Raw genomic sequence first — 82,406 nt, 5'->3', positions numbered from 1 at the left:
CCCCCCCCCCCCCCCCCCGCCGGCGGCCCGGCCCCCCCCCCCCCGCCGTGGGCCGCCACGCCCGGGCACGGCCGTCCACGGGCCGGGCGCGGCGGGTGCGTGGCGATTAGCGTCAGTGGGGTACGCGGCGTCGTGGCGCGCCGGATAGGGTCGTGGGTATGACCCACCAGGTGCACGCCTTCGAGCCGCCGGAGCGGTTCGTCGCCGGGACTGTCGGGCCGCCGGGGGAGCGCACGTTCTTCCTCCAGGCGCGCGGCGGTGGCCGGCTGGTCAGCGTCGCGCTGGAAAAGGTCCAGGTGTCGTTGCTCGCCGAGAAGCTGGAGGAGCTGCTCTCCGAGGCGCAGCGCCGGTTCGGTGTGGAGCTGCCCCAGACGCTGCCGGCCGTCGGTGACAACGACCCGCTGGACACGCCGGTCGACGAGGAGTTCCGGGTCGGCACGCTCGGGCTGGCGTTCGACGTCGACACCGCGACCGTGGTGATCGAGGCCATCGCCGCAGGTGAGGCCGAGGTCGAGGTCGACCTCGGCGAGCCCGACGACGAGGACGACGTCGACGTCGACGAGGAGCCCGACGACGACCTCGACCGGCTCCGGGTGCGGCTCACTCCGGAGGCCACCCGCCAGTTCATCGAGCGGGCCCGACGGGTGGTCAACGCCGGCCGGCCGCCCTGCCCGCTCTGCGGCCAGCCGTTGGATCCCGCGGGTCACCTCTGCCCACGCCACAACGGCTACCACCGGTGACGTCGTCCGAACTTCAGCCCCGACAGGACGGCGAGGCCGCGCTCCGGTTGCTCCGGGACGGTCAGCTCGACCTGGAGGGGCGGCTCGTCGACGCCTCCAACACCACCCTGCGCGGCATCCTGACCCTCGACGGGGCGACCGCCCGCTGTGTCTACAAGCCGGTGCGGGGCGAGCGTCCGCTGTGGGACTTCCCGGACGGCACGCTGGCCGGCCGGGAGGTCTCGGCGTACGTGGTCTCCCAGGCCACCGGATGGGACCTGGTGCCTCCGACGGTGCTGCGTGACGGCCCGCTCGGGCCGGGATCGTGTCAGCTCTGGATCGACGAACCGCAGGACGCGCAACCCCTGGTCGGGTTCGTGCCGGCCGACGAGCTGCCGCCCCGTTGGTTCCCGATCGCCGCGGCCCGCGACGACGACGGCAGGCCGTACGCGCTGGCCCACGCCGACGACCCGAGGCTGGCCCGGCTCGCGGTGCTCGACGCGGTCATCAACAACGCGGACCGCAAGGGCGGGCACGTGTTGGTCGGCCCGGACGACCGGATCTACGGGGTCGACCACGGGGTGAGCTTCCACGTCGAGGAGAAGCTGCGCACGGTCCTCTGGGGCTGGGCCGGCCGGCAGTTGCCGGCGGACGCCGTGGAGATGCTCGACGCGCTCGCCGGGCAGCTCGCCGGGGCGCTCGGGGCGGAACTTTCCGACCACCTGACTTCCCGCGAGGTCGACGGACTGGCCGGCCGGGTCGACCGGCTGCGGCACAGCGGCCTCTTCCCGCAGCCGTCGCAGGACTGGCCGGCGGTGCCCTGGCCCCCCATGTGACGGCCTCCCGTCCGACCGCCCGCCAGGGTGCCGGTCCGGTCCCGGTGCCCGCTCGCGGCGCTGTCGCGATGATCACTGTGGGCCGGTCCTGCCGTGCCGCGTCGGCTGGTTAGGCTGACGGACATGGACTCTTGGGCGGGACACGAGGTGCCGCGGTTGCCGGGCAGGGGCGGGCCGCTGGTGTTGTTCGACTCGGCGCGACAGGGTGTCCACCCTAGCGATCCGGCCGGCACCGCCACCATGTACGTCTGCGGGATCACCCCGTACGACGCCACCCACCTGGGCCACGCCGCCACCATGATCACATTTGACCTGGTGCAGCGGGTGTGGCGGGACGCCGGCCGGGACGTGCGCTACGTGCAGAACGTCACCGACATCGACGACCCGCTGCTGGAGCGGGCCGAGCGGGACGGTGAGGACTGGAAGGTCCTGGCGATGCGGGAGACCGCGCTGTTCCGGGAGGACATGGAGGCGCTGCGGATCATCCCGCCGGCGCACTACGTCGGTGCGGTCGAGTCCATCCCCGACATCGCCGACCGGGTCCTCGTGCTGCTCAAGGACGGGGCCGCGTACCGCCTGGCGGACGGCACCGGCGACGTCTACTTCGACATCGCCGCCGTGCCCGGGTTCGGCTACGAGTCCAACCTGACCCGTGAGCAGATGCTGGAGATCTTCCCCGAGCGCGGGGGCGACCCGGACCGCCCTGGCAAGCGTGATCCGCTCGACCCGCTGCTGTGGCGGGGTGCCCGCGAGGGCGAGCCGTCCTGGCCGGGCGGCGAACTGGGCACCGGCCGGCCCGGCTGGCACATCGAGTGCACGGTCATCGCGCTCAACCTGCTCGGTGACCGGATCGACGTGCAGGGCGGCGGCAACGACCTGATCTTCCCGCACCACGAGTGCTCCGCCGCGCACGCCGAACGGCTCACCGGCGCCGCGCCGTTCGCCGGCCACTACGTGCACGCCGGCATGATCGGCCTGGACGGCGAGAAGATGTCGAAGTCCCGGGGCAACCTGGTCTTCGTCTCCCGGCTGCGCGCCGACCGGGTCGATCCGATGGCGGTCCGGTTGGCGCTGCTGTCCGGGCACTACCGCACCGACCGCTCCTGGACCGACGAGCTGCTCGCGACCGCGCAGGAGCGGTTGGCCCGCTGGCGGCTGGCCGCCGCCGCGCCGGCCGGCCCGTCGGGCGAGGACTTCCTGGCCGGCGTACGCGCCCGTCTCGCCGACGACCTGGACTCTCCGGGTGCCCTCGCGCTGGCCGACGAGTGGGCCGAGGCGACCCTCGCCGGCACCGCCCCGGACCCGACCGCCCCCGCCCTCTTCGCCACCACCCTCGACGCCCTCCTGGGCCTCCGCCTCTAACCCCACCCTCCCCACCCCCACCCTCCCCACCCCCACCCCCACCCCCGCCCCACCCCACCAGCCCCGCGATCTTGCACTTTCGGCCCCTGAAGTGCGGCTTTTGTGCGCTTTGTGCGGGCGGAAAGTGCAAGATCGACGCAGCGGGGCCGGCCGCGTCGGGCGGGCGGTGGGGCGGGCGGGGAGGGGAGAGGGGAGGGGCAGGCGGGGGGAGGGTCAGGCCAGGGTCAGGCCTGGGTCTGGGTCCGGGTCCGGGGTGGGGGCGGGGATCTTGTACTCCTCGGTCAGTGTGGTGACCGGGCCGGGCCAGGTTGCCTGGGCGACCTCGATCGGCTTGCGGTGACCGTCGTAGGCGACGTGCAGCAGGTGCAGCACCGGGGTGTCAGGGCGGATCTGGAGGATCTCGGCCTCCTCCCGGCTGGGCTGGCGGGCGCTGATCGTGTCGGTGGCGGAGACGTACCGGCGGCCGGTGGCCTCCTCGGCCTCCTGGTAGAGCGGCCGGCCGAACGCCTCGGCGCGCTCCAGGGAGGTGCCGGCGGTGTCGGCGGGCAGGAACCACGAGGCGCCCACCTCGACCGGGGAGTCCTCGGTGCGGACGAGGTGGCGCCGACAGAGCAGTTCGGTGCCGTCGGTCACCCCGAACGCGTCCGCCACCTCGGGCGGGGCGGGGGCCCGGCCGACCGAGACGAGTTGCTGCCGGTACCGCGCGGCCAGGTCGGTGTGGTAGCCGCGGAAGCCGCCGTACCGGCCCCGGGAGAGCCGGTTGAGTCGCCGCCGGGTGCCGCGGACGTACGTCCCCGAGCCGGGCTTGGTGATCAGGATGCCCTCGACCCGCAGCTGGTCGACGGCGCGCTGCACGGTCTGCTTCGCCACGCCGAACAGCTCGGCGATGGCCGGGATGGACGGCAGCCGCTCGCCCGGCCCCCAGTCGCCGCGGCGGATCTGGGCCTTCAGTTGCGCGGCGATCTGCCGGTGCGGGAACTCGGCCGCCCCCGGATTGATCTGCATACCCGCCTCCTCGATCACAGCTAGGTTCCTAGGATGCCGTAGAGGGGGTGACGGCGCCACCCCGGACACGCCAATCGCCGGGCCCGGACGAGAGGACGTCCGGGCCCGGCGATGACGGGTCAGGCCGGCTACCAGGAGCCGGCGGTGGGGCCGGCGGAACCGCCCCGGCGGCGCAGGTACTTCTCGAACTCCTGGGCGATCTCGTCACCGGTCAGCGGGGTGATGCCCGCGTCGCCGACACGTTCCTCCAGCTCGCGTACGTACTCGCCGAGCTCGGCGTCCTGCTCGGCGGCGCTGCGTACCCGCTGCTCCCACTCGGCGGCCTCCTCGGCGAGGTCGGCCATCGGCACCGGCAGGTCGAGCACCTCCTCGACGCGGTGCAGCAGGGCGAGGGTGGCCTTCGGGCAGGGCGGGTTGTTGGCGTAGTGCGGCACGTGCACCCAGAACGAGACCGCGTCGACCTCGGCCTTGTTGCACGCGTCGTGCAGCACGCCGACGATCCCGGTCGGCCCGTCGTAGCGGGTGGGGGTGAGCTGGTAACGCTGGGCGGCCTCCGCGTCGGAGGCACTGCCGCTGATCGGCAACGGCCGGGTGTACGGCACGTCGGCCAGCAGCGCGCCGAGCACCACCACCCGCTCCACCTCCAGGCTGTGGCAGATCTCCAGTACCTGCTCGCAGAAGGTGCGCCAGCGCATGCTCGGCTCGATGCCCCGGATCAGCACGACGTCCCGCTCGGTGCCCTCGGGGCTGGCCACCATGAAGCGCGTCGTCGGCCACTCCACCCGGCGGGTCTCGCCCTCGGCCATGGTGATGGTGGGGCGGCTGACCTGGAAGTCGTAGAAGTCCTCCGGGTCCAGCTCGGCGACCTGCCGGGCCTGCCACACCTGCTCCAGGTGCTCGACAGCGGCGGTGGACGCGTCGGCGGCGTCGTTCCAGCCCTCGAACGCGGCGATCGCCACGGGGGACCGCAGCACCGGCAGTCCGTCGAACTCCGTCACGCCGTCACCTCACCCTGCTCGTCGGGGCGGCACCGGGGCCGGACCCGGTCGTCCGCCCGCCGGGCGTGGTGCTGTCGCTGTAGTCCTTCACGTCCGCCAGCCTACGTGTCGGGGCGGGATGCGGCCCGTCGGCCGCGCCGGTGGTGCCCGGCGACGGCCGGCCATACCACGATGAACCGGACAGCGTGATCCCGGCGACAGAATGTGGGAAGGCACGTGCGGTGGAATCGGTCGGGTCGCAACCGCACTAACCTGATCCTGTGCGCACCTCATTGCTCGACGTACTGGCAGACCGGATCCTCATCGCCGACGGCGCCATGGGCACGATGCTGCAGGCGGCCGACCTCACCCTGGACGACTTCGAGGGCTACGAGGGCTGCAACGAGGTCCTCAACGTCACCCGGCCGGACGTGGTGCGTGGGGTGCACGAGGCGTACCTGGCCGCCGGTGCGGACTGCGTCGAGACCAACACCTTCGGCGCCAACCTGGCCAACCTGGGTGAGTACGACATCCAGCACCGCATCCGCGAGCTCTCCGAGGCCGGGGCCCGCCTCGCCCGGGAGGCGGCCGACGCGTACGCCACCCCGGAGCGGCCCCGCTTCGTGCTGGGCTCGATCGGCCCGGGCACCAAGCTGCCCACCCTGGGGCACGCCGCCTACGCGACCCTGCGCGACGCCTACCAGGAGAACGCCGAAGGCCTGATCGAGGGCGGGTCGGACGCGCTGATCGTGGAGACCTGCCAGGACCTGCTCCAGGTCAAGGCGGCCGTGGTCGGCTCGAAGCGGGCCATGGCCCGGCTCGGCCGGACGGTGCCGATCATCTGTCACGTGGCGGTGGAGACCACCGGCACCATGCTGGTGGGCAGCGAGATCGGGGCGGCGCTGGCGGCCATCGAGCCGCTGGGGGTGGACCTGATCGGGCTGAACTGCTCGACGGGGCCGGCCGAGATGGGCGAGCACCTGCGCTACCTGTCCCAGCACTCCCGGATCCCGCTCTCGGTAATGCCGAACGCGGGCCTGCCGGTGCTGACCTCGGACGGGGCGTACTTCCCGCTGACGCCCGTGGAGTTGGCCGACGCGCTGCACCGGTTCGTCACCGAGTACGGTGTCTCGCTGGTCGGCGGCTGCTGCGGCACCACCCCGGAGCACATCCGGGTGCTGTCCGAGCGCCTGCACGGCACGAGCCCGGCACCCCGCGAGCCGCGGCACGAGGCCGGCGTCTCGTCGGTCTACCATCCGGTGCCGTTCGCCCAGGACGCCTCCGTGCTGATGGTGGGGGAGCGGACCAACGCCAACGGCTCCAAGGCGTTCCGCGAGGCCATGCTCGCCGGCGACTGGCGGGCCTGCGTGGAGATCGCCCGCAGCCAGGCCCGCGACGGCTCGCACCTGCTGGACCTCTGCGTCGACTACGTCGGGCGCGACGGCACGCAGGACATGCGGGAACTCGCCGGCCGGTTCGCCACCGCCTCCACCCTGCCGATCATGCTGGACTCGACCGAGCCGCCGGTGATCGAGGCGGGGCTGGAGATGCTCGGTGGCCGGTGCGTGGTCAACTCGGTCAACTTCGAGGACGGCGACGGGCCGGAGTCCCGGTACGCCCGGGTGATGCCCGTCGTCAAGGAGCACGGCGCTGCGGTCGTGGCGCTGCTCATCGACGAGGAGGGGCAGGCGCGGACGGCCGAGTGGAAGGTGCGGGTCGCGGCCCGGCTGGTCGACGACCTCACCGGCCGGTGGGGGATGGACCGCTCGGACATCCTGATCGACGCGCTGACCTTCCCGATCGCCACCGGACAGGAGGAGACCCGGCGCGACGGCATCGAGACGATCGAGGCGATCCGGGAGATCGCCGGCCGCTACCCGGGCGTCAACTTCACCCTCGGCATCTCGAACGTCTCCTTCGGGCTCAACCCGGCTGCCCGGCAGGTGCTCAACTCGGTCTTCCTGCACGAGTGTCAGCAGGCTGGCCTGACCAGCGCCATCGTGCACGCCAGCAAGATCCTGCCGTTCAACAAGATTCCCGACGAGCAGCGGGAGGTGGCGCTGGACCTCGTCTACGACCGACGTCGTGAGGGCTACGACCCGGTGCAGAAGTTCATCGAGATCTTCGAGGGCGTGGACGCCGCGTCGGCCCGGGCCGGGCGGGCGGAGGAGTTGGCCGCGCTGCCCCTGGAGGAACGGCTCAAGCGGCGGATCATCGACGGGGAGCGCAACGGCCTGGAGGCCGACCTGGACGAGGCGATGACGCGGGGGCGCAGCCCACTGTCGATCATCAACGACATCCTGCTCGACGGCATGAAGGTCGTCGGCGAGCTGTTCGGCTCGGGCCAGATGCAGTTGCCGTTCGTGCTCCAGTCCGCCGAGGTGATGAAGACCGCGGTGGCGTACCTGGAGCCGCACATGGAGACCGCCGAGGACGGCGGCAAGGGCCGTATCGTGCTGGCCACGGTGCGGGGCGACGTGCACGACATCGGCAAGAACCTGGTCGACATCATCCTGTCCAACAACGGCTACGAGGTCGTCAACATCGGCATCAAGCAGCCGATCAGCGCGATCCTGGAGGCCGCCGAGCAGCACCGCGCCGACGCGATCGGCATGTCGGGCCTGCTGGTCAAGAGCACCGTGATCATGAAGGAGAACCTCGCCGAGATGGCCGCGCGCGGGGTCGCGGAGCGCTGGCCGGTGCTGCTGGGCGGGGCGGCGCTGACCCGGGCGTACGTCGAGGACGACCTGCGGTCGATGTTCCCCGGCCAGGTGCACTACGCCCGCGACGCGTTCGAGGGACTGTCCCTGATGGACCGCGTGATGACCGCCAAGCGCGGCGGGGCGCCGGTCGTCGACGCGGAGCGGGAGGCGGCCCTGGCGGCCCGGCGGGCGCGCCGCGAGCGGCAGCGGGCGGTCGTCACCGAGTCGCTGCCGGAGCTGGACGACGCCTCGGTCCGTTCCGACGTGGCCACCGACGTCGAGGTGCCCACCCCGCCGTTCCTGGGCACCCGGGTGGTCAAGGGTGTGCCGCTGGCCGACTACGCGGCGCTGCTCGACGAGCGGGCCACCTTCCTCGGGCAGTGGGGCCTGCGGGGCGCCCGTGGCGGGCAGGGGCCGTCCTACGAGGAACTCGTGGAGACCGAGGGCCGGCCCCGGCTGCGCTACTGGCTGGACCGGCTGATCGCCGACCAGGTGCTGGAGGCGGCCGTGGTGTACGGCTACTTCCCCGCGTACGCCGAAGGCAACGACCTGGTGGTGCTGGACGAGAACGGGCACGCGGAGCGGGCCCGGTTCTCCTTCCCCCGGCAGCGGCAGGAGCGGCGGCTCTGCCTGGCCGACTTCTTCCGCCCGCGCGGCGACGAGCTGGACGTGGTGGCGTTGCAACTGGTCACCGTGGGGCAGCCGATCAGCGAGTACACCGCGAAGATGTTCGCCCGCAACGAGTACCGCGACTACCTGGAGGTGCACGGGCTGTCCGTGCAGCTCACCGAGGCCCTCGCGGAGTACTGGCACCGACGGATCCGGTCCGAGCTGACCCTCCCGGGCGGCCGTACGGTGGCCGACGCCGATCCGGCGGACCTGGCGGGTCTGCTGCGCACCGACTTCCGGGGCTGCCGGTACGCGTTCGGCTACCCGGCCTGCCCCGACCTGGAGGACCGGGCGAAGGTCGTGGAGCTGCTGGGTGCGGAGCGGATCGGCGTGCAGCTGTCGGAGGAGTTCCAGCTCATCCCGGAGCAGGCGACGGACGCGATCGTGGTGCACCACCCGGAGGCGAGCTACTTCAACGCCAAGTGACCGGCTCAAGTGCTCTGACCAGCATGTCCACCACCGGCGATGGTGGACGGGATGGCAGGCAGGATGCCAGGATGTCGCGGCCGGTGATCTTCGACCTCTTCCACACCCTGGTCCACGGTGCCGACGAGGAGCGTGATCGGGTGGTCGGCGAGATGGCGGTCATGGTCGGGGTGGCTCCGGCGGCGCTGGTCGCCGCGTACCACGCCACCTGGCGAGACCGGCTGGTCCGGTGGGATGTGGAGGAAACCGTCCGCAACCTCGCCGGGCGCCTCGGCGGCACACCTACCGACGATCAGGTGGAACGGGCCGGTGAACATCGGCGAGCCCTCGGGCGCCGGGTACTCGACAGTGTCTCGACCGCGACCCTGGACGTGCTCGACGCGCTACGCGACGACGGGCACCGTCTGGCCCTGATCAGCAACGCCACCTCGGACACTGCCGAGCTGGCCGACCCAACTCCTACTTCGACGTCTGGGTGAAGTCGTCCTTGGTCACGCGACCCGCTCTTGTGCCCTGAGCCGGGTCATCATCGCTCGATGGCTGAAGCTCTCGTCGAGATTCACGTTCCGCTCCTGGCGGCGGGCGGTCTCTCCGATGACGACTACCAGTTCCCCTGGATCGAGGACATCGAAGACTTCCTCGTTGACCTGGAGGAGCGCGGGGAGGTGGAGGTCTACGACGACGGGGAAGAGTGGGAGGGTGTCTACATCTTCTTCATCAGCGGTGCGGACGTGGCGGCCCTGTTGGCTGTCGCCTCCCGAGTCGGGAAGCTACAAAGGGTTCCACGCGGGGCCTTTGCCGTCGTCACGGATGTCGATGCGGACGGGTATGGCCAGGGGCGGCGGGTGGCCCTTGCGTCGTTCTGACGCCGGCTGCCTGCCTGGCTGGGGGACTAGCTGAGTGGCAACCGGGACCGACGGCGGCGGACAACCGTGTCACCCGATCGTCCGGCGCCCGCGACCGCGCCGCTCCGCTCACGGCGTCACTTTGAGTGACATCCTTCGCCCGTAACCCATCACCCTCTCCGGCACTTTGCTCTGCAGCCATGGACGCACCAGTTACGGTACGTGGCATCGTGGGTGACGAGCGCCGCCGGGCGGCCCGGATGATATGGCAGGTGAACCGCATGGTGCGTCCGTGGCTGCAGAGCAAAGGGCATGTTTGGACACCTTGCCGCTCGAAGCCGAGCGTCACAATCCGTCACGCGCGCAGTGGTAGCTCTCCGTGACTATCGCCGGGTGGTGCGGACCCACACCGTGACACCGCGTCCCGCTGACACGCGGATCTGACCGGTTGGCGCGTCGACGACCGGTCAGTGCCAGTTGTGGAAGCTGAGCGCCCGGCAGACCAGGACCGTTCTGCCGGTACGGGCGGACAACTCCTCGGCGTCACGCAGCGCGAAGCGTACGGGCCAGCGCGCGCCGAGCCTCAGATGGCGTCTCGTGCCTGTGGCCGGCAGGAGCAGTTAATAGGGCTGTAGCGGGCCCGGCGCGGCGGGCGTGGCAGGCCCATCCGGCCACAGCCGCAGTCGGCGCCCCCCATGGAACAGCGCGATCCGTTCCAGCATGCTCAGGGTGGTGTAGCCCATCGGTGATGGGGACGCTACCCGGGGCCGCCTGACTGTTCAGCGAGGTCGTGCGGTGCGACGCCGCGCAGCGGGGTGGTCGTGGCGACCGCAACGGCGACCGTCGCGAGCAGCGCCAGCGTCGCGATGCTGGGCAGCGCGGTGGTGGCCGGCGCGGCGAGCACCACCACCAGCAGGCCGAGCAGCCGGCGCCGGCAGAAGGCGCCTTCGGCGAGCCGCCAGATCAGCTGGTCGCCGACGAGGAACACGGACACCCCGCCGTAGAGGGCGGCGTGTCCCAGCGACTCCAACGGTGTGGCCGGCCGTTCCGCCACCTGCGCCAGCGTCGTGGTCAGGCCGAGGGCGACCAGGATCAGCCCGGCGACGATCAGCAGGTGCAGGTAGGTGTAGGCGTCCCGGCCCAGGGTCGCCCCGCGCGGGCTGGCCGACACCTGGGACATGCGCCGGTGGAGCACGCGGTCGGTGCCGACATAGGTCCACCACAGGGCGGCGAGCAGGGTGACGGTCAATGCGACGGCGAACAGGACGGCCAGTGAGATCGGGGTGTCGGCCAGCGCGACCCCGGTGGAGATGAACCCCTGGGCGAAGGCGACCAGGACGATGAGGTTGTACCGCTGCGTCCAGTGTTCGAGCGAGCGGATCCGCCAGTTGCCGGGACCGACCAGGTAGCCGCCCACCAGGTCCAGCACCAGCGCGGCCGTCCAGCACGCCGCGCTGAGCGGCGAGATGGCCTCCTCGCTCCGGGGGAAGGTCACTGTCGCGCCCACCAGCAGTGCCAGTGCCGCCGTGCCGGGAATGGCGGCCCGGGCCACGTGGGCCCGCAGCGCGGGGTCGGAGCCCGCGGTCCGCCAGAACGCCACCAGTTGCAGTACCCGGACCGCCACGTAGCAGCTCACGACGATCAGCGGGCCGGGGAGACCGCCGGGGACGCGGCTGAACGCCTGGGGGATGGCGAGGCCGATCACGACGGTCAGCGCGGCAGCCGCCAGCACCGTGATCCGCACCGGAGTGTTGCCGCGGGGCATCACGCCCTCCAGCCAGGCGTACAGGCACCAGGACCACCACAGCAGGACCAGGACGCCGAGCCCCTGGGCCAGCCCCGCCACGGACGGCTGGCGGGTGACCAGGACGGTGATCTGGAGGAACGCGTACACGAAGATCAGATCGAGGAAGAGCCCGTGCGGGCGGACCACCGTCACCCGCCGTACCGTCTCGGCGATCTGCTCGTGCAGCCGGCGGTGCCGGCGCCGGAAGACCGTACGGTCGGCCAGCACGACCGCGCCCATGACGGCGGCGAGGATCGCCAGGGACCCCACCGCGGGCGTCCGCAGCGCCACCGGTACGGCGGCGACGAGCAGCACGATGCCGAGGACCGCACTGCGCCCCACGAGGTCGAAGCCGCGCTTCTCGAACGCCACCAGGCCGAGCAGGTAGAGCAGCACCCCGCCGTAGAGGACGAGCACGCTGCCCGTGTTCCAGTGCGCCGCGGTGCTCACCTCCGTCGCGCTCAGGGCGAGTTTGAGGCCGAGCGCGAACAGGATGAGGCCGCCGATCATCGGCAGATGCGCCAGGGCGTAGGCGTCGCGGCTGACCAGCGACGGGAGGCCACCGAGGGGACGCCGTATCGCCCGTTCGGCGGCGAAGCGGGCGAGGTCGAAATAGGTCCACCACAACACGATCACGACGACGACGCCCAGGGCGGATCCGCCGATCACCGACCAGGTGATCGGCGGATCGCCGACCAGCCCTCGACTGGTGCCGAGTGAGATGATCGTCTCGCCGAGGGCGACGAGCACGATGAGGCTGTGCCGCTCCGCCCAGTGGCTCACCGAACTGAGCCGCCAGTCGCCGGGGCCGATCACCGCCAGACCGGTGTAGTCGACCCCGGTGGCCACGGCGAACAGCACCAGTTGCACGAGGCCCACCGGCGGCCAGGTCGGTAGCAGCGCGGGTAGGGCTGCGGCGGTCAGCAGCAGCGGCGCGCTGAAGAGCAGCGGCAGCCGTCCGCGGCGGGGGAAGACGGGCCGGGCGCCGGCGTTCATCCCGGCGAGGGTGGTGACCGTCAACGGCCCGAGGCGTACCAGGACGAACGCGACGGCGAAGATGAGCGGCCCCCACAGGCCACCCGGTCGGTCCGTGAACGCCGCCGGCAGGGCGACGGCGACCACGAAGATGCAGGCCGCCGCTGCGAACACGACCAGCGGCATGACCCCCCGGTCGAAGCGCACGTTGTTGCCGAGCCAGGCGTACGACGCCCAGCACCGCCACAGCAGCGCGACGACCAGGAACCCCTGGATCAGCCCGACGGCATCGAAGTTCGCCGACATCAGCTCGGTGACGTTGATGAACGCGTAGACGAAGACCAGATCGAGGAACAGCTCCAGGCGCGTCACCTCGCCGGGGCCGGGCTGGACCCGCCGGGACAGCACGGCACGGATCCGCCCGGTCCCCGACGCGCTCCCTGCCACCCGACCACTCTGTCAACCAGCGGGGAGGCGGTGCGGCGGATCGCGCAAGCCCGTACGGGTGGCGAAAGCTCGCGTGTCCCCGGCCCGTGCCGCCCGTGACGCGCCCGTACCGGTGACCGGCGGGTTGCCGGTGTCTGACATGCTCGGGCCGGTGACGACCGGCGACCCCACCAGCCCTCGCAGCCATCGCCGGGTGCGCAGCCGCCGCATCCGGGTCGTGATCGTTTCCGCCGCGGTCGCGGTGGTCCTCGGTGCCGTCGTCTTCGCCGCGGTGGTCGTCGTGCCGCTGGTGCGGCCGCCCGGCCCGCGCCCGCTCTTCCAGCTTCCCGTCGCGTGTGGCGAGACGTGGCAGCTGGGCACGTATCCCGGCCACGACGACTACGACGTCGACCTGTTCCCCACCAAGGGGGCGGCGTGGGGGCAGCCGGTGCTCGCGTCGTACGCCGGCGAGGTCACCGTGGCGGGGATCAACGGTTCTCTGGGCGGCCGGACCCCGGAGAACCCGGACGGGCCGCGCGGGCGCGGTGGCGGCTACTGGGTGAAGATCGACCACGGTGGCCGGTGGGAGACGCAGTACCTGCACCTGCTCGAACCGCCGCTGGTCCGGGTCGGTCAGCGGGTGGCCCAGGGCGAGCAGATCGGGCGGGTCGGCAGCACCGGCAACTCGGGCGCGCCTCACCTGCACTACGAGCAGCGCCGGGGCTGGGAGAAGGTCGAAGCCCACTTCGACGGCGTGCCGTCGGGCATCACCCACGACGACACCGAGTACACCGTCAGGCGTAAGAGCAACAACTGCGCACCCAGGTGACGGCCTTCCCCTGACGGGATCAGCGGCTGCCGGCCGCCTCCGCGCCGTCGGTGTCGTGGAGGGGAAACTCGTTGACGTAGCGTTGCCGGCCCAGCGGCGCGAGGTCCAGGTAGTTGTAGGTGTTCACCAGCAGGTCGAGGCCGCGGCCGTAGGCGGAGTAGGTGTGCAGGACGCGGTCGCCGTCGCGGACGAAGACGCTCACGCCGTGCCCCTCGCCCTTGATGAAGGCGGTGAGGCCCTCCGCCGCCAGGGTCGTGGCGTCCTTGAAGTTGTATTCGACGGGTGCGACGGCAGGGTCGTTGGTGACGCGGAAGTCGTAGTTGAAGTCGCTGCCGTGCGAGGAGTACCAGGGGATGTCCCAGCCCATCCGGGACCGGAATGGATCGGTGGTGGAAAACGGCGCGCGGGACACGACGGCGAGCGCTGTGTCGGCGGAGTGCAGGTGCGCGAGGTGGCCGACGTTGTCGACCACCAGGGAGCAACTCGGGCATCCCTCGGACCACTCCGGGTCGAACATGAAATGGTAGATGATCAGTTGCCGTCTGCCCTCGAACATGTCCGGCAACCGGACGGTGCCGGCCGGGCCCGTGAAGGTGTAGTCCTTCTCGACGGCGACTGCGGGAAGGTGGCGCCGCATGGCGTTGACCTTGTCCCGCAGGCGGGTGAGCTCCTTCTCGTGGTCGAGTAGTTCCTTGCGGGCGTCGAGCCACTTGTCCCGGGACACGACCGTCAGATCAATCATGTGCAAGCCTTTCCGCTGGAACGCCTGAAACATTCTTAGCGGCCGATACGCGATGACGCCACCCTCTCCCCGGTGTCGTGGGATTCCCATTTTCGGTATCCGTTTCGCCAATTCTGCCGGTAAGGAAGGGTCCCTTCCTTGCATCCGGGGGACGTGGACCGGGTCGCGGGCGGCCGGCTGGTTGCTGCGGCGCTATGGTGTGCCACGTGACCGGGTCGGACGTCGGGGAGTTGCGTCGCGTCAGCGTCGGCGGGGTGTCCCTGGCCTACCGCGTCGCGGGCGACCCGGCCGACCCGGCCATGGTGCTGCTGCACGGCCTCGGCAACGACGAACGCGACTGGCGCGGCGTGCTGCCCGCGCTGGCCGGCCGGCACCGGGTGTACGCGCTGGACCTGCGCGGCCACGGCCGCAGCGACCATCCGGGCCGCTACTCGTTCGAGCTGATGCGCGACGACGTCATCGGGTTCCTCGACGCGGTCGACGTCGAGCGGTGTGTGGTGGTGGGCCATTCCATGGGCGGGACGGTGGCGATCCTGCTCGCCGAGGCCGCCCCGCACCGGCTCACCCACCTGATTTTGGAGGACGTGATGGCGCCCCGGCCGGGCGATCTGGACCGGCCGCCCCTGGCGTGGCCGGACACGCCCACACCGTTCGACTTCGCCGCCGTCAACGCCATCCGGGCCCAGCTCGACGACCCCGACCCGGCCTGGTGGGAGCGCACCGAGGACGTCGACGTCCCGACCCTGGTGATCGGCGGCGGTCCGGACAGCCAGATTCCGCAGCACCTGCTCGCCGAGATGGTCGACCGGATGGCCGACGCCGCCCTCGTCACCATTCCGGCCGGCCACGACGTGCACGCCAACCGGCCGGGGGAGTTCCTCGCCGCCGTCGACGCCTTCCTCGCCGCCCGCGCCGTGCGCTGAGTTCCCGTCCGGGCGGGCGCGGCGGACCGGAGCCAGCCGTACCCCAGGACGGCCTGGTCCTTGCCGGAACCACCAGATCCGGGAAGTAGTGGCCTCGCGTTGTCTGGGAGGCCACTACTTCCCGGACCTAGTGCGATCTTGCGGGGCGCTCCTTCTGGGCGGGGTCTCTGACCCCCGTCCGAACGCTCCTGGCGGTCATCGGTGCGCGTCTATTGACAGGCGTCCGGGGCTGGGTCGACTCTGAGAGAGCGCTCTCTCCATCGTCCCGCCACCGCAGGAGGAGTCCCTGTGAAGCTCCGAAGAAGGCTGCTCGCCGCCCTGTCCGCACTGGTCGCCGCCGTCCCGGTGACCGTCGCCGCGTCCCCCGCCCAGGCCGTCGGCCCCGCGCTGCTGCCCGTGACGGTCAGCAACAGCACCGGCCGGGGCGAGGCCGTCCACCTGTACGTGATCGGCACACAGCTCTCCAGCGGCCGCCTCGGCTACGTCAACCAGGCCGGCACCTTCGTACCCTGGTCCGGCGGCCAGATCCCGCCGTCGCCGGCACCCGACGCGTCGATCCCCGGCCCCGGCAACGGCGGCAGCACGACAATCCGGTTCCCCCGCGGCTTCTCGGGCCGCGTCTACTTCTCGTTCGGCGCGAAGCTCAAGTTCTTCCTGACCCCGGACGGCCTGGTGCAGCCCGCGCCGTGGGCGGCCGGCGACGCCAACCGCGACATCCTGTTCGACTGGAGCGAGTTCACCTACAACGACGCCGGGCTGTGGCTGAACAGCTCGCAGGTCGACATGTTCGCGGTGCCGCACGCGGTCACCGTCACCGGCGCCACCGGTGTCACCAAGCGCACCGGTGACGTCGTCGCGGGCGGCCGCAACGCGATCATCGAGGGCATCCGGTCGCAGGCGGGCTGGGCCAACACCGTCCACACCCGCTCCGACGGAACCGTGCTGCGCGTGCTCGCGCCCGGCAAGGCGGCCGGTGCGGGCCTGTTCAGCGCCACCTACCTGGACTCCTACATCGCCTGGGCGTGGAACGCGTACGCGACCAGGACGCTGACCGTGGTGCCGTTCGCCAACCAGCCGAACACCCGCTACTTCGGCCGGACCTCGGGCAACGTGATGACCTTCACCAACAGTGCCGGCCAGGTGGTCGCCTCCTTCAACCGGCCCTCGTCGGCGAGCGTCTGGGGCTGCGACGGCGACCTGCCCGCCCCCAACGACCCGGTCGTCGGCCCGATCTCCCGGACGCTGTGCGCCGCGCTCAACCGGGGCACGCTCGGCACCATCGACACGCAGCCGAGCACCAACGCCGCCGAGTTCTACCGCAACAGCCCGACGAACCACTACGCCCGCGTGATCCACGCCAACATGGTCGACGGCAAGGCGTACGCCTTCGCCTTCGACGACGTCGGTGCCTTCGAGTCGCTGGTCCACGACGGCGACCCCCGCGCCGCGGGCCTGGTCCTGAGCCCCTTCGGGGCGGGCAGCGGCGGGCCGGGCAACCCCGGCGGCGCGGTGCCCGTGCTGAGCACCTGGAACAACAAGTGCATCGACGTGCCGAACTCCAACTTCGTCGACCGTGCCCCGTTGCAGATGTGGGGCTGCAACGGCACCGACGCGCAGAAGTGGACGTTCAGCGGCGAGACGCTGCGCAGCCAGAACAACAAGTGCATGGACGTGGCCGACGGCGCGACCGGCAACGGCGCGCTCGTCCAGCTCTACGCCTGCAACGGCACCGGCGCGCAGCGGTTCGTCCTGAACGCGGCCGGCGAGCTGGTGAACCTCCAGGCCGGCAGGTGCGTGGACATCCGCGACTGGAACAGCGCCGACGGCGCGAGACTCCAGCTCTGGGACTGCGCGGGCAGCGCCAACCAGAAGTGGCGCAAGGGCTGACCCGTCGTCGAGGCGGCCGGGGTGGGGCCCGTCGCACGGCGGGCCCCACCCCGAGGTCAGCACCGGGGCGAGCAATGCCCCTCACGTTCGCTGTGCCATCGTTGTCCTTCCAGCCGCGGCCACCGGGCGGGACGTCCCGGGAGGCCGTGCCACGGCGCGCGCCGCCGACGGGAAGGAAGTGGCGATGGCAGAGCAAGCGTCCGGGCCGCTCAGTGGCGTCGTGGTCGCGGACTTCTCGCGGATCCTCGCCGGGCCCTACGCGACCATGCTGCTCGCCGACCTCGGCGCCGAGGTGATCAAGGTGGAGGGCCCCGGTGGGGACGACACCCGGACCTGGCTGCCGCCGGTCCGGGAGGGAACCTCCACCTACTACCTCGGGGTGAACCGGAACAAGCGGTCCATCGCGCTCGACCTCACCGACCCCGACGACCTTGCCGTCGCCCGGCGACTCGCCCGCCGCGCCGACGTCATGATCCAGAACTTCCGGCCCGGTGGCCTGCGGCGCTTCGGGCTCGACTACGACAGCGTCGTCGCCGTCAACGAGCGGATCGTGTACGCGTCCATCAGCGGCTTCGGCGCCGGTGCCGGCGCGGACCTGCCCGGTTACGACCTCGTGGTGCAGGCCGCGTCCGGCCTGATGAGCCTCACCGGCGAGCCGGACGGCCCGCCGTACAAGGCCGGTGTCGCCGTGTTCGACGTGATCGCGGGCCTGCACGCGGCCGTCGGCGTCCTCGCCGCCCTGCGCCACCGGGAACGGACCGGCGTCGGCCAGCACGTCGAGGTGGACCTGCTCTCCTCCGCGCTGTCCGGCCTGGTCAACCAGACCAGCGGTCACGTGGCCGGCGGTGCGACGCCGTTCCGGATGGGCAACGGGCACCCGAGCCTGTTCCCGTACGAACCGTTTCCCACCGCCGACGGCGAACTCGTCGTCATCGCCGGCAACGACGGCCAGTTCCGGAAGCTGTGCCAGGTGCTCGACCTGCCCGACCTGCCCGACGACCCCCGGTTCCGGCGCAACCAGGAGCGCACGGTCAACCGGGAGGCGCTGCGGCCGATCCTGGTCGCGCGGCTGGTGCGGCGGACCCGGGACGAGTGGTTCCGGGACCTGGTCGCGGCGGGCGTGCCGTGCGCCCCGATCAACACCGTCGCCGGGGGCGTCGACCTGGCCCGGGAACTGGGTCTGGATCCGGTGGTCACCGTCGGGGGTGTGCCCGGCGTCCGGAACCCGATCGGTCTCACCGGCACCCCGCCGCGGTACGACCTGCCGCCGCCCCGGCTCGACGAGCACGGCGACGAGATCCGCGACTGGCTGACCTGCTGACCGGCGTCGCCCGGCCGGCGGACCTCAGGCGGGTGCGACCGGGAGCCGGGGACCGGCGGGTGCCGCCGTGGCGGCCAGGCTGAGCAGGGTGTGCCCGGTGGCGTCGTCGACCACGGCGACCCGTACGGCGTCGGGCTCCCGGTCGGACAGCGGCACGGCGAACACCGCCGTCATCGGTCGACCCTGGTAGCGCCCGGCGTGCCCGACGAAGCGCCAGTCGCCGTCGTCCCAGTGTTCCCGCACGTCCGAGCGGAGCAGCGGCGCCACCCGCCGGTATGCGTCGCTGAGCTGTAGCTGCTGCACGGTGGCCAGCAGCGGCACGCCGGCACTGCCACGCAGCGGGTGGGTCAGCCGGGCACGCAGCCGGCGCAGCGGCAGCAGCCACGCCCGGTCCAACTCGGGTGACAGCACCACCACCGCCGCCACCTCGGCGAGCAGCACGACGCCACCGGCAACCGGTCGGCCGGCGAGCGCGGCCGGCCAACCGTCGATGGCCGTCCAGGCCAGCCCGCCCGCGAGCAGCAGCAGCCCGGCCCGGGCCAGGCTGCGGCCGGTGACGGGGACCGGGGTGGCGCTCAGGCAGCCGCAGGACGACGTCGGGGCGGCTCGGCGGGCGTACCCGAGGTAGGCGAGGAACCCGGCCGCCAGCACGGTCGCGGCGACCGCCTCCAGGCGGAGCACGGGCGGCAGCAGGAGCAGCGTGCCGAGCGTCAACTCGACACCGCCGAGCAGCCGGTACGCGGGTAGCGCCCGGGACTGACCGAGCAGTGGAGCGAGCGCCGACCGGCCGGCCGCCGCGGCGGCATGCCGGCTGACGAGCTTCACCCGGGCGGACCAGATCAGCACCGCGCCGACGACCAGCGGTTGCAGCGCCGCGAGCATGTCGATCATGGATTCTCCATCGGATTGGTCCGGCGGCGGTCCCGGCGGTCGCGGCAGGGCGCCACCGGGACCTGCGCGCTATGCGGCGGCGTAGACGGTGGCGATGTCGATCTCGTTGGTGTCCGGGTGCCAGGCGCCGAGCACCTGTACGTGCCGGCCGACCCGCAGCAGCGACAGGTCGCTGACCGCGGGGGTGCCGTTGTAGACCGCGGCGGAGCGGTCCGGCACGACGTGCGCGACGATGCGGTGGCCCTTGTGGTCGAGGTGCAGCAGGTTGCGGCCGACCGCGGCGATGTGCGCGTGCAGGTTGACGATGTTGACCCAGACGGAGTCGGCGGCGAGGGTGCCGTCGGGCAGCCGGACGCCGCGGGCGTAGAGCCCGTCGCCGACGGCGATCCGGTCGAAGGTGGTCGGGTGCAGCTTCCAGATGCTCGTGCCGTCGGTGACCCGGATCGAGTGCAGCACGGTGTCCGAGCCGGTCACCAGCAGCATGCTGCCGGAGATCTTGCTGATCCGGCCCTCGGCGAAGTTCGGGTCGGGAGCGCCGGGCTCGATGGTGGCGGCCTCGGCGGCGAAGGCCGCCTCGGGGGCGAGCGAGCCGAGCCCGGTGGCGCCGACCACGCCGCCGAGCGCCGCGGTGGCGAGTAACCGGCGCCGTTGCAGGGTCTGGTGCATGGCGGTCCCCCTCGTTCAGACGCTGTCGACGGAGCAGGGCCGCAGCCCGGTGGTGAGACTGGCGATCGCGCTGTACGCGGCGGGTGTCAGGTCGATGATCCGGTTGCTGCCGCAGGCCGAGCCGCAGCAGGTGCGCTCGCCGCAGAACAGGTCGGTCTGCGGGCCGCAGTCGGCGATGGTGGTGCCGACCCGGGCGCCGTTGCAGAGGTTGGTGGTGTAGTGCCGGAAGCCGCAACCGCGGCGGCTCATGCCGGTGATCCCGCACGCGTGCGGTCGGGTGATGGCCAGGCAGGCGTCCGAGGTGTTCGGCCAGGCGTGCTGGTAGTTGCCGGATGAGCAGGTGCCGCAGGCGCCCCCACCGGCTGTGCCGCAGGGACCCCAGGCGCTGCCGCAGCAGAACCAGGACACCTCGCCGTTCAGTGCTGCCATGGGTGCCTCCTTCCAGTGCTCGATTGACACTTATCAATGCTGATGGGTGATTGTTGTGTCATTAATAATCGAAGTCAATGGATGCCTCAAGGCTTTCCGGCGCGACCGGAGGGACAGGTCGGGCCCCGGGTGTGCCGACGCCGCCAGCGGGTACGCCGTGGCGGTCCGACCGGGGGAGGCGTGGATGGCCAGCGAGGCGCCGGACTACTTTCAGCCCGAGGGCGGGCTCGTGCTCACGCACCTGCTGATCGTGCGGGACGTCGACCGGTCGCGGGAGTTCTACCGGAGCGTGCTGGGCGCGACCGTGGTGCGGGAGCGCCGGCCCGCGATCCTGCGGTTCCACAACAGCTACATCGTGATCAACGACGAGGGCGGCCCGACCGACGACAAGCCGACCGTGCAAGCGCAGGCCCCGCCGGATCCGGACGCGCTCAGCGGGGCGATGAACATCCGCGTCACCGACGTCCACGAGGTCTACGAGCGGTGGCGGTCACGGGGCGCCCGGTTCCTGACCGAGCCGAAGGACCATGGCGTCGAGATCCGCTGCTACCTCCGGGATCCGGACGGCTATCTGATCGAACTCGGTCAGGCCACCGGCATCCTCGCCGAGATGGGCCGCCCCCGTTGAGGGGCGCCGCCGGGCAGCGGATCGCCGGCCGCGCGGTCCACCCCGGGCGGGGAGTGGACCGCGCAGCCGGCACCGGTCGGTGCTTCGCGGCTCAGCGGCCCTGGAGGGCCTTGACGTTGTCGCCGAAGGTCCAGCCCTTCGACCCGTCCCAGTTCAGCGACCAGGTCATCAGCCCTTTCAGGCCGCCCTGGTAGGTGTTCCACGCCTGGGCCACCGTGGCGGGGGCCATGTGGCCGCCACCGGCACCGACCTGCGCCGGCAGCCCGGGGACCTGCTTGTCGTACGGGACGCGGATGGTGGTGCCCTGGATGACCAGCCCGGCGTTGAGGCAGTTCGTCTGGGCGGTGAAGCCCTGCACCGTGCCCGCCGGGTAGGAGTCGCCGGAGCAGCCGTACATGCTGCCGTTGTAGTACTGCATGTTCAGCCACCAGAGCCGGCCGTTGTCGACGTACCGTTTGATGATCGGCAGGTACGCGCCCCAGATGGACCCGTAGGTGACGCTGCCCCCGGTGACGTACGCGGTCTCGGGCGCCATGGTGAGGCCGAAGCCGGCGGGCATCTGGGCGAGCACCCCGTCGATGATGCGGATGAGGTTCGCCTGCGAGGCCGACAGCTGGGAGATGTTGCCGCTGCCGGTGAGCCCGGTCTCGATGTCGATGTCGATGCCGTCGAAGTTGTACCGCTTGAGGATCGGCACGATCGTCGCGACGAACCGGTCGGCGACGGCGGCCGAGCTGAGGTCGATCCCGGCGGTGGCGCCGCCGATGGACATCAGGATGGTCAGGCCGGCCGCCTTGGCGCGGCACATCTCGGCGGGGGTCGGAACCTTGACCGTGGCGTCCATGCCGTCCTCCCAGAGCACGGTGCCGTCGGCGCGGATCACCGGGAACGCCGCGTTGATCACGTTGTAGCCGTGGGCGGGGATCCGGGAGTCGGTGATCGGGATCCAGCCCAGCGGCGGGTGGACGCCGTTGGCGGCGCCGTCCCAGTTCTCCCAGTAGCCCTGGAGCACCTTGCCGGCCGGCTTCGGCCTGCCCGCGCAGGTGTCCGGGCCGGGCGGCGGGGTGGGTGTCACGGTGGGCGGCGGTGTCGCCGTCGGGGTGGGGGACGGTGTCGAGGTGCGGGTCGGGGTGGGGGTGGGCGACGGGCCGCCGTCACAGGCACCGAGGTCGGTCCAGAGCGACGGCGCCGCCGCGGGGTTCCAGCCGGCACCCGGTGGGGGTGTGTGGGTCACGAGCGCCTGGTAGGACCGCCCCGCGTAGGTGACCCGGCTGCCGGCGGGGTAGGTGGTGCCCTCGGCCCAGGCCGGCGCGGTGCAGGCCGCGAGGGCGGTGTCCGGTGCGCGGGTCGTCGCGGCGGCGAGGCCGTCCAGGGCGGGCGCCGCCGCCAGGGTGGCGGCCAGCGCCACGGTCGCCAGCAGCGCGGGCATCGTACGTCGAGATCTCATGAAATTCCTCCTCGTCGATGGACGGGAGGTTATCAGTTAACTTTGTTAAACGTAAATGGACGGCGGGACGCCCCGTAAAACTTTTCGCCTGCATTGAGGATTGTCGTGGAACTTACCTCCACGGCGGGCTACCCTCCGGTCACACCTACCGTCCACCGTGGAGGAGATCGAACATGCGCAAGCTGATGGCAGCGGTCGGGGCCGGGGCCATGCTGACCGTGGGGATGATCGCCGGTGCCGGCCCGGCGCAGGCGGCGAGCTGCACGCTGGTGCAGTCCGAGATCTACAACGGGGCCAACATCATCGCCTGGTCGCAGGGCCTCCAGGGCTGTGCCGGCGACGTCTACTGGGAGATCCAGTCGGGCGTCCCGGGCGACGACGGGAGCTGGCAGGTCGCGCAGAGCGGCACCACGCACTACGACAACCAGGTGCAGAGCTACTACGGCGACGTCGAGCTGCCGTGCTACCTGCGGGTCTACGCGCAGTTCGGCACCCAGGAGAAGCTGACCCGGCCCGTGCACAACAACAACTGCGCAGGCTGACACCCGGGCCGGGCGGGGCGGTGCGCCCCGCCCGGCCCGAGCGGGCCCGTCACGGAAGCGGGTACCGCGGGACGTAGACCGGCGCGCCGACCCGCGTCGTGTCGGCCGCCTCGCCCACGCCGTTGACCACGTGGTCGATCGTGCCGGCGCTGAGGTTCACGGTCATCACGTGGTGCAGCCTGACACCCGGGGTGACCGGGACCTCGAAGCCGTTCTCGGTGCGGATCGACGGGTTGTTCTGGTTGAAGACGTAGACGCCGCCGCCGTGCAGGGTGTGGTGCCGTACCCGGTCGCCGACCTTGTAGCCGGCCCAGCCCGGCATCTCGCCGTTCATCCAGTCGGCCTGCGTGGGCGGGTCGTACGGCAGCTCGTTCTGGTAGAGGATCGTCCTGCCGTGCTCGCCGTTCCAGACGGTGTTGTACCGCTGGAAGTGCTCCACGAACAGGCCGGTGGCGGTCACGTGGTCGCCGTTGACGACCACGCCGTAGCGGCCGGTGTTGGTGCGCCAGCGGTCGGTGTCGCCGTTGACGCCCTCGGTGAAGCCCTCGACGCCGTGGTCCCCGCGCCACACCCAGGTGTGGTCGACGAGCACGTGGTCGGCGTTGACCTCCAGCGCGGTGTCCGTCCTGCCGATGTGCGGCCCGCCGACGCGGAAGTACACGTCGGAGAGCGTGATCGGGTTGTGCGGGATGCTGGCGTTGCGGCCGTGCTCGCGTCCCACCCGCAACAGCACGGGCGACTCGGTCAGGCCGGCGTCGATGGTCACGCCGGCGACGACGACGCCGGGCACGCCGGCCACGTCCAGCGGTACGGCGCCGTTCACGGCGGTGAGCGTGGCGTGACCGATGCCGAGCACCACGGTGTCGGGCCGTCGGACCTCGATGCTGCGGGCCACGTCGTACATGCCGGGGGTGAGCAGCAGGTGCTTGCCGCGGGCGAGCTGGCTGTTGATGACGTGCACCGGGTCGGACGGCTTGGCGATGAAGAAGTCGCGGATTCCGATGGTCCGGCCCGGCGTCATGCCCGTACCCCAGGAGATGCCCCGGGTGTCGCGGCGCGCGGCGGGCACGCGCACCTGGTAGCGCCCCCGGTCGTCGACGAACAGGTACGGCTTCTCCCGGCTCAGCGGCGTGGTGTCCAGCGTGGTGTACGGCGGCTCGGGGAAGCCGGCGTCGTCGGGGGCGCCCACGGTGCCCGCGAAGACCTGGTTCCACACGGCGTTCGACCAGCTCGCGACCTCGCTGTTGCGGGTCAGCCACTGCTGCTGGGAGCCGTTGGTGGTGGCGGGCAGCCGTGAGTCGGCGATGAAGCCGCCGCTGGCGTACTGCGGGCCGGCGGTGCAGTAGTCCATCAGCGACAGCCCGCCGCCGCTGATGTCCAGGCGGCGCATCGACACCGCCTGGGAGACCGCCCAGAAGTTCGCCGTCGACCGGCAGCCGTCCTGGCCGGTGGCGTTGATGCGCAGCGACAGGTTGGACAGGGTGCGCCAGAAGTTGACCAGGGCGATGCAGTTGCCGGTCCCGCCGCCTTCAAGGCAGCGGTTGTAGGCCTCGATCTTGCCGTTGACGGTCACGTCCGTGGGGGAGGCCCCCAGGCCGGACACCTCGGTGTAGTAGCCGACCTTGGCGTGCAGCGGCTGCGCGGCGGTGCCGTAGCTGCCGGGCTTGAAGAGGTACGCGTGCCGCGCCGTACCCATCTCGGCGTCGACCTGCCGGGCGTGCGCCGCGTCGAGGGTGGCCTGGATCTCGCCGACGGGCGTGCCGGGGTCGAAGATCGTCACGTTCGGCCCGAAGTCCGGGACGCCGTGCCGCGCCGGCCCGGCGGAGGCGGCGGCGCCGGTCGTGCCGACGGCGGCCGTCAGCACGAGGCCGAGCCCGAGCGCCCGGCGCAGCCGCCGTCGCCCGGTGCGGGAGTGCATGCTCATGCGGTTCGTCCTCTCCGCCGGCCGGAAGGCGTTCCGGGCGCGGCGACGCGGTGGGAAGTCGGACCAGCCACCCTGCCTCGCGGGCGTCATCCGGCGAGAGAGCGCTCTCTCGCGCATCCGGACTTGTATCACGCCGTGAAGGAAGGGTTGGCATGTTTCTACCCGCAAAACGCCCCGGACGCGACCCTCTCCGCCGCACCGATCTTGCACTTTCCGCCCTAGCCCCGCCCTGCCCCGCGCCGATCTTGCACTCTCCGCCCCCGCAAAAGCGGCATTCCTCACATCTTGCGGGCGCAAACTGCAAGATCGGCGCGGGGGCGGGGCGGGGCGCGGGGCGCGGGGGCGGGGGCGGAGCGGTGCCGGAGGGGCCGTCAGTTCGGGCGGACCGCGACCACCGTGTACGGCGTGGTCGGGGTCGGCGGCGTGGTGAAGCGCGCGTTGGGCAGGTAGAGCCGACCGAGGGCCTTCGCGACCGTGGTGGGCACGTCGAAGTTCGGGTCGGTGACCGTCCCGGTGAGCGTGCCGGCGGTGCCGGCCCGGTTCAGCTCGACCACGGCGATCTGGTTGAGCCGGTTCTGCACCACGTACAGCGTGCGGCCGTCGAGCAGCAGCCCGTCGCCGTTGGTGAACGTGTGCCCGGGCACGTCGACGGCGGTGGTGACGCCGGTGGCCGGGTCGACACGGAAGAGCAGCCCGGTGTTGGACTGCACGACGATCAGCGCCCGCCGGTCGGGCGTACGCACGATGCCGTTGAGGTTGACGCCCGTGCCGGACTGCTGGAACGCGCCGGTCAGCGGAATCGTGGTGAAGCCCCCGGCCGGCGGCAGCGCCCCGTCGCGGCCGAGCGGCAGGCGGTACAGCGCCGGCCTGTTCGAGTCGGTGAAGTACGCCGCCCGCTCGGTGAGGACGACGTCGTTGACGAAGGTCGGCGCGCTGGCGAACTGGTAGCGGGCCAGGACCTCGCCCGTGCGCGTGTCGACGACCCGGGCGTCGCCGGCCGTGCCGCCGGAGACGAAGAGCCGGCCACGCCGGTCGACCTTGAGACCGAGCGACGGGGTGCCCGTGGCGGGGCTGAGTACCGCGCCCTCGCCGCCGATCAGGTCCGCGCGGTAGATGGCGCCGGTGGCGCGCGAGCCGAAGTAGGCGTACCGGCCGGCGGTGGCGATGCCCTCCGGCTGGAACCCGTCGGGCAGGGAGAACGTTGCGGGCGGCCGGTGCGCCTGGGCCGGCGCCGGGGCGGCCGTGGTCACGAGGGTGGCGCTCAGGGCGACGGTGAGGGCGGTCCGGAGTCGACGGTTCACTGTGCTCCTTCCGTGGCTGGCAGACCGGCTCGCCGGCGGAGTCGTCGGTGCCGCGGTCGCCCGCCGGAGGTCGGAACCTGCCAGGATCAGTGGTGCCGGAATCTGCCAATGTACGCACCGGCCCGGGCACCCGCTCGGCGCGCGTCAGGCGTCGACGACCAGCCGGACCGCCACGGTGTCGCCGACCGAGAGCCCTTCCGCCCTGCGTACGGCAGCCTTCACCGGCACGACGTACCGCCCGTCCCTGGGGAACAACGACGTGCTCCAGTCGGTCGCTCCGATCCGGGCCGTGACCGGGATCATGCCCCAGCCGTAGCTCACCGCAGCGGAGCGCGCGGCCAGTTCGTGGCAGCCCTCGTCGGGGACGGTGACGAAGTGCCAGGGGGCCGGGCCCCGCCAGAACCACAGCTCACCGCTGAACTCCAGGTGCATCGGCCCAGGATAGGAGCAGGGCCGGGCTCGCGTCGTACCGGCTGATGGGGCAACATCTGCCGGGTGCTGCTGATCGTTCCCGCGGACCCGCTGCGGCCGCGTCGCCCGGATGAGCACTTCGCGCCCGAGGCCCACGCGGCACGGGACGCCGGCGTCGAGGTCGCCGTCGTCGACCACGACGCGCTGGCCCGGGGCGACGACGTGGCGCGGGCGGTCTCGCGGGTGTCGGCCGAGGGCGTCGCGGTCTACCGCGGCTGGATGCTGCGCAGCGAGCGGTACGCCGCGTTCGCCGCCGCGCTGGCCCGCCGGGGCGTCGTCCTGCGGACGACAGGTGAGCAGTACCGGCGTGGCCACGAACTGCCCGGCTGGTATCCCGACCTGGCCGAGCTGACGCCGCGCTCGGCGTGGACGGTCGGGACGGGCCGTGGTGACTTCGACCGGGCGAGGGACGCGCTCGGTGGCGGGGCGGCGGTGCTGCGCGACTTCTCCAAGTCGATGAAGCACCACTGGCACGAGGCGGCGTACATCCCGGACCTCGACGACGGCGACGCCGCCTGGCGGGTGGCGAGTCGCTTCCTCGACCTGCGGGGGGACGACCTCGTCGGCGGCCTCGTCCTGCGTACCTTCGAGCGGTTCGCCACCGCCGAGGTCCGCACGTGGTGGGTCGACGGCGTCTGTGTGCTGAGCGGCGCCCACCCGGACAGCCCGCACGACACCCCGCCCGAGGCTTTCGACCCGCGTACGGTCGGCGCGTCGGTGGCGGCGCTGGGGCTGCCCTTCGTGACCGTGGACCTGGCGTTGCGCGCCGACGGTGTCTGGCGGATCGTCGAGCTCGGCGACGGGCAGGTCAGCGACCGGCCGTCCACCGTGGCACCCGCCGCGTTCGTCGGCGCCCTGTTCGGTCCGGCGACCTGACCGCCGTCAGGAAGGGCGCCTTCAGGCCGAAACTTTCGGTTCCGCTACTGCCTCGTCGGGGGCCTGCTGGCAGCCAGATGTCTCCTTGGCGAAGGGGTGGCATCGATTCGCAGTGCGATATCTGCCGGAAATCATCCGTTGAGCTTCCGGACATGTTCCGATACGGTCGCCATGGAAGTGCTTCGATCAACCCATGGTGCTGTGCCGACGAACGCGTGGTCTCCGGGCGACCACTGCGCCGGCCCGTGCCGTGGCGGGCGGTTGTCGAGGCGGCCTTCCTCATCCATTCGATTCATCGAAAGGCTCTGTCATGGACAACATGCTCGCCCGTGCCAGTGGGCGCCCGGTGCCCCGCAGGCGGTCGCGCGTCGCGCTGGCGTCCGGCATGGTCGGTCTCGCCGTCGCCGCCACGGTGGCGGTGGCGTCCGGCGCCAACGCCGGGACGACCCTCGCAACAGCCGCCGCCGAGAAGGGGCGGTACTTCGGCGCGGCGGTGGCGGCCCACAAGCTCTCCGACAGCACGTACGCCGGGATCCTGAACCGCGAGTTCAACTCGGTGACGCCCGAGAACGAGATGAAGATCGACGCCACTGAACCGCAGCAGGGGCAGTTCACCTTCGGCAACGCCGACCGGATCGTCGAGCACGCGCGCAGTCGGGGCATGAGCGTGCGGGGCCACACCCTGGCCTGGCACTCCCAGCAGCCCGGCTGGATGCAGAACATGAGCGGCAGCGCGCTGCGCCAGGCCATGCTCAACCACGTCACCCAGGTGGCCACCTACTACCGAGGCAAGATCCACTCCTGGGACGTGGTGAACGAGGCGTTCGCCGACGGCGGCACCGGCGCCCGGCGTGACTCCAACCTCCAACGCACCGGCAACGACTGGATCGAGGCAGCGTTCCGGGCCGCGCGGGCCGCCGACCCCACCGCGAAGCTCTGCTACAACGACTACAACACCGACGGGCAGAACGCCAAGAGCAACGCGGTGTACGCCATGGTCCAGGACTTCAAGGCCCGCGGCGTGCCGATCGACTGCGTCGGTTTCCAGTCGCACTTCAACAGCGCCTCACCGGTGCCGAGCGACTACCAGGCCAACCTGCAACGCTTCGCCAACCTCGGCGTGGACGTGCAGATCACCGAGCTGGACATCGAGGGCTCGGGGCAGACGCAGGCCGACAACTACGGCCGGGTGGTGCGCGCCTGCCTCGCCGTGTCCCGCTGCACCGGGATCACCGTGTGGGGCATCCGGGACACGGACTCCTGGCGGGCCAGCGGCACGCCGCTGCTCTTCGACGGCAGCGGCAACAAGAAGTCGGCGTACACCGCCACCCTCGACGCCCTGAACGGCGGCAGCACCCCGCCGCCCACCACGCCGCCGCCGACCACCCCGCCGCCCACGACCCCGCCGCCCACCACGCCGCCGCCGTCCGGCGGCTGCTCGGCGGCCGTGTCGCTGAACTCGTGGAACGGCGGCTTCGTCGCCACGGTTCGGGTGACCGCCGGGTCCGCGCCGATCGACGGTTGGGCGGTCGCCCTCACCCTGCCGGGCGGCGCGACGATCACCAACACGTGGAGCGCGCGCGCCACGGGCACCACCGGCGCGGTGACGTTCCGCAACGTCGACTACAACGGCCGGCTGGCCGCCGGCGTCACCACCGAGTTCGGCTTCCAGGGCACCGGAACCGGCCCGACCGGCACCCCCACCTGCACCGTGAGCTGATCCGCCCACGGCCCGGCGCGGGACACCACTCCCGCGCCGGGCCCGCGGCGTCGTGGGCCGTTCGGGTGCACGCCCAGGTGCCGGCCCGTACTGCGGCGACCGCACGGCAATACCGGTCGCGGGCCGCCGGTCCGACCGGCGATGATGCCGGTCGTGAGCAGTCGACTGCGGGCGCTGGCCCAGGACACGGTGGCCATCGCCGAGCGCGGCACCTACCGTACGGCTGACGGCGAGGTGGCCATCGGCGCGCAGGTCGCGCGGGCGGTGGCCGGAACCCGGCTGTACCTGCCCGAGGACGCCGTGCCGGTGCCCTCGCCGGTCGACGCCGCACCCGACATCGAGGTGACCAACGAGTCGACACTGGCGGCGACCCGCCGGCTCGGCGGTGACCTCGCCTGTCTGGTCTTCGCCTCGGCGCGCAATCCCGGCGGCGGCTTCCTCAACGGCGCCCAGGCCCAGGAGGAGAGCGTCGCCCGCAGCTCGGCGCTGTACCCCTGCCTGCGCGTCGCCAGCGACTTCTACGCCCACCACCGCAGCCAGCCCGAGCTGGTCTACAGCGACCGGGTGATCTACTCGCCGGCGGTGCCGGTGTTCCGCGACGACAAGGGGGTCCTGCTGCCGGCGGCGTACCCGGTGTCGTTCCTGACCGCCGCCGCGCCCAACCGTGCGGCGATCGCGCACAGCCAACCCCGGCACCTGCCCGACCTGCCGGCGGTGCTGGCCCGCCGGGCGGCGCGGGTCCTCCGGATCGCGGCCAGCCACGGCCACCGCCGGATGGTGCTCGGCGCCTGGGGCTGCGGGGTGTTCGGCAACGATCCCGCCGTCGTCGCCGCCGCGTTCGCCACCGCACTGCGCCAGAGCCCGTGGTTCGAGAGGGTGGTGTTCGCCGTTCTGGACCGCCAGCCCGCCGCGCCGACCCATGCCGCGTTCGCCGCCACCCTGGGCCCGACGCCGTGACGCGCGCACCGTTGCCCGCTTCGGTGGGCGGCCGCTGGACGGGCCTGCTCAGCCAGGTGAACGGGCCGAGGCGTCCCGGGCTGCGCGTGGAGGTGACGGGCGGGCGGCGACTCCTCCTGCGCCAGGCCGACCAGGTCGTGCTGTTCGGCGTGCAGCGACTCACGCACCGGGGAGTGCACTACGCCCGCACCGGGCGGTACCGCTCCCCGTTGCCGCCGGTCGGCGCCGGCCACGCCCGAAGGGTGCGGGAGACAAGCGTCGACGAGGATGCGTGGGCGGCACGCTGGACGCACCGGTTCGCCGACCTTCTGCATGCTGCCGACGACGGCCCGCTGCATGCCGGGCGCTGGACCCTGGCCTGGGGCATGCCCAGTTGGAGCGTCGCCGCGCACTGGCGGCGCCTCGGCACAGCCGATCGGGACCGGGGCCACATCACGTGGTTCGGCTACGGCGACCCGGACGAGGACCAGCGCGACATCCTGCCGCTGCGTCGGCTGTCACCGGACACCGCCGCGCGGGTGCGGTCCTACCGCCGTCAGGTCCGCGAAGGCATCATGCCGCCGGTGCTGCTGTGGTGGGTCAGCGGGCTGAACACGTTGCTCGTGCTCGACGGGCACGACAGGATCGCCGCGGCGTTGGCCGAGCGGACCCTCCCGCAGGTGGTTGTCCTCGCCCCCGCCGGGGATCCCACGTGGGCCGCGCAGGTCGACGGGCACCACGTCCGCGAGTACGAGGAGCGCCTGCGGCATCTGCGCATCGCCGCCGACCGCGGTGACGGGCTGGCACAGGCGCGCATCGCCAACGTCAACCGCCAGTTCGCCGGTCGGCTGGACGAGGTGGCGCGAAGTGAGGGGCGCACCCGTGCCTGGCCGCTACCCGGCGGAAGGTCGGCCTGGGAGCAGTTGGCAGCGCAACTGATGCCTGACTGGACCGTACGGCCGGCGTGATCCTCGCGCCCGGACTGGACCGCGAATCCCGGTACTCTGATTCGATGGTGGTCGCTTCGCCGCATGGTTCCCCCGGACCCTTCGCGGCGCTGGACTCGGTCGACTGGGCGAAGTTTCGACCGCGCAATCCCAAAGACGCCGAACGCGACGCGGGTGAGATCCCTACTCTGATCCGTGGCCTGGCCGCGGCGGAAGGCCAGGCGGCACGTGAGTGGGGCGAAAGGCTGAGGGGCACCCTGATCCACGGCCATTCCGGTCTGTACCTCCGCACCGCCGAACCGGCCGCCCCGTTCCTGATCGAGTTGTGCCGCTCTCGACGGCCAGAGGTGGCTGCCGAGGCGCTCAGCCTCCTGCTGAGCTGTGTCGGCGAGGACGGGCCGTTCCACCCCGAGCCCCTGCGCCCCGGGGACACGCGGGTGTCCGAGTTCGTCGGACGGACCCGAGCCGTCGTCCACAGCGGCCGGGCGGCCTACTACCCCTGGCTTGGCTCAGCACACTCCGGTGCCCGGGTCGGTGCGTTGGAACTCCTGGGCGTCATCGAGCCAACCGCGCCGGAGTTCCAGCGCGAGCTCGCGCGGCTGGAAGCATCCGACGAGAACCACCGGATTCAGCGAGCGATTCGGGAGATCCGACGCGACCTCTAGGAACGCTGCTGCGGAGTCTCGCGATCCAACGAGCGAGGTGGCCTTGCCGGCGGACTGCACCATGGGCGAGTGAAGCGACGCGAGCAGCTATACCGGAACACCGCCAAGGTGAGGCGCTACGGCCTCTACGGTGGATTGTTCGGAGTGCTCGGCTGGGGAGCTGCGCAGGCGGTGAAGGCCAATCCAGACCACCTCTATTACCACAAGGTGCTGCTCATTGAATGTTTCAGCGTACTTATGGTCCTCGTTTCTTCAATCGTGCTTGTCGACCTTGTCTGGCCCTTCCTCGTCGAGGTCGACGACGAGGGGTTGACTCTTCGCTTGCGTGGGTTCACGACACGCTTGCCCTGGGAATCGGTCGAGTTGCTGGCGGTGGTGAAGGTCGGGGATGCGTGGGACGCCCCGAACATCGACGTCCGCCTGGTTCCCGGCGTCAGACTCAGGGGACGGCTGGCCAGCAAGCGAGACGGGCGGCGTACGTACACCCTGATTTCTCTCGACAACCTCACGGCTCGTCCGGAAGAGGTCATCGCACTGCTGCGGCGGTACGGCAGGGGCCGGGTCGACGCTCAGGAGTACCTCGAGGCTCGGGCCGCCCGGCGGGCGGTCGGGCGATACCTGCGCGGCGAGGAAATCCAAGCCGACCCGTATCTGGCCGAGTATCTGGCCGAGCAACGGCGGATCGAGGCCGAGGCGGCAGCCGGCGCAGGCTGACTCCTTCCTGCGTCGGCCAGGGTGACCGCCAGCAGTGCGACAGACCTCGGCACGCTATCCGCGGTCAGCTTCGACGTACGACGCCAGGTTGGCCAGCGAGGAGGCGAGCCCGGCCTCGTGGTCCGCCTGGTCGATGCCCGGTGGCACGTCCGTGGCGGTGACGGTCACCTCGGTCCCCGCACCGGCGGCGGCGAGCTGCCAGGTCATCGTCATGGTGCCCACGTACGAAGGGTCGTCAGCCTCGAACACGGCCCGCTGCACCACGCGCTCCGGTGGCACCAGGGCGGCGAACTCCACGTCGACGACGTCCGTCGCGTCTGACGTCTTGCCGGGACTGTCGGTGGAGTCGAGGTAGGTGAGGACCATCCGGAACCCGCCGCCGGGCCGAGGGTCCCACCGCTCGACCCGCCCGCGCATGCCGTCCGGCGGCAGCCACGCCTCAAGCGACTCCCGGTCCAGCAGGGCGCCGTAGACGGTCGCCGGTGGTGCCGCGATCACCTGGCTGGCGCGGTCTGTCCTTCCCATGGCCCGATTCTAGGGCCGTGCCCATTCCCGTCCACCGACCCGCCGAAGGTTGCGGGCCACCCGGCGATCCTCCGCACGGCCGCACTCCGCAGGAGTATCAGATCAGGACGTCGCCTGCCTGACGATCTCTGACGGCGCGAGGGTCGCGTCGACGGACACCAGCTTGCCCAGCGAGCGGTAGTGGTGGAGGACGGGTGCTACGGCAGGCCGGTAGGACTCCAGCCCCGCGGTCACGCGTTCGGGGCTGTCGTCGTAGCGCTGGAACAAGTCGCCTCCGCAGCGGTCGCAGGTACCAGGGCGGGCCGGCGCCGCGAACTCGACGTGCCAGATCCGACCGCAGACGCGGCACGTGCGGCGACCGGTCAGCCGGCGCAGGACCTCGGCGTCGGGCAGGACGAGTTCGATCACGCGATCGACAGGTGTGCCGAGGTCGGACAGCGTGGCATCGAGTGCCTCCGCGGTGAGGACCTGGTTGGGAGTGTTCCCCAGGACGAAGCCGGTGGCGGTGTCGGGCTGCCCGAGGCGGTTGCGGATCATCGACAGGATCACCTGCACCGGCACGAGGTCACCCGAGTTCATGTAGTGCTGAGCCTGAACCGCAGCCGGTGTAACGGCCCGAACCTCCGACTGGAAGACGTCGGACATGCTGATGCGGGGAACGTCGAGTCGCAGGGCGATGGCGTCGGCGATGGCCTCCCGGTCCGAGCCGGGCGGCCCGACAACAAGCAGGCGCATCGGTGCAGGTTACCGACGTACTGACGAAGGTGACGACGGCAGTGCCTGGCAGCCACCGTCCATACGGGACCCTCTCGGGACGGGTTCGAGCCGATCCATGTGACACTCTGTGTGTGACGTACCCTCCGCCGCCGAACATGCCCGGCCAGCCGGGTCCGATCCCACCGGATCCCGACATGACGCCCTCGTCATCACCGCCGATGATGCCGCCGCCACCGCCGGCACCGCCGAAGCGCAACACGCCTCTCATCATCGGTGTGGTCGCCGGGGTGCTGGCGCTGTGTCTGCTGGGAGTCTGCGGAGCCGTGGTCGGCGGCGTGGCCTTCTTCAACAGGGGCGGCTCGCCGGAGCGCCCCGTGGGCTTCCCCTCGCCCCGGCCCGTGGAGACGGACGACCCCTCTCCAAGCGTGGAGCCGACGTACACGTTCCCCACGGCCGCCCCCACGACCGAGGCGCCGCCGCCCCCGCCGCCGGCGAAGATCGGCCAGTGCATCGCCGTGAGCACGACGGGCCAGTTCCAGGGCATCGGCAACTGCAACGGCACCCGTGGCACCTACCGGGTGGTCTCGATCGACCGTTCCCAGGGCGACTGCGCCGACCCTGACTCCGCGTACATCACCGAAGACGGCTACCGGATGTGCCTGGAGCGCCACCTGGTCCGTTTCCGCTGCTACAAGTTCCCGACGGGCCGTGGCTGGATCGTCGGCGCGCCGAAGTGCAAGGCGAAGGGCACCGTCCACATCATCGACATCGTCCCCGGCGCCTCCAACGGGAACCGTTGCACGCGGGACTACAAGTGGAACCGCTGGTACCGGTTCACGGATCCGACGGTCGTCTACTGCGTCATGAAGTACTAGGCGTCCGGGCCTGAGCGTCGTCGACGGCGTGGCGGTTCGGGGGCGAGGCTCCCGTCCGTCACGCCGTCAGTCGCTTCTCGAACCAGTGGTGCGCGTAGGGCTCGGCGTTGTACGCCTCGATCTGCCGGTAGCCCGCCGAGTGGTACATCGCGATCGCCTCGGTGAGGTTGCGGTTGGTGTCCAGCCGGACGGCGGTCCAGCCCCGTTCGGCGGCGTACCGTTCCAACTCGTTCAGCATCCGCCGCCCGATCCCGAGGCCGCGTACGGTGTCCGACACCCAGACCCGCTTGATCTCGGCGGGTGCGTCGCGGTGGAGCTTGACCGCGCCGCAGCCGACCGGTTCGGCGTTGAGGGTCGCGAGCAGGAACACTCCGGCAGGGGGAACGAGTTCGTCGTCGTGCACCGGGTTGCTCCGGGCGGGGTCGAACCCCTCGTCGAACCGTCGCGCGACCTCGCGGGCGTAGGCGCGCACGCAGGCGCGGGCCCGTGGATCGCCCGGCGGGCACGGCCCGATGACCACCATCGACGCGACGAGGAGCCGTTCGACCTCGGCCATCGCCGTGACGAGCCGCTCGCGGTGCGGCCCGGTCAGGGGCGCGAGGATCGACCGGGCGAGCCCGTCGGAGCGCTCGTCGAGTTCGGCCCACTCCGCGCGGCCGGCGTCGGTGAGCGTCGCGACCCGCACCCGCCCGTCGCCGGCGACCTGATCGGACGGGCCGACGGTGACGAGTCCGTCGCCCTCCAGGGCGCGCAGGAGCCGGCTGAGGTGCCCCGAGTCCAGCCCGAGGCGGGCCCGCAGCGCCGCGACCTCGGCGCCGCCGGGGCCGATCTCCCAGAGCAGGCGGGCCTGCGCGAGCGGGCGGGCGCGGGCCATGTACTCGTCGTCGAGCGCCCCCACCCGTTGGGTGACCGTCCGGCTGAAGCGTCGTACGGCGGCGATTAGTTCTGTCTCCACGATGCCTGACTTTAGTCAGGTATCTAGCGCCTGCGCCAGCGCTGCCGGGCGGGGCTCCGCCCGGACGGGCGGTCCGCCGGTGACCCCGGGGCGGCGGCAGTCGCCGCCCCGGGGTCGCGCGGGTGGCCGTCGTCAGGACGCGGTGCAGGAGCGCACCTGCGGTCGGGTCCAGTTGCCGTTGGCCATCGTGGTGAACCCGAAGACGTTGCCGCTGCCGTTCGACCTCATGGTCATGACGTTGCCGCTACTGTCCCAGCTCGGGGTGCCGTTCCAGGTGGCGGAGACCTTCTGCGGGGGAGTCACCGCGACGACCACCGTCCAGTTGCTGGCGCCGCTGACCGTCACCTCGCTGTTGAACCGGTCGCCCCACCGCGTGCCGTCGTGCAGGGTGGCGGTGCAGCCGCCGCCCGGCGGTGGCGTCGTCGGACCGGTCGTCGGCGAGCCGGTGGTCGGCGGGGGCGTCGCGCCGCCGTTGAGGGCGGCGAGGACCGCGTCGTACGCGGGCTTCTTGTTACCGCCGTTGTCGAACAGCAGCGGGGTGTCCGAGGCCCGCCACGAGTCGCTGTCCCGGATGCCCCAGACGGTGATCCCGGTGCACCGGGCGACGGCGAGGCAGTCGTTGACCACGTTGCGGTACGTGGTGGCCGAGGCTCCGGCGATGTCCAGCTCGGTGATCTGGACGTCGACGCCGAGGGCCGCGAAGCTCGACAGCGTCGTGCGGTAGTTGCCCGGGTAGGGCGAGCCGCTGTTGAAGTGCGACTGCAGGCCCACGCAGTCGATCGGCACGCCCCGCTGCTTGAAGTCGCGGACCATGGCGTACACGGCCTGGGTCTTGGCGTGGCTCCAGTCGTCGGTGTTGTAGTCGTTGTAGCAGAGCTTGGCGCCGGGGTCGGCGGCCCGGGCGGCCCGGAACGCTGCCTCGATCCAGTCGTTGCCGGTGCGCTGGAGGTTGGAGTCGCGCCGGGCCCCGCTGCCGCCGTCGGCGAACGCCTCGTTCACCACGTCCCACGCCACGACCTGGCCCCGGAAGTGGGTGGCCACCTGGGTGACGTGGTTGAGCATGGCCTGGCGCAGCGCGCTGCCGCTCATGTTCTGCATCCAGCCGGGCTGCTGGGAGTGCCAGGCCAGGGTGTGTCCCCGCACGCTCATGCCCCGACTGCGCGCGTGGCTGACGATCCGGTCGGCGTTGCCGAAGGTGAACTGCCCCTGCTGCGGTTCGGTGGCGTCGATCTTCATCTCGTTCTCGGGTGTCACGGAGTTGAACTCGCGGTTCAGGATCGTGACGTAGGCGCTGTCGCTGAGCTTGTTGGCGGCCACGGCGGTGCCGAAGTAGCGTCCCTTCTCGGCGGCGGACGCGCCCAGCGTGGTCCCGGCGCTCGCCGCGCCGGGCAGGACCGTGGCGCCGGTGGCGGCGAGCAGTCCCGCGGCCGCGACGGCGAGAACGGCGCGGGTGCGGGTGTGTGATCTCGGCCGGGCGGCCGGGTGACACCTCTCGATCATCCTTGCTCCTTCCGGGGGCCGGTCCGCGCCCTCGGGGCGCGGACCGGTGGGTGGTGGGGTGTGCCGGATCGGGGCCGCTCGGCTGGCTGCGCCGGAGGGAGCTTGCGCCTCACGACCATCGAGCCTGGTGGATGGAGAGTATGGCAGCGGCCATCGTAGGCGAGCAACAATTTCCGGAAAACTAACGAGAGTCATCGAACGCTCTTGGAGGCCTGTGGTTGGTATACAGGCAGGTCCAGGTGATCGCCAAAGGATGTGCATTCCGCCGATGTGGAGATCGGCGTCGGGGAATGGCCGATTCCCGGTCGGATTTTCCGGGATGGTTCCGTAACATCGTCGTGCGTCGTCCGGTTGTCACCATGACAAAGACCGGCCCGGCCGTGGGCGGCCGGGCCGGGTTCCGTGGCGACGACGACCGGGGGGCGGCCGTTGTCCGGGAGTCAGGTGTCGCGCCGGGCCAGGCCGCCCATCTTCACCGCCGTGAACACCGCCGCGGCGAGCGCGACGTCCGAGAGCAGCATGAGGCCGATGGCGTACGAACCCTGCGCGCCGTACACCCAGCCCATCACCAGCGGCGGGACGAACCCGCCGAGCCCGCCGGCGGCACCGACCAGCCCGGTGACCGCGCCCACCTGGTCGGCGGGGGCGACCCTGCCGACCAGGGCGAACACGGCGCCGCTGGACGCGCCGAGCAGCACCGCCATGCCGAGCAGCGCGACGGTTGCCACGGGCATCAGGGCGGGCTCGAAGGCCTGCACCACCGCGAAGGCGGCCACCCCGCCGAAGCACCACACCAGCACCGGCACCGGGTGCAGCCGGTCGGACAGCCAGCCGCCCACCGGGCGGGCGAGGACGGCGAGGACCACGAACCCTGCGGTACGCAACGCGCCGTCCGCGGCGTCCAGGCCGTAGGCGGTGCCCAGGTAGGCGGGCAGGTACACGCTGAAGGCCACGAACCCGCCGAAGCCGACCGCGTACAGGAAACACAGCTGCCAGGTCACGGTCAGCCGGCCGACCGTCGCGAGGCGCCGCCAGGCCGACCCGGTTGGCCGGGCGCGGTCCGGCGCGTCGCGCAGCAGCAGGAACGACAGCACCGCGTAACCGGCGAGGATCGCGGCCACCAGCAGGAACGGCGCCCGGTCGCCGTAGGCGTCGGCGAGCCGGACGGTGGTGAAGTTCGCGATCGCGGTGCCGCCCATGCCGACGCCGAACACGCCGATCGCGAAGCCGCGCCGCGCGGCCGGGTACCAGCCGGAGACCAGCGGCACGCCGACGGCGAAGGCGGTGCCGCCGATGCCGAGGAAGAAGCCCGTCACGATCAGGGCCGGGTAGGAGGAGACCACGCTCAGGGTCAGCACCGGCACGATCGTGGCGAGCGTGACCAGCGGGAAGACCACCCGGGCGCCGTACCGGTCGGTGAGGGCGCCGACCGGGATGCGGCCCAGCGACCCGACCACCACCGGTACGGCCACCAGCAGCGACTGCGCGGCGAAGCTGAGGTCGAGGCGTTCCTTGATGCCCGGGCCGAGCGGGCCCAGCAGCGCCCAGCCCCAGAAGTTGACCAGGAACCCGAGGGTGGCCAGGACGAGTTGCGTCGTGGCGCCGGACCTGCCCGGCGTCGGCGCCCCCGGCGCGGCCGTGCCCGGGGCCGGGGCGGTGTCGGTCGGCTGTCCGTCACGGGCGGTGCTCATCGCTGCCCTCCGTCGAATCGTCCTGCTGGGTCGGAGCGTTCATCGGCCCGAGCGGCCGCGGCGCCCGCCCGGGGTGGGCAGCGTCGGCGGGCCCTCCCAGCCGGGGCGCCCCGGCCGCAGCCCGGGCCGGTCGTCCCGGCTCCGGTACCCCACGTACGGGCGGGTGGCGTAGCCCACCGGCGCGCTGAACGCGTGCACGAGCCGGGTGAACGGCCAGAACGCGAAGAGGGCGAACGCCGCCAGGATGTGGATCTGGAAGGCCACCGGCACGCCGGCCATGATCTCCGGATCCGGGCTGAGGTAGAACAGCGACCGGAACCACGGGGAGATCGTCTCGCGGTAGTTGTAGCCGGGCCCCGACACGTTCGCCCGCAGGGTGGACCACAGGCCGAGCACGATCACACCGGCGAGCACCACGTACATCGCCTTGTCGTTGCGGGTGGTGGCGGCGAAGACCGGGCCGGTGAGCCGCCGCCGGGCGATCAGGATGCCCAGCCCGATCAGGGTGCAGAAGCCGGCCACCGTGCCGATGAACACGGCCATCAGGTGGTACCCGTGCTCGGTGATGCCGACCGCCTCGGTCCACGACTCGGGGATCAGCAGGCCGCCGACGTGTCCGATCAGGACCATCAGCACCCCGAAGTGGAACAGCGGGCTGCCCCACCGCAGGATGGCGCTCTCGTAGAGCTGGGACGAGCGGGTGGTCCAGCCGAACTTGTCGTAGCGGTGGCGCCAGATCAGCCCACCGACCAGGATCACCAGGGACAGGTACGGGTACACGACCCACAGCAGCGTGTTCATCGGTACGTTCCTCCGACGGTGGTGTCGACGACTCCGAACGGCTCCAGGCCGACCTGCTCCACCGGGGGGCCGGTGCGGGCCAGCCGGGCGACCGCGGCCAGGTCCGCCGGCGCGGCGGGCGGCAGCATCTCCCGGACGGCGGCCACCGCCTGCCGGTAGACCGACCCGTCCCGGGCCAGCGCCTCCACCAGCAGGTCGAGGCCGATCCGGTTGTCCCGCAGCAGCCGCCACCCGCCGTCGTGCGCGGCGGCCAGGTCGAGCACTGCGGGCAGGAAGTCGGGCAGCTCGCCGTCGACCACCTCCAGGCCGGCGCCCTTGTACGCGGCGGTGAAGCCGACGAGCGCCTCGCCCCGCTTCCGGGTGTCCCCGCACGTGTAGTACGTCAGGTGCAGGCAGCAGCGGCGGCGGAAGTCGAACAGCTCCACGTACGCCGACCGGAGCCGGCCGGGCTCGGTGCCCTCGCGGTATGCGACCACCTCGCCCAGCGGCCCGGCGACCGCCGCCGGCAACCCGTCGAGGGCGGCGCGCAGCACGGGCAGCGCCGCCATGACCTCCCCGTCGGGGTAGCGCAGCAGCAGCGAGGCGGCCCGGGCCGCCACCGCCCGCCAGGTGGGCTCGTTCATCGTCCTTCCCCGTCCTGTCCAACGTCGTCGCGGCGGGGCGGGAAGAGCCCTCTCGGGGTGCCCTTGCCGTCCCAGTTGAGCAGGTTCACCCGGCGCGGCTCGTCGCCGGGATCGGTGAAGCCGTCGGCGGTCTGCCGGTCGCGCAGCATGTGGAACGTCTCCACCTGCACCGGCACCGGCGTGCCGGACGACTCCCCGAACGGCCCCTGGCCGTACGGGCCGCCGCCGCCCATGCCCGGGCCGCCCTCGTAGTCGAGGCTGCACTCGGTGGCGATCTTCTCCAGCCGGTGCGCGTCCTCGGCGTGCGCCGCCGGGATGACGTAACGCTGCTCGTACTTGGCGATGGCCAGCAGCCGGTACATCTCGTCCATCTGGTCGCCGGTCATGCCGACCGCGGCGGCGATCGACTCGTCGGGGGCCTGGCCGAGGTTGATCCGGCGCTGGTACGACCGCATCGCCGCGAGCCGGTTGAGCACGCCGCGCACCGGGGCGGGGTCGCCGGCGCTGAAGAGTTCGGCGAGGTATTCGACGGGAATGCGCAAGGCGTCGATCGCGCCGAAGAGGTTGCCGGCCTCCTCGCCGTCGTGGCCGGTGTCGCGCAGCACGTCCACCACCGGCGACAGCGGCGGGATGTACCAGACCATCGGCATGGTCCGGTACTCCGGGTGCAGCGGCAGCGCCACCTCGTACTTCATGATCAGGTCCCAGATCGGGGACCGCTGGGCGGCCTCGATCCAGTCGTCGGGGATGCCCGCCGCCCGGGCGGCCTCGACCACGGCCGGGTCGTGCGGGTCGAGGAAGACCGAGCGCTGGGCGGCGTACAGGTCGTCCTCGTCCCTGACGGCCGCGGCCTCGGCGACCCGGTCGACGTCGTAGAGCATCAGCCCCAGGTAACGCAGCCGGCCGACGCAGGTCTCGGAGCAGATGGTCGGCTGGCCGATCTCGATGCGCGGGAAGCAGAACGTGCACTTCTCGGCCTTGCCGGTGCGGTGGTTGAAGTAGACCTTCTTGTACGGGCAGCCGGTCACGCACATCCGCCACCCCCGGCAGCGGTCCTGGTCGACCAGCACGATGCCGTCCTCGGCCCGCTTGTAGATCGCCCCCGAGGGGCAGGACGCCGCGCAGGACGGGTTGAGGCAGTGCTCGCAGATGCGGGGCAGGAAGAACATGAAGGTCTTCTCGAACTCCTGCCGCACCTGGTCGGAGATCTTCGCCAGCACCGGGTCGCCGGCCGCGATCTCGTTGCCGCCGGCGAGCGAGTCGTCCCAGTTGGCGCTCCACGTGATCTTCGTGTCCTGGCCGGAGAGCAGGGACTTCGGCCGGGCGACGGGCGTGTCCTCGCCGGCCGGCGCGGTGAGCAGGTGCTCGTAGTCGTACGTCCACGGCTCGTAGTAGTCCTGCATGGACGGCAGCTTCGGGTTGGCGAAGATGCCGAACAGCCGCTTGACCCGGCCGCCGGAACGGGGCTTCAGCTTCCCCGAGCGGGTGCGGACCCAGCCGCCCTGCCACCGCCGCTGGTCCTCGTACGTGCGCGGATAGCCCTGGCCGGGCCGGGTCTCCACGTTGTTGAACCAGACGTACTCCACCCCGGACCGGTTGGTCCACGCCTGCTTGCAGGTCACCGAGCAGGTGTGGCAGCCGATGCACTTGTCGAGGTTCATCACCATCGCCATCTGGGCCATCACGCGCATCAGTACTGCACCTCCTGCGAGCGGCGGCGGACCACGGTGACCTCGTCGCGCTGGTTGCCGGTGGGGCCGAGGTAGTTGAACGCGAACGACAACTGGGCGTACCCGCCGATGAGGTGGGTGGGCTTGACCAGCAACCGGGTCAGCGAGTTGTGGATGCCGCCGCGCCGGCCGTTGACCTCGGCCTTCGGCACGTCGATCACCCGTTCCTGGGCGTGGTACATGTAGACCGTCCCCTCGGGCATCTTGTGGCTGACCACGGCCCGGCAGACCACCACGCCGTTGCGGTTGACCGCCTCGATCCACTCGTTGTCCCGTACGCCGATCTTCGCGGCGTCGGCCTCGCTCATCCACATCGTCGGCCCGCCCCGCGACAGCGTCAGCATCAGCAGGTTGTCCTGGTACTCGGAGTGGATCGACCACTTCGAGTGCGGCGTCAGGTACCGGACGGTGATCTCCAACTCCCCGTTTCGGCCCAGCCTCGGCTCGCCGAAGAGCCGGTGCATGTCCAGCGGTGGGCGGAAGATCGGCAGCGCCTCGCCCGCCTCGTGCATCCAGTCGTGGTCGAGGAAGAAGTGCTGCCGCCCGGTGAGCGTGTGCCAGGGCTTGAGCCGCTCGGTGTTGATGGTGAACGGCGAGTAGCGCCGGCCGCCGTGCTCGCTGCCCGACCACTCCGGGCTGGTGATGACCGGCACCGGGCGGGCCTGGGTGTCGGCGAAGGTGATCTGCTTGCCCTCGTGCTCGGCGGCCAGGTCCGCCAGGCGTACGCCGGTGCGCTTCTCCACGTCCCGGAAGCCGGCGGTGGCGACCCGGCCGTTGGTGGTGCCGGAGAGGGCGAGGATCGCCTCGCAGGCGTGCACGTCCGTCGCCAGCGACGGCCGCCCGTCGGCCGCGCCGCCGCGCACCTCGCCGTTCTTGCGGCGCAGGTACGCCACCTCCGGCCGGACGTCGACCGCCACCCCCTTGCCGGACGTGCCGAGGGTGTCCATCAGTGGGCCGAGCGCGGCCAGCTTGTCGGCGACCGCGCCGTAGTCGCGTTCGACCACCAGCAGCTTCGGCATGGTCCGGCCGGGCACCGGCGTCTCGCCCTCGGCCGCCCAGTCGCGCACCCGGCCGTGCGGGGTCGCCATCGCGTCCGGGGTGTCGTGCAGCAGCGGCGCCGCGACGAGATCCCGGCGTACGCCGAGGTGGGTCGACGCCAGCTTCGAGAACGCCCGGGCGATGCCGTGGAAGGCGTCGAAGTCGGTGCGGGTCTGCCACGGCGGGTTGATCGCCGGGGTGAACGCGTGCACGAAGGGGTGCATGTCGGTGCTGCTCAGGTCGTGCTTCTCGTACCAGGTGGCGGCCGGCAGCACGATGTCGGAGAAGAGCGTCGTGGAGGTCATCCGGAAGTCCAGCGACAGCAGCAGGTCGAGCTTGCCCTCCGGCGCCTCCCTGCGCCAGGTCACGTCCGCCGGCCGCAGCTCCGGCGGCGCCTCGTCGGCGCGCAGGTTGGCGTCGGTGCCGAGCAGGTGCCGCAGGAAGTACTCGTTGCCCTTCGCCGACGAGCCGAGCAGGTTGGCCCGCCACACTGTCAGCACCCGCGGCCAGTTCTGCGGTGCGTCCGGGTCGGTGCAGGCGAAGCGCACCCGTCCCGCGCCTAGCTGCTCGGCGACCCAGCCGGCCGGGTCGTCGGGGCGGGCGGCCAGCGCCTCGTCGGCCAGGGCGAGCGGGCTGCGGTCGAACGTCGGCATCGACGGCATCCAGCCCGAGCGCGCCGACTGGGCCAGCAGGTCCATCGTGTGCTTGCCGGCGAAGGCGCCCGTCCCGGTGGGGGAGGACACCACGTCGGCGGAGTACGTGTCGTAGCGCCACTGGTCGGTGTGCACGTACCAGAAGGCGGTGCCGATCATCTGCCGTGGCGGGCGGACCCAGTCCAGGCCGAACGCCAGCTGCGCCCAGCCGGTCGCCGGGCGGCACTTCTCCTGCCCGACGTAGTGCGCCCAGCCGCCGCCGTTGACGCCCTGGCAGCCGGTGAGGGTCACCAGCGCCAGGATCGCCCGGTAGGTGGCGTCGGAGTGGAACCAGTGGTTCGTGCCCGCGCCCAGCAGGATCATCGACCGGCCGCCGGAGCGTTCCGCGTTGTCGGCGAACTCCCGCGCCACCCGGGCCACCTGCGCCGCCGGCACGCCGGTGACCGGCTCCTGCCACGCCGGCGTGTACGGCGTCGCGGCGTCGTCGTAGCCCGCCGGCCACTGCCCGGGCAGCCCGTCGCGGGCCACCCCGTACTGGGCCAGCAGCAGGTCGAACACGCTGGTCACGATCGTCTCTTCGCTCGCAGCCGTGCGCCGAATCCTCCGGATCGGCACGCCACGGCGCAGCACCTGCGGGGTGTCGGTGTCGAAGCGGGGCAGTTCCACCTCGACCGCGTCGCCGGCGCCGAGGCAGGTCAACGCGGGCTCCACCGCGCCCAGGTCGAGGTTCCACTGCCCGTCCTGCTCGCCCCAGCGGTGCCCGAGGCTGCCGGGCGGCACGGCGGGGGCGTCGGCCACCGAGTCCCAGAGCACCGTCTTGAAGGCCGCCTCCTTCCCCGTCTCACCCAGGTCCTCGGCGGTGAGGAACTTGCCCGGCCGGTACGCGCCGTCGGCGCCCGCCTCCAGCGTCACCAGGTACGGCAGGTCGGTGAAGCGGCGCACGTAGTCGACGAAGCGCGGGGTGCGCCGGTCGACGAAGAACTCCTTGAGGACGACGTGCCCCATCGCCATCGCCAGCGCGCCGTCGGTGCCCGGCTGGGCGGGCATCCACTCGTCGGCGAACTTGACGTTGTCGGCGAAGTCGGGGCTGACCACCACGACCTTCTGGCCCCGGTAGCGCGCCTCGGCCATCCAGTGCGCGTCCGGGGTGCGGGTCACCGGGACGTTCGAGCCCCACATGACGAAGTAGGAGGCGTCCCACCAGTCGCCGGACTCGGGCACGTCGGTCTGGTCGCCGAACACCTGCGGGGAGGCCACCGGCAGGTCCGCGTACCAGTCGTAGAAGGAGAGCATCGACCCGCCGAGCAGCGACACGAAGCGCGCCCCGACGGCGTGCGACACCATCGACATCGCCGGGATCGGGGAGAAGCCGGCGACCCGGTCCGGGCCGTACTCGGCGATCGTGTGCACGTGGGCGGCGGCAATCATCTCCTGCGCCTCGTCCCAGCCGATCCGCACCAGGCCGCCCTTGCCGCGTGCCTTCTGGTAGCGGCGGCGGCGCTCCGGGTCGGCCTGGATGTCCGCCCAGGCGGCCACCGGGTCGCCGAGGCGGCCCTTGGCCTCCCGGTACATCTCGACGAGCACACCCCGGGCGTACGGGTACCGCACCCGGGTGGGGGAGTAGGTGTACCAGGAGAACGCGGCGCCCCGGGGGCAGCCGCGCGGCTCGTACTCCGGCCGGTCCGGCCCGACGCTCGGATAGTCGGTCTGCTGCTGCTCCCAGGTGATGATGCCGTCCTTGACGTACACCTTCCAGGAGCACGAGCCGGTGCAGTTGACCCCGTGCGTGGAGCGCACCACCTTGTCGTACGACCAGCGGTCCCGGTAGAAGGCGTCCGCCTCCCGGCCGCCGATCTGGTGCAGTGTCCGGCCGTCGGCGGACACCTCGGCCCTGCGCACCAGGCCGCCCACCGCAAGCAGCGCCCGCCCGGCTCCCTCGGTAGCTCGTGACATAAAGCCCATCCCTCCGGTAGATCACCGTGAGCCCCGCATTTGCGGCGAATGCGTCGTAGCGCAACCGGAGGCGGGGGCCCGGGGCCATCGTTGCCCGCCCGCAGCCCGGGCAACCGGGCCGAAGGTCCCGAGATCATCAGGCGTTCCGGCCGTGGGTCGGTGCCGGTTCCCTCCCGGCGGACCGGCCGGCGTCCCCGCCGCGACGGTGCCGGCCTCCGGCGCGACCTACCGCGCGGCGTCGGCCGTCGGGGTGATCCGGTCCCAGGCCGGGATGGGCAACGCGATCACCGCTGCCGGGAAGAGCCCGTGTTCCTCGTTGTCGATGTGCCGGTGCAGCCGGTCCAGGGCGGCCAGCACCGCCGGCCAGTCGGGCGCGGCGCGGTCGACGGCGCCGAGCACACCGTGGATGTCCTCGTGCTCGGCGCAGAGCTTCTCCACCGCGTCGGCCAGGCTGCCCTCCGCCCGCAGTTCGACGAAGAGCCCCTCCTCCTCGGTGGCGGTGTGCGGCATCAGCAGGGCCAGCAGGTCGTCGAGGGCCGGCAGTGCGTCCGCGTCCCCGGCCCGTACCGCGTCGCGGAGCCGGCCGGCGGCGTTGGCGATCGCCTCGTGCTCGGCGGAGAGGCGGCCGATCAGCGGGAAGTCCCGGCAGCCGCAGTAGTTGCACATGCTGATCATCTCCAGGATCACGACGATGTCCGGCTTCATCGTCGGCCCGACGCCGACACCATCGGCAGGGCCGACCGGCCCGGTGCGCCGGGACGACAGGCCCGCCCCGTCGTCGTCCCCCGCCCGCCGTCGTCCCGCCCGCGGCCGGCGACGGCGTGGCCGAGCGGCGGACCGCCCGGCTATGGTGTCGGCATGCAGGATCGGCCCGGCCTCCGCCGCGCCGGCAGGCGGATCTCGCTGCCGGCGCTGCTGATGCTGACCGTGCTGGTCATGGTGCTCTCCGCGGCCCGGGCCGTCGGGCTCTGCATCGTGTTCCGGTGCACGCGACGGGCCGTTCCCGGCTGCGTGCCGGCGTGGTCGGCCGACCGCGCTCCGCCCGGGCTGACGTTCGCCGTCTGAAGCCCGTCCGCCTTCCCGCGTCCCACGACGCGGGCCCGTGGCTTGGAGCGCCATGCCTACCCCGCACCACGATCGGTCCATCCTGCCCCGGTCCGTCGGCGACGGACCCCGCGCCGTGGCGTACGCCGGCGCGGCCACCCCGCGACGGGGGTGGTGACCGTGCTGGCCCCCGGCGCGTACGCCCGCCTCGGCCTGCGCCATCCCGTCGCCCTGGACCTCGGCACCTCGACGGTACGGATGTGGACGCCGACGTCCGGCGCGGTCGTCGCCGAGCCCGCCGTCGTGGCGTGGAACTCGGCCGGCGCCCGGGCCGTCGGGCGGGCCGCCATCGCGCTGCGCGACACCGGTGACGTGAAACTGGCGTGGCCGGTACGGCACGGCGTGGTGACCGACTTCTTCGCCTGCGTACACCTGCTGCGGGTGGTGGCCGCGGCGAGCGGACGGCCGGGCGACGACGTCTCCCCGGTCGTGGTCGGCGTGCCGGCCACCGCCACGTTGCGGCAGAAGGACCTCCTCGTCGCGGTGGTCCGCCACGCGTTCGGCGGGCGCGTCGCCACCGTGGAGGAGCCGCTGGCCGCCGCCCTGGCCTGCGGAACCGACCTCGACGGCGACGACGTGGTCGCCGTCGACATCGGACAGGGCCGCACCGAGATCGCCCACATCGCCGACCGCGCGGTCGAGGCGGCCGAGCGTGTCGACGTGCCCAACGCCCTCGACCAGGTGCCGCTGATCGCCGCCGCCGTACGACGCCTGGGCGCGCGGCCGGTGTGGCCGGGGCGCCGCCGGCTGCTGATCACCGGCGGCGGGGCGGTGCACCCCGAACTCGGGGCCCGACTGGCGGCGCTGACCGGTCGGGTCGTCACGATGCCCGCCGATCCGCACCTGGCCACGCTCGCCGGCCTGCGCCTGCTGCTCACCGGCTGACCTCGGACGGTGCCGCACGGCGTCGCGACGGCGACGCCGTGCGGGCGCTTATCGGCTGCGTTCCTCGCCCAGCGCGGTCAGGACCAGCGCCACGCAACCGGCTGCGTCGGCGGTGCCGAGTTCGTGGCCGTCCGTTGTGATGACCCGGTACCGGCCGTCAGCCAGCGGATGGACCGATGGGAGTTCTCTGCTGTACGGGTGGCCGACGGTTCTGCTGAAACGCAGTGTCCAGTGGCTGGTGTACGGCAACAGCGCCCGCAGGCGGGGTTGGTGGAACGCCAGCGCTATGAACGGATGCAGGCGGGTCAGGTGCGACGCGGGCGGGCTGTTGTCGTGGTAGCGCCGCCATCGATGGTCGATGGCTTCGGCGTCGCCGCGTTCGAATGCCTCCGCGAAGCCGTTGGCGCTGAGGAACGGCCATGCCGAGGTCAGTTCGCCAACCCGCATGCCGGACTGCCAGCCGTGCATCGAACCGGTCACGGCGGACAGCTCGTCGGTGGTCCCACGCGCCATGACCACACCCCGTGTCCAGAACTGCAGGCAGAAGGCCCGTTCGCGGAGGCCCATGACGACGTCGGCGTTGCGTTCGGCGCTTCTGACCTCCGCTGCGGTGTGGCGCCAGCCCGGCGAGGACAAGTGTTGCGCCCGCACGGCGAGACCGGCCGCGTCGAACTGCGCTTGCAGGACAGCGCGCAGGCTGCCTGCCTGCACGATGTCTGGATACAGAGCGGGGTCCGGCCCGCAGGTGTCGCGCTGGTCAGCCACGCTCCCATCCTGCCTGTTGTCGACCGTGCCCTCCGCTGCCGGTGACTACCCCACCCGTCGGCGGGTAAGCCGGCCGGCGGAAGGAGGCGACGTGGGACGAGGGTTCGTGAACTGGTCCGGCAGCCTCTCCTTCACCCCGGGCGAGTACGCCGAACCCGCGGACGAGGACGAGGTGCGCGCGCTGGTGCGGCGGGCCCGCGAGGCCGGGACGACGGTACGGCCGGTCGGCTCCGGGCACTCGTCCAGCCCGCTGGTGCGCACCGACGGGATCCTGCTGAGCCTCGACCGGCTCGCCGGGGTGATCGCCGACGACGGAGAACTCGCCACCGCCTGGGCCGGCACCAAGCTCAAGGCGCTCGGCGAGGGCCTGTACGACGCGGGGCTGGCGATGGACAACCTCGGGGACGTGGACTACCAGTCGATCGCGGGTGCGACAGCCACCGGCACCCACGGCACCGGCCTCGGCTTCGGCAACCTCTCCACCCAGGTGACCGGCGTACGGCTGGTCACCGGCACCGGCGAGACGGTGGACGTCAGCGCGGAGCACAACTCGGACCTGCTGCCGGCGGCCCGGCTGTCCCTCGGCGCGCTCGGCGTGGTCACCCGGGTGACCCTGGACGTGCAGCCCCGCTACGAGCTGCGCCGTCGCTCGTGGTGCGCGCACGTCGACTGGACCCTCGACCACCTGGCCGAGTTGCAGCACACCAACCGGAACATGGACTTCTACTGGTACCCCCGCAGCGACCAGACGCAGATCCGGGTCATGAACCGGGTCGACCGGGCACCCGACGAGCGGGTGTGGCAGCCGCGGCTGGTGCCGGGCGAGGCCTTCCCGGGAGAGCCCGGCGAGGTCCGCGTGGGCCCGACCCACCGCACCATCCCCCGCCATCGGGAGCTGCGCTTCGAGGAGATCGAGTACATGCTGCCGGCAGAGGCGTTCGCCGCCTGCTTCGCGGAGGTGCGGCGGCGGATCAGGCAACGGCACCGCCGGGTCGTCGGGTGGCGGGTGCTGGTGCGCAGCATCGCCGCGGACGACATCTGGCTCAGCAACGCCTACGGCCGGCCGACCGTGACGATCGCCTGCCTGCAGAACACGTCCCTGCCGTACGAGGAGTACTTCCGGGACATGGAGGCGGTCTTCCGGCACTACGGCGGCCGGCCGCACTGGGGCAAGAAGCACTGGCTGACCGCCCGTGACCTGCGTCCCCTCTATCCCCGCTGGGACGACTTCCAGGCGGTACGTCGCCGACTGGACCCGGACGGGGTGTTCCTCAGCCGGGACCTGGCCCGGCTGCTGGAGGAGGCGTGATGGCGCAGATCGGCGCGCGGACGTGGGTCGTCCCGGGCGGGCGGGTGCCGTTCCCCGGCCACGGCCGGGAACCGGAGTTCGGCAGCTTCGACCAACTCTGCGTGCTCAACGCCACGGACCAGGAGGCCGAGCTGAGCCTGGACTTCTACTACGAGGACGCCGAGCCGGTCGGGCCGTACCGGATCCTGGTCGGGGCCCGGCGGATCCGGCACGTCCGGGTCAACGACCTGATCGACCCGGAGGCGGTCCGCCTGGACCGTCCCTACGGCTGCGTGCTGCGCTCACCGGTGCCGGTGGTGGTGCAGTTCCTGCGCCAGGACACCCGGCTGCCCGGCGTCGTCGCGCTGACGGGCGCCATGGCCTACCCCGGCTGACGTTCGCGGCCCTGGCGCCCGGGTATCCGCGCCCATGGGGCAGGCGGGGGAGCAGACGGCGTCGGCGTCGGGGCTGGGCTGCCGGCTGCGCGAGACCGGGCGGAACAGCTACCGGCGGTTGCAGACGTACTTCATCGTGGCGGTGCAGGCGGGCCTCGCCGCGGCCCTGTCGTGGGTGGCGGCCCGCGAGATCCTGGGCAGTCAGGACCCGACCTTCGCCCCGGCCGCCGCGGTCGGTGTGATCGCCGCGTCCCTCGGCAACCGGGCCCGCCGCACCGTCGAGCTGATCGGCGGGGTGGTGCTCGGCATCGCCGCGGGCGACATCCTGATCGGCGTGCTGGGCACCGGCCCGTGGCAGACGGGTGTCATCGTCTTCCTGGCGATCGCCGCGGCGGTGCTGATCCGTGGCACCGGCGCCCTGGTGACCCAGGCCGGTGGTACGGGCGTCCTGGTCGCCACCCTCACTCCGACCAACCCGCACCTGGAACTGCCCCGCACCCTCAACGCGCTGATCGGGGGAGCGGTGGGCCTGCTGGTCGTGCTCCTCGTCGTCCCGCTCAACCCGTTACGGACCGTGCGCCGGGTCGCCGACCCCGCGCTGGACGTCTTCGCCCGGGAGATGACCGCCTCGGCGGACGCCCTGACCCGGCGCGACACCCAGGCGGCGCAGGAGGTGCTCGACCGGATGCGCGCCGCCGAGCCGGAACTGGACCGGCTCAGCGAGGTCGTCGACGCCGCCGAGGAGGTGGCCCGGCTCTCGCCGCTGCGCTGGCGGCGCCGCCGGGTGCTGGCGGCCTACCAGCACGGCGTCGAACACATGGAGCGGGCGTTCCGCAACAGCCGCACCCTGGTCCGCCGGATCGGCACCGCGCTGCGCGACGACGAGCCGGTGCCGCCCGGCCTGCCCGCCGCCGTCGACCGGTACGGCGAGGCCGTCCGCCTGCTGCACCGCGAGTTCCTGGCCGCCCGGACGCCCGTGGCGGCGCGGGAGCGGGTGCTGGAGGCGGTGTGGGAGGCCGGGGAGGCGTGCCGGCAGGACATGGGGTTCTCCGGCGCCATCGTCGTCTCGCAGTTGCGGACCATTGCCAACGACCTGCTCCGGGCCACGGGCGTCGACCAGGCCGAGGCGCGCCGGCTGGTGCGCCGGGCCGCCGCCGGCCACCGGTGACCTGCCCGACGCGGCGCTGCTCAGCGTTGTTGTTGCAGGTAGGGGCAGAGGAGTTCCCGGGTGAGGGCGAGCACGGCGGCTTCCGGGGTGCCGTTCTCGATCATCTGTGAGGACGCGTAGACGACAGCCTGGACCAGTTCCGCCGCGGCGGCCGGGTCGCTGGCACCGTGCTCGGCCAGGGCCGCCACCAGCGGCGTACGCAGCTGGTCGTGCAGGATCCGGCTCTCCTCGGCGAGGACGGTGCCCGACGCGCTGCTGGCGAGGCCGCGCATGACCGCGTGCTCGCCTTGGGCGACGAGGTGCAGGTTGGCCTCGACGTAGGCCAGTACCCGTCCGCCCGGATCGGTGGCCCGGTCCATCTGCTCCGTGACGTACGCCGACCACTCGGGGAACATGTCGGCGATGACGGCGTTGAGCAGGTCCTCCCGCGACTTGAAGTACTGGTAGACGCTGGGGCGCGCCAAGCCTGTCCGTTTGCCCACCTCGGCCAGGCTCGGCGCCTGCGCCCCGCTCTCCGCGAGGATCTCGCGGGCCGCCGCCAGGATCGCCCGTCGCTGGCGGGCCCGGTGCTCGGCCACCGTGGGCGCCTGGATCTTCGGCACAGGACTCCTTCTCGTCACGGCACGGGCATCAGTCGCCCGTCGATCATCTCGTAGACCGTTGTGCAGTGGCGCAGCACGTCGTGGTCGTGGGTGACCATGACGGTGGCTACATCGTTCTCCTTGGTCTCGCGGGCGAGCAACTCCACCACCTCGTGACTGCGGGCGCGGTCGAGGGCGGCGGTCGGCTCGTCCACCAAGAGTAGTCGCGGCCGGTTTACCAGGGCCCGGGCGATGCCGACGCGCTGCCGTTCGCCACCCGACAGCTGGTGCGGACGGCGGTTCGCCTTGTGGGCCATCCCGACCTCGCCGAGCAGGTGCACCGCCTCGCGGGCCCGGGAGCCGTGACCGCCGAACCGGGCGGGCAGCCGGATCTGGTCCACGGCGGTCAGCGCGGGAAGGAGATTGCCGGACTGGAACACGAAGCCGACGAACTCCCGGCGCAGGGTCGCCCGTGCCTGTGCGCTCGGCACGGTCATGTCCCGTCCGGCGAGGGTGACCGAACCCGACGTCGGGATGGTCAGCCCGCCGGCCACCGCGAGCAGGCTGGACTTGCCCGCCCCCGAGGGGCCGACCACCGCGACGAACTGCCCGGGGGCGACGGTGAGGTCGACCCCGTCGAGGGCCGGCACGGTGTCGTCGCCGTCGCCGAAGCGCAGGCTCACGCCGCGCATGACCAGGCCGGTGTCGGTCATCGGTTCGCTCCCAGGGCGGTCAGCGGATCCACCGTGGCGATCCGGACGATGGCCACGGCGGCTCCGGCCAGGCCGAGGACGAGCAGGAGGAGGGCGGCCACCGCGATCGCCGGCGCGCTGAGCGCGAACGGGATACCGCTGCCGACCAGGCTGCCGGCCGCTGTGCCGACCGCGACGCCCGCGCCGACGGCGAGCAGCAGCAACGCGAGGGCCTGGGCCAGCCCGTCGCGCAGCAGGTATCCCGTCGGTGCGCCCATGGCCCGCAGCACGGCGATCTCCGCGCGGCGTTGGATGGTCCAGACAGTGAAGAAGGCGCCGACCACGAGCGCGGAGATGGCGTAGAGGAACCACTCGATCAGTTGCAGGGTCGAGGTCTCGGCGGTGTAGCCGGGCGAGGCGCCGTAGGACTCCTTGCGGGTGAGGCTCTCGGTGCCGGCGGCCCGGTCACCGGCCGCCAGGTCGATCTCGGCGCCGTCGGCGGCCCGCACCGCCACGGCGGTGATCTCCTGGTAGGTGCCGCCCGGCACGGGTTCGCCGGGGCGGACGCCGGCCTTGATCTCCTGCCAGGCCCGCAGTGGCAGGTAGGCCACGTCGACGTGACCGAACGTGTGCTGGTCGGCCATGGCGCCCAGCACGGTGAGCCGGGTGCCGATCCGGTCGACGGTCACCGTGTCGCCCACCCGCAGCCCGGCCTCGATCGCGGTTTGGCTCACCACGATGCCGTTCGCGGCGCCCAGCCGTGCGCCCTCGGCCACCGGTGGGGACAGGAAGGAGTCGGCGGGCACGCCGAACAACGCGAGGTCGATCTCCACGCCCGAACCGCTGCGGGCGTTGATCAGCGCGTTGCCGAAGGGCGCCGCGTCGGTGACCCGGGGCTGCGCTTTCCACGAGTCGACCGCGGAGATGTCGATGACGCTGCGGGAGAACGCCGAGTCGTGCTGGACGCCGTCGGCGAAGGCGAAGGAGGTCGCCGGGATGCGCTGGAGCCCCGACACGCCGTCGTTCACCAGGCCCGAGGAGAGCCCCGACAGCAGCACCACCAACACCGCGATGAGCGCGACGACCGCTCCCATCAGGCCGAACCGAGCCTTGGCGAACCGGAGTTCGCGTACCGCTAGGAACATGCCCACCACCGGGGGCAGGATTTTATCGACTGCATGTCAGCATCGTACCAACATGCTGTCGGCATCCTTCCGGCGCCGCTCGGGTGCGTGCCCGGATCAGTCGGGTGGTGGCGGTTGCCGCGTCACGCCGAGCCGGCGAACTGGCTCACGTGGTAGGCGGTGCTGCGGCCGTCGGGCGTCCTGGTCCACTTCGAGACCATGAGGTGCAGGTCGCCCGCCCGCCGGCTGGACCACGGGTGGATGAACCCGCCGTAGAGCCCGGGCTCCTGCCAGGACGTGACCTGGATCTTCTCGGGCGTCCAGACCCGGTCCGGGCCGTCGGCAGTGCGGGTGACGATGCACCCGGTGGCGCAGTTGAGGTACGACATCACCCAGGTGCCGTCGGCGAGCCGCCGCACCGACGGCTCGCCGAAGCGGCCGGTCAGGATGGGCGTGCACGGGCGGCCCCAGCCCCAGTTGCTGCCGTTCCAACCCCAGCCCTCGTACGCCTCGGGCGCGAACAGGCGGTCCCAGCGGACCCGGCGCAGCATCATCGGGCCGTCCTGGCGGCCGGAACGCACCGAGAAGACGTACACCCAGTCCCCGTCGCGCTGCATCGTCCACATCTGGAACGGGTCGGTGTTGGCGCCGTTGTTCCACCACTTCAGCGGCGTACGGATGAAGTCGTTGCCGTTGTCGCTGTAGGCCAGGCCGGCGTAGCGCGACCGCCAGTGCGGCCCGGCCGGGCCGGCGGAGTGCCAGTTCTCGATGCTCATGTACGACACGAGCTGGCGGCCGGTCTCGGGGAAGCTGATGCCGTCGTTGGGGATGACGGTCACCTCCCAGAGGCCGTCGATGCCGATCCCGTGGTGGCCGTTGTGCATCAGCTCCGGGGCCCGGCCGTTGCCGGCGACGCGGGCGGCGCTGTCGAAGACGACCCCACCGGCGGCGCCGGGATGGACGTTGGAGCGCAGCATCACCGGTGAGCGCCAGTCGTTGGGCAGCGGCGGGCCCTCCGGCCACGGCGTGTCGAAGGTGTCGCCGAACAGGTAGCCGATGGAGCCGTTCTCCAACACGTACGGGATGCCGAGGTCGGTGCCGGCGACCCGCCAGCGGTGGTTGGTGTCCAGGTCGGCGCCGGTGAGGCGCTTCTTCCAGGTGGCGGCCTGCGCCGCGCCGGGGGCCAGGGCCGGCGCGACGGTCGCGGCCACGCCGGCCGCGGCGACCGTGCCGAGCAGTGAGCGGCGGGTGATGGGCATGGCCGTCCTCCTCGCGATGGGGTTCCCGGAGGTCACGGACGTGGGGAGCCGGGCCGGGCGTGGTCGCATCGAGTGGCTTGCGTCGATGTAGTGCTGGAACCTACGACCAGCCGGCCGGCGTCGTCAAGGACCGTCGCGCGGACGCCGGGTGCGAAGGATGTCTTCAGGGGTGTCGTATCACTCTGCCGGAAACTTTCGTCATTCCATTGACATGGTTCGTGCTGTCTCCGCAGACTCGCGGCAGTCGGCCCACCTGACCGAGGAGTCCTCCTGATGGCCACCATCCCCTGGCTCGCGGACGTCCTGCGTGCCGCGGGCGTCCGGGTCGTCGAGCACGGCGACTGGCGCAACCGCATGGTCGCCGGCTCGTTCAACCCGATCGGCGTGCTGTGGCACCACACCGCCGCCAGGTCGAGCGCCAGCAACCCGCACCCCGCGCTCAACACCTGCATCTACGGCCGCTCCGACCTGCAGGGCCCGCTCTGCCACGCGGTGGTCGACTACCACGGCGTCTTCCACGTGATCTCCGCCGGCCGCGCCAACCACGCCGGCGCCAGCCGGGGCAGCGGCCCCGTCCCCGCCGGCGACGGCAACACGATGCTGGTCGGCTGGGAGATCGACTACGACGGGGTCAACCAGCGGATGACCCCCGCGCAGTACGAGGCGTCGCTGACCGCGACCGCGGCCGTCCTGCGGCAGCTCGGCCGCGACGCCAGCTACGCGCGCGGCCACCGCGAGACCAGCACCGGCGGCAAGATCGACCCGTCCTTCATCGACCTCGACCTCATGCGGGCCGACGTCGCGGCCCGGCTCGGCGCGGGTGGCGTCGCGGGCCGCGCGTTCGGCTTCGGCAGCGGGCAGCACTACGTGGCGGTCGGCGCGGCGGGGACGCTGGCGAACCTGTCCTGGTCGGCGGGCACCGGGCTGGTGCGCGCGGACTGGGGAGGCGGCCCGTTGACGGGCAAGGCGGTCGGGTACGCGCACGCGGGCCAGCAGCACGTCTTCGCGCGGGGCACGGACAACGCCCTGCGGCACTGGTGGTGGGGGCCGGGGATGGGCGCGCCGGGCCTGGACAACTGGAACACCGTCGGGCGGGTGGCCTCCGATCCCACCGGCTTCGCGTACGGCAACCAGCAGCACGTGTTCTTCCGCAACGCCGAGGGGAACCTGGAGCACCGCTTCTACGACCTGACCACCCGTCAGATCGCCGGCGGGGTGTGGCCGGGCGGCGGGTTCGTGGGGAATCCGTTCGCGTTCGTGCACCGCGACCAGCAGCACATCTTCGCCCGGACGGCCTCGGGTGGGTTGATCCACTGGTACTGGTGGCCGGGGATCGACCCGGGCTCCGACAACTGGGGGATCACCGCGGGCGTGGCCTCGGACCCGACGGGCTTCTCCTACGGTGGCAACCAGCACCACGTGTTCTTCCGCAACACCGACGGCCGGCTCCAGCACCGGTTTTTCGACGATCCGAGCGGGACGCTCGGCGGCGGGGTCTGGGCCGGCGGCCCGGTGGTGGGGAACCCGCACGCCTTCGTGCACCGCGACCAGCAGCACATCTTCGCCCGGACGGCCTCGGGTGACCTCGTGCACTGGTACTGGTGGCCGGGTATCGACCCGGGCACGGACAACTGGGGCGCGGTCGGCAGGGTCACCGACGACCCGGCGGGCCTGTCGTTGCCCGGCCAGCACCACGTGTTCTACCGGACCACCAACGGCACCCTCGAACACCGCTTCGTCAACGACGCCAACGGCCAGCTGTCCACCGACAACTGGGGTGGCGCGCTGTAGCCGGCGGCCGCGGGAGGGAACCCACCCGACGCGCAGCCGCCGAGCGCCGGCGCGACGAGAAGGAACGCCTCCGCTCCGCCCTCGCCGGCGAGGACGAGCCCGGAGGTGACGAGCAACAGGGTGGCACCCGTTTACTGGAACGGTGACGGCTGAGCAATTCGACACGCCGGGACGGCTGTTGCTGAACTGTCGACGATCATGCCGTGGTGCCGCCTGTGGGTGGCCAAGGGGCACGACGAGAGGCCCGGCACGGTCGACGACGACCGTGCCGGGCCTGCGTCAACCGATCACCAGTTGGTGGAGCCGGCCACCTTCGGCCACGGCTTCAACGTGGGCTTGATCAGGTAGACGACGCCGCCGGAGCCGCCGGACACCCCGCCGCTGGCGATGATCCGCTTGGTCCGCAGCCAGATCTGCTCGAACTGCTCACGCTTGTGGACGTTGCGCACCACGTCGTTGCTCGACGAGGCCGGGTCGACTGCTCGTCGCGGTGGCCGCCGGTGTCGCGGCCCGCGTGCTCGTCCGCTACCGGCCGGTCAACGGCGACCCAGCGGCGATCCTGTTCGCGCACGGCGTCCCGTTCGCGGTCATCGTGCTCGACTTCTACCCGGATCGGGAGGAGGTCCGCCGGGTCTTCTCCGTCACCAACCCGGACAAACTTTCCCGGGTCGGAGGAATATCTTCGGAGGGCCTGTCCATCCGGCGGTCCCCCGTTCGTCGTGAGGGCGTACGGCGGTCCTGCCGTACGACAGGGCGACAGAGGGAGACGGATCGTGAAGTACATGCTGCTCATCAACGCGGGAGCGGTCGACGCGGACGGCGGGGCCGCCGGGTGCGAGGTCGCGGACTGGATGGCCTACGACAAGCAGGTGCGGGAGGCGGGCATCCTGGTCTCCGGGGAGTCGCTGGCGGACCTGGTCACCGCCACGACGGTACGGGTCGACCGGGACGGCCGGCGGACCGTGACGGACGGGCCGTTCGCGGAGACCCGCGAGATCCTCGGCGGCTTCTACGTGATCGACGTACCGGATCTCGACGCGGCGCTCGACTGGGCGGCGCGCTGTCCCGGCGCCCGCGCGGGCGGTTCGGTGGTGGTCCGGCCGGTCGCCGAGTTCGGGGGCTGACCCCGGTGGGCGAACCGCCCGCCGGGGCCGGAGGGCCGGACCAGGCGCCGTCGGCAGTCGTGGAGTCCGTGTTCCGCGAGGAACGCGGCCGGCTGCTGGCGGCCCTCGTCCGCCGCTTCGGCGATCTCGACCTGGCCGAGGAGGTCACCTCCGAGGCCGTCGAGGCGGCGCTGGCCCGCTGGCCGGTCGACGGCGTTCCGGCCAACCCGGGAGCCTGGCTGATGACCACGGCCCGCCGCAGGGCGGTCGACCGGCTGCGTCGCGACCAGGCCCTCGCCGCGCGGCTGGCCATCCTCCAAGCCGAGGCGGACCGGCCGGACCTCGCCCCGGTCCCCGCCCCCGAGGCGGGCGGGGACCTGCCCGACGAGCGGCTGCGACTGTTCTTCACCTGCGCGCATCCGGCGCTCGCGGCCGAGGACCGCGGGGCGCTGACCCTGCGCTACCTGGCCGGGCTGACCACGCCCGAGGTGGCGCGGGCCTACCTGGTCCCGGCGGCGACGATGGCCAAGCGGATCACCCGGGCGAAGCGGAAGATCCGCGAGGCCCGGATCCCGTTCCGGGTGCCTGGCGCGGCGGAGCTGCCGGAGCGGCTGCCGGGCGTGCTCCAGGTGACCTACTCGATCTTCACCGAGGGCTACGCGGCCAGCGCCGGCCCGCGCCTGCAACGGCTCGACCTCGCCGAGGAGGCCATCCGGCTGGCCCGGCTCCTGCACCGGCTGCTGCCCGCCGAGCGGGAGGTCACCGGGCTGCTCGCGCTGATGCTGCTGGTGCACGCCCGGCGCGACGCCCGCACCGGCCCCGACGGCGAGCTGGTGCTGCTCGACGAACAGGACCGCGCCCGCTGGGACCACCCGATGATCGGGGAGGGGCGGGACCTGGTGCCCGTCGCCCTGACCGGCGGCCCGCCCGGCCCGTACGGCGTGCAGGCCGCGATCGCCGCCCTGCACGTGTCGGCCCCGGACCTCGCCGGCACCGACTGGCCGCAGATCGTGGCCCTCTACGACGTGCTGCACGCGCTCGCCCCGTCCCCGGTCGTCGCCCTGAACCGGGCCGCCGCCGTGGCGATGCGCGACGGCCCGGAGGCGGGCCTGGCGCTGCTCGACGAGCTGGCCGACGAACCACTGTTGCGGGCCCACCATCCGTATCCGGCGGCCCGGGCCGACCTGCTGCGTCGGCTCGACCGGCCCGCCGAGGCGGCCGAGGCGTACCGCGCGGCGCTCGCCCTGGCCGGCACCGAACCCGAACGGGCGCTCCTGCGGCGGGGGCTGGACGCCGTCACGGTCACAAGGGACGAGGCGGGCCCGTGATGACCCGCCTTGCCACTGACGGGTGGCTACCAGAGGACTTGAACCTCTGGACCACATCCGCGATCCGCAACGGCGCGGCCCCTCAGTGGGGCCGGATGAGTCGCATGCCGCCGGGAGCGGGCCCGGCCATCGCGGCCAACGCGGCGGGCACCTCGGCGAGGCCGATGGTGCTGGTGACCAGCTCGGCGGGGCGCAGCACCCCGGCGGTGACCAGCCGGAGCAGCTCCGGGTAGGCGTGTGCGGGCATGCCGTGACTGCCGCGCAGCTCCAGCTCGTACGCGATCACGAGGTCCATCGGGAGAGCCGGGTGGCCCTCGGCGGCGGGCAGGAGCCCGACCTGCACGTGCCGCCCGCGCCGCCGCAGACCCTCGATCGACGCGCGGCACGTGGCGTGACTGCCCAGCGCGTCGAGCGACAGGTGCGCCCCGCCGCCGGCGGCCTCCCGGACGGCCGCGGACACCGCGTCGGGGCCGAGGGCACTGCCGTCCAGGCAGACCGTGGCGCCGCAGCGCCTGGCCAGCTCCAGGGCGCCGGGAGCCACGTCGACCGCCACCACCCGGGCGCCGCACGCCGCCGCGATCATCACCGCGGAGAGCCCCACCCCGCCGCAGCCGTGCACCGCCACCCACTCGCCCGCGGCGACCCTGCCCTGGCTGACCACGGCCCGGAACGCGGTGGCGAACCGGCAGCCGAGCGCCGCCGCGGCCGGGTAGTCCAGCTCGTCGGGGAGCCGGACCAGGTTGACGTCCGCGTCGCGCACCGCCACCTGTTCGGCGAAGGAGCCCCAGTGGGTGAACCCCGGCTGTGTCTGCCGCTCGCAGACCTGCTGGTCGCCCGCCAGGCAGGCCGGGCACTGCCCGCACGCGCACACGAAGGGCGCGGTGACGCGGTCGCCGGGCCGCCAGCGGTGGACGCCCGGACCGACCGCCACGACGACCCCCGCGTACTCGTGGCCGGGCACGTGTGGCAGCCGGATGCCGGGATCGTGGCCCTGCCAACCGTGCCAGTCGCTGCGGCACAACCCCGTCGCCTCGACGCGGACGACCGCGCCGCCGGGCGGCGGCACCGGCTCCGGGACGTCGCGGACCTCGGGTCGGGCACCGAACTCGTCGAAGATCACGGCACGCATGGCCGGCATCCTCACATGCCACCATGCGTGCCGTCGTGCCCACCGTGCCGGGCCCGCGCGCCACCCGCCCTACCGCGGGCCGGCTCCTCGGCGGGCGAGCCCGCGCCGCCACGGCGCCACCAGGATCAGGGCGGCCAGCACCAGGACGGCGCCGAGAGCCAGCCAGGTGGACGAGGACAACGGCGACGACTTTCCGGTCGCCTCGGCGTGCTCGCTCTTGACGGCGGCCACCGGGCGGTCGTACTTCTTCTCCTCGGGGCCGACCAGGCGGCCGACGGACGCGCCGGCGGGGAGCGCGAAGCCCCAGTCGAGCAGGGCCGTCGCCTCTCCCAGGCTGCCCAGCGGCGCGGTCTCCGCTCCGAGCAGGGTCACCGCGAGCCGCCGGCCGTGGCGTTCGGCCACGCCGACGTACGTCTGCCGCGCCAGGTCGGTGAAGCCTGTTTTCCCCCCGATCGTCCCCGGATACTGGTCCAGCAGCGTGTGGTCGTGTCTGATCTCGAATGCCGGGTTTCCCGGCTGCGCCGGAATCTGCGCCGTGCGGGTGGCGATGTACTGGCAGAAGTCCTTGCGGGCGAAGGCGGATCGCGCGATCAACGCGAGGTCGTACGCGCTGGTGTACTGGCCGGGGCCGTCCAGGCCGGAGGGCGTCGCCGCGTGGGTCTGGTTCGCCCGCAACCGGCGCGCCTCCGCGTTCATCGCGTCGACTCCGCCCTGCCTGCCGGCGGCGCCGCCGCCGACCCGGGCCAGCACGTTGGCCGCGTCGTTGCCGGACTTGAGCAGGAGCCCCAACCACAGGCTGCCGACCGAGTACCGGCTCCCCTCGGCCACTCCCATCAGCGAACTGGCCGGATCGAGATCGCGCAGGTCAGCCCGGGTCACCTCGACCATCTGGTTCGGGTCGAGGCGGGGCATCAGCGCCGCCGCCAACAGCAGTTTCTGCACGCTGGCCGGCGTCCGGTGCTCGTGGGGGCCGCATCCGCCCAGCACCGCACCACTGTCGAGGTCCGCCACGAGCCACGACGTGGCGGTCACCGCCGGTGCCGCAGGCGCGCCGGCGGGAGCGGCCAGACCCGCCGTCGCCAGGGCCGCCCCCCCGACCGCCGCCTGGGCGGGGTCGACCGGTGGCGGCGTCGGCATGGCGGGCGGGGGCACCGGCGACTTCACGGTGGGGCACCGCACGAATGGCGCGGCCGCTGCCGCAGGTGGCGCGACCGCGACCGCAGGCACGAGCAGGGTGGCACTGAGCGTCACGACAGCGAAGCGCGAAGTGGTCACTCAACGTACGGTAATCGTCGGGAAAGCCGGCGCGGCCGGATTGACGAAAGCGCTTCGTGTGCCCATAAGCGCAGTTCGTGCGAACCCGCTGCCACCTGGTTCACATTGCGATGGGTTGTCCGCAGGCCGGGTCGGACGGTCGGGGTTCGATCGGCATCTTGACGGATGGGGCGGGATGTGGCGTAGTGGATCGAGCGATTCGGGTCGATATCGGCCGGGCGCAACGATCTGACGTCCAGAAGGGATTGTCCGTGTCCTTGTCTCGCCGCCAGTTCCTGTCCCGCTCGGCTGGGGCCGGTCTCGCCGTGGCCGTGGCCGGTTCGGTCGAGGCCCTGTTCACCGCAGCACCCGCGCTGGGGGTGTCCGGCCCGGAGGCCGGGTACGGTCCGCTCGTGCCTGACCCGGCCGGCATGCTCGACCTGCCGGTGGGCTTTCGCTACACGGTGCTGTCGCGCGAGGGCACCGTCCGGCCGGACGGTGGCATCGTGCCGAGCCGGTTCGACGGTATGGACTCCTTCGCGGACAAGGCGCGCGGCACCCGCCTGGTCCGCAACCATGAGTGCTCTCCGACCGCGAAGATCACGGTCGTGGCTCCGCCGGAACGCACGTACGACCCGGCCGCCGGGGGCGGGACGAGCACGCTCGTCGTCAGCGCGTCGAACCGCCCCGTCTCCGAGCACGTCAGCCTGGGCGGCACGGCCATCAACTGCTCCGGCGGCCGGACGCCGTGGCACACCTGGTTGACCTGTGAGGAGACCGAGGACAAGGCGGGTGCCCGCGGGTACACGAAGGACCACGGGTTCATCTTCGAGGTCGACCCGTACGATGACGCCCGCAACACCCACCCGACGCCGCTGACCGCGATGGGCCGGTTCCAGCACGAGGCGGTCGCGGTCGACCCGCGCACCGGCATCGTCTACGAGACCGAGGACGCGTTCGTCGCGCCATTGGGCAGCTTCTACCGCTTCCTGCCGAACCGGCCGCTCGGCGGTCACGGGAGCCTGCGGGCAGGCGGCGTGCTGCAGGCCCTGCGCGTCCCGGACCTGCCGGACCTGTCGGTGGTGACGGAGGCGGGCACCTCCTTCTCCGGCATCGAGTGGCTCGACGTGCCGGACCCGCTGGCGACGACGGAGTCGGTCCGTGCCCAGGACTACGGCAAGCCGATCACCGGTGGGTACAAGATCGAGGGCGCCTGGTGGGGGCAGAAGGACGCCTGCGCCTACTTCGTCTCGTCGTTCGCCCGGCGTGAGCTGGGCTCGGCCCGTGACCACGACGGCCAGGTCTGGCGGTATGACCCAGGCGCCAACACGTTGCGCCTGGAGACCATCTTCACCCGCCCCACGCCGGCGCCGGAGAACCCGGAGTTCGACGCCCCGGACAACATCTGCATGTCGCCGTACGGGGGCCTGATGATGTGCGAGGACGGGATCGGGGACCAGCACATCCTTGGTACGACCGCCGACGGCGAGGTGTTCGTCTTCGCACGCAACCGGGTGGACGTCGGCACCGCCGGGGACCCGGAGTACGGCGAGCTGGCAGGCGCGACGTTCTCCGCCGACGGCCGGACCATGTTCTTCAACGTCTACAACCCGGGCATCACGTACGCCGTCACCGGCCCCTGGAACCGCCGCCAGGGCTGACCCGCAGCCACCGTCCGGTGGGCCGAGGTCCAGACCGGCCGTACGTACGCCGCGCGGTCTTCTGCGACCTGCTGCTGTCCGGTGGTCGCTGCTGTCTGCCTCGCGCCGACCATGCCGGCCCTTGCTCCCGTCGACTGCGACGCCGACCCGGCATCCGGCGGCGCGACCAGCCGAAGGCCGGCTGACGGAAGCGGGGTGGCAGCGGCGGCGCGATCCCGGCCCGGAGGTCGTCCGAGGCGATCCGCGGCGGCTGCTCACCCCGCCTGACGTCAGCGGCTGACTAGACCCGGGTGACCCGGACGGCGTCGGCCACCACGTAGCCGGTGGCGCTGGTCCACCGGCTCACCGCGACCAGGTTGCGGTCACCGGCGGCCAGGGCGAAGGTGCCGAGCGAGCGCCAGGCGCCGCCGCTGGCCCGCTGGTCCAGGTTGACCGTCTGGTTGCCCGAGGCGGTCACGACGATGTGCGGTGCCGAGCTGCTGTAGCCGGGGTCGGCCGGGTGCCGCACCTCGACCCGGTAGTTGCCGGCCGCCGGGATGGCGACCTTGAACCAGGCGGCGTCGCTGGCGAGCGTGGGGTTGGCGAACCGGTAGTCGGCGCCGTAGCGCTGGGCCGAGTACGCGGAGGTGCCCCAGTTGGTGCTCGCCGTGAACCGTCCCGCCGTGGCGTTGTCCACGATGGTGCTGAACGTGGGCGGGGGGTTGGTGGTGCTCAGCCCCAGGTATGCGGCGATGCCCTGGGCGTGCCCCCGGGCGGTGGCGGTGATGAAGTCGGCCCGCTTGAGCAGGGCCGAGTCGGCCACGGAGTCGATGAAGAGGTTCTCCGTCAGCACCGCGGGCATTGCCGACTCGCGCAGCATGTGGAAGTTCGCGGACTTCAGGCCCCGGTCGGTGACCCCGCTGACCGACCGCATGCCGGAGATCACCCGCGAGTGCACCGCGTTGTGCAGGTTGACGGTGGCGGAGTCTGCCGTCGGGTACCGGTAGCTCTCGAAGCCGGTGCCGCCGCCGGAGTTGATGTGCACGCTCACGAGCAGGTTCGCGCCCCACGCGTTGGCGTCGTCGGTGCGGTAGGCCAGGCTGCGGGTGATGTCGGTCGTCCGGGACATCCGGACGTCGACGGCCCAGTTGGCCAGCAGGATGCTGCGTAGCTGGAGGGAGATGTCGAGCGTCAGGGCCTTCTCCTGGAGCCCGTTGCCGACCGCGCCGGGATCGGTGCCGCCGTGGCCCGGGTCGATGTAGACCTTGGGCAACGCGGCCTGTGCGGCGCTGCCGAGGAACGGCACGGCCGCGGTGCCGGCGACCGCTGCCAACAGGGTGCGCCGCCGGAGCGTCGAGTTATCGAGCATATGAACCTCGTCATCAGGAGTCGGAGAGATCGACATGGCGACGTCAATATAGTGAACTTCGATGTCTCGTGAAAGATCTCTCCGGCGCCTGATCTGGAACTGAAGGTTTCCGTCCGGGGCCGGCGCCCGCCCGCCCCCGGGCGGGCACCGTTGTCGGCCTCAGTGGTCGGTCGGGTCGCCCGGGTCACGACGCGGTGCTGGGCGCGGCCTGCTGGACTGTCGGCTGGTGAGCGGCCGGCTCCGACCCGGCCCGGCGGATCGGCGAGCACAGCCCGCCGACCGCGATCAGCAGGCACCCCGCTCCCGCGACGAGAGTGACCGAGGTGACGCCGTACCGGCCGGCGACCCAGGTCAGCACCGCGGCGCCGGCTGGCCCGAGCGAGTAGTGCGTGCTCCAGAACGCCGAGGTGACCCGCCCGAGCAGGTGGTCGGGCGTGATCTCCTGGCGCAGCGACATCGAGCAGATCGCGCCCACGCTGAGGCCGCACAGGTACACCGCGGTCAGCACCGTGACACCGGGCACGTTCCCCACGACGCCGATGCCCGCGATGGCGACACCACACACCGCGAGCGCGCCGATCCAGGTGACACCGAAGCCAAGTTTCCGGCGTAGCGGCGCGACCAGGAGCGCGCCGGCGATGGTGCCCAGTGCCGCCAGCCCCAGCACGGCGCCGACCGTCCGGTCGGAGCCGCCGAGGTCGTGTTTGACGTGGTAGACGAGCACGTCGGTGAGGCCGTACGTCAGGAAGATGAACACCGACAGCAGGATGGTCAGCGAGCGGAGCACGGGCTGACGCCAGAGGAACCGCGCACCGGCCAGGAACTCGGCCAGCCGGCCCTCCCGCGCCACCGCCTCGCCGGCACCGTCGTCGGTGGACGGCCGGAGTCGCACCAGCCAGAGGCCGGCGGCCGACAGGGCGAAGCTGGCCGCGTTGATGGCGATGGCCGCCGTGGGGCCGAACCGGGCCGACACCACGCCGGCGAGCAGCGGCCCGCCGACCGCCGCCGCCGCGTACGTCGCCTGTAGCCGCCCGTTGGCCTCGGTGATCCTGGGCCGGTCGACGAGGTTGCGCACGGCCGTCACCGCGGCGACCTGGAACACCATGCCGGCCGCCTCGCAGATCGGCAGGACGACGAAGAGCAGCCAGATCTGCGGGCCACCCAGCCAGGCCAGCGGAATGAGGGCGTAGAGCACCAGCCGGAGCAGGTCGGCGGTGATCATCAGGGTCCGCCTGTCGTACCGGTCGACCAGGACACCACCGAAGATCCCCGCACCGACGGACGCCGCGCCCGCGACGGCCGTGAGCAGGCCCATCTGGGCGACCGACCCGGTCGCGTGCAGCACGAGCAGCGGCACCGCGAGGTAGGCGAACGAGTCGCCGGCGGCGGAGAGCGACTGTGCCGCCCAGTACGCGCCGAAGTTTCGATCACGCCACAGGGGACGCGGGACCGGATCGACGCGTCGGCTCATGCCGGTGAGCGTATGCCGACCCGGGCCCGACCGTGTGCCGGTGCGCACCGAGTGTCACCCGGCGGGCCGGGCCGGCCGCCGGTCACCAGGCGCAGGGCGCGTAGTCCTTGAGGAAGCAGCCGTACAGGTCCTCGCCCTGCTCGCCACGGACGATCGGGTCGTACACCCGGGCCGCGCCGTCGACCAGGTCCAGCGGGGCGTGGAAGCCGGCGTCCGCCAGTCGCATCTTCGTCGGGTGGGGCCGCTCGTCGGTGATCCAGCCGGTGTCGACGCTGGTCATCAGGATGCCGTCGGTCAGCATCTCCTCGGCGCTGGTCCGGGTCAGCATGTTCAGCGCGGCCTTGGCCATGTTGGTGTGCGGGTGCCCCGGCCCCTTGTAGCCGCGGCCGAACTGGCCCTCCATCGCCGAGACGTTGACCACGTACTTGCGGCGGGCGGGTGCCGCGGCCATCGCCGGTCGCAGCCGGCTGACCAGCACGAACGGCGCGGTCACGTTGCACAGTTGCACTTCGAGCAGCTCCACCGGGTCCACCTCGTGCACCCGTTGCACCCAGCTGTTGACGGGGTCGAGGTCCGGCACCAGGCCGCCGGCGTCGATGGCGGTGGCCGCCGCGATCCGTTCCGGCGAGGCGGAGCCGCTGGTCAGCGCGAGCGCGGTGAGCGCCTGCGGGGTGAGCGCCGGCGCCTGCGGCGAGGCGGTCAGCGCGCCTGCCGGGTCGCCGAGGCCGGCCGGTTTGGTGAACGTGACCAGCTCCGGCAGCGGGCCGTCCGGCAGGGCCGCGGTCTCCGCGGCCACGAGCTGCGCGTACGCCCCGGGCGTGCGCCGGACGGTCTGCGCCGCGTTGTTGATCAGGATGTCGAGCGGTCCCTGCTCGCTGACCGAGTCGGCGAGGGCGATCACCTGGGCGGGGTCGCGCAGGTCGATCCCGACGACGCGCAGGCGGTGCAGCCAGTCACCGCTGTCCGGCATCGCCGCGAACCGGCGGACCGCGTCGTGCGGGAAGCGCGTGGTCACCGTGGTGTGCGCGCCGTCGCGCAGCAGCCGCAACGCGATGTACATGCCGATCTTCGCCCGGCCGCCGGTGAGCAGCGCCCGCCGGCCGGTCAGGTCGGTACGGGCGTCCCGGCGTTCCCGGTTGAGCTTCGCGCAGGGCGGGCAGAGCTGGTGGTAGAAGGCGTCCACCTCGCGGTAGCGCTGCTTGCAGACGTAGCAGCCGCGCGGGTTGTGCAGGAAGCCGGCCGTGCTGCCCTCGGTGGGGGAGGCGAGCGGGATGCCCTGGGTCTCGTCGTCGATCCGCCCCGGGGCGCCGGTGGCGGTGGCCGCCGTCACCGCCCGGTCGGCCGCCGCGAAGGCGTCCCGCCGCTCCTCACGCCGCCGCTGCTTGATCGACTTGTACAGCCTCGCGGTGGCCCGCTGCACCCGCACCACGTCGGGGTGGTCGGACGGCAGTTCCTCCAAGGCCTCGAAGACGCGGAGACAGGTCTCCAGAGAAGTCTGGTCGATGCCGTTCCGGCCGGTTTCCGCAGTGTTGTCCGCCGTCATGCGTCGCTGTCTCGTCCCGTTCCCTGTGCCGGTGTCCACCCGGCTCACCCCATGTCCCGACCAGGAACTGTACGCACCGCGCGATCCTGGACGCACCTCGCGTCGGTACGCCCGAGGGCGACCAGCGCGCGTCGCCATGCCCGACGCCCGTTCGGGCGGCTCCCGGGACAACCGACTTGGCCCCCGGACGGGTGGAAGGTAGCGTCGTGGCCATGTACACAGGCAGCGCGTCGTTCGCAGGCATCGCGTCGATGAGGCCCCGCGCCGGCCGCTGACGGCGGCGCACCGAGCGATCCCGATCTCACCGCCCGCCGTTCCGGCTTCCCGCCGGGCGGCTGCCTCTGGCTGCCCGGCTCCAATCCGAGCTGCGGAGCATTCCTGTGTCCTTCACTCCCACCCGTTCGTCGAACCCGTCCGAAGCTGAGACCCGGTCCCGTCACCGGCCCGCCGGCCCGGCCCGGCCGGCTCCCCCCGACGCCCCCATCCCCGCCGGCGAGCACGCGCATCTGCGGGCCGAGGACGTCAGCGTCGTGCGGGGAGCGCGACAGGTCCTCAGCCACGTGTCCGTGACCGTCTCGGCGCGTTCCCGGCTGGCCGTCGTCGGCGAGAACGGCCGGGGCAAGACGACCCTGCTGCACGTCCTGGCCGGCCTCGTGGTCCCCGACGGCGGCACGGTGCACCGGGCGGGCACCGTCGGCCTGGCCGAGCAGGCCCTCCCCGCCGGTGCGGGTCTCACCGTGGGGATGCTCACCGCCGAGGCGCTGCGCGGCGCGCACGCGGCGCTTGCCGCGCTGGACCAGGCGACCGGCGACCTCGCCGGGGGCAGGGACGGCGCGGAGGACCGCTACGCCACCGCGCTGGAGACGGCCACCCGCCTGGACGCCTGGGACGCGGAACGCCGGGTCGACATCGCACTGGAGGCGCTGAGCGCGTGCACCGACCGCTCGCGCGAGCTGAGCACCCTCTCGGTCGGGCAGCGCTACCGGGTGCGCCTGGCCTGCCTGCTCGGCGCGCCACACGACGTCCTGCTGCTCGACGAGCCCACCAACCACCTGGACGCCGAGGGCCTGGCGTTCCTCACCGAGCGGCTGCGCGCCCACGGCGGCGGCCTCGCCGTGGTCAGCCACGACCGCGCCCTGCTGCGTGACGTCGCCAGGGAGTTCCTGGATCTCGACCCCAGCCAGGACGGCACCGCGCACCTGTACGCCGGTGGCTACGACGGCTGGCAGGAGGGGCGCCGCCGCGATCGTGGGCGGTGGGAGCAGGACTTCGAGGCCCAACAGGCCGAGCGCCGCCGGCTCGCCGCGGCGGTGGACGAGGCCCGCGACCGGCTCAGCACCGGCTGGCGCCCCCCGAAGGGCACCGGCAAGCACCAACGCCAGTCCAAGGCGCCCGGCGTGGTGCAGGCGCTCAACCGGGAGCGGGAGGCGCTGGAGGCGCACCGGATCACCGCACCCGAGCCGCCCCCGTCGCTGCGCTGGCCCGAGCTGACCACCCGCAGCGGCGTCGCGCTGGTGCGTACGTACGACGCCCTGGTCGCCGGGCGCCTGACCCGTCCGGTGACGCTGAGCCTCGACGGCGGGGACCGGCTGCTGGTCACCGGCGCGAACGGTGCGGGCAAGTCCACGCTGCTGTCGCTGCTGGCCGGCCGGCTGCGACCCACCAGCGGCCAGGTCCGCCACCTGCCGGCCGCCCGCGTCGCCCTGGTAGCGCAGGAGGTGCCCGACTGGCCGCCCGGCGCCACCGCGCAACAGGTGTACGAGCAGCACGTCGGCCGCCTGGTCGCCGGAGGAGGCGTCCGCGAGGGCGACCTGGTGCCGTTGGGCGCGACGGGACTGCTGGATCGTGCGGCGCTGCGTACCCCGGTGCACCGCATGTCCCAGGGGCAGCAACGGCGTCTGGACCTGGCGGTGCGGCTGGCTGCCCGGCCCGATCTGCTCATCTTCGACGAGCCGACCAACCACCTGTCGGCGGCGCTGGTCGACGAGCTCACCGCGGCGTTGCTGACCACGCCCGCCGCCGTCGTCATCGCCACGCACGATCGCCAACTGCTCAGCGATCTGGCGACCTGGCCCCGGCTGAGCCTGGCACCCGCCACATCGGACGGGGAGTCACCGTGAGTACGTCCCGTCGCACCTGACCTGGTGCACCCCGGCCCGCCACCTGGCGGGCCGGGGCGCGGGCGCCGACGAGCGGGTGGGTGCCCGGGCCCCCGCCGGGCTCGCGGACCGCCTGTTGCAGGGCGCGGAGAGCGGGCCACCAGTCGGGATGGCGTTCCACCACCTCCGCGAGGGCCGGGCTCTGCCTCAGCATGTGTGCCGGCCATCGGTGCCAGGAGTGGGCGAGGTCGAAGCCGGGCAGAAGCGCGGCCACCTGCAGATCGCACTCAAGAACATCCGCAAGCAGTTCTGCGAGGGTCAGGACCGCTGACCGGTCCGTGTCATGTGGCGTGGAGGTTTTCCGTCGAAGAAGTACGGGCGGAGCGACGGATTGTCAAGGAGCCGCCCGTGCCAGGCCAGGAGGAGATTGTTGATCTCCATGAGGGCGGCGGCCGAGCCGATACCGTTGTTGATGCGGCTTTGTCTCGCCACCTCCCGCGTCTGCACCGCGGAGAAGCACAGTGACACCGCGACCAGCACCAATCCGAGAACGCCGAGGATTGTTTCCTGCACCGCTGCCTGTCCTTTCGTGGACGGAGTCCGTTCTCACGCTACGGTGCCGCAACAAGTGGGTGGTGGTCGTGCCGAAGCGTTCCGGAATCGATCCGAGTAATTGGTGTGTTTCCGGAACGGTCGGGCGGTCGACCTTTTCGGCTCTGGGCCACTGATCCATGACCGACTATGATCTGTCGAATCCAGCCCACTCGATCGAGAGGCGCCTCAGTGAAGAAGTTCGTGCGGAACGCCGTCGTGGCGACCCTGCTGACCGTGGCCGGCACCACGGCGGTCGTGGCCAGCCCGGCCCAGGCCCTGCCCTACCCGGGGGTCAACGAGAGCATCACCATCACCTACTACGCCGACGCGGCCAGGACCGTGCAGGTCGGCATGCTCGTGTACGGCAACTGCCTGGAGGACTTCCAGTACGGCACCCGCACCGCCTACTCCACCTGGACCCGGACCGTCTGCTCGAACCCGCAGTGACCTCCCGGGTGGGGGCCGGGCACCGGCCGGCCCCCACCCTCCTGGCCGGTCGCGGTAGCACTGCGTGTCGCTGCGGTGCGGCACCGTGTTCTCGGTAAGCATTTTCCATGTCGAGCGAAGGACGATGTAGACAACTGCCGGCCCTGTGGATCAGGATTGCTCGATAGATCAAATATCGACGCGTATGTGTTGGCCTGCAGGAGGGCGCGCGGTGGCGCTGCGTAAGAAATTCGCTCACGCACTGATCGTGGCGATGGTGTGGGGCGCGCTCGGCGTCCCCGACATGGCCGTCGCGGCGCCCGGTGGCGCGGCGACGGACGGCCGGGTCACGTTGCGGGACGGCATCCCGGCCGCGCAACAGGCCACGGCCGCGATCGGCACCCGGACCGGGCCGGCGACCGCGCTCGTCGGCGAGAAGCCGCAGCGCCCGAAGCTCGCCCCGGAGGTGACCGAGGCCGCGGCCGAGGGCAACGGCAAGGTCAGCGTCATCATCCGGCTGCGCGACCAGGTCAACCTGTCCACCGTGGCCGACCAGGCCCGCGGCGCGGCCGCCGCGTCCGGCAAGGCGGAGTCGCGTGGCCGGACCGTCGTCACGGCCCTGCGAGCCAAGGCGGCGGCGAGCCAGAACGGGGTACGTGACCTGCTCGCCCGCGCCGGCGCGACAAAGGTCCGGCCGTACTGGGTGTTCAACGGCTTCTCGGCCACCGTGTCGGAGTCGGCGCTGGCGCAACTCGCCGCGAGCCCCGAGGTCGAGAGCGTCGCGCTGGACGAGCAGTACACGCTGCCGGAGACCACGAAGGGCGCGCCGCGCCTGCCCACCTGGGGCCTGGAGAAGGTGCGCGCCACCGACGTGTGGGCCGACTACGGCTTCACCGGCAAGGGCGTGGTCGTCGGCATCATGGACAGCGGCGTCGACGGTGGACACCCGGCGCTGGCCGGCAGCTACCGGGGTCGCGACGGCGACCACACCGACAGCTGGTTCGTCGCCACCGGCGAGAACTACCCGACCCCGGGCGACGGCGGTGGGCACGGCACGCACGTGGCCGGCACCATCGTCGGCGCCCCGCCGGGCGACGTGACCGGTGTGGCCCCGGGTGCCGAGTGGATCGCGGCCAAGATCTTCAATGACGCCGGGCGGGCGAGCACCTCCGGCATCCACGCCGCGTTCGAGTGGATGCTCGCCCCCGGTGGCGACCCGAGCAAGGCGCCCGACGTGGTGAACAACTCCTGGGGCGCGGACGACGCCTACGTCACCGAGTACTGGGAGGACGTCAACGCCTGGGTGGCCGCCGGCATCTTCCCGAACTTCGCCGCCGGCAACAACGGGCCCGGGGCGCCGACCGTCGGCTCGCCCGCGAGCTTCCCGCAGTCGTTCGCCGTCGGCGCCACCGACAGTAACGACCAGATCGCCTCGTTCAGCAGCCGCGGATCGGCCACCTGGGACGGCGTCGAGCACATCAAGCCGCAGGTGAGCGCGCCCGGCCAGGACATCTACTCGACCTGGCCGCTGGCACTGGACCCGGACGGCTACCACACCATCAGCGGCACCAGCATGGCCACGCCGCACGTCACCGGCGTCATCGCGCTGCTGCTGTCGGCCAAGCCGGGCCTCTCCGTGGACGCCGTCCGCGAGCTGCTGACCTCCACCGCGCGGACCGAACCGCACATGGGCAAACTGCCCAACAACGACTACGGCGCCGGCATCGCCGACGCCCGCGCGGCCATCACCGCGGCCCGCTACAGCGGCACGGTCAGCGGCACGGTCCGCGGCCCGCAGGGCCCGCTCGGCGCCACCGTGAGCATCCCCGAGCTGGGCGTCACCACCACCGCCGATTCCGCGACCGGCTTCTACGACCTGCGGGTCAAGGCCGGCACGTGGACCGTCCGGGTCGCCGACTACGGCTCGGTGCCGCAGGAGTCGCGGGTCGCCGTGGCCGTCGACGGCCAGCACAAGCTGGACGTGACCCTCGCCGCCGCCGCCGTGCACGACGTCTCCGGCACCGTGCGCGCCGCCGACGGCACGCCGCTCGCCGACGCGGAGATCCGGTTCGGCGGTACGCCGGTCGCGCCCGTCCACACCGGCGCCGACGGGCGGTACGCGGTGCGGATCGCGGCCGGGACGTACCCGGTCTCGGCGCAGCTCACCGGCTACGACCGGCGGACGGTCGAGCGGGCCGTCACCGGTGGCACCACGCTCGACTTCTCGTTGACCCCGCTGAAGGTGGACTCGGCGCCCGAGTGGCGCGAGTACCAGAACAACCCGCGGCGCACCGGCCAGTCGGCGGAGCCGCTGGTTCCCGAGGCCCTGACCAACCGGTGGCAGGTCGACGTCCCGGGCGGGCAGTCGGTGTTCAGCTCCCCGGTGCTCGCCGGCGAGCGGATCTTCCTGGTCACCGAGGACGGCCAGTTGCACTCCCGCGCCGTCAGCAACGGCGTCGAGCTGTGGCGGTTCAAGGGCGGCGCCGCGATGCGCGGCACCCCCGCGGTGGCCGGCGACAAGGTGTACGTCGGCGGCGGTGACGACCAGGTGTTCTACGCGCTCGACGCGGGCACCGGCGCGCCGGTCTGGACGTACCCGACCGGTGACCGGCTGACCTACACCACCCCGACGGTCGTCGGCGACACCGTCTACTTCGGCACCGGCTGGGGCGAGGGCAACGGCGGCTGGGTGTACGCCCTGGACGCCGCCACCGGCGCGCTGCGCTGGCGCTCGTTCATCGGGGCGCAGATCTACTTCGCCCCGACGGTCGCGAACGGCACCGTCTTCGCCAGCAGCTACGACGCGCGGCGGCTGGTGGCGCTGGACGCCGCCACCGGCGCGGAGAAGTGGGCGCTGACCCGCACCGCCGACTCGTTCGCCGCGATGCCGACGTACGCCGACGGCGTGCTCTACGTGGGCACCGCCAACTTCGACACGGGAGCGGGCAGCCTGCTCGCCGTCGACGCGGGCACCGGCGCCGTGCGCTGGGAGGCCGACGGGCACGGCGACGCCTCCGGCAGCGCCCCGAACGTCCACGGCGACCTGGTCATCGCCGGGTCGCACAGCCGGTCGTCGGTCGCCGCGTACGACCGGAACACCGGCGCCCGGCGGTGGATCACCGGGGCGGGCTCGGCGGTGAGCAACGCGATGGTGCTCGCCGACGGCGTCGTCATCGGCGGCTCGCAGCTGGACCGCCGGGCCTGGGCGCTGGACGCCTACACCGGGGAACTGCGCTGGGAAACGAAGATGGCGGACAACGTGCTCGCCGCGCCGGCGTTCGCCGACGGCAAGCTGGTCGTCTCCGCCCGCAACGGGCAGCTCGCGCTCTTCGAGGCGCCCGGCACCGTCACGGGTACGGTCACCGGCCCCGACGGGGCCAAGCTGGCCGCCACCGTCCGGATCGCGCAGACCGGCGCGTCGGCGCAGACCGACCCGGCCACCGGCGTGTTCACGCTGGCGCACCGGGCCGGCACCTGGCGGCTGGACGTCTCGGCCTACGGGTACGCCACGGCCAGCAGGAACGTGGCGGTCCGGCCCGGCCGTACCGTCACCGTCGACACGGCCCTCCAGCCGATCGGCACCGGCTCGCTGGCCGGCACCGTGACCGACGAGGCGGGCGCGCCCCTGGCCGGGGTGACCGTCGCGCTCAGCGGCACCCCGGTGCCCAGCACGGTCACCGACGACGCCGGGCGGTACGAGTTCCCGACCGTCTCGGCGGGCACCTACGAGTTGCGGATGACGCGCAACGGGTACGCGCCGTTCCAGAAGTCCGTCACGGTCGCCACCGGCGAGCGTACGGTCGCCGACGTCACCGTGCCGCGCTACCAGATCGCGGTCACGGGCGACCACCAGGGCATCCTGACCAACCTGCTCACCGCGAAGGGCTACCGGGTCGAGGCGACCACGGTGGCGGCGATCGCCGACCGGGCGGGCGACTACGCCCTCGTGGTGGCGAACGGGGCCAACGACGACCCGGGCGCGGACGTGTTCAAGCGGTTCGTGGCGAGCGCCGACGCGGCCGGCACCAGCGTGGTCTTCCTGGACACCTGGTCCGCCGCCTACGGCTCGCTGGCGCACCTGTCCCAGCACGTCGGCGATCCGGCCACCGTGGGCACGGGATACAACAAGGGTGACGTGAGCGTCATCGCCCGGGCCGGGCACCCGCTCACCACGGGCCTGCCGGTCGGCAAGCAGACCGCGCTGCTCGACAAGAACCGCGAGTACGCCTGGTTCTCCGGCTACGGCGGGCGCTCCCTCGCGGACCTGCACGCCGGGACGCTGGAGGTCGTCGGCTCCACCATCGGCTACGAGCCGCGCAGCCAGGGCAGCGTGCACGTGCTGCTCTCGGCCAACGGCGTGAGCCCGTGGGCCGGGCCGGGCAACGGCTGGCTGCCGGCGGCCTACACGGTCTTCGACAACGCCATCTCGTACGCCCTCGGCGCCACCTTCGGCACGGCGGCCGGCCGGGTCACCGACGCGAGCGGGGCGCCGGTCTCGGCCACCGTCACCGTGGCCGGGACCGGGGACAAGGCCACCACCACGGCGGACGGCTCGTACTCCCTGCTGCTGCCGGCGGGTGAGCACACCCTGCGGGTCGAGGCGCTCGGCCTCACCACCCGCGAGGTCACGGTGCGGGTGGCGGAGCGCGCCACCGTCACCACCGACCTGACCCTGCTCACCTCCGGGTCGGGGACGGTCAGCGGCGTGGTGCGCGGCGGCGGCACCCCCGTCGCCGGTGCCACCGTCACCGTGGCCGGCGTCGACCGGTCCGCGACCAGCGACGACGAGGGCCGGTTCACCATCTCGGACGTCCCCGGCGGCACGTACACGCTGCGGGTGACCGCGACCGGCTACCTCCCGGCCACGGTGGGCGGCACGGTGGTCGTTGACGGTCAGGTGACGACGACCGACGTCGTACTGACCCGCCCGACCCGGGTCGCGGTCGTCGGTGACGCCAAGGACGTCGTCGCCGACGAGTTGACCACGTTCCTGAAGGCCAACCAGATGACGGCCACCGCCACCGGTTGGGAGGCGTTGGACCAGCTCGACCGGTACGACGTCGTGGTGTTCAACACCCCGACCAACCCGGGCAAGGCCGCGTTCCTGGCCGCGCTCGGCAAGCTGGACGCGGCCGGGGTGTCGGGTGTCTTCATCGAGGGCGCGAGCAGCAGCGCCACCAGCGGGGCCGGGCTGCTCCGCACCCACCTGGGCAACCCGACCGGCCGGTCGTTCGAGTCCTTGGACGGGTACCCGATGCTGTACCCGACCGACGCGACGCACCCGGTGTTCGCGGGCGTCGGCAGCCCGCTGCGCATCATGGTCGCCGACGAGTGGGCCGGCTACTACACCGGACACACCGGTATCAACCTGGCCGACTTCGGCACCAGCGACAGCGGGGTGCTCGGCGGTGGCGTCTCGTACGAGCCGCGTACGCCGACCAGCGTCCGGCTGCTGCTGTCCGGGCTGTCGGCCGGCAGCCTCGGCAGCCCGTCGAACGGCTGGAGCGTCGACGGCAAGCGGGTGTTCCTCAACGCCGTCGGCTGGGCCGCCGCGCCGAAGCTGGCGGGATACGACGCCCAGGTCACCGGCGTCGGCGGGCAGGGCGTGACCGGGATCCGCGCCCGGATCGTGGAGACCGACACGGCCGCCCAGGTCAGCTCCACCGGCCGGATCTCCCTCGCGCACCCGGCCGGCACCTACACCCTCGAGGTGAAGGCGTTCGGTTACCAGACCCACACCCGGCAGGTGACGCTGACCGCCGGAGAGGTCGAGGACGTCCAGATCTCCCTCGCCACGGCGGAGATCGGCACGGTCACCGGCACGGTCACCGACCGGCAGACCGGTGCGCCGCTGGCCGGCGCCACGGTCCAACTGGACGGCACGCCGCGTGACGCGGTCACCGGACCCGACGGCCGGTTCAGCCTGACGGAGGTGGAGGCCGGCCGGTACTCGGTGCGGGTCGCGGCGGCCGGCCACCTGCGGCAGGTCTTCGCGGACGTCGAGGTGACCAAGGGCGCGAGCACCGCGCTCGCCCTCGGGCTGCGGCCCTCGCCCAGGGTCGCCGTGCTGGGCGACTTCGAGAACCGGGCGAAGGCGCACCTGGCCGAGTGGGGCTACCAGGCCGAGGACCTGGCCTGGACCGACGTCTCGAAGGTCGGCAACTACGACCTGGTCCTGGCCAACCTGGCGGCGAACACGGGGACCGACCCCGGCGCCGCCGGCTGGGCCGCGTTCGAGGACGCCGTCGTCCGCGCCGACGTGCCGGTCGTCTGGCTGGACCAGTACGCACGCGGCGCGATCAAGTACCTGACCAAGTACGACGGCGACCCGCAGGTGCGGGCGGAGGACCGGCTGGACGGCCCGACGCAGGCGAAGGTGCTCGCCGACCACCCCCTCACGGCCGGGTTCCCGGTCGGCTCCACGGTGCCGCTGGTCGCCGACAACGCCGAGTACACCTACTTCACCGGCTTCTCCGGGGTGACGGTGGCCAACCTGGTCACCGGGGCCCAGGGCGAGCGGGGCGGCACGATCGCCTACCGTGGCCGGTCCGCCGGCGCGGTGGACGTGCTGCTCTCCACCATGTCCATCAGCACCTACGGCTACCCGGCCACGGCCGACCAGCCGGCGAAGAACTGGACGCCTCAGACGGAGGTGCTGTTCCACAACGCCCTGCGGTACGCGTTGGACGCGCCGCCGCTGGCGGCGACCGTGCGCGGCACGGTGGTGTCCGGCGCGACGGGCGCACCGACCGCGACCACCCTCACGGTGGTCGAGACCGGTGCGACCGTGCCGGTCTCGGCCGGTGACGGCAGCTACGCGCTGCCGTTGCAGCCGGGCACCTGGACGCTCCGGCTGAGCGCCTTCGGTCACCAGACCGTCGAACGCACGGTGACCGTGGCCGCGGGCGACGCCCCGACCGTGGACATCACGCTGCCGGTCGCCGCCAGCGGCACGATCGAGGGCACCGTGCGCGCCGTGGGAGGCGCCCCGATCGCCGGTGCGACGGTGACCGTCCAGGGCACCCCGCTGTCCGGGACCACCGGGGCGGACGGCACGTACCGGATCGCCGGCGTGCCGGCCGGCAGCCACTCGCTGCTCATCCGGGCCGACGGGTACGGCAACGGGCAGCGACCGGTGACGGTGACGGCCGACCAGCGGGTCGTGGTGGACGCGGAACTCGCGGTCGCCCGGGTGCTGGCCGTGGCCGGCGACTCGGCCAAGGGCGAGATCGCCGAGCTGCTCTCCGCCGAGGGTTACACGGTGCGCAAGTGGAACTGGGCCGACATCCACCTGCACATCCCGGAGCTGAGCCAGGTCGAGGCGGTGATCCTGAACGGGCAGACCCCGACGCCGACCGCGGCCGAGGTGAACGCCTTCCTGACGGCCGCCGCCGAAGCCCAGGTGTCCGTCGTCATGGCCGGGCAGTGGGGCTCCGGAGCCATCCGGGCGGCCCGGACGGCCCGCAACGACCCGAGCGGCATCACCGACGGCTTCACCGAGGACGGGATGGCCATCACCTACACGCCGTCGGTGTCGCACCCCATCTTCGCCGGATTCGAGGCGGGGAAGCCGATCGCGTTGATGCGCAACCCGCAGGGCAACGCGCAGCAGTGGCAGTGGTTCTCCGGCTACTCCGGGGAGACCCTCGCCAGCATCGGCGAGGAGGACACCGGTGCCCTCGGCGGCGGCGTGGGCGTGAAGTTCACCTCCACGTCCAGCGTCGAGATCCTGCTCGCCGGGCTCGCCTCCGGCTCGTACGGCAAGCCGACCGACCGGTGGACGCCGGAGGCCGTCCGGATCTACCTGAACGCGGTGAAGTGGGCGCTGGACGCCAGCCAGGGTGGCCTCGCCGGCACCGTGACCGGCGACGGCGCACCACTGGCCGGTGCCGAGGTCCGCGTGGTCGAGGCCGATCTCACCACCAGGACCGGCGCGGACGGCACGTTCCGGCTCGGCCTGCCGGCCGGGACGTACACGGTCCAGGTCAGCGCGCTCGGGTTCGCCCCGCACGAGAGCACGGTGACGGTGAAGACGGGCGAGACGCTCACGCTGCCGGTGACGATGACCCCCGTGCCGCGCGGGAGCATCTCGGGCACCGTCACCGACACCAACGGTGCGGCGATCGCCGGGGCGCGCCTGACGGTGACCGGCCCGGTGGCCGGCGCGGCGACCTCGGACGCCGAGGGGCGGTACACCGTCGCCGGCCTGATCCCCGGCGAGTACCAGCTCGTCGTGGACGCCAGGCACCACCTGACGGCGACGGTCAAGGCGACCGTGGTGGCCGACCAGGTGGCCACGGTGGCGGTGCGGCTGAAGCCGACCGACGTCGCGGTGCTCGGCGACGTCAAGGGCGCGCTGACCGGGTTCCTGCGGGGCGAGGGTGTCGCCGCGGAGGAGAACGACTGGTCCGCGACGGTGACCCGACTGCCGGCGTACCGGGTGGTCGTGGTCAACGGGGGAGACCCGACGGAGCAGGAGTTCGACGCGTTGGTCTCGGCCGCGGACGCCGCCGGGGTGAGCCTGGTCTTCACCGGTACGTGGGGTGCGGCCAACGGCGGCATCCGGCTGCTGGAGCGCTACGGCGACGGCGTGGTCACGGTCGGCGGGCAGGGCTACCGCGACGGGGCGGTGGGCCTGGTCGGCTTCGACCGGAAGCACCCGGTGTTCGCCGGCATCACCGACCCGGCCGCGATCGTGGCCCCGGACGGCTACTGGAGCGATCTGGCCAGCTACTCCGGGACGTACCTGGCGAACCTGTCGGTCAGCGGAGCGGAGGGCGACGCCGGCAAGGGCGCGGCGGTGGCGTACGACTTCCGCACCGCCCGCAGCATGCACCTGCTGGTCAGCGTCGGCGCGGTGACCGAGCTGATGGGCCCGGGCCACGGCTGGACCGAGGACACCGGCCGGCTCGTGCGCAACGCGGTCACCTGGGCCGGTGACGCGGTGCAGGCGGTCCCGGCGCGGCCCGCGCTCGCCGCGTCGGCGACGAGGGTGTCGGCGGAGAAGGTCACCCTCACCGGTACGGCCGAGTTCCGGTCCACTGTCGACGTCCGGCGCGACGGCGTTCCGGTGGGCACCGCGGTGCCGGGCCGGGACGGGCGCTGGACCGTCGAGGTGCCGCTGCGCGCCGGTGCCAACCGGTTCACCGCGGTGGCGACCAACCACGCGGGGGCGTCGGCGCCGTCGACCGAGGTCACCGTGGTCCGCTACACGGGCCGGTTCAGCTTCGCCGGCCTGAACGGCAACGGGACCACGGTGGCCTCCGTCGAGATCCTCGGCGGCACCGGACGACCGGTCCGGGTGGACCCGGGGGTGAAACTGGTGCTACGGGACGCCGCCGGCGCGGTGGTCCGTGAGCAGCAGATGGAGTGGGACCGCGACGAGGAGCGGTACGCGACGCGGCTCGCGCGGCTGCCGAGGGGTGAGTACACCGTGCAGGTGCTGGCCACCGTGGACGGCTCGCCCATCCCGCTGGACGGAGGGAAGATCACCCGACGGTGAGCGCGCCGGGGCGGCGGAAGCCGCCCCGGCCCCGAACGGCCGACCGGCCCGGCGTACGCGATCCGTACGCCGGGCCGGTCGCATTCCGGCCCCGGGGAGGGGGTCAGGCCCGGCGGGCCACCACCGCCCCGTTGGCGCCCGGGGAGTCGAACCGCACGGTGCGGACGTCGACGAAGCCGGCGTCGGCGAGCCAGGTGGCGTACTCGGCGCCCGAGTAGTTCCGGCCGCCCTCGGTCTCGATCAGCATGTTCATGCCCATCAGGGCGGCCTCCGGCGGGCCGGTGCGTTCGTCGTTGAGCAGCAGCTCACAGATGACGATCGCCCCGCCGGCCGGCAGCGCCGCGTGGCACTTGGCCAGCAGCGCCCGGTTGGTCGGCTCGTCCCAGTCGTGCAGGATCATGCTGAGCAGGATGACGTCGTGCCCGTCCGGCAGCGCGGGGTCGGCCAGGAAGTCGCCGCCGACCGTGCCGATCCGCCCGCTCAGGCCCGCCGCCGCGATCCGTTCCCCGGCCCGGACGCACACGTGCGGCAGGTCGAGGATGGTCGCCCGCAGGTCGGGCAGGCGACGGCAGAACTCGATCGGGAACGCGCCGGCCCCGCCACCGACGTCGAGCAGCCGGGTGTGCGCGCCGAAGTCGTACGCGTCGGCCAGGGCGCGGGCGGTGAAGCTGGACGTGGAGTACATGGCGTCCCAGAACTCCACAAGCATCTGCGGGTCGGTGGTGTCGAACATCGACTGCTGGGCCTGCGGGTCCCAGGTGAGGGGCCGGTCGGTGCGCAGGGCCTCGCCGACCCGGTGCCAGGGCAGGTAGGTGTGCAGGTCGGAGTAGCGGATCTGCGCGCCGAAGTAGTAGGGACGGCCCTCGACCAGGAACTGCTCGGCGAGCTCGGAGTTGCGGTAGCGGTCGCCGGTCTTCTCCAGCAGGCCGAGGGACGCGCTCGCGGCCAGCAGCAGGTCCGCCGGGCGTTCGGGCAGCCCGAACTCGGTGGCTGCCTCGTCGACCGTGAGCGTCCGCCCGTCAGCCAGTCGGCTGAAGAGGCCGAGCTCGACGCCGGCCGCGAGGGTCTTGAATCCCCATACGCCGGCTACGAGACCCATGAGAGGTGTGGGACTGATCATGACCATACGGGAGGATAACCCATTCGTCCATCATGGACCGTCCATGTCGGACATGGGGCGAGGGTCGTCTACTTTCTGCGAGCTGTCTGCGGCCGATGCGCAGGGATAACCTCCATCAATGTTGTTCCGATACCCCACTGTGAGATCGGCGTTCGCCCGCCGGTTGCTCGCCACGGCGGCCGCGTGCTGTCTGACCGCGGCGGCCCTGCCGCTGGTGACACAGGAGGCGGCCCGGGCCGCCTACACCCCGGTCACCCGCGCGATCTTCAACAACCCGTACACCGCCGCGCAGTCCGCCGTGTACGACGAGATCGTCCGCCTGGTCGACGGCGCCGACGCCGGCTCGGTCGTGCGGATGGCCATCTTCGAGGCGCGCAACCCCGCCATCGGGGCGGCCATCCAACGGGCGATCGCCCGCGGCGTGGACGTCCGGGTGGTGCACGGCAGCAACAGCGGTGTGGCCGGCGGCAGCGACCCGTGGACCTACGACTTCCTGCCGGCCAGGACGGAGGCGAACGCCGACGCCTCGTGGCACGTGGCGTGCGGGAGCGTGCCCGGCGACGCGTGCGTGGGCACCGGCATCATGCACAACAAGTTCATCACCCTCTCCTCGGTCGGCGGCGTCAAGGACGTCGTGCTGATCACCTCGCAGAACTGGTGGGCCTCCAGCCCGTTCTGGGAGAACGCCATGGTGGTCGTCGACAACTCCGGCCTGTACGGCAAGTTCAACGCCTACTTCTCCGACCTGGCGCTGAAGCACAAGAACGACGACTACTACAGCTCGGCGGACGGCGAGCCCGTGTCGTACAACGCGGACGGCTCCGTGGCGGCCTCCGGATACGGCGTCTACCGTAACTACTTCTTCCCGCTGGCCACCGGCAAGGACAACCCGGTGCTGGACATGCTGACCCGGGCCGACTGCACGGCCCGCGACCTGCCGGCGGGGCTGGGCCACAACGGCCGCACCCTCATCCGGGTCGCGATGAACGGGTTCACCCGCGGCGACATCGCCCGCCAGCTGGCCGAGCTGGACCGGGAAGGCTGCGTGGTGCAGGTCATCTACCACGTCCGGGACGACGGCGGAAACACCTCGGTCGTCAACGCCTTCCGCTGCTCCACCGTCCAGCG

The 82,406-nt window shown here is 72.4% G+C and carries 66 protein-coding genes (1 of these 66 only partly in view); 32 read left to right on the top strand and 34 right to left on the bottom strand.

Annotation, left to right across the window (positions count from 1 at the left end):
* The first annotated feature begins 158 nt into the window (after positions 1-158).
* The 3 genes from ABZ809_RS21215 (at position 159) to mshC (ending at position 2,917) form a co-directional block, all read left to right on the top strand.
* The gene (locus tag ABZ809_RS21215; RefSeq protein WP_357564282.1) at positions 159-740 is read left to right on the top strand and encodes a DUF3090 domain-containing protein; all 582 of its coding nucleotides are present in this window, start codon (positions 159-161) and stop codon (positions 738-740) included.
* A complete protein-coding gene (locus ABZ809_RS21210; RefSeq protein ID WP_357564281.1) occupies positions 737-1,555 on the top strand; it encodes an SCO1664 family protein in 819 nt (272 codons plus the stop codon). Before ABZ809_RS21215 ends, ABZ809_RS21210 begins: the two co-directional genes overlap by 4 nt.
* A 123-nt stretch (positions 1,556-1,678) precedes the next feature.
* On the top strand, positions 1,679-2,917 hold the full coding sequence (gene mshC / locus ABZ809_RS21205; RefSeq protein WP_357564280.1) for a cysteine--1-D-myo-inosityl 2-amino-2-deoxy-alpha-D-glucopyranoside ligase: 1,239 nt from the start codon (positions 1,679-1,681) through the stop codon (positions 2,915-2,917).
* 213 nt (positions 2,918-3,130) lie between these two features.
* Here the strand turns inward: mshC and ABZ809_RS21200 are convergent, their stop codons facing one another.
* Positions 3,131-3,922, bottom strand: a complete 792-nt coding sequence (locus ABZ809_RS21200; RefSeq protein ID WP_357564279.1) for a GntR family transcriptional regulator — start codon at positions 3,920-3,922, stop codon at positions 3,131-3,133.
* A 128-nt stretch (positions 3,923-4,050) separates the two neighbouring features.
* Positions 4,051-4,920, bottom strand: a complete 870-nt coding sequence (locus ABZ809_RS21195) for a PAC2 family protein (RefSeq protein ID WP_357564278.1) — start codon at positions 4,918-4,920, stop codon at positions 4,051-4,053.
* A 260-nt stretch (positions 4,921-5,180) separates the two neighbouring features.
* Between ABZ809_RS21195 and metH the strand changes: the two genes are divergently transcribed.
* From metH to ABZ809_RS21180, 3 genes are all read left to right on the top strand, one after another.
* Positions 5,181-8,696, top strand: coding sequence for a methionine synthase (gene metH / locus ABZ809_RS21190; protein WP_357564277.1), 3,516 nt, complete (start codon positions 5,181-5,183; stop codon positions 8,694-8,696).
* Between the two features lie 71 nt (positions 8,697-8,767).
* Positions 8,768-9,175 (top strand): hypothetical protein, encoded by a 408-nt coding sequence (locus tag ABZ809_RS21185; RefSeq protein ID WP_357564276.1) that lies wholly within the window; start codon positions 8,768-8,770, stop codon positions 9,173-9,175.
* 57 nt (positions 9,176-9,232) lie between these two features.
* Complete coding sequence (locus ABZ809_RS21180; RefSeq protein WP_357564275.1) at positions 9,233-9,562, top strand: hypothetical protein; 330 nt, start codon at positions 9,233-9,235, stop codon at positions 9,560-9,562.
* A gap of 736 nt (positions 9,563-10,298) precedes the next feature.
* On the opposite strand, the gene ABZ809_RS21175 is transcribed toward ABZ809_RS21180, so the two are convergent.
* Entirely contained in the window at positions 10,299-12,749 is a 2,451-nt protein-coding gene (locus tag ABZ809_RS21175) for a low temperature requirement protein A (RefSeq protein WP_357564274.1), read from the bottom strand.
* 139 nt (positions 12,750-12,888) lie between these two features.
* Here ABZ809_RS21175 and ABZ809_RS21170 point away from each other — a divergent pair, with 139 nt between their 5' ends.
* Positions 12,889-13,557 (top strand): M23 family metallopeptidase, encoded by a 669-nt coding sequence (locus ABZ809_RS21170; RefSeq protein WP_357564288.1) that lies wholly within the window; start codon positions 12,889-12,891, stop codon positions 13,555-13,557.
* A 19-nt stretch (positions 13,558-13,576) separates the two neighbouring features.
* Here the strand turns inward: ABZ809_RS21170 and ABZ809_RS21165 are convergent, their stop codons facing one another.
* Positions 13,577-14,299, bottom strand: coding sequence for a DUF899 domain-containing protein (locus ABZ809_RS21165; protein ID WP_357564273.1), 723 nt, complete (start codon positions 14,297-14,299; stop codon positions 13,577-13,579).
* Positions 14,300-14,598: 299 nt separating this feature from the next.
* Between ABZ809_RS21165 and ABZ809_RS21160 the strand changes: the two genes are divergently transcribed.
* The 3 genes from ABZ809_RS21160 (at position 14,599) to ABZ809_RS21150 (ending at position 18,430) form a co-directional block, all read left to right on the top strand.
* On the top strand, positions 14,599-15,222 hold the full coding sequence (locus ABZ809_RS21160) for an alpha/beta fold hydrolase (RefSeq protein WP_357564287.1): 624 nt from the start codon (positions 14,599-14,601) through the stop codon (positions 15,220-15,222).
* Between the two features lie 288 nt (positions 15,223-15,510).
* Positions 15,511-17,109, top strand: coding sequence for a beta-1,3-glucanase family protein (locus tag ABZ809_RS21155; RefSeq protein ID WP_357564272.1), 1,599 nt, complete (start codon positions 15,511-15,513; stop codon positions 17,107-17,109).
* A 184-nt stretch (positions 17,110-17,293) separates the two neighbouring features.
* Positions 17,294-18,430 carry a CoA transferase gene (locus ABZ809_RS21150; RefSeq protein WP_357564271.1) on the top strand — a complete coding sequence of 379 codons (1,137 nt, stop codon included), beginning with the start codon at positions 17,294-17,296 and terminating at the stop codon, positions 18,428-18,430.
* A 24-nt stretch (positions 18,431-18,454) separates the two neighbouring features.
* On the opposite strand, the gene ABZ809_RS21145 is transcribed toward ABZ809_RS21150, so the two are convergent.
* From ABZ809_RS21145 to ABZ809_RS21135, 3 genes are all read right to left on the bottom strand, one after another.
* Entirely contained in the window at positions 18,455-19,321 is an 867-nt protein-coding gene (locus tag ABZ809_RS21145; protein ID WP_357564270.1) for a MauE/DoxX family redox-associated membrane protein, read from the bottom strand.
* A gap of 69 nt (positions 19,322-19,390) precedes the next feature.
* Positions 19,391-19,987 (bottom strand): cell wall protein, encoded by a 597-nt coding sequence (locus tag ABZ809_RS21140; RefSeq protein ID WP_357564269.1) that lies wholly within the window; start codon positions 19,985-19,987, stop codon positions 19,391-19,393.
* A 15-nt stretch (positions 19,988-20,002) separates the two neighbouring features.
* On the bottom strand, positions 20,003-20,416 hold the full coding sequence (locus ABZ809_RS21135; protein WP_357564268.1) for a hypothetical protein: 414 nt from the start codon (positions 20,414-20,416) through the stop codon (positions 20,003-20,005).
* A gap of 184 nt (positions 20,417-20,600) precedes the next feature.
* Between ABZ809_RS21135 and ABZ809_RS21130 the strand changes: the two genes are divergently transcribed.
* Positions 20,601-21,044: a VOC family protein gene (locus ABZ809_RS21130; RefSeq protein ID WP_357564267.1), complete on the top strand. Its 444-nt coding sequence runs from the start codon at positions 20,601-20,603 to the stop codon at positions 21,042-21,044.
* A 91-nt stretch (positions 21,045-21,135) separates the two neighbouring features.
* On the opposite strand, the gene ABZ809_RS21125 is transcribed toward ABZ809_RS21130, so the two are convergent.
* On the bottom strand, positions 21,136-22,491 hold the full coding sequence (locus tag ABZ809_RS21125) for a glycosyl hydrolase family 18 protein (protein WP_357564266.1): 1,356 nt from the start codon (positions 22,489-22,491) through the stop codon (positions 21,136-21,138).
* Positions 22,492-22,664: 173 nt separating this feature from the next.
* Here ABZ809_RS21125 and ABZ809_RS21120 point away from each other — a divergent pair, with 173 nt between their 5' ends.
* On the top strand, positions 22,665-23,033 hold the full coding sequence (locus tag ABZ809_RS21120) for a hypothetical protein (protein WP_357564265.1): 369 nt from the start codon (positions 22,665-22,667) through the stop codon (positions 23,031-23,033).
* A 49-nt stretch (positions 23,034-23,082) separates the two neighbouring features.
* Here ABZ809_RS21120 and ABZ809_RS21115 read toward each other — a convergent pair whose 3' ends face one another.
* From ABZ809_RS21115 to ABZ809_RS21105, 3 genes are all read right to left on the bottom strand, one after another.
* Positions 23,083-24,951, bottom strand: a complete 1,869-nt coding sequence (locus ABZ809_RS21115) for an adenylyl cyclase (protein WP_357564286.1) — start codon at positions 24,949-24,951, stop codon at positions 23,083-23,085.
* A 377-nt stretch (positions 24,952-25,328) separates the two neighbouring features.
* Entirely contained in the window at positions 25,329-26,258 is a 930-nt protein-coding gene (locus tag ABZ809_RS21110) for a superoxide dismutase (RefSeq protein WP_357564264.1), read from the bottom strand.
* A 144-nt stretch (positions 26,259-26,402) separates the two neighbouring features.
* Positions 26,403-26,690, bottom strand: coding sequence for a DUF1905 domain-containing protein (locus ABZ809_RS21105; RefSeq protein ID WP_357564263.1), 288 nt, complete (start codon positions 26,688-26,690; stop codon positions 26,403-26,405).
* A 63-nt stretch (positions 26,691-26,753) separates the two neighbouring features.
* Here ABZ809_RS21105 and ABZ809_RS21100 point away from each other — a divergent pair, with 63 nt between their 5' ends.
* The 6 genes from ABZ809_RS21100 to ABZ809_RS21075 all read left to right on the top strand — a co-directional run bounded on the left by ABZ809_RS21100 (position 26,754) and on the right by ABZ809_RS21075 (position 32,587).
* Entirely contained in the window at positions 26,754-27,605 is an 852-nt protein-coding gene (locus ABZ809_RS21100; protein WP_357564262.1) for an ATP-grasp domain-containing protein, read from the top strand.
* Between the two features lie 310 nt (positions 27,606-27,915).
* Positions 27,916-29,325: an endo-1,4-beta-xylanase gene (locus tag ABZ809_RS21095; protein WP_357564261.1), complete on the top strand. Its 1,410-nt coding sequence runs from the start codon at positions 27,916-27,918 to the stop codon at positions 29,323-29,325.
* A gap of 153 nt (positions 29,326-29,478) precedes the next feature.
* A complete protein-coding gene (locus ABZ809_RS21090; protein WP_357564260.1) occupies positions 29,479-30,282 on the top strand; it encodes a TIGR02452 family protein in 804 nt (267 codons plus the stop codon).
* Positions 30,279-31,229 carry a hypothetical protein gene (locus ABZ809_RS21085; RefSeq protein WP_357564259.1) on the top strand — a complete coding sequence of 317 codons (951 nt, stop codon included), beginning with the start codon at positions 30,279-30,281 and terminating at the stop codon, positions 31,227-31,229. Before ABZ809_RS21090 ends, ABZ809_RS21085 begins: the two co-directional genes overlap by 4 nt.
* A gap of 44 nt (positions 31,230-31,273) precedes the next feature.
* Complete coding sequence (locus tag ABZ809_RS21080; protein WP_357564258.1) at positions 31,274-31,873, top strand: hypothetical protein; 600 nt, start codon at positions 31,274-31,276, stop codon at positions 31,871-31,873.
* A 69-nt stretch (positions 31,874-31,942) separates the two neighbouring features.
* Positions 31,943-32,587, top strand: coding sequence for a hypothetical protein (locus ABZ809_RS21075; RefSeq protein ID WP_357564257.1), 645 nt, complete (start codon positions 31,943-31,945; stop codon positions 32,585-32,587).
* A gap of 54 nt (positions 32,588-32,641) precedes the next feature.
* Here the strand turns inward: ABZ809_RS21075 and ABZ809_RS21070 are convergent, their stop codons facing one another.
* Together ABZ809_RS21070 and ABZ809_RS21065 are read right to left on the bottom strand one after the other, a co-directional pair.
* On the bottom strand, positions 32,642-33,112 hold the full coding sequence (locus ABZ809_RS21070; RefSeq protein WP_357564256.1) for an SRPBCC family protein: 471 nt from the start codon (positions 33,110-33,112) through the stop codon (positions 32,642-32,644).
* Positions 33,113-33,214: 102 nt separating this feature from the next.
* Positions 33,215-33,847, bottom strand: a complete 633-nt coding sequence (locus ABZ809_RS21065) for a nucleoside monophosphate kinase (protein ID WP_357564255.1) — start codon at positions 33,845-33,847, stop codon at positions 33,215-33,217.
* 176 nt (positions 33,848-34,023) lie between these two features.
* On the opposite strand from ABZ809_RS21065, the gene ABZ809_RS21060 reads away from it, so the two are divergent.
* Entirely contained in the window at positions 34,024-34,704 is a 681-nt protein-coding gene (locus ABZ809_RS21060) for a hypothetical protein (RefSeq protein WP_357564254.1), read from the top strand.
* Positions 34,705-34,762: 58 nt separating this feature from the next.
* On the opposite strand, the gene ABZ809_RS21055 is transcribed toward ABZ809_RS21060, so the two are convergent.
* The 8 genes from ABZ809_RS21055 to ABZ809_RS21020 form a co-directional block, all read right to left on the bottom strand.
* Positions 34,763-35,659 (bottom strand): bifunctional helix-turn-helix transcriptional regulator/GNAT family N-acetyltransferase, encoded by an 897-nt coding sequence (locus ABZ809_RS21055; RefSeq protein ID WP_357564253.1) that lies wholly within the window; start codon positions 35,657-35,659, stop codon positions 34,763-34,765.
* Positions 35,660-35,791: 132 nt separating this feature from the next.
* Positions 35,792-37,159, bottom strand: a complete 1,368-nt coding sequence (locus tag ABZ809_RS21050) for an endo-1,4-beta-xylanase (RefSeq protein ID WP_357564252.1) — start codon at positions 37,157-37,159, stop codon at positions 35,792-35,794.
* A gap of 440 nt (positions 37,160-37,599) precedes the next feature.
* Positions 37,600-38,850 carry an MFS transporter gene (locus ABZ809_RS21045; RefSeq protein WP_357564251.1) on the bottom strand — a complete coding sequence of 417 codons (1,251 nt, stop codon included), beginning with the start codon at positions 38,848-38,850 and terminating at the stop codon, positions 37,600-37,602.
* Positions 38,851-38,889: 39 nt separating this feature from the next.
* A complete protein-coding gene (narI, locus tag ABZ809_RS21040; protein WP_357564250.1) occupies positions 38,890-39,651 on the bottom strand; it encodes a respiratory nitrate reductase subunit gamma in 762 nt (253 codons plus the stop codon).
* On the bottom strand, positions 39,648-40,274 hold the full coding sequence (narJ, locus tag ABZ809_RS21035; RefSeq protein WP_357564249.1) for a nitrate reductase molybdenum cofactor assembly chaperone: 627 nt from the start codon (positions 40,272-40,274) through the stop codon (positions 39,648-39,650). Before narJ ends, narI begins: the two co-directional genes overlap by 4 nt.
* Entirely contained in the window at positions 40,271-41,965 is a 1,695-nt protein-coding gene (gene narH, locus ABZ809_RS21030; protein ID WP_357564248.1) for a nitrate reductase subunit beta, read from the bottom strand. Before narH ends, narJ begins: the two co-directional genes overlap by 4 nt.
* The gene (locus tag ABZ809_RS21025) at positions 41,965-45,648 is read right to left on the bottom strand and encodes a nitrate reductase subunit alpha (protein WP_357564247.1); all 3,684 of its coding nucleotides are present in this window, start codon (positions 45,646-45,648) and stop codon (positions 41,965-41,967) included. Before ABZ809_RS21025 ends, narH begins: the two co-directional genes overlap by 1 nt.
* A 225-nt stretch (positions 45,649-45,873) precedes the next feature.
* Positions 45,874-46,314: a hemerythrin domain-containing protein gene (locus tag ABZ809_RS21020; protein ID WP_357564285.1), complete on the bottom strand. Its 441-nt coding sequence runs from the start codon at positions 46,312-46,314 to the stop codon at positions 45,874-45,876.
* 192 nt (positions 46,315-46,506) lie between these two features.
* Between ABZ809_RS21020 and ABZ809_RS21015 the strand changes: the two genes are divergently transcribed.
* The gene (locus tag ABZ809_RS21015; RefSeq protein ID WP_357564246.1) at positions 46,507-46,713 is read left to right on the top strand and encodes a hypothetical protein; all 207 of its coding nucleotides are present in this window, start codon (positions 46,507-46,509) and stop codon (positions 46,711-46,713) included.
* Positions 46,714-46,872: 159 nt separating this feature from the next.
* Positions 46,873-47,637 carry a rod shape-determining protein gene (locus ABZ809_RS21010; RefSeq protein WP_357564245.1) on the top strand — a complete coding sequence of 255 codons (765 nt, stop codon included), beginning with the start codon at positions 46,873-46,875 and terminating at the stop codon, positions 47,635-47,637.
* 48 nt (positions 47,638-47,685) lie between these two features.
* On the opposite strand, the gene ABZ809_RS21005 is transcribed toward ABZ809_RS21010, so the two are convergent.
* Entirely contained in the window at positions 47,686-48,402 is a 717-nt protein-coding gene (locus ABZ809_RS21005; RefSeq protein ID WP_357564244.1) for a DUF6193 family natural product biosynthesis protein, read from the bottom strand.
* 91 nt (positions 48,403-48,493) lie between these two features.
* On the opposite strand from ABZ809_RS21005, the gene ABZ809_RS21000 reads away from it, so the two are divergent.
* The 3 genes from ABZ809_RS21000 to ABZ809_RS20990 are packed head-to-tail and all read left to right on the top strand — an operon-like array spanning position 48,494 to position 51,253.
* Positions 48,494-49,711 carry a D-arabinono-1,4-lactone oxidase gene (locus ABZ809_RS21000; RefSeq protein ID WP_357564243.1) on the top strand — a complete coding sequence of 406 codons (1,218 nt, stop codon included), beginning with the start codon at positions 48,494-48,496 and terminating at the stop codon, positions 49,709-49,711.
* The gene (locus tag ABZ809_RS20995) at positions 49,711-50,085 is read left to right on the top strand and encodes a sensory rhodopsin transducer (protein WP_357564242.1); all 375 of its coding nucleotides are present in this window, start codon (positions 49,711-49,713) and stop codon (positions 50,083-50,085) included. The genes ABZ809_RS21000 and ABZ809_RS20995 overlap by 1 nt, the downstream gene beginning before the upstream one ends.
* A 34-nt stretch (positions 50,086-50,119) precedes the next feature.
* Positions 50,120-51,253 (top strand): FUSC family protein, encoded by a 1,134-nt coding sequence (locus ABZ809_RS20990; protein ID WP_357564241.1) that lies wholly within the window; start codon positions 50,120-50,122, stop codon positions 51,251-51,253.
* 20 nt (positions 51,254-51,273) lie between these two features.
* Here ABZ809_RS20990 and ABZ809_RS20985 read toward each other — a convergent pair whose 3' ends face one another.
* From ABZ809_RS20985 to ABZ809_RS20970, 4 genes are all read right to left on the bottom strand, one after another.
* Complete coding sequence (locus ABZ809_RS20985; protein ID WP_357564240.1) at positions 51,274-51,855, bottom strand: TetR/AcrR family transcriptional regulator; 582 nt, start codon at positions 51,853-51,855, stop codon at positions 51,274-51,276.
* Positions 51,856-51,869: 14 nt separating this feature from the next.
* Positions 51,870-52,547 carry an ABC transporter ATP-binding protein gene (locus ABZ809_RS20980; protein WP_357564239.1) on the bottom strand — a complete coding sequence of 226 codons (678 nt, stop codon included), beginning with the start codon at positions 52,545-52,547 and terminating at the stop codon, positions 51,870-51,872.
* Positions 52,544-53,671, bottom strand: coding sequence for an FtsX-like permease family protein (locus ABZ809_RS20975; protein WP_357564284.1), 1,128 nt, complete (start codon positions 53,669-53,671; stop codon positions 52,544-52,546). The genes ABZ809_RS20980 and ABZ809_RS20975 overlap by 4 nt, the downstream gene beginning before the upstream one ends.
* 122 nt (positions 53,672-53,793) lie before the next feature.
* A complete protein-coding gene (locus ABZ809_RS20970) occupies positions 53,794-54,909 on the bottom strand; it encodes a DUF4185 domain-containing protein (RefSeq protein WP_357564238.1) in 1,116 nt (371 codons plus the stop codon).
* A 273-nt stretch (positions 54,910-55,182) separates the two neighbouring features.
* On the opposite strand from ABZ809_RS20970, the gene ABZ809_RS20965 reads away from it, so the two are divergent.
* The gene (locus ABZ809_RS20965; protein ID WP_357564237.1) at positions 55,183-56,700 is read left to right on the top strand and encodes an N-acetylmuramoyl-L-alanine amidase; all 1,518 of its coding nucleotides are present in this window, start codon (positions 55,183-55,185) and stop codon (positions 56,698-56,700) included.
* 287 nt (positions 56,701-56,987) lie between these two features.
* On the opposite strand, the gene ABZ809_RS20960 is transcribed toward ABZ809_RS20965, so the two are convergent.
* Positions 56,988-57,149 (bottom strand): hypothetical protein, encoded by a 162-nt coding sequence (locus ABZ809_RS20960; protein WP_357564236.1) that lies wholly within the window; start codon positions 57,147-57,149, stop codon positions 56,988-56,990.
* Between the two features lie 333 nt (positions 57,150-57,482).
* Here ABZ809_RS20960 and ABZ809_RS20955 point away from each other — a divergent pair, with 333 nt between their 5' ends.
* Complete coding sequence (locus ABZ809_RS20955) at positions 57,483-57,824, top strand: YciI family protein (RefSeq protein WP_357564283.1); 342 nt, start codon at positions 57,483-57,485, stop codon at positions 57,822-57,824.
* A 59-nt stretch (positions 57,825-57,883) separates the two neighbouring features.
* Positions 57,884-59,131 (top strand): sigma-70 family RNA polymerase sigma factor, encoded by a 1,248-nt coding sequence (locus ABZ809_RS20950; RefSeq protein WP_357564235.1) that lies wholly within the window; start codon positions 57,884-57,886, stop codon positions 59,129-59,131.
* An 82-nt stretch (positions 59,132-59,213) separates the two neighbouring features.
* On the opposite strand, the gene ABZ809_RS20945 is transcribed toward ABZ809_RS20950, so the two are convergent.
* Both ABZ809_RS20945 and ABZ809_RS20940 read right to left on the bottom strand, forming a co-directional pair.
* Entirely contained in the window at positions 59,214-60,260 is a 1,047-nt protein-coding gene (locus ABZ809_RS20945) for a zinc-dependent alcohol dehydrogenase family protein (RefSeq protein WP_357564234.1), read from the bottom strand.
* A gap of 69 nt (positions 60,261-60,329) precedes the next feature.
* The gene (locus ABZ809_RS20940) at positions 60,330-61,535 is read right to left on the bottom strand and encodes a serine hydrolase (RefSeq protein ID WP_357564233.1); all 1,206 of its coding nucleotides are present in this window, start codon (positions 61,533-61,535) and stop codon (positions 60,330-60,332) included.
* A 251-nt stretch (positions 61,536-61,786) separates the two neighbouring features.
* On the opposite strand from ABZ809_RS20940, the gene ABZ809_RS20935 reads away from it, so the two are divergent.
* A complete protein-coding gene (locus ABZ809_RS20935; RefSeq protein WP_357564232.1) occupies positions 61,787-63,175 on the top strand; it encodes an alkaline phosphatase PhoX in 1,389 nt (462 codons plus the stop codon).
* A gap of 280 nt (positions 63,176-63,455) precedes the next feature.
* Here ABZ809_RS20935 and ABZ809_RS20930 read toward each other — a convergent pair whose 3' ends face one another.
* The 3 genes from ABZ809_RS20930 to ABZ809_RS20920 form a co-directional block, all read right to left on the bottom strand.
* Positions 63,456-64,523, bottom strand: a complete 1,068-nt coding sequence (locus ABZ809_RS20930) for an N-acetylmuramoyl-L-alanine amidase (RefSeq protein ID WP_357564231.1) — start codon at positions 64,521-64,523, stop codon at positions 63,456-63,458.
* Positions 64,524-64,707: 184 nt separating this feature from the next.
* The gene (locus ABZ809_RS20925) at positions 64,708-65,994 is read right to left on the bottom strand and encodes an MFS transporter (RefSeq protein WP_357564230.1); all 1,287 of its coding nucleotides are present in this window, start codon (positions 65,992-65,994) and stop codon (positions 64,708-64,710) included.
* 82 nt (positions 65,995-66,076) lie between these two features.
* Positions 66,077-67,537 carry an SDR family NAD(P)-dependent oxidoreductase gene (locus ABZ809_RS20920; RefSeq protein WP_357564229.1) on the bottom strand — a complete coding sequence of 487 codons (1,461 nt, stop codon included), beginning with the start codon at positions 67,535-67,537 and terminating at the stop codon, positions 66,077-66,079.
* A gap of 566 nt (positions 67,538-68,103) precedes the next feature.
* On the opposite strand from ABZ809_RS20920, the gene ABZ809_RS20915 reads away from it, so the two are divergent.
* Positions 68,104-69,657: an ABC-F family ATP-binding cassette domain-containing protein gene (locus tag ABZ809_RS20915; protein ID WP_357564228.1), complete on the top strand. Its 1,554-nt coding sequence runs from the start codon at positions 68,104-68,106 to the stop codon at positions 69,655-69,657.
* Between the two features lie 297 nt (positions 69,658-69,954).
* On the opposite strand, the gene ABZ809_RS20910 is transcribed toward ABZ809_RS20915, so the two are convergent.
* A complete protein-coding gene (locus ABZ809_RS20910) occupies positions 69,955-70,209 on the bottom strand; it encodes a hypothetical protein (RefSeq protein WP_357564227.1) in 255 nt (84 codons plus the stop codon).
* Positions 70,210-70,419: 210 nt separating this feature from the next.
* Here ABZ809_RS20910 and ABZ809_RS20905 point away from each other — a divergent pair, with 210 nt between their 5' ends.
* Together ABZ809_RS20905 and ABZ809_RS20900 are read left to right on the top strand one after the other, a co-directional pair.
* Complete coding sequence (locus ABZ809_RS20905; RefSeq protein ID WP_357564226.1) at positions 70,420-70,677, top strand: hypothetical protein; 258 nt, start codon at positions 70,420-70,422, stop codon at positions 70,675-70,677.
* Positions 70,678-70,888: 211 nt separating this feature from the next.
* Entirely contained in the window at positions 70,889-80,158 is a 9,270-nt protein-coding gene (locus tag ABZ809_RS20900) for a carboxypeptidase regulatory-like domain-containing protein (RefSeq protein ID WP_357564225.1), read from the top strand.
* Between the two features lie 103 nt (positions 80,159-80,261).
* Here the strand turns inward: ABZ809_RS20900 and ABZ809_RS20895 are convergent, their stop codons facing one another.
* Complete coding sequence (locus ABZ809_RS20895; protein WP_357564224.1) at positions 80,262-81,278, bottom strand: methyltransferase; 1,017 nt, start codon at positions 81,276-81,278, stop codon at positions 80,262-80,264.
* 118 nt (positions 81,279-81,396) lie between these two features.
* On the opposite strand from ABZ809_RS20895, the gene ABZ809_RS20890 reads away from it, so the two are divergent.
* Positions 81,397-82,406 carry the 5' portion of a phospholipase D-like domain-containing protein gene (locus ABZ809_RS20890; protein WP_357564223.1) on the top strand. It continues 295 nt past the right edge of the window, so the window shows 1,010 of its 1,305 coding nt (coding positions 1-1,010); its start codon is at positions 81,397-81,399; its stop codon lies beyond the right edge, outside the window.

This window comes from Micromonospora sp. NPDC047074, assembly GCF_040643815.1.
Taxonomy (GTDB): domain Bacteria; phylum Actinomycetota; class Actinomycetes; order Mycobacteriales; family Micromonosporaceae; genus Micromonospora.
This window is presented reverse-complemented; position numbering and strand designations above follow the sequence as displayed.

What these genes read in the sequence shown, in the direction of transcription:
- ABZ809_RS21170 (WP_357564288.1), top strand. Translation starts at nt 12,889, where the DNA reads ATGCTCGGGCCGGTGACGACCGGCGACCCCACCAGCCCTCGCAGCCAT.
- ABZ809_RS20995 (WP_357564242.1), top strand. Translation starts at nt 49,711, where the DNA reads ATGGCGCAGATCGGCGCGCGGACGTGGGTCGTCCCGGGCGGGCGGGTG.
- ABZ809_RS20920 (WP_357564229.1), bottom strand. Translation starts at nt 67,537, where the DNA reads ATGACGGCGGACAACACTGCGGAAACCGGCCGGAACGGCATCGACCAG.
- ABZ809_RS21180 (WP_357564275.1), top strand. Translation starts at nt 9,233, where the DNA reads ATGGCTGAAGCTCTCGTCGAGATTCACGTTCCGCTCCTGGCGGCGGGC.
- ABZ809_RS20925 (WP_357564230.1), bottom strand. Translation starts at nt 65,994, where the DNA reads ATGAGCCGACGCGTCGATCCGGTCCCGCGTCCCCTGTGGCGTGATCGA.
- ABZ809_RS21215 (WP_357564282.1), top strand. Translation starts at nt 159, where the DNA reads ATGACCCACCAGGTGCACGCCTTCGAGCCGCCGGAGCGGTTCGTCGCC.
- ABZ809_RS21105 (WP_357564263.1), bottom strand. Translation starts at nt 26,690, where the DNA reads ATGCACCTGGAGTTCAGCGGTGAGCTGTGGTTCTGGCGGGGCCCGGCC.
- ABZ809_RS21185 (WP_357564276.1), top strand. Translation starts at nt 8,768, where the DNA reads ATGTCGCGGCCGGTGATCTTCGACCTCTTCCACACCCTGGTCCACGGT.
- ABZ809_RS21125 (WP_357564266.1), bottom strand. Translation starts at nt 22,491, where the DNA reads ATGAGATCTCGACGTACGATGCCCGCGCTGCTGGCGACCGTGGCGCTG.
- ABZ809_RS21025 (WP_357564247.1), bottom strand. Translation starts at nt 45,648, where the DNA reads ATGTCACGAGCTACCGAGGGAGCCGGGCGGGCGCTGCTTGCGGTGGGC.
- ABZ809_RS20980 (WP_357564239.1), bottom strand. Translation starts at nt 52,547, where the DNA reads ATGACCGACACCGGCCTGGTCATGCGCGGCGTGAGCCTGCGCTTCGGC.
- ABZ809_RS21020 (WP_357564285.1), bottom strand. Translation starts at nt 46,314, where the DNA reads ATGTGCAACTACTGCGGCTGCCGGGACTTCCCGCTGATCGGCCGCCTC.
- narI (WP_357564250.1), bottom strand. Translation starts at nt 39,651, where the DNA reads ATGAACACGCTGCTGTGGGTCGTGTACCCGTACCTGTCCCTGGTGATC.
- ABZ809_RS21065 (WP_357564255.1), bottom strand. Translation starts at nt 33,847, where the DNA reads ATGCGCCTGCTTGTTGTCGGGCCGCCCGGCTCGGACCGGGAGGCCATC.
- ABZ809_RS21160 (WP_357564287.1), top strand. Translation starts at nt 14,599, where the DNA reads ATGGTGCTGCTGCACGGCCTCGGCAACGACGAACGCGACTGGCGCGGC.
- ABZ809_RS21165 (WP_357564273.1), bottom strand. Translation starts at nt 14,299, where the DNA reads ATGATTGATCTGACGGTCGTGTCCCGGGACAAGTGGCTCGACGCCCGC.
- ABZ809_RS20975 (WP_357564284.1), bottom strand. Translation starts at nt 53,671, where the DNA reads ATGTTCCTAGCGGTACGCGAACTCCGGTTCGCCAAGGCTCGGTTCGGC.
- ABZ809_RS21045 (WP_357564251.1), bottom strand. Translation starts at nt 38,850, where the DNA reads ATGAGCACCGCCCGTGACGGACAGCCGACCGACACCGCCCCGGCCCCG.
- ABZ809_RS21135 (WP_357564268.1), bottom strand. Translation starts at nt 20,416, where the DNA reads ATGGCAGCACTGAACGGCGAGGTGTCCTGGTTCTGCTGCGGCAGCGCC.
- ABZ809_RS21140 (WP_357564269.1), bottom strand. Translation starts at nt 19,987, where the DNA reads ATGCACCAGACCCTGCAACGGCGCCGGTTACTCGCCACCGCGGCGCTC.
- ABZ809_RS21145 (WP_357564270.1), bottom strand. Translation starts at nt 19,321, where the DNA reads ATGATCGACATGCTCGCGGCGCTGCAACCGCTGGTCGTCGGCGCGGTG.
- ABZ809_RS21095 (WP_357564261.1), top strand. Translation starts at nt 27,916, where the DNA reads ATGGACAACATGCTCGCCCGTGCCAGTGGGCGCCCGGTGCCCCGCAGG.
- ABZ809_RS21150 (WP_357564271.1), top strand. Translation starts at nt 17,294, where the DNA reads ATGGCAGAGCAAGCGTCCGGGCCGCTCAGTGGCGTCGTGGTCGCGGAC.
- ABZ809_RS20895 (WP_357564224.1), bottom strand. Translation starts at nt 81,278, where the DNA reads ATGATCAGTCCCACACCTCTCATGGGTCTCGTAGCCGGCGTATGGGGA.
- ABZ809_RS21200 (WP_357564279.1), bottom strand. Translation starts at nt 3,922, where the DNA reads ATGCAGATCAATCCGGGGGCGGCCGAGTTCCCGCACCGGCAGATCGCC.
- ABZ809_RS20970 (WP_357564238.1), bottom strand. Translation starts at nt 54,909, where the DNA reads ATGCCCATCACCCGCCGCTCACTGCTCGGCACGGTCGCCGCGGCCGGC.
- mshC (WP_357564280.1), top strand. Translation starts at nt 1,679, where the DNA reads ATGGACTCTTGGGCGGGACACGAGGTGCCGCGGTTGCCGGGCAGGGGC.
- ABZ809_RS21115 (WP_357564286.1), bottom strand. Translation starts at nt 24,951, where the DNA reads ATGCACTCCCGCACCGGGCGACGGCGGCTGCGCCGGGCGCTCGGGCTC.
- ABZ809_RS20955 (WP_357564283.1), top strand. Translation starts at nt 57,483, where the DNA reads ATGCTGCTCATCAACGCGGGAGCGGTCGACGCGGACGGCGGGGCCGCC.
- ABZ809_RS20990 (WP_357564241.1), top strand. Translation starts at nt 50,120, where the DNA reads ATGGGGCAGGCGGGGGAGCAGACGGCGTCGGCGTCGGGGCTGGGCTGC.
- ABZ809_RS21120 (WP_357564265.1), top strand. Translation starts at nt 22,665, where the DNA reads ATGCGCAAGCTGATGGCAGCGGTCGGGGCCGGGGCCATGCTGACCGTG.
- narH (WP_357564248.1), bottom strand. Translation starts at nt 41,965, where the DNA reads ATGCGCGTGATGGCCCAGATGGCGATGGTGATGAACCTCGACAAGTGC.
- narJ (WP_357564249.1), bottom strand. Translation starts at nt 40,274, where the DNA reads ATGAACGAGCCCACCTGGCGGGCGGTGGCGGCCCGGGCCGCCTCGCTG.
- ABZ809_RS21050 (WP_357564252.1), bottom strand. Translation starts at nt 37,159, where the DNA reads ATGATCGAGAGGTGTCACCCGGCCGCCCGGCCGAGATCACACACCCGC.
- ABZ809_RS21060 (WP_357564254.1), top strand. Translation starts at nt 34,024, where the DNA reads ATGACGCCCTCGTCATCACCGCCGATGATGCCGCCGCCACCGCCGGCA.
- ABZ809_RS20945 (WP_357564234.1), bottom strand. Translation starts at nt 60,260, where the DNA reads ATGCGTGCCGTGATCTTCGACGAGTTCGGTGCCCGACCCGAGGTCCGC.
- ABZ809_RS21130 (WP_357564267.1), top strand. Translation starts at nt 20,601, where the DNA reads ATGGCCAGCGAGGCGCCGGACTACTTTCAGCCCGAGGGCGGGCTCGTG.
- ABZ809_RS20965 (WP_357564237.1), top strand. Translation starts at nt 55,183, where the DNA reads ATGGCCACCATCCCCTGGCTCGCGGACGTCCTGCGTGCCGCGGGCGTC.
- ABZ809_RS21070 (WP_357564256.1), bottom strand. Translation starts at nt 33,112, where the DNA reads ATGGGAAGGACAGACCGCGCCAGCCAGGTGATCGCGGCACCACCGGCG.
- ABZ809_RS21015 (WP_357564246.1), top strand. Translation starts at nt 46,507, where the DNA reads ATGCAGGATCGGCCCGGCCTCCGCCGCGCCGGCAGGCGGATCTCGCTG.
- ABZ809_RS20930 (WP_357564231.1), bottom strand. Translation starts at nt 64,523, where the DNA reads ATGCTCGATAACTCGACGCTCCGGCGGCGCACCCTGTTGGCAGCGGTC.
- ABZ809_RS21080 (WP_357564258.1), top strand. Translation starts at nt 31,274, where the DNA reads ATGGTGGTCGCTTCGCCGCATGGTTCCCCCGGACCCTTCGCGGCGCTG.